We start from the raw sequence: 115,343 nt of genomic DNA on the forward strand, positions 1-115,343 counted from the left end.
CCTGCAGCGAGGGCGCATGGCGACGTTTAGGTTCTTCTTCAGCGATCAGTTCCTTGTTGTCATCGGGCTTGCTGTCAGTACGAGCGACTGTGGGCCTCTTTCGCCTGCCTCGTGCGGACTTTCTGTTGGTGAGCCAGCGAGCGAGGTCAGCAGCTGGTACGTCGGTGAATCGGGCCAGCTCGTCGATGTCGATGACATCGCTGGCGCCTGCCAACACATCGCCAAGTTCTCGTTCGATATCGGCGAGTTGTTCGGCAACTGCGGCTCGGCGTTGCGCGAGTTCCCCAACTCGCACCGCGGTGATGGATCGCTTTGCACTGCGTGCTGTGTCGCTTTGCTTGACGCGGAGTTCGATCTCTTCGTTTGTGGCCATTGCCTTTCCTTTCATCGCGGGCTGACAGGTCAAGGTTCGATGGTGAGTACTCCTCGTTGAGGATGGGCGTGACCGGTGCCGTGCACGGTGAAGCTGGAGACGCCGAACAGGCCTAGCAGTTGCGTGTGCTGGGAGGCGGTGATGGTGACTGTCACGGTGTTGCCCGAAATGCTGACCGTGCCGGATGCGCCGTTGGACGCGAGATGGTTCTGTGCGTTGGCGACGGCTTGAGTCGGTAGGAGCTTCAGCTGGTTGCTGGTTCGGTAGGCCGCGAGGTCGATGGCTTGGGCACCTGCCCGTGCCGCAGCCTCAGCCTGCCCGTTGGCTTTGACCTTGGCTGCCAGAGCGAGACCACCGTCCAGTGTCAGTCCAGCCAAAGCAAGGATGCCCATCGTGACGCCGAGGACAAACGCGCTTACCGAGCCGCTATCGTCCCGCCACCAATCGCTCTTCATGCTCTGCTCCCACGCCATGTATCTACGGGCGCGCTTCCGGTGGCGGACAGCCGCTTCGTGCCGGGGACGCCCAGCATGAGAGCATCGCCGAAGTCAACGGTGCATGAGACCGTGACTGTCACGGCGCTGCCTGGTGCCATGCCACCGATTGCCGCGTTCACATCAAGTGAGCGGCACGAGACACCGGCTGCGGCCAACGCCGTTGCTGCTGTTGACTGCGCTGCTGCAGACGCGCGCCCGCTGGTGCGCTCGATGCTTGCCGCGCGAGCGGCTTGGTGTGCCGCGTCGTTGAGCCGTAGACGGGCGTCGACACCTCGGTGGATGACCACGGCAACGAATACCAGCAAGGAGATCAGGGCCGGAGTCAGCAGCGTAATCTCTGCGGCCACTGAGCCGCGGTCATTGTGCCACCACCGTTTGAACGTCGTCATGGGTCACCGTCCAGCCCCGGCGTCCGGTACGAACCGTTCAACGGGGCCATCTGCTTCAGCGTGCACGGGCAACGTGAGGAATCCGAGAATGGATGTAGCCGTGCCGGAAACCCTTATGGAAGCGGATTCGGCGCCGCGTTGGGCTATGACAGTGGGACTGGCGAGCGGGCCGTGTGCCAGTTCGTCGAGAAGTTGCCGTGCGCTCGCGGTGCCGGCCGCGGCTGTTCCATTCTGTGCTCGCGCGGCGGCAAGCCCTTGTGACGCAGCGGCTTGCGCGATGTGCATGGCGTGAGACCACAGCGCGAACTGCGCGATGGTAAGCAGCATCAGCAGCACCACGGGGAAGCCCAGCACGAGCTCTACGCTGGCCGCCCCACGATCTCCGCGCAGTGCTTGGCGAAGCCGTTGGGCGTAGCGGTTGTGTGGAGGTGCTTTCGCGATAACCATGGCACTAGAGGGTGATGCTGTTTGCCTTGCTGACCACCTTGGCGATGATGATCCCGGCGAGCAGCAGTGCGGCCGCGGCCAAGCCAGCGATCCACAATACGGTTTCCGTGGAGTAGCCGGCATCAGGGTTGCGGCGGAGTGTCTCGAATCGTGCCGAGATCATGGTCCACAAAGTAGAAAAGTACTCTCTCATCGTCATCTCCTTCTCTTGCAGATGCAGTCAGAGTCCATTGAGGACTTGGTCTACCGCGGGGTATGTCACGAACGTGAGGAATCCAAGGAACAGAGCCATGACCGGTAGTGACATGCGTTCGGTTGCCGACTGGGCGTTGGCTTCGGCGTCCGTGATCTGGTGTGTACGCAGTGCGCCGGCCTTCGCGGCGAGGCTGGCACGGACCTTGGCACCCTCGGTGCCCGCAAGGCTGACCGAGGCGGCGAGTTCCGCCAGTTCGGTGACATCGAGTTCCTCGCCGAGCTGCCGCAATGTCGACCATGGGGTGGTGCGGGTCAATCGTGCCGTGTCCAAGGCCCGCCGGATCTGGCTGAAAGCCCATCCTTGACCGATCCCGGCCGAGTCGTTCAGCGCGCTGTCGACACCCGCGCCACCAGCCAAGGTGATCCACACCAAGTCCAGAAAGGACGACAGAGCGTGCCGGAACTCGGCCCGACGCTTCGTTGCCTCGGCTCGAGCTTGCACGTCGGGCAAGACGAATCCCGCGACCGCCAATACGAGCCCAGCGACCACCGGGAACGTGAATCCCCACTCCTGCCCCGCCAACGTGAACAACAGCTGCATGACTGGAGGGAGCAGAAGCCCAGCCATCGCGAGGGTGGCTTTATCCGCGAGGTGAGTGGCGATCGGGCGCCCAATCACGGCGAGATCGCGGCTGAGACGTACGCCAGGCAGCCCGAGGGCACGAAGGGAAGCGATGAACGGGCGCCCGAGTTTCGCCGCCCATCCTGTGTGGGCCGTCAGCAGGATGGGCGGTGGTGCTGGAGGTGCGGCGGCACGGGCCAGCACCATGCCCAGTGATGGACGCGGCGGAACTGCCCACACGACCAATGCCCAGAGCCCAACACCGAGCCCGATGCCCAGAATCACAGCAGGGACCAATGAAGACATGTCACACCTGCCTGCGGTCATTGTCGGTCGGCGTACTGCCGATGGAGAAGAAGCGCGCTGGTTCCGGGACCCGTGAGATCCCGATCAGCCAAGCGAATCCGGCCGCGAACAGCAGCCCCACCCCGAGAAGGACCAGTTGCCCGGTGAGCGAGTCGTAGGCGGCCATGTAAGAGCGATTGAGCATCACAACGGCCATGGCGAACGTGAGCGTGGTCCCCACGATCATGCGCACTGATGTGCGGGTGCGGGCTCGACCGACCTCGACGCGCAACCGCATCGAGGCCTGGTCGCGCGCGGTGCGCGCGAGTGCACCGAGTAGCTCGCTGAGTTGTTTGGCTTGCTGTTCGGCTGCTTTGACCAGAGCCGCGATCACCAAGTCGCCGGTCGGGTCGGCAAACTGGTCGGCCACCCTTCGCAACGACGGCGCAAGCCGTTCGCCGTTCTCCAGCCGTGCGGCCAGCGCAGTGATTTCGCCGCGGATCGGCAACGGAGCCAGGGGAGCGGTGGCGAGGATGGCCTGCTCCAAGCCAGAGGCGGCGGATAGCGTGTCGCGCAACATTTCCGACCACGTCGCAATCGCTTCGATGCGCGCGACCCGGCGCGTGTGCTCCGGGTCGCTGCCCAGTACACGGGGCAACGCCCAACACGCCAGTCCGGCCAGGATCGCGCCGACGAACCAGCCGGTGGCCAGCCCGGTCAGCACACCGACCGCGATGGCGGCGCTGAGCCGGATGGCCACCCGCCGGTTGTGCCGTTGCCTGTGGAGGCGTGGCCGGTCCTTCTCGGTGCCCCGCCAGCCGATGGCCAGCAGGAGAAGGCCGATCCCGACACCCACTCCCAGCAGGGCGGCGAATCCGGTATCCGGGCTGAGGGGAAAGGTCATTGTGGCCACCACCCTTCGGTGTTCTCCAACACTGCAGGCTCGAACCCGACCTCGACCAGATCATCGAGGGTGTCGGTCCGCAGCGCACCTGGCACAGGGCGAGCACGTCGGTCGATGCCGGGCCGATAGACCTCGTTGGAGACCACCTGGTGGCCGTCGGCGTCAACGACCTCGCGGATCGAGGACACCACGCGTGTCGTGCGGTCGGCGCTGCGGGCCAAATGGACCACGAAGTGCACAGAGCTGGCGACCAGCAGCGCAGTGGCCTCGAGGGAGAGCCGCTCGGGGCCTTGGGCTGCGTACGAGGCGAGCCTGGTGAAGGCGATGCGCGAGCTGGAGGCATGCAAGGTGGCCATGGATCCGTCGTTGCCTTGAGACATCGCGTTGCACATCGGGATGACTTCCGCGCCGCGGATCTCACCGACGATGACACGATCAGGGGACATCCGCAGTCCCCATCGCACGAGTTCGGCTTGAGAGATCGCGCCCTCGCCTTCGACGTTCGGTTCGCGAGCCTGGAAGGCCGTCACGTCGGCGTGAATGTTCGGGTCACGTTCCAGGCCGAGCTCGAAGGCGTCCTCGATGGTGATGATCCGTTCCATCGGATCGGCTTCCGCGGCCAAAGCACGCAACAAGGTCGTCTTTCCCGCTCCGGTCCCGCCGGTGATCAGAATGTTCTTCTTGGCCCGCACCAGGGCACGCAGGAACTCTTCCAAGCCAGCGTCGAGAGTGCCGCGCTTACGCAGCTGACAGAGAGTCGCGGTGAGGTAGCCGTGCCGGCGAATCGACAGAGAGGTCACCCCGCCAGCCGTCAGGCTCATGACCGCGAACAACCGTTCGCCGCCTGGCAGCTGGAGATTGACCGCGGGGGAGCCGTGGTCGAACCGTCGTTCTTGGCTGGATGCTCGCGCGGCGAGCAGCCGGACGAGGTCGGTCAGGTCCTTGTTGGATCCGGCGATCGGGGCGACCTGGACTCGACGGCCGTCGGTGTGCTGAACGAAAACACGGTCGTAGCGGTTGGCGTTGATCGTTTCCACGGTCGGGTCGTCCAGCAGCGGTTGCAAGCCGGCCATTCCGAACAGTTCGTTGAGCACCTCGCCGACGACTTGCTGCTCAATCTGCGGCGGCACAAGAGAACGGTTGGCAGTGAGCTCGTTCTCGCTGTGTATCCGGACCGCGGTATCCAGAATCATCCGCGCCTGCTCACGCCGCGCCTCTCGTGTCACTGGCGTGCCAGTTCGCAGCTGCAGAGCGTCTACCTGCTTGGGCAGTTGGGTTGCCAGGGCATCCCGCAGGTGCTGACGCAGTCGGCCTGCCGCCGCGGGGACGTCTTCGCCCTGGTTTACCGAATGCGATCGGGATTGGACGGGCACGTGGGAGGCGTAGCCGTTGTTCGCGTAGGTCACGATGTCCTACCTCCCCGCACGGCGTGCTCGTCAACCGGGCGCATCGCGACCGGAGGTGGCATTTGGGGTGGCAAAACAGGAATCCGTGGCGGTAGTGAAGGACTCGTTGGTGCCAGGAAGGTGGCGATCCTGTGCGCGCACTTTCCCAGCGCGGAATGCGATGGTCCGCTGCGTGTCCAACGCAACCTTGCTCGGCCGCCTCGGAGTACCGCCGCACCGTGTTCGTCGTGCGGAACGCGCCCCAGCGGCAGCACACCCAGCTCCCGGCCGACCTCTGTCGGGGAGTAACCCTCGCCGACCAAGAGCAACACCGGCCGCGGCGTCCACCGCCCGACCACGGGTAGCCGGCGGGCCACGTGGGCAAGGTCGTCCGCGTGAGCACGGGTCAGCAAAACGAGCACGTCGGACTCGCGCACGATGCCCATCGCCGCGGTGGCATGATCAATCCGGCCGCAGTCCGCGACCACCACTGTGTCCGGAGCGTTGGCCGCGTTACGGAGAACGCCAGTGTGAGAGTGCGAACTCGGCGCCAACGCCAGCAACGCGCCTCGCGCCCTGTCGGCATCCGGCGGCGCAGCGACCACCGGCAGCCCACCCGGCAACGCTTGGGCATGCCGCCACAACAACCCAGAATCGGCTTCGCGCCGCGCGGCTGCGGCCAGGCTCACTAGCCCCGGCGACGATTGCAGGGAGAACCGCATCGCGATGTCCCCGCCGGACGGATCCGCTTCGACCACAATGGGCCGAGCCGGCGCTGGCCACCGCGCAGCCAACGCCACTGCGAACGTCGTCACGCCAGGCGAACCCTTCATGCTGATGACCGACACCAACATCACCGACCACCGCCCGACAACAACACCAACGACAACTGACCCGCCGGAACCGCCGCAACCTGCCGAGCGGCGACCTCGGTCAGTTGCACGGACACCACCGTCACCTGCTCGTTGAGCGCCGACGTCACGCTAGTGACAACCCCCGACCACACAGCATCCGACACAGGCTGACTTGCCGCCGCGCCGCCGTTGGGGACGAACACCACCGCGACCCGCGACCCCGGAGCGGTCTCCGGCGGGAACTGGCCAGCCTTCAACGCCAACGACGCAACTGCCTGTCCCGCAATGGGAACAGCGGCAATGCCCACCGATTCAGGCGTCAACAACGCCCCTGCAGGCAGGCTGACCGACATCGTTTGGCCAACCATGCTCGCGGCCTGCCCGGCGTCGATCACGCCCACCCCGGGATCAACGGCGACATTGACCAGTCGCAGGTCCTGCGCGGACAGCACCTGCCCGACAGTGACCGGGCGAGCCAACGCAAGAACTGGCTGGCGGTCGCCGGAATTCAACGAGATCAACAGGAACGCTGCCGTGCAGGCGACGATGAGCAACACACCCAACAAGAGATACGGAAGGCTTCTGCGACGGCCTGCGGCGCGTAGTCGCGATGTGGTTTCCGGTTTCTTGCCGTTGTTCACCCACGGCGCATCGTCCGATATGGACGGCCTATCGCCATCGGTCTGTATCCTCATGAAGGTTGGCATGCCATCGCCTCCAAGCATGGGTGTAGTACGCCGCGTCGCCCATTCCGACAACGAGCAGTTGAGAGGTTGTTCTGTTCTGGCGATGCAGGGGCCGATGCCGCGTGAATCAGCCGCCGTTGTTCAACGCTTGTGCCTCAGCCACACGGAAGGCCGCATTGCTGGTAGTCGTCATGCCAGGGAAGGTTCCGCTCTGACCGGCACCGGACCACGTGACAGTCCAATGCACAGTCGCCGAGACCGGAAACGCCTGTCCCGTCTGCCTTGCCGAGGAAGCGTGGTACGTGTGTCCGCAATCAGGCGAGCCCGATTTCGGGTCGCTATCGGTGCGATACACCGTGCCGGGGCCTCTGCAACTCACCGTCGTACCGTCACCCATCGACCACGACACCGACTTCGGAGTCGCCGTGGCCGTCACCGAAACCCCTGGTACCGATGCTGTCGCTGATGAAGGCGCCCAACCACCCGTAAGCCACAACCAGGTCGGCAAGTTCACCAGATGAGTTCCAGATGGGCTCGCGGCGATGGTGGGACTCGGCAAGCGCAACCGTTTGCGAGCCATCTCGGCAACCTGAGCCGGAGACAGGATCGGCGCGGCGCTTCCTGCTGATATCCAGATAGGACCTTGGCGGTTCTTCCCATCAGCCGAGCACAACACCCAAAACCAACCTCCAGGGCCTTCCGGCTGCGCACCTGATGGAGGATCGGCCGGCACCGTCCTGCACGCGAAGGGATCAGTCTCGCTTCCGCTGCCGCCAGATCCGCCTCCTGCATGGTGCGGTCCACCGCCTGACCCGCTGCCTCCACCGGAACCAGCGGCAATGTCACAGGCGGGTGATGGAACCTGGCTGCAGTTCGTGATCCCCCAGCCGTCAGCCAAAGCGGGCGCTGGCATACCGAGTACGCCGACAGTCAAGATACCCGTGATGGTTGCAGAACGTCGCATGGTCAACACGTCCCCAAGTCATGCACGCCAAAGTCGGAGACCTTCCAGGACTCGTCGGCCTGCTTATCGACGATGGCATTGATCAATCGGCGACCACCGGGAGTGTCTGCGAGTTGTCCATTGTCGGCGCGGTACTTCAACCAGTTCGTCGAATCTCCGCAATCCGTCACGATGATCTTCTTCGGATTGTCCTGCGGTTCGACAGACGACACGCTGGGATTCAGCTTGGGTTCCCCTTTGGTCACCAGGCCGTTTGTGTTGTCCGTATGCAGCCCACGCGTCAGGTTGGTGAGCGCGACACCGGTCGCGTTCTGGCCGAGCTTGGTCGACTGCCAATCCGACGTCGCGCCAGCAACCACGAAGTCCCGCCACATACCTCTGTAAGCCGTCAGTGCATCCTGCGTGGCCTTGTCCACAGGGGACGCTGGTGGGGTCGGCGTCGCCGAGGTGGCCGCCGTTGTCGTTGTGGAAGCTGGATTTGGCGTAGGTTCTGCACTGCACGCGGCGAGCATGAGAGTCGCGCCGGCCGCGAACATCGCCAGGCGATTCCACGTGATCAAAGTCGTGCGCCGCACCTCACGCCACCCCCGAAACCCTCGCAGAGATCAATTGCTATCAAGTGATAGAGACCACATGTACACCTCTACCCCATAGGGACTGCAAAGTCCGTATGAACGGACTTTGCAGTCCGTATGGGACGATTAGTAAATTTTTCACTCTTTCGGACTACAAACTCCACGATTCGCAATGCTGTGAGGTCACACTGACGGAGCATTCAACTACCTGCGGAGGTGACTCGGTGATCCCGCTGCGAACGCATGAGGCGCAACAAGGACCTGCGACATGTTGATCGTCTTGTGGGCGGGAGTAGGCGCCGTTGTCGCGATATTGATTCATGTCTGGACACGACGACTTCTCGCTGCAGATCGCAGAGGATGGCTCACTGCGCCACCAACTGCTTCATTGCTCACCGCCGTCTTGTTCGGCTTATTGGCGTGGCGGATCGGCTGGAACATCGAACTGCTGCCCTACAGCTATCTCGCCGCAATTGGTGTGTCGCTGTCCATCGTGGACATAGTCAAGCAGCGACTCCCTAAGGAGATGATCCTGACAAGTGCCGTAGTGCTCGGCACCCTCTTCGGTGTGCTGTCGATCGCGCACTCCGACAGTGAAAGCCTCGTCCGGGCACTTGTCGGATCAATCCTGTCAGCCGGGTTCTACCTCGTAATGGCGCTGGCTTCTGACGGCGGCCTGGGGGCTGGTGACATCAAGCTGGGCGCTCTGCTGGGGTTGGTGCTCGGTTGGTTGAGCTGGTCCGCGTTGGCGCTTGGTGTGTTCCTCGCTGCGTGCGTTGGAAGCACCGTATGTTTGCTACTTCGGCTGATCAATCGCCTCCCAGAAAATCGCATTGTGCCCGGAGGTCCGTTCCTGCTGTTCGGTGCAGTGGTTGCTATCAGTGTCATGCCCACGAGTTGAGGCGTGATTGAGCTGTAAACGGGAAGACTGTCAGTGCGTCGGAGGGAGCCGGGTACTGATCATGCCGCTTCAGGGCTTCTCGGACGTGCCCGTAGCTGGCGAGTATCGGAGCGATGCCGTGTCGGCGGAATCACCGTGCGATGAGGACGGCGCAGGTTCGGCGTCGGTCGATACTGCTGATGGTCGATGGTTTTCGGTAAGAACGCGCTCTATCAACTGGATTGACGCGGCCTCGCCAAGTGCCTGACTCCGCAGATGCTTGAACACGTCGTGAGCGTCGGCCAGCTTCTGCGAGTCCTCCAAATCCAGAGGGCCCGCGAGCTGGTCGATATGCAGCAAGTCGGGGTCGGCGGAGTCGGACAGCATCATGAGTGTGAACGGTCCCATTGCTGTGCAAGGACTTTGCCCTGCGGTGGGAAGTACGTGCAGTGCGACAGTGCGGATGGCCGCCGCGTCGATAAGGCGCTGCAACTGGTCGCGCATCGTTTCCGACCCACCAACAATGCGACGCAGCACCATCTCGTCGATGACGGCGATCAATCGCAGGGATGGCTTTCCAGCGGTGAGCCGCTGTTGACGAATCCGCCGGACGATCACCTCATCGAACGGCGCGGGGTGATCCCAATCCTTGAGCAGTGCCAGGGTGTATTCCTCGGTTTGAAGGAGTTCGGGCACGACGAGCGTCGAGAAATCGCAGACCACGGCGGCCTCGGTCTCGGCGTCGACGTGGTACCGGTTCTGTGCGCCGTACGCATGGTGCCACGGTCGTTTGAGGGCTTTGCGGACTTCGTCGATCAGAGTGGCATCTGGACAGTCGTAGACGTCCATCATCGAACGAACCAGGTGGATATTTTGCTTGGTCTCACCTGTTTCAATGCGGTGCAGCGCGCTTCGCGTCTTGTCCAACCGGGACGCTGCCTCGTCCAAGGTGAGGTTGGCAGCTTCCCGCATGCGGCGCAGCTTGACTCCGAGCCTGCTGCGGAGGAACGGTGGACGACCGGGCTCGGATGTTGAACCCCACATGACGATGCTCATGGCGCTGTGGATCCTGTGTAGTGGAACGAGAATGAGGGCTGACGGTGTGTTCTTGTGTGCCATCGGCGACGGCGAGCACTGGTTGGCTCCGCCATCGCCGAAGATGGCAAGTTGTCGTGTACCGGGGCAGAACTAGCCCTGACCAGTGGCAGGTGAAGGACCAACCCAAATCAGGCGCGGAGTGACGTTGCCCGTCTTAGGGAAGCATTTCAGCGCCCCATCGGCGTCAGTCGTGAGGAACTGCATGTTGCCGTCGTACATGACCACGTAGGCGTATCCGTCGAACGCCATGCCCCACGCTACGAACTGGATCTTGAATGCGACATGGTACTCCAGGGCAATGGCGAACATCTTCGGCGCTTGGTCTGCGGCCATCTCGCTCACCGTTTTGGTGACCGCGACTTCTTCGATGGAAGGCTGGGAGCCTGTAGTCCGATCGAACTGGTCAACAGTGGACTGTTCTGTCACCTTGGACATGCCGATCTCCTTGTGGTGGTTGTCGATTCGCCGTGTGGAACGGCGGCGATGATGGGCAAACTTGGTCTGTGTGGACCGGCACCGGACCACACAGACCAGCGGGCGACGCACTTCAGGTGGTCTCAACGGAATCGGCGGGATCGAACTCCGGAGCCGCAACCCCATCAGGGCAAGCGTCTACCCGGCCTGTGGCAATGTGTTCTGTAGCGCGAGAGCCGCGTCTGTGCTGTTGATGAAGCTATGCAACGGCGACTGCTGGTCGGACGCTGGAAAGAACCAAGCGATCGCGATCAGGCAGCATTCGGGACACTGGTGGTGGGGTGTGGCTGGTCGCTGTTGCCAGACTAGTTCGACGGGCAAACCGCAGAGGGCGGCCCACGGGTAGTCGGGCGACACCACGTGGACCCGAGCGGCGTAGAACACGCTGCTGTTGGGATTGGTGCCCCACAACACAAGTTCTGCTGTCGACATGTCATCACCTGAACTGACTTGCTTTCCCTTGTACACAGTGGAGGGTGGATGTTGTGCCCGATCCGCATGGCCGCGGCGACTTAACGTCAGTCACGTTGGCCATGCGGATCGGCGGGTGGCGCGTAGCGGGTGGTCTCAACGGGATCACGCGGCGATCCTCATCCGGAGCCACTACCCGCCTGGCCGTGGCGCCTACCCGGCTGCGCGGCAGGACGCGCTGCCGCCGCAGGTCGCCACACTGAGGCACGAGTGACGACAGGGTCTTCCCAGCAACCAGCGATGACGTATTGAATGCGTTGTCGCACCGGTGGACTGCGGCCGAAGGAACGATGGCCGTCGCTGGTTTCGGTTTGTGGGCAAGGTTTTCCCAGGATCGCGGTCGCCCTGTCTCGGATTTCGCCGCAGCGTTTTTGGGCTATCCGATGCCTGAGCAACAAGACGTGCACGCCCACGATGAGCGCCTGCATGCCGAAGGTCACCGTGATGAACAGCCAATTTGGCCGGCCCCATTCCGTGTTGGTTGGGCTTGCAGGGGCTGATGCGGCCATGGTTCCCAGCACCACGCACAGGACCGCAGTGACCGAGATTCGCGAATTTGAGGGCTTTACGTTCACGGTTATCACTCCTGGGATGTGCGTTCGGGTTACGTCCCGTACATACGACCAGCCAGGTTGTGATTGGTGGAAGCGGGTAAATGCATTTACCCCCTGGCGGTTTGGATCGCGACTCCGCACATGACAACGGGTTTGGTGCGAGCGGGCGACGTCCCGCCGACCGGGTTGGCGCTCATCGACGATCACCCGAGAGATGCCGCATGCGGTAGTTGCAGTTACTCCAATCAGGTCGTAGACACGTGATCCACGCTCCACTGTGGTCTGATCGGCTACTGTGAATTGGCTAAACCGGAATCAAGGCCGTTCATCTTTCGAAGCCGACGGTAACCTTTGGGATTCGACATGGAGAACGAGAAAGCCCCGAAGGGCGACGGGCAAGGAGCCGCTGAGCGGCTTGCTCGAGAGATCAGACGGTTGCGCCTGGATGCGCCTCTCAGCCAGAAGCGACTCGCTAGTCTGACGGGCTACACCAGAGAATACGTGTGCGCGGCCGAGAGAGTCGGCGGAAACCTCCCCTCAATTGCGCTTGTTCGTGCGCTGGACGACGCGTTGCGTGCCCACGGAGCCCTCCTACAGCTGTGGGGACAGGCAGACGCCGAACGTCGAGCGCTTCGAACCGGAGCGGCTGGCCATCCGTCGACTTCGCTCGGCACGATGTTGAGCGGTCGTATTAAGGAAGGGCATCAACTTTCGCTGGGTCGTGATGACACCGGAGGCCTCTTTACAGATAGTGTGCTACTGCCGGTCCTGATTGAAGGTCAACCAGCATATGTGCCGCTGCACGCTGTCGACCTCTCCACAGGCAGGCAGCAGGAGTCGTCCTCCGGCGCAGGGAAGATCGACGGCGCCGCAGACGGATGGGAGGCCATGAGTCCGCTCAACCGCCGCTTGCTGCTGCGGCACGGTGTCGGCGCTGCGGCCGTGCCTTGGTTTGCCGTGCCAGGCTCGGCTTCACCTCCGTCTCCCGGCAGCAGTTTCCCCGGTGATGTAGGTCGAGCTTCGCTCCCGTCAACGTCCTGGGCGATCCAGATCCACAACGCGGTTCTCAGTCCGACCGACGCGATCAGGACGGTGGGGGCCGCCGACGACGGTCGTGTGGCTAACGTCCCTGAGCTTCAGAGGTCAGCCCACGATGCCTTGACGGCACATTTGTCATCCGACTATGCGAAATTGGCGACGGACCTGCCATCGCTGATCGGTCGCGTGGAATGGGCGAGCCTGCAGGGAACAGATTCGCCCGACATCCAGACGTTGCTGTCGGACGCATACGGCGTTGCTGCATGGAGCCTCATCAAGGCGGACAGTCCGGTCGCGGCGTGGATCGCCGCCGAACGGTCCATCAAAGCCGCTGAGCAGGCCGATGATGTCCTACGAATCGCCGCTGCGACGCGTTGCTTGTCCGAGGTGCACATGCGGGCTTCGAACTTCGAAGAAGCCACTCGAACAGCGTTCCTTGCCACGGTTCAACTCGACACCGCAAAGCCCGCTCAACGACAGACCGCGCTGAGCCTGCGGGGTGCCGCGTTGCTCAGTGGTGCCGCAGCTGCCGCTCGCCGCGGAAGTAGCCGTGAGGCGTATGCGGCGCTGAGGGCTGCCGCCACATGCGCAGAGGAACTCGGCGACGATCGCATCGACCTCGGTACGGTCTTCGGGCCCACGAATGTCGCGATCCACGAAGTCGCCATCGCGGTGGAACTGGGTGACACTCGGCAAGCACTGCATCACGTCTCGGCTGTGAAGCTCAACCGCATGCCCGCCGCACTGACAGAACGGCGGGCGCGATTCCTGATCGACGTGGCGAGGAGTCACCACGGACAAGGTGACGACGAAGCGGCTGTCGGTGCCTTGCTTGAAGCGGAACACATCGCAGCTGACGAGGTACGCGAACACCGGTTGACGCATGATTTGCTGCGCGACTTGCTCAGCCGGGAGCGTCGCTCGTCGGGAGTTCGTGAACTGGCTGGTCGCTGTAATCTGTTGAACTGAAGGGAAGTTTCAGCGCGATGGCGCGTCCGTTCGACGGGGGAGAGTTGCGGATCCTGCATTGGAACGTCCACTCGTGGCTCGATGCCACTGGTGAGTCTAATGTGGACAACGTGGTCGATCTGGTTCGTGAGACTGATCCACAGGTGGTGTCGCTGGTCGAGGTTGACGAGACATGGGGTGACACTTCGCGCATCGAGGCTGTAGCTGAGCAATGCGGGTACACGTCGGTTTTCGCTCCCATTTTTGAGTATGGACAAGAGCATGGGCCGCGTGGCGGTTTTGGTAATGCTCTCTTGAGTAGACTGCCGTTCTCGATCGTTCGGCAGCGTCAGCTTGTGTGGCCGTCGACGGTCTATGACGGTAGCGAGCCTTCTGAACTTCGATCGGTGACGTTCGCGAAGTTCGGTTCGTTGTGGGTGGGCACGACGCATCTGCCGCGCGGCGATGCCGAGGCGCGAGCGGCTGCGCTGCGGCGGCTCACCAGTATCACCGGCGAGTTGGATGGCGAGTGGTTGTTGTGCGGGGACTTCAACACACCGGCTTCTTCGTGGCTGAGTAGCTCGGATTCGGTGTCGGTGGCGCCGCGACCGGCAGTGCCGACTTATCCAGCCGATGAACCGGTGGAAGCGATCGACTATTGCGTCGCGTCACCGGGAATCGTGCTGAATGCCAAGGTCTTGGACGCTGCAGGCTCAGACCACTTGGCGGTCTTGTTTGAAGCGCGGGCATCCGATCACGGAGACTGAGGAAAGTGCCTGGTCAGTCGGTCACGATGTGCCGAGCGTTGACCAGCTCGAGGTGTTCGCCGAGCAGCCGAGAAAGGCCAATATCAGGCGTCCGCCGGGGCCTGAGGGGCATCATGAGGCAAAGTGAGCGGTGTCGCCGACCGCTGGCATGGTAACCAGGGTCGGCCGCTGGCCGGTGGTGAACCAGGATGAGCGCGTAACCCGAACGAGACACGGCATCGATGGATTCCTGCTGGTGCTGCGACGCGGAATATCCGGACTCGGAATACGAGGCCGGCGTGGGCGGTCACCTGTTTGGATGATCAGGACGTCGGACTATGAGGTGGAAACCTTGCCCAGCGCGCTCCATGTAGGGCTTGGCGATCTCCATGAGTTGGTTGCCAGCCTCGATGTCGCCGCGTGCCCAAGCCCGGTCGGCATCGGCGAAGAGTGCCCAGGTCATGAGTTGGTCACCCATCCACTCTTGGGCCTGCTCGCTGACCTGCTGCCCCAGCAGCTGCTGGTATCGGCGCACCAGGTCGTCCCAGTGGTCCGCACGTTCGGCGAAGCTTTGCCGCAGCTCGTCCGGAAGCTCGAAGTCGCCCATGACGGGCAACCATAGCTACTCGACTCGAATGACACGGTCCATTCGGGTGGTGGTCCAGGAAGAGGGAACGCACGTGACCTCCTCGACGTCTGACCAACTGGCTGTGGCCGGTCTGTAACGGTTGGTAGGCTCGGCTGGTTGGTAGTCGTCGAGGGGAGCGGACGGATGCCCGCAGGATTTGAACAGGATCAGGGCCAGCCGGCAACCGCAGGGCAGCAGATCGACACGGAGATCGCTGTTACACAAAGTGGCCGGGCCATCGCGGGCGTGCTCGGCGGCGAGTATCACCATCAGTCGGGCGGTGGAGGTGCTGGAGGCTATTACGAGTTCACCAGCCTCGGCGAGTTGGACAGCATCATCACTCGACTCAAAGCCGTGCGAGAAAAGATTTACGATGCCAGGAACAAGTTCGCACAGGCGATTGGGTTCGTTGAGCCGCCTGCCCAGGACGTCCTGAGTGTGCTGCAGGCCAACGCAACCAGGAACTCGCTCCAGCTGGGCTTGGAACACAACCGGGCCCTGCTGAGAGAAGCGGACGCGGCGATCGCGAAATTCGAGTCGAGTCGCAAGCAATACGCGAGCACTGAGCATAGCGTCACGTCGGATCTGAAGAGCCAGTACAGGGGTTGAACGGACAGCATGCGATCAGTGAGGTTCATTGCCATCGCGGCGGTTGTGACCGCAGTAGGGGCTGCAGGGTGTACGCCGACGGACAACGGTATTCCGACGCCTCAGGCGGGAACGACGGGTGCGCAGTCCACCACGGCCTCTGCCAGCAAGCCAAAGGACTATGGCGCTCCCAGGGTGACGACGCCATTGGATGCGAGTAAATTCCTGTCACAACCGTGCACTGTGCTTACGCCAGCTCAATTGCAAAGCTTGACCCTTCCGGTTCAGGGCAAGCCCGACACGGACAGTCAGGTTGCCAAAACCGCAGGACCCAGTTGTCTCTGGATCAACAACGACACCCCCTCGTTCGCTATCAGTATCGGGTTTCTGACAGGAAACAAGCGCGGCCTGTCAGACACTTATCGAGGACACGAGCAGGGAGCGTTTCCTGGCTATTTTGAGCCCACTTCGGTGGATGGGTATCCAGCCGTGTTCAACGACCTCAGCGATGGTAGAGCAGGCGGCGACTGCACGATTACCGTGGGTGTGTCCGACACACTGACACTCCGCGTGAGCCATCAGGGAAGCCGGTTCACGGGGGCAGCAGCATGTGACCGCGCGAAGCAGGCAGCGGCGTTGGGAATCCAGACGTTGAGAGCGGGTGCGTGAGATGTTCCTGTCCGGCGAAGGGATTTACAACAACTTTCAACAAGGGCAGGGTGGCGAGAAACTCAGTAGCGCCGCCGCGCTGGTGAATGAGCTGTCGAAGCTTTATAACGAGCAGGCTGACGAGATTAAGAAACTGGTCGGTGAAACTGAGGCGGTGTGGAAAGGCGGCGCTTCTGGCGCTGCGCAGCGGGGTTTGGGGCCGTTGGCCGTCGAGCACGCGTTGGCAGCTCCCGCACTGAGCAGCGCCCAGGATCTGACGAACCGTCAGGTTGGATCGTTCGATGACGCGAAGAACAGGGTGATTCCGGTACCGCCCGCGCCGGAGAAAGTTGATCCGTTGGCGGCGTTCATGAACCCGGGTGCCATGGTTACCTATGGGGAGCAACTCGGCGCGCATAAGGCTGCGGCTCAGCACAATGTGGACGTGATGCGTGGGTATGAGAACGCGTCGGTCTACAACATGAACATGCCCCAGTCCTACGGGCAGATTACCGGTGACCAGTCAGAGATCCGTGTTGCCACTGCGACGCCGGTCAATCCTGGTGGCGGCGGCGAGTCGGGTGGCCCAGGCTCCGGACGGGATAACCCGAATCCTCCCGATGGAGGCAACCAGCCTGGCGGTAGTGGCTTCGGTCCGGCTGGTGGCGGTGGTTCAGCCGCTGGAGGTGGGCCCGCTGGGCCCGGTACGTCGGGTGGCGGTGGCGCCGCTGTGGTGGGGTCTCCCCCACAGGGGACGACTCCAAGCGGCCACGTACCACCTCCTGCGCCACCGGTGGGTGTGCCGGGCGGTGGCACGGGTGCTCCGGTGGGCGGTGTGCCGCAAGGAGGTCCGGGATCGGGCTATCTGGGTAGCGTGATCGGCCCTCTCGGTGGTTCCGATGTTGGTGCGGGCTCGGGTGGGCGAGGCGGCTCGGGCGCTGGTGCTGGTTTGGGAGCGGGCGGCCGAGGACCAGGCAGCGGCAGTCCGGGCGCAGGTGGACCAGGTGCCGGAGGGCCTGGCGTGGGTGGTCGGCCTGGTGTTGGTCCGGTCGGCGAGCCGATCGCGGGACAGAGTGCCGGGGCACGAAGCGGCGGCGTCGCTGGTCGTGGTGGTCCCGGTGGGATGCCGCTGGGTGCCGTCCCCGGTAAGGGACAAGGCGGTGAGGACGAGGAGCACGAGCGTCCGTCATTTCTACGAGAGCCAGACCCGGAAGGTGTGTTCGGCACCGACGAGATCACGGCGCCGCCGGTGATCGGCGGCCAGCCGTAGCGGTCAGGCTGACCAACTCTGGGGCCAAGGTTCACACGCGAGGAAGGATTGACTGAGTGTTGTGGCCACGGCCAAGGCGGGTGGCGCTGGACACGCTCACGCGGCTGGTTCGCGCCGAGAACATCGGCGAACTGCCAGAGGTACTGGCTCCGGACGTGGGCTGGCGCCCCTTGGCTGAAGATCAAGCCTTGGATCGTCAGCTGCGGGAGGAATGCACCCGGTTGGGGTGGCTGGACCGGCGCGGCCGCTTGGATGTTGACGTGGCGGCGGCGCTTGCGGTGTTGTGCCGCCCGAGCATCGAGTTCGCGGGGTGGATCACTGTCGGGGATTCCACGGCAGGGGTGATCGCGGCCGCGACCGGCCGTTCGGCGCTGCTGGCCGTCGGCCTAGACGGTTGGGTGTCGCTGCGGTCGGTCGGGTCGGCGAGTCTCCCCCGGATAGTGGTAGCACAGACACCGGACGTCGGCATGGGCAGAGGCGAGCCGTTCCGGGTGCGGCGCGCGGACGTGCTGGCCTTCGACGGCGGTCAGCGCCGGTCGCACGGTGGAGTGGCGGTTCATCCGGTGCCGTTGGAGGTTCGGCGATTGCACGAGATCGCCGCGCTTGCACGGACTGGGGCGGGCGAGTTCCGGGTCGCGATCCGGGATCGGGTCGGGCGCCGTCAGGTCACGTCGGACACGGTGTCCTATGTGGACACTGTTGTGGGGCGGTATGTCACCCTGGCCAGGACAGTGGGTGGTGAGGTCGAGATGTTCATCGCTCCAGCAGATCGTGATGCGCTGACTGCCCGGCTCCTGGATGCGCGTCGGTCACTGACCGACTGATGCCCCCGCTACTCTGGTGTCCAGAGTGGATAATCGACGCCGGGCTTTCGGTTAGCCAGCAGCTCCATACAGCGGGAGCACCGTCGATGGACGCCGGAGGTGACCTGTTCATCGGTGACGTCCGCGATAAGCAGGCAGCCACAGATGGCGAATCCCATGATCGAGCCGTCTTCGGCTAGGTCGGTGACGGGTTGCCCGGTACGGGTTTCCCGGACGTGCGCGCAGTTGGGTTCGATGATGCCGCGCCCCCAGAACAGCGGGATGTCGCTGGGCAGGTCTGTGGTCATGGATTGGTGTCCTTGGTCCTCGCGGGGATCGTTGCGGCGATGTTGCTCGCAGCTGCATACGGGGACATTGGTTCCGGACTGTGGTGGGTGCGCCGTTGAGTGGTAAGACGGCGCCGCATCCGGGCGAACCGCAAGGGGCATGCCGGCGAACTCGATCGGTTTGTCGTCGTCGATGACGTGCACCAATCGCCGGAAGACACAGGTGGCGAGCATGGCGTCAATCCCGCTCCCCTTCCTGGGCAGGTGGCGCCTCGATGGTCCTTGTCTGCAGCGCGGCTTGTTCGGCGACAGCCACGTAAAGTCTGGACATCTGTTGCCAGTCTTCAATAGTCATGTGTCGCGAGTGGACTTGCAGGGCTGTGGCCGGTGCTCGCTTGGTCAACTGCAAGCATTGCCGCGGCCAGGTCGACTTGCTCGGGTGTAGGAGCGTCGGTTTTAACGCGGGTGCGTGATTCCGCCAGCGCAAGGAGCGCGGCTTCGATCTCCGACAGGGGCATGATGGTTCCAGCCCATGGCATGTGCGCATGTGCCTGGTCATCTGTTGTGTGGCTTCAGTTCCCGTCCAGCCAAAGGTGTAGCTGTGACACCTCGACACGGAGCATTGCTTGGACACGCGTTGAAGGGCAGCGCCCGCGGTGATGACGCTGGAGTCGGTGAACGAAACCGGAACGGCGGTACGGACTGGGCAATCATGTCCTGCTCCGCGCGCAGCACCGCCGGACTCGTCGATGTCTGCAAGCCGGTCCGGTAGTTGAGTGTCGGGTTGGCTCCCGCGGGCTTGGTCATCACCTGTCCTTCCGTTGAGTCGTGCCTGCTTCGAAGCGCCTGACCTGTGAGAGTGCGGCGCTTCGAAGCAGGTGCCACCCGACGTGGATCCACCGTCAAGCGCCACAGGAATCTACCGCAGGAAGTTCCTACAGCAAGTTCCGCAGACGGGTGAACCTGGTGAACAACGCTCCGTGAACAAGGCAAGATGATGCGCGACGAGGCACAGAGGAGCGATGACTATGCCCAGGAAGCCAGGTCCGACCATCCGCCGGTGGCAACTTGGCTATGAGCTGCGCGAACACCGCGAAGCCGCCAGCGTCTCGATCAAGGCCGCAGCCGCCGAGATCGAGGTCCAGCCCGCGACCCTGTCCAAGATCGAGGGCGGCAAGCAAGCGATCAAAGGCACCTACGTCAAGCTTCTCGCGCCCATGTACAACCTGCCGTCCGACGAGCGGGCACGGCTACTCGAACTCGCCACCGAAGCCAATCAGCCCGGCTGGTGGGTCAGCTACGGCAAACTCGTACCGGACTGGTTCAAGCTGTACCTCGGCTACGAGCTGGACGCATCCGACCTGTGTACCTACGAGTCGGAACTCGTCCCTGGCCTGTTGCAGACCGTCGACTACGCCCGCGCCGTCGCCCTGGCCACGCGACCGGACAGCAGCGACACTGAGCTCGACAAGCAGGTCGAACTCCGACGCGAACGGCAGCAGCGGATCTTCACCACCGAGCCACCGACGGTCCGCGCCGTGCTCAACGAGGCCGTATTGCTCAGGCTCACCGGCGGCCACGCGGTCATGCGCGAACAACTGGAACACCTCGCACGACTCGCCGAACTCCCGCACGTCACCATCCAGGTCCTCACGTTCGACTCCGGCGCGCACCCCGCCATGACGGCTCCGTTCTCGTTGCTGGGCTTCGAACAGGAACCCCGCATGAACACCGTCTACCTGGAGAACGGGCGTGGCTCGCTCTATCTGGAGAAACCGGCCGACGTCCACCGCTACACCACGATGTTCGACCAGCTTTGCCGCCAGGCACTCGAACCACAGGCGTCTCGTGAACTCATCGATAGAGTGGCGATCAACCTGTGAGAGTGACTGAAAGGGGTGCGGGATGGCCCCGGACCGACGCCTGCCCGCGTGGCGAAAGAGCAGCCACAGCGGAGGTGAAGGGGGAAACTGTATCGAAGTACACCGCGACCTGAATGTGTTGCGGGACAGCAAGAACCCCTCGGTGGTTCTTTGTGCCGACATCGGCCCTTTCCTTGAGGCGATCAAGTCTGGTCGTCTCGGCCGGTGATCAATTGAGCTAGTCCCCAGGCAAACGATGCCCGGGGACTAGCCTGAACGAGTGAGGCGTCTCGGTTTCACCACTCACTTACCTCGGCGGTCCTATCGTGAGCAGCGACTTACGGGGAGTAACAGGGTCAAGGGGTGGGGATGCCAGCACCAAACGATCACCTGCGGGTGACACCGGAGGACTTGCGGTCGGTGGCAGACGAGATCGTGGACGTGGCCGACGAGGCGCATCACGATGCGCGCAAGTTGGGTGGGGCGCAGGACGCCATGAACGGCGCGCCACGCGCGTTCGATAGTCCGCGGGCGCATGCGGAGATCGAGTCGGCGTGGCAGCAGGTGCTGCACACGATGACCACGAAGCTGGCGGTAGCCGCGGATACCCTGTCGCTCTCGGCGGAGGCCTACGCGTCGACCGAGCAGGACAACGTCCGCCGCTTTCCGAACTGAGCCGGGGAATCGTGGTCACCTACGACGACGTGATGCGGCTGGACCTCAACGCCTACACCGAGGAAGCCCGCAACTGGAAGACCCTGGCCGACGCGCTGACGACGCGGGCGAACGACCTGGACCAGAAGCTGAAGAAACTCGAGGCGTGGACTGGCGCCTCGGCCGACTCGGCCAAGGCCACCTTTGCCAACCACCGCAAGCAGTACGCAGACGTATCGGCTGTGATCGCACGCATCCCCCCAGTCCTGAACGACGCGGCACACCACCTTGGCGGCATCCGAGCCGAGCTGAACCGCCTACAGGATGAAGTCCGAGCGCACGGATGGGCATTCGACCCCGACGGCAAAGTCGTGACACCGGGACCGCCGCCCGCACCGATGGCGGGCCTCGACCCCGAGGCCCGCCGCCTGCAGGACGCGGTACAGGACCAACTCGAACGAGCGCGGCGGGCGGACGCCGACGCGGCCTACGCGTTGCGGGGCCTGCGCCCGGAGACGGCCGGGTTCGCTGGGCCGGATCAGGCGACAGTAGCCGCTGCGGCCACTGCGATCCCGCCCCGAACCACCGCGCCGAGTGAAGTGAAGAAGTGGTGGGACTCGCTGTCCCCGATGCAGCAGGAATCCTTGCTGTACACGCACTCCAGCGAAATCGGTGCGTTGGACGGTGTGCCCGCCATTGCGCGGGATCGTGCCAACCGCACTCGGCTGACCGAGCTGAAAGCCCAGCTGCTCGCCGAACAAGAACGTCTCAACGGCCTTGGCGAGCGCCGGATCGGCCCCGACAACGATCGCCTCGCGGAGATCAACGCCAAGCTGAACGGAATCGAGAAGATCGAAGAGCGCCTGAGGGCCGCGACCGAGACAAAGCAGCAGGCATTCCTGCTCGGGATCGACACCAACGGAACCGGTAGAGCCATCGTCGCGATGGGCAACCCCGACACCTCAGCGAACCTCTGCACCTACGTTCCCGGAACGGGGGCCAAGCTGGCGGACGTGGAACGTGAGATGGACCGGGCCGACAGAATGGCCGACGCAGCCAAGAAAGCCGACTCGCCATCGACATCCGTCATCGCATGGATCGGATACGACGCACCCCAACATCCCATCTTCGAAGCTCCCTTCGACAGCTACGCCGACGGCGCCAAGAAGGACCTTGACCGGTTCCAGGACGGCCTGCGGGCAACCCACGAAGGCCCCAAGTCCCACAACGTCGTCCTCGGCCACAGCTATGGATCTACCGTCATCGGGCATACCGCCCGGGACGAACAGCTGGACGTCGATGGCGTGATCTTCGTCGGCAGCCCAGGAGTCGGCGTCGACAAGATCGAAGAACTTCACCTGCCGCCCGACCAGGTACATGCGACCGTCGCCGAGAACGACATCATCCGGCAGTCCAACAACCCGCACAGTTTCGATGACCCGATCGAAAGAAGTATGGACATCCATGGACCGGACCCGGCTGATGCGCGCTTCGGTGGTCACGTTTTCGCATCCGATCCTGGCACGCCAAGCTGGCCGTTCGGTAGCGGCGCGGCACACAGCGAGTACTGGGAATCACGAAATATCGGGCTGGCGAATATGGGGCGAATCATCGCTGGCAAGCCAACGGTCTAACCCATGAAGACGAGTCGAATCATGTATCGATTGACTGCGGTCACCGCAGCGGTCTTCTCTGTTGTTGCAGTCTCTTGTTCAAGTTCGGATGGTCCAGTGAATACGATTACGCTGCAGGAAGCCAACAACCGGGCAGAGAAGTACATTCAGGACGCTGTCGCCAGTCTGCAACCTCCGCCGCGGCTGGAGATCCTCTCGAAGTTCGAGAACAGCCCGTGCGATGACCCGTCTGACCACGGTCCCCGAGGACGCGTGTTCGTCAGCAGGTCGTACTGGCTCCGAGATGTTCCCACCGAGAGAAATGGAGAGGTCATCGACGCGGTGGTGAAATGGTGGACTACCCACGATTTTGTCGTCACCGGCGACAAACGACCTGGAGCAAACCTTGTCCTCGTAGAGAACAAGACTGACAGCTTTCGCATGTCGGTTGAGGAGAGCCCCAACGGCAACCTGTCGATCGGGACGGACTCGCCGTGCGTGTGGCCGAATGGCACGCCCATCCCCAAACCTTGACCGGCAGGATGCCGCCTATCGTCACCTGCGCGTTCGACCAGCGGTAGGTGTAGGGCCGTTCGCCGCGTTGGAGAAAACTAGACGAATCACGCCCACTTTAGGGCGTGTTATTACCCGATGGTTCGCTCTGGCTGCCACCCGCCGGATCGCCTCCCCGGCCTCCGGCTGGGCCTGAGCTGAAACGGTCCTGGCGAGTCTCCTCGCCGCCCTGCTGATGCGCGCCCGCTCGTTGAACCGCATGAGCGAAAGCACGTACCTCACCGCCATCAAGACAGCCTCCGCCCGCGGGTGGCTGCAGCTCGAATCCGTCCTCAACGGACAGACGTTCAGCGGGATAGTCTGGTTTCCCTGGTCGTCCGACCGGGGAATGACGAGATGCATTGTGGTGACGACACCTCGCGAAGTCCGGGACGACATCCCCGTCCGGTTCTCGACGCGGATGTCGTCCCTTTCGCTCCGCATCAGTGCGCGTGAGGGACTGGCCGCACAACCACTGGGCGGCATTGAGGTCAGGCAGCTACTCCTGGCCGGACTGTGCTGTGGACCTCGCTATACGAGTGGCCTCATCCTCCGCACCCGGACTCACAGCCCCAACCTCTTCGCACTGTCGACAGAGAGCGAGGTGGCGGTGCCATGTGAGCATCAGGCTCAGCACGTGAACCGCCTCTTTCCGTCGTCGTTCATTGCGCGACCACACCGCGGGTGTTACGACGCCGACCACAACAATGGTCAAGAGGATGAGGAAACCTGCCGACATAAGTGATCCGGCCGCAGGTAGGTCCATTGACGCTCCGTTCTCGAATCTTCGATCTTGCCGCTGTGGTTCAACCATGCGATCCGCGGCAGAGCAGGTAGACGATCATTGACGGGCTCGGCCATACTTAGACGATGAGCGTCGGCGGCTTTGACAGGGTTGGCACATTTAGACAGTGGGCTTGCCCCGTTTTGACGGACACCTGAGATCACATGCCTTCGTATCGACGCCCGACAGACCTGCCACCACGCATGCGGGATCTCAACGATGCCCTGCATGACCTCCACGAGTGCGCTGGCCTGCCTAGTACGCGAAACCTGAGTAAGGCAATCCTGTTGGACGACCGTCTGTCCACAACGGCAAGCCACGAACGAGTCCGATCGGCATTTTCGAACCTGACGTTGCCGAGTTGGGACCTGGTGCAGGCACTCGTGACCGTGCTGTGTCCAGATGCTGGCCGCGGCCCCTGCGAAACCGAGTTGGAACACTTCAGGAGTTTGTGGCGGTCCGCGCTACGTGAGGCCAGAGGAGATGCGCAGCTCCCGAAGCCCGCTGAGCTGTCTGTACAGCAAACCAGCGACCACAGAGATAGTTGGCTGCCAGCCACAGGGCGTACTCGCTTTTCGCTGAACATGACCAAAGCGCTTGCTGATCAACTGACGGAGGCGTTCGCCTCTATGCCAACGCAGGCGCTCTCGGCGGAGAGTTTTGCAACAATCGAGCCGAGGCCAGGGGTGTATCAGCTCTTTCATCACGGTCAACTTACGTACGTGGGAAAGGACAGGTCACTGCCCACTGGCCTTGTCCGCGCGGCCCGCAAGATCTCGGGACGTTGTGCTTCCCCTCGTAGCGTGGAGACCTGAACCAAGAGAGATGATCAGGTCGTGGGAGATAAGAGGCGCCGGTTTGATCCGGAGTTTCGGGCGGGTGCGGTGCGCATCGTGTCCGAGACCGGCAAGTCGGTGGCGCAGGTCGCACGGGATCTGGGGATCAGCGCGTACACCCTGCACAACTGGGTACAGGCCGACCGGCGCCAGACCGGGCAGCCCGCAGACGGGTTGAACGAGGCCGAGCGTGCGGAGTTGGCCCGGCTGCGGGCCGAACGAGCACAGTGGGCGAAGGAGAAGGCCGAGTTGGAGATGGAGCGTGATGTGCTCAAGCGCTCCGTGGTCCTGTGGGTGAAGGACGCGATGAACCAGTGATCGTGGCGGAGTTCATCGCGTCCCAGAGGACCAAGCACGGTGTCCCGCATGCGATCGCCTGCCGGGCCTTGGAGGTCTCGCAGTCCTGGTTCTACAAGTGGATCAACCGCAAGCCCACTGCCCGTGATCAGCGGCGGGAGCAGTTGGATGAGCAGATCAGGAGGTTGTTCACTGTTTCGGGTGAGACCTATGGCAGTCCCCGGATCACCCGTGACCTGCGGGAGGCCGGCTGGAAGGTCTCGGAGAACACCGTGGCGGCGCGGATGGTCGAGCTCGGTCTGGCCGGACGACCGCCGAAACGCCGGCGGTCGCTGACCCGGCCGGGGAAACGGCCAGTGGCTCGCGATCTGGTTCGGCGGAACTTCACCGCGGTGGCACCGGATGTGTTGTGGTGCGGGGATGTCACGCAGATCGACACCGATGAGGGGCCGCTGTATCTCGCGACCACTGAGGATCTGTTCTCCCGCCGGATGCTGGGTTACGCGATGTCCGCCCACCATGACGCGGCTGTGGTGGTGGCGTCGCTGCGGATGGCCGCGACCACCCGGGGCGGGGACGTGGACGGGGTGATCTTCCATACCGACCGCGGATCGGAATACACCGCCGCAGCGACCGCGGCGGCCTGCCGGACGCTGGGTGTGGTGCAGTCGATGGGCCGGGTCGGGTCCGCATTGGACAACGCCGCGGCCGAGGCGTTCAACAGCACACTCAAGGTCGAATTCGTACACCGACACCGGTTCACTACCCGAGCTGAGGCGCGGATCAAGGTCGCGACCTGGATCGCGGACTTCTACAACACCACCCGCCGGCACAGCGCCAACGACGGCCTGGCCCCGATCCCGTTCGAGCATCAGATGGCACACGCACGAGCAGTATCAGCGACGCAGGTCAGAACCGAAGTGGCATAAACCGTCTCCACGATCTGAGGGGATTGACAACGTCGCAACATCGCGGTGGAAGACGTATCGTTCAACTGCATCCGGATGGACGAGGACTTTGCTGCGGTCGCGCCGGAAGCCGTGCTGATCCAACGTCATCGGGACGTTGGCGGAGTGCCGTGGAACCGAAACGGTTTCGGGAACCACGACCCAGGTCGCGCTCGCGACGTAGCCCCGGTCCAGATGGATCATTTCGATTGCTTGTACCCCATAGACCTTGAGCTGTTTGTGTCTGATCTGGCAGGCGAGTTGCCGATGGACAAGGCAGTGTTCAGATTGAAGGGTGCGCTTCCTTACATGTTCAGGTACGAACGGAAGCTTCGGGAATCTCCGCTGACCATTGACTTCGGCAACACACCTCTCACCGTGAACGATGTACTGAATCACGTGGTCCACCAACTCGGTCATCGATGGCAAGCGACTGCGCTGCAGGGGGGTGTGATCTTGTACGAAGAGGATCGCCAGTACCCTTCGGCACAACGTACTTACCGCTGTGTTTGTATCACTGACCGTCGCTGAGTTCGGGTATTCGCTGCGGCCAAGCCGGTGCAGGCCATGCGCCCGGGCGCGAAGTTAACCATGATGATCGGGTCGGGAGATCAGCCGGTTGAGGCACAGTCTCCACCCGTGAGTCAAGCGTTCGTCAACCTTCACTGCTTGAGTTGTACCGTGATGTCCGTCAAACGGCTGGGTGAAGAAGCAGCGATATCGAGGCGAAGGGGTGGTCTCACCGGTGGGGGAAGCCGAACTTAACCACCAGGGGCGGTACGGTGAGTCATACTTTCATGCCCTCGCGACTGCGGCCGGGGCGGTCGCCACCGCCAGGAAGGGCGGGGACGATATCGAAGGGACAGACTTCTACGTCAGCCTGCCCCGCGAGGTCCGCGGGGTCCGGTACCCGAAGATCGAGGTCCAGGTGAAGACAGCCTCCGCGCCGCACCTGTCGGCGGACGGGTCTGTCTGGAAGTTCCGTGGCCTCGATGAGGTCCAGTTCAACGACCTGGCGGGCGAGTACCAGCTGCCACACTTTCTGGTGATGATTGCGGTGCCGAGTGACCACGGCGACTACGCATGCGTAACCGACAAGGCGTTGGAGTTGCGTCATGTCGGTTACTGGCTCTCGCTGGCCACCCATCAGCGGATCGTGGATCCGAGCAGGAAACGGAAGGTAACCGTCGACATCCCGGTCGACAATCGGCTGACGGTAGAGTCGCTGTTGTCCATGTTCGACCTTGACTCAGGTGACGTGTCCATGCCCGCTGCCCAGCTCCATTCAGGGGGGACACTGTGACCGAGGCGCCGTACGATCTGGATGTTTCGGACATCGTCAGCTACTTGGACGCCGCAGGTTGGCGGCGGCAGCCGGGAACTTGGCGTGGCACAGGCGTCTGGAGTTACGGTGAGGACGACCCGCAGGAACTCCTGATCCCATTGGAGCGCGGATATCGAGACAGCCAGCGGCTGTTGGAACTCGCGCTCGACGAACTCGCGAAGGCTGAGGGGCGCCCGCCGTTGGAGGTCGCGAGGGACATCGCGGATCCGCTGGTGGACAAGCAGGAGTACCGGACGCGTCCGCCGACGCCGTCCGGCACCATCCCGTTGCCGATGGCCGTTAGAGCGTTCAGCGGTATCAGCGACCTGTTGGCGGCTGCGCGGCGCAGCCTCGACGAGGGTGCCACCCCGTCGTTCAAGGGACGGCGTCCGGCCGAGGTAACAGCCTTCTTGAGTGATGTGCTGCTGGATACGACTGCCCCGGGCAGCTACATCATGACCGTGCGTGTGCCGCTCCAGTTGTCTGACCGCAACAGTGATGATCCACTAGGGCGCAAGGTGGTCACACGGCTGCATCAGGCGATCGACGCCGCGCACCGGGCAGCCACTCGGGTCGTCGACGAGGGCGCGGCAATCGATGTCTTCGACAGCACGATCGAGTATGGCGTCACGCAGCAGCTGTGCGAGGGTCTGCTAGAACTCGCTGGTCCTGAGAAGAATCGACCGTTCGACGTCCGCTTTTCCTGGGCCCGAAGGCTGCCCTCCGAGCTGCCCACACAATCGATCGGCTTCACCGCCGAGGCGATCCGGGTGATCGATAGCGGTGCCAAACGGCTCAAGGAGATTGCGTCCAGCGGCAAGGCGACGATCACCGGCAAGATCAGGGAGATGCACTACGCCCCCGCACCGCACCGCGTGCGGGTGCAGGGAAGCCTGGTGCGAGGTTCAGGAGGTGGCGAGGAGGCGACCATCTGGGTGCGCCTCGACCCCGAACAGTACGAGCGCGCCAGTCGGGAGCATCAGAACCCACAGCTGACCTTCCAGTTCACCGGTCATCTCACGCGAGTGGAGAGGCGGGTTGAGATGCTGATCACTCGCGAGGGCTATGTGACGCTGGAGCGCTCGTAGCGTTCTCGTGGCGTGGCCCGCGCCCGGGAGGCGGGTCGAGCGGGGTTATGTACTGGGGCGCGCCCATCGCATCGTACGCGTCGAGGATCAGCCGCTTGGTGCGGTACTCGCCGTGTGCAACCTCATCCTTGCCGCGGACGATCGGGAACGTGTCCATGATGTAGTCGACGTCGTCGCGTCCGATACCATAGAGATGGAAGTACGCGGCATCTAGCTCGGCGCGCATCAGCTGCCTGCGGTACTCATCCCACCGAAATGGTTCCTTCTCGTCGCCAAGGTTCACAGCAAAGGGACGCATGTCGTAGGCGGTGTAGGACAGTTCGAGCACCCGGGACGTGATCCACTCGTCGATCGTTGACTCAGGCGCCCACGGTGCTGGCTTGTCGTAGGTCTCCGGCGGAAGGACGGGAAGCTGTTTGACGATGAAATAGTTCAGGGAGGTACCGGACATCTTCTGTCGAGCGACGTAGTCGAGGACAAATGCCGACAGGTTGGCCTGCAGCAGTGCGCTCTTCTGCGGTACCGACACGAGAGGAAACTTGTTGCCTACTGCGGTGCGAGGGATTGCTGCAGCAATCACCGTTCGCTCATTCGTGCGGTTTGTGATGTCACGCCAGCCGAGGAGCCAGCCGTTGTCCCAGCCGCGCTCGTCGAGCCGCTCCGCGAATTCGGCTTCGGCGATCCAGTAGCGCGGTATGGGGACGCGTGCAGGGTTGTTCTTCTCGTCGAGGTCCAGCCGCGGTAGTTCGGTGTCTTGGCTGCCTTCGGGGCGCTTGTCGTAGGAGGCGAGGCGGTGGTCAAAGTGGTGGAGGAGCTTGGCCTCGTACAGTGGCAGCATCCGCTCCTCACCGCTGGTGAACACGTTGCCGTCAAGGGTCCAGCCATCGCGGGTGAGGTCGTCGGCGCTTGTGAACAGCTTCGAGTCGTTGGTCATGTCGAACATGCGCAGGAACGACGTTCCATTCAGCCTCCATGGGTTCCCGCCGTGGGCGCCCTCATGCCAGAGCACTGGTACTCGGCGGTAGACGCCGAGAGTGATCTCCGCGTCGTGCTGGGTACGGAACTGAGGGCAGTTGCCGGTGTTTGGGTTTACTAGTAGCAGGTCGCGCGGCGGGATCTTGATGCGCTTGCCGCGTGGCGGCAACTCGTCGGGGTGCTTCGCCAGGGTCCAGAACTCGGCGTGTTCGACCCCCATGGCTCGCCCGGTGAACACCAAGATCGAGAAGGGATACCGTCGATTGCCGACGTCGGTCCAGATCCGTGGGTTGGTCACGAAGCCCAGAAGTGAATCGAGTCGACTGGCTTCCACCACATCGCGGAAGAACGGTGCGGTCGTCGCGTCTGTCGCGATGCCAGTGGGCAGGATCATTCCCAGCCGCCCGCTTGGCCCGAGGATCATACGGCCGGTCTCGGCGAATACGGCGTAGGTGTTGATGTCGCCCTTGCCGGTCAGCGGGTAGCGGCCCGAGTTGCGCAGGAGGGCGCTGATGCCGTCGGCTTTTCGCAACTCCTGCGCGAAGGCGGCGAACAGGTCGCGGTCAGCCTGGTCGGAACTGTGCTCCAGGGCGGCGATTCGTCGCTTGCGCTCGGCAGCGTTACGGGCTGCTGTGATGCCCTCGTGCCTGGCCGCGAAGTACTCCTTCTCCTGGACCTTGACACGCTCCCACGGCGGGTTGCCGACCACACAGGAGAATCCGCCGGACCAGCCGGTCTCGTGGTCGACGTCGGGTCCGGTGGTGGGGAATATGTGCGGGAATTCCAAGTGCCAGTGGAAGAAGCGGTAGTCACGGGCTAAGCCGTCGACGAGTTCGACCAGGTCCTTCGATGCGCTCGACGGGTCGGCGGCCAGGCTGTGTAGCACCGCGTCTGTGATGGCGGCCCCTCGGGTCGCCTTGGTCTTGAGTTGTACGAACGCGGCGCACCATGTGTTGGCAATCAGCTTGCTGGCCCGGTGGCTGGGCGACTCCAGTAGCTCGTCTTTGGCCCGCGCGGCCTGCACATGCAGGTCCTCCAACGAGTCCGGCAGTGTGCTGACGATCTGTGCTGCGGTAGCAGCCTCGGCCGCGTTGTCAACCTGGATCTCATCGATCCTGAACAGGTTGCCTTGCCTGTCGCGTGTTTTGGTGTTGTCCTGCTTCAGTGACCGCACGACCGGGGCCTCGTCGCCCTGAAGCACGGCGAACGCGGCGTCGGGTACACCCTCGCGTAGCAGTCGCGGGGTGGTGCCCAGTAGCGAGTTGCCTACCTTGAGGTTGGCGTCGAGGAACGCCAGTGGCTTGCCGCGTTCCATGGCCTCGAGCCAGAGCGAAACCTTGGCCAGTTCGACGGCCATCGGATTGACATCTACTCCGTAGATGCAGCGGCCGACGACCTCACGCAGGGCCGTGCGTACCGCGGCATCGGGCGGCTCGGGGTCGCCGGTGCGGGCTGCGGCGAGTCGTTTCGCGATGCGCCGTGCCGCCGCGACAAGGAAGTGTCCGGACCCACAGGCTGGGTCGCAGACGGTGATGGACAGCAGTGCGTCGGCCGGGTCGTCCGTGCGCGCCGCCTGGTCGAGCAGCGGGTCGAGCGCGGAATCGAGCAGGCAGTCGACCAGAGAGCTCGGCGTGTAGTAGGAGCCGGACTCCTTGCGGTCGTTGCCGGCGAGTCGTTCCAGCGTGTACCGCCGCGTGTCCGGGTCGTGGCGTGGAATCAGTTCGAGGAACGACTCGTAGACGCTGCCGAGTTCTTCGGCGCCGAGGTGGCCGAAATCGACGCGGCGCCGGCCCCCACCCGCAGTGTCACGGACGATCGACAGTGCCCGCACTGCGGCGAGCAGATCTACGTTGTGCAGCCGAGCACCTTCCAGCGGCGTGTCGAGTGGTCCTGGCTCGTACAGGCCGCCGATCCCGGGCAGACCGAGTTGCGTTACACCGCCCTCGGTGCCGAGTGCTCGGAATACAAAACGCACGGCCTCCCACAGGTCGCCGTGGCGTGTGCCATGGCCACGGGCCAGTCGACGCAGCCGGGCGGACGAGTAGTACTCGGCGTAGCGTTGTTGCGCGAGCGATGGCGCGTGCTCGGCGTGCAGCGCGTCTCGGTCTTCGGCGACGAACCAGAACAGCAACCGGTAGACCAGCCGCAGCAGCGACCGGTTGAGGTCGCTGATGGAGTACGTGTGGTCGGTATGCACAGCTTTGCGCAGGTCCCTGTTCTCGGGGTGAGCGAGGAACCCGGTGCCGAGGATGGAAATCGCTGCTTCTACGCCGCCACGGAGCTGTTCCAGGGCACGCGTCTCCAGCGACGCGGCGGTTTCGCACCAGCGCTCGAGCAGGCATTTGTCGTTGTCGTCCGTGGTGAACCGAGAAGTGTGGCAGATCCGGTAGAAGAGCACGAAGTCGGCAAAGAGCTCGCCGTCAAACATCGTGCTTAGGTCGAACTCGACGTACGCGGAGCCGACCAGGGCGCGCGAGTCGCGGAGCAACCTCAGGCGTGCACCGTTGGACAGGATCGCCCACTGGTGGGTATCTGATCGGTTGAGCAGCTCCTGCAGCATTGACTGCGGGGCGCGGGCGATGCGACCGGGGGTGCGGTGATCGAGATCGGTCAGCCAGCCGAGCAAGTGGACCGGGGTCTGCCCGGCGGCGTGGCTAACGCGAAATGTGGTGCCCCCGACCTCGAACCCCGGGTTGGTCTCCAGGTTGCGGAAGTCGAGTTCGCGCAGCAAGATGTGCAGCCATCTCTGCCGGGTGAGCTCGGTGTGCCGGGTGTCGGGTGTTGTCGACAGGCTGTCTTTGAAGTCGCGCCAGACGCCGAGTAGGTATTCCCAGGAGCGGGCGGCCTGCCGCCGCACCGACTCGCCCGGCTGAAGCCCGTATGCCGCCGGGTCGAGGCCGGGTATCTCGCGGTCGCCGCTGGCGACTCGGTCGAACAGCTCGGCGGGGAGTAGTCCACCAACGACGCTCACCGAGGGGAAGACGCCGAGTGTGGCCGTCACGAGATACTCCCGGGCAGATAGACGTAGATGCCGAGCACGTCAACAGGTTTGAGCGCGGTCACCGCGATCTTGCGGCGTACCCTTTGCCCTCCGGCCTCGCGGACCCTGATGTGTGCGTCGCGCAGCGCGACGGCATGGTCGTCCGCGACGGACGCCAGGTGGGGCTGGAGGTTGTCGAGCCCAGCGATCGCCCGCTCCAGAAAGTCGCGCGCCTGGTCCGGTGCCACGTTGCCGCTGGGCTCCGCGTCGAGCAGGGTGGCGACGGCAGCCTCGTCCAGCCATTCGGGTTCGTATACCGACCCGCGGTAGGCAAGCAGCTTTGCCTCCTCGGCGATCGCCTTGCGCACCCCGGCGCGCGCCGGCAGCTCGACGCTCATGCGGAGCCGGATCAGCATGAGGGTGGTGCGCTTGGACACGTCCGCGGTGTACATGACCCCAGCTCGGCGCGCTGGGCGCTGGTGTGCCGGTGTTGCTGGGTCCAGCGCGCTTTGCAGCACGTACCGTGCGACGGTGGCGACGACTGGGTCGGTGCGATCAAGGTGCGCGGTGCGTGGTGGCACCGGGAGCGCGGCGTGGAACGGCATTGGTTCGGGGTGCCGGTATGGGAGCGCCTCGACGATGGCTGCGGGCAGACCTCCGGTCTCGGCGGTGAAGCCGTCGGAGGTGGTGAGCAGTCCGGAGCCAAGCGCGGCCAGGGATTCGCGGACGAACCCGGTGATCTCGCCGACGGTGCCGAGACCAGCGCGGATCGCGGCGACTTCGCGGGCGACCTCGGTGGGTTTGATGACGTCCTGTGCGTACCGCGTGCGGGAACGCTTCTCCCGGTCCCGGGCGCTGTCCCACTCGTGGTGCAGCCGGGTGGTGTGCTCCTCGCCGAACCCGTCGAGAGTCAGCTGGTCAACGTTGGTGCCCTGGGCCTCCCGCAGGATCAGCCCTTCGAGGACGGCCTCGATCACGTCGTCGCTGCGATCGGGGACCGGGACGGTGATGCCCAGAGCCTTGCGGATTTGCTCGTGCTTGCGGATCAGCACATCGAGCACGATGCCATCGACACCGTTGTCGCTGCCGTAGAGCGTTATCGCGCGAACCTGATCGACTCGCTGGCCGAACCGGTCGACCCTGCCTTCGCGCTGCTCGTGCCGGATCGGGTTCCAGGCGAGGTCGTAGTGGACGACGGCTTGGAAATGCTCCTGCAGGTTGACGCCCTCCGACAGGCAGTCGGTGGCGACCAGGATTGGGCGTTTGGCCTCGTCGGCGACCAGTTTGGCGATGCGTGCCTGGCGTTCTTCGGGCGGCAGTTCACCGGTCACGGCGGCGACGGTGAACTCGTCGCCGAGGGCGGAAGCGAGGTGCTCGGCAACGTAGTCGGCAGTGTCGATGAAACGGCAGAACACCACCGGGTTGCAGTTATGCTCGTGGAGCAGTTCGGTGACGACGTTGGTGAGTTCGGTGAGCTTGGTGTCCTTGGCTCCGGCCAGCGCCTTGGCGCGCTTGGCGAACCCAGCGAGCCTGCGGTCTAGCTTGCCCGGTTCGGTAGTGGTGTTGGCACCCGGTGACACGTCGGCGGATTCCAGGATCTCCTGATCGGGCAGGTCGAGCACGGCGGCGCGGCCGAGTTGGTCGACCTCTTCGGCGTTGGCGGCGTCGCTCCCGCTGGCGCGGGTGGCGAGGGTGGCCACGGCTGCTGCGGGCGATGACGCGAGTGCACGTAGCAGGCTGAGCACCGACCAGTACCGCATCCGCTGGTCACGCCGGTTTCCCGCAGCGTCGCGCACCGTTTCTCGTGCGTAGGACAGCACGTTGTCGAAGAGTGCCTTGTACTCGGCGTGAAGCTTGTAGGGCCGCTCCTGGCTGAGCCGGTCTCTGGGGAATGGGGTTTCCTCGTCGAGGTAGGTGCGGATGTCGCCTCGGCGGCGCTGCACAAAGTGGCGGGCGAGCAGCTCCCGGCCGGCGGACTCTTCGCGATTGACATCGCCGAGCGCGGAGTCGAGCAGCCGGAGCAGGTTGCGGAAGCCCTCGTCTTTGCCGCTGTGTGGGGTGGCCGTGACCAACAGCAGATGCCGGTCCTGTCGCTTCGCCAGGCCGGTCAGCAGTTCGTGGCGGAGCATGCGCGACCGCCCACCGGTGCCGTCGGAAACACAGGTGTGGGCTTCGTCGACGATCACCAGGTCGGGGCAGTCACGCCAGAACATCTCGCGCAGGCCAGGCCGTTTGATGAAATCGGTCGACACCACCAGATGTGGGTACTTCTCGAAGACGGTCTCGCCGGGGAGCAGTCCCCGCTGCAGCCGCGTGATGGTGCTCGGGAGCAGCAGTTCCGCGTGGATGCCGAACTTGGTCGCGAGCTCGGCCTGCCACTGCTCGGCGAGCGCGGGGCCACAGAGCACCGCGAGACCGGTCGCGTCGCCCTGAGCGAGCAGCTCGGCTGCGATCAGACCGGCCTCGACGGTCTTTCCGATACCGACGTCGTCGGCGATCAGCAGCCGAACGGTTTCCATCCGCACCGCCATCAACAGCGGTACGAGCTGGTAGGGCCGCGGCTCGACGGTAATGCCCGCGAGCGCGCGGAACGGTCCTGCTCCGGCGCGGAAGCCGATGCGCAGCGCGGTCCGCAACAACCCGGCGTTGGTGGCGTTCCCGGCGTCGGCCGGGTCGGGGTACGGGAACTTTGCCGAGACGACCGGTTCCAATGCCGGGATGATCCCGGCCGTCTGATCCCGGCCGCCGCCGAGTGGACTGAGCAGGAGAAACTCGTCGTCGGAGCCGGGAAGCACTACCCACTCGCGCCCACGCGCGGTCACGAGCGTGCCGACGTCATAGGTACTGGTCACCCCGCCCCCCTCCGAGGCTGCCGAATACTGTCGGGAACCGGGCGACCGTCTGCTCCCAGTCTTCTGGGCGGCCGACGCGGATCACCAGCCAGCCGTCGTCCCGGAGGCGTTCGTCCTCCCGTGGATCGCCGTCGTCGGACAGGTATACCACTGCCTTGCCGTTCTCGAGCCGATACACCAGATCGGGCGGCGCTTCCAAGGCCGGGAGATCGGATGGTGCTCCGTTAGGTTGCCGAAGGTTCCGCTCGCGTAGCCATTTGATGAACGCTTCGGCGCGCGCTGGCACCTCGTCCAACATCGGCTGCGCAGGCGCTGGCTGATCGCGAGGTGAGGTACGCGCGCCAGCCAGCCCCATCAGCAGGTCCTTGACGAGACGGCGATCAAGTTGCCCGTGGACGTGCTGGTTGCCGTAGGACAGTAGACATTCATAGCAGGCCATGACACACGGCTCGCCGGGATCGATCTCCTGGCTGCGGTCCGCACCGGTTATGGGGTCGTAGTGGCAGATTTCGAGCGCTGTAGCGGCCGCTTGGGCCAGCGCGGTCTCGTCGTCCACCAGCCTGCGCAGCACACCCGCGCCGCCCTCGGCGCTCTCGACGAACAGTGCCCGCCCGCGTCCATCTCGGTCGGGCATGAGCTGGCTGGTCAGTTCGGTGTCTTCGAGCTGGAAAGCTGCTTCGATGCCGCGTTCCAGTGCAATGGCGAAGCTGATCGCGGTCTCGGTTGCGAGAGCGCCCGGGTGGCGAATCACGAGAATGTTCCGCCGGTCCTCCACATAGGGGATCACTCGTTGGCCGCGTTTGATCGCGCCGGGGTCCGGCAACCCGTCAGAGCCGTTTGTTTGAGTGTCGCTGGAGCCGGGCTCCCCGCCCCACTCTCCAGTGGCGGCATCGATGATGAATCCGTCAGCGGTTCTGCGATTGCGTCGGCCCAAGTTGGTCATCCGCAAGGTGGCCGAGTCGCCGTAAGCAAGATCGAGTACGGGGCGTTCGCCAGTACGCGCGACCGCGTTGACCCGGCTGGTTCGGCCGTCTCTGCTGTAGTAGCTGTACGAGGTCTGGATCTCGAATCCCGAGCGCCGCCGTTCCTCCTCATCGGAAGAGATCCGGTCGCGACGTCGAGTCTTGACCGAGGTCAGCCGCAGCAGGCCATGCACTGTGGTGCTGAGGCGGTCGTTGCAGCCATCGCACTTATCCTTGGTCTCGTCGTTGAGATAGCCGCAGCCGTCGCAGCGACGCATACTCGCGGTCGCGATGCCGTCAGCGCCCTGCTGCTCTGGGGTGAGCTGCGCGCTGTGCACCATGTACCTGCCGCCATCGTGGTAGATGATCGAGCCGGGCCCGAACTCGCTGATGCCGATGAACCGGGGCCGCTGAATGTAGTCTCCGCGTCGCCTGCTGCCCCGCCCCGGCACATACGCGGCGAGTGGTAGCCGTGGGAACGAGTAGCCAGGCAGGAACCCCTCGGACGCGAAGTACCGATATGGGTAGAAGTCCGTCTGCAGGTCGCCCCGGTCTTCATTCTGCAGGAGCCTGAGTTGGCTCTTGGCGACTCGTACCCTGTCCTCGGCCTGGCGGCGGTCGTTCTGTCCTATCGACACGTCGACGGCTCGCCTCGACTGGCTCTCGTATTCGGAGAGCGCGGTCCGGTACAGGTCGATCCACCGGTCGCACGCGCTCTTGAACCTGTCGGGTGCCTCGTTGATCACTTCCTCGATCCAATGCTCCCGCCACCAGGAGGATCGCCTCAGCTCACCGGTCAGCTCGTGCAGCGCGCTTTGGGCGCGGGCGGCGGCCCCGCGCGCAGCGCCAGGCGTGGTGAGGTCACGCCAGGTGTCTTCTTTCACGCGGTAACTCGACCGGTCGCCCGTGACGTCGACCACGTCGGTCATCGAGTCCCCTAAGGAGGCTCCCGTCTCAGCCAGCCACAACGCGTGGATGTGCGAACGGACCAGGTCCTCGTTGGCCAGATCGAGCCGCGGTGGCCGCGTCACGCCACCGACCATGTCAGTAGGGCGACGGAAATAATACTCATCGTGCGCGTTGCCGGTCGCGCAGTACGCAACGACGAGGGCGGGCTGTCCGGACCTGCCCGCCCGACCGGCGCGCTGAACGTAGTTCGCCGGCGTGGGCGGAATGTTACGCAGCGCTACCGCGTTCAGCCCCTTGATGTCGACGCCGAGCTCCATCGTCGGCGAACAGTAAAGGATCGGCAGCAGCGCGTCGCTGAACTCGCGTTCCCGCTGCTGCCGCTCCTCGGCGGAGATCTGTGCGGTGTGCTCCAAAGCGCGCAGCCCGCGCAGCGCAACAGCGTCGGCGCGGTAGAGGTTCCGGAAGAACGGATTGACACGCGGCCTCTCGCCCCGCTTCAAGGTCCGGCGGACCTGATCCACGGCACCAGACTCGCCGTCACCGGCCAGCCAGCGGATCCGCGCTGACTTGAGCCGGTATCCCGTCGCCTCACCGGTGTGCTCCGACGGCACCGGCATAAGCAGGCCGCCTTCCTGCAGCACCTCCAGCAGATCCTGGATCATCTCCGTCGCGTCATCACGGCTCGGCCGCTGTCGTCGTGCCGTGTACACGCGGATGAGGTATCGGCCGAACGCACTCCGGCCCGACACGTACATGTCGCGCTGTCGTCTGGATTTCGCGCCCTTTGGCCGTGAGCCGACGTAGGCGACGCGCGCCAGCGGGGCACGTTCCTCCGGCGGCACCGCCCACGGTTCCCGTAAGTGCTGCTCGGACAGCAGCTGCGTGGTCCGGAATCCGGGCTCGGTGAGATAGGGAACGTCGATGACGAGGAATCGGCGCAGCTCGTCGAGAAGCGCCGCGGCGACCCGGCTACGGAAGGCATCGTCGGCGTTGCGCAGCAGGTGGTGCTTCTCGGACCACAGGTTCTCGTCAGCGGCGACCTCGTCAAGCCGCGCGTAGCCGATGCGCAACAACCCCGTCTGCTCGAGGTTCGGCATCGTGACCCGCCAGCCGCGCTCCAGGTCGAGGTAGAGCCGGTACCCCACAGTCTCCCGCAGGGCGCGGAACGCATCGTCGCGCACATACTTGCCCTGTGACTCTTCACGGGCGAACTCGGTCACATCGAGATCCAGAGCCTCGGTGACACGCTGGGCGAGCACTTCGTGAGTAAGGCCGTCGGGTTCGTCGCGCATTGCGCGGTAAAGCGCGCTGCGCAGCTGAGCCACCTGCACCAGGTCGTTGAAGTGACCCGCTTGCAGCGATGCGTCCTGGCGAGCGTCCACGAACGCGAGCAACTTCTTAGCCTCATCGTCCAGATTGGAGCCGACCTCGCGGAGCGATGAGACCACGCTAGTGCTGACGATCGATACGGCCGAGCTGCGGCCTTCGGCAGAGAGCTTCGCCAGCCTGCCGAAGTCCTGGCTGCCTGACTGCTCGTACGAGACTTGGCATTGAAGGCAGAACGGCAACGGGCTGCGGACGAACGCGGCGGCCGTACCTTCGTCCCCAAAGACCTGCCGGCCGTCCGGCGCGACACGCAGCGACTCGGGAAGATGCCCCACCTTGCTGGGCAGCAGCATCTGCCCACCCGTCGCATCGGCCGTTACCCAGGTATACGGCAGACGTCCATCAGCCAAGACCGCATCGACTGACGTAGGCCACGGCGCGTCCGTACTGATGTAGAGGTAGCCGATCTGCGTCTCATCGCCGCCGTCGTCAGTGTCACGCCTCGCCTCGAAAATCGTCGTGCCGGACTGACGACGGCGCCGCACTGACAGGTACTCCTGGCCGCACTCTCGACAGAACGCGAACGGCACGAGGATCTTGTCGGGTGCGCCGACGATCGGTGCGATCCGCTGGTATTTGCTGGTGATATGCCGTTGGCCAAGCAGTTCGAGCGTACCGAAGACGTCATCGCCTTTGGACAAGAACTGATGCAACCGGAATGCGAAGACCGGACGGCCGGTCTCCGGGTTGTCGATGGTGGCGCCAGTCTGGAGGACGCCGGTGATCGCGTGCTGGCATGTCTGCTCTGCGAGCCCGGTCACCTCGGCCAGCCGACGGGTCGCCTCGGGGATCGTCAACGGCGTGCGGCGCCGGACCGGCTTCCGGTCGACGAGCTCGTCTTCGAACCCGAGAGTCTGCTCGACCCAGGCTGTCAAGGGATCGCGAATGAATGACTCGAAGACGTCGGGCGGCGTACCTCGACGTACCGCCGCAGTCAGGGCCGCCGCTTCGACAGCGTTTTCGTCAGTCACCCGGGCCAGCGTCTCCCCGATGACATGCTCACCTTTGACGAGTGTGCCGAACAGGCGACCGGCGATGGCTGCCACCTGCTCACGCTGACTCGCCTGGTCGCCCTCCGTGGTTATGGTGGCCGACGTACCCACACACTGCACGTCGTCTGCTCGGCATGCCTCACGCAACCGGCGCACCAGGAGCGCGACATCGGCACCCTGGCGGCCGCGGTATGTGTGCAGTTCATCTAGGACGAGAAACCACAAATCGCGTGCCGCTCCGATCAGCCCGCGGTCCCTGGTACGGGTTAGCACGAGATCGAGCATCACGTAGTTGGTCAGCAGGATATCCGGCCTACTCTCGATAATCCGCTGGCGGTCAGCATCGCTCTCCTGACCGGTGTATCGCTCGAAGGTTACCGGGGCGCCGTCAGGAAATCCCAATTGAAGGAACTTGTGCAGCTCACGGTATTGGCTGTTCGCCAGCGCATTCATTGGGTAGACGACGATAGCCTTGATACCTGGTTGATACGTGTCCTCAGAACGCGCCCGAAGGACCCGGTCCACAATTGGGATCAAGTAGGCAAGGCTCTTGCCGGATCCGGTCCCTGTGGTCAGCACATAGCTGTGCCTGTCGCGGGCGATCTCGATGGCTTCCCGCTGGTGCTGGTGAAGCCGGAGCACCCTGCCGCTGCCCGACTCATCTTTTAGTCGAAAGATCCGCTCGCAGTCAGGGTGCAGGTCGCCCGCTGCGACCAGTTCGGTGATGGTGCCCCCCGGGGCGAAGTTAGGGTTCAGCGATAGCCAGGGGGCGGGCCATTGGTACCCTTCGGCCATTCGTGCGTTCACGTGGCCGCGAATGTCGTCGTCTCGGATCTCGACGAAGCTTTCGGTGAATTCGCGGTAGTCGCGTACTAGCTCGTCGCGAACCTGGAACACATCCATCGCACCGTCCTGCGGTATCCTTCACCCTGGCTGCGATCAGCTTGGACACTCGACACGAGCAAACAAGTCTCTCGCAGATTCACACGCACGAGGCTATCGGTCAGCATCCCCTTCGGGTTACAAAAGCGGGTCCCCGAGTGTCGTACAGTTGCACACAGTAGTCCCTTGCTAAAATGTACTGCTGTTGAGGGTCACAGCTGTGCGAGTGGAGTCGTGGCGACCCTGTTGGTTGAGCAGGTCTGCGGGTACGCAGACGACCCCGCAGGGTCGGCGCAGCGGTTGCGGTGAAGTCGGCGAGTTGGACCACCGTGTGTAGGACGACGTCGATTTCGAGTGGCCGCTCCTCTCAAAGTCCTGGAGAGGGAGGTCTTATGCTCTCTGGCGCGTTCCGCGCCAGCCAGGCGGCCTTCGATGGAGATCTCCGAGTGTGCGTTGGGGGTACAGAGACTTCCAGGGCTTCCTTTATCATCTGGATGACCAGTTCGCGAGTGGTCAAATGTCGGCAGATGCCGGCCATGGCCGCCGTGGTGAGTGCGCTGATCGGGTTGAAGGCGATGTTGTGCCCATCCGCATGAGCCAGATGTCCCGGCTCAGGTCGGTCCCCATCGAGCATCTCAGCCCGCAGGCGACCGTTGCCACGGAGAACTACTGGCAGCGCGGGGTGATCTCGCCGGTCGGCTCACCGATCATCGAGGATCACGTGCTCCGGCGCGCGGGCGTCCATGGGTGTCGCGCATGGTGACGCCGCGTTCAAGGAGGCGTTTGCGCACGGTGTCCGCCGCGACTGTCCTGGTCGAAAAACTCGGTTGCCGGTGTCGTGGCTAAGTTTCGTCGTCGTTAACCCCAGGGATCGGCGTGCATCGCATCCAACTCTTCTCTGTCGCTGCGTTCTTGTCCGGCGATGTCGAATACGCCGTCCTGGACTATTTGAGTGCCCGTCCACAGCCAGCGGTTCACACCGTGACAGACAAACGCATAGTACAGCGGGTTGATGGACCGACGCGAGAACCAGTCGGGCTCCCCGACGATAACACCAGCTAAGGCGCTGTTGACAAGCGAAGGTCAACGTTGCCCGGTGTCGGTCCTGCGCCCCAACAGATGCGCCATTCTCGTTCGGCAGACCAGTCGACTTCGCCGACAAGGTGCCGGACTCGTCGGTCGCGCAGTTTTGTACGGAAGATCGGCGGTGGCTTCAAGTTGTTCGTCATCCATTGACCAGACCGGCAAAGCGGCGTGCAAGACCGCGGGGACATAGTTGATCAGTAGTGCCCATGGGCCCCGTGTTCGGGTTGTGTCCACTGAGGTGGTGACGACATTTCCGCTGGTCTTAGACTGACTACCAAGGCGATGGTGGTAATCGTTGCAGGTCACCAAACCGCGCTTGCCCGCGTCCCGGTCATCCGGGTTATTTACTGGAGCTGTCCAGCGCGGCGAGTTCCGTCGTATGGCGGCTCTTCGAAGTTATGCGGGGTTGAGGCATCCTCGGCCTTTGCGGGTGGTGGCGCAGCGGGTGCGCAGACGTTGACTGACCGGGTTACGGAAGCCGTAGGCGTCGCGGGCGACGGTTTTGATGACCCGGTTGGTGCCCTCGGATCCTGCATTGGTGATGCCGGTGTCGAGGAAGGCGAGGATTTCGGGCCACCAGGCCGAGACCGTGCTGGCCAGTCGCTCCAGTTCGGGCAGGCCGGCTGTGGCGCACCGCTCGTAGAACCGCGACAGCCGGGGCCAGATCACGGCCCGGTCCGGGTGGGTGCGCGCCAGGTCGAGCAGGTCGAGCAGGTCTTCCTTGGCGTTCCACGCGGTCAGGATCGGTGTGCCGATCCCCGTCGGGAGTGCCCGCAGGTCGTCGATCATCGGGTCGAGGTGTTTCTCGTGTATCCGGGCGGCCGAGCGGGTCAGCCGGTTGCGCAGTTCCCACTCCCGGTTGCCTTTGCGGCCTCGCCGGCCCCGCACCTGCAGGGTGACCCGGCGACGGACCTCGGTGAGGGCCTGGTTGGCCAACTGCACGAGATGGAAGTGGTCCACGACCAGCCTGGCCTGTGGTAACACGGCGCGGACCGCGGCGGCGAAGACGGTGCACATGTCGATCGCCACGACCCGGATGCCCTGGCGCCAGGCCTGGTCCCACTGGGTGATCCAGTCCCGCACGGCCACGCTGGTGCGGCCCTCGACCTGCCCGAGCAGGCCCTGCCCGCCCGCGAGGTCCACGAACCCGACATGCCACCGATCCACTGTGACCTCCCAGCACTGCTGGTCGTCGTTCCAGGTCCACTGCGGACGGCCCCGGCGGATCTCGTCGATCCCCAGCACCGCCACCGGGTCTGGCCTGTCCGGCAGCACCGCGGCGGCGTGGGCGGTGAACGCGGCCGACACCACCGGCCAGGACAAGCCGTGATCCCGAGCGGACTGCACGATCGTGCGCCCACCATCGGCCACCGCCGCACCGGCCGCCCGCCGCAACCGACCGGTCACCCGGGCCCGCGCCGGAACCTGCTCGACCGCCTCGGTGAACGTCTTCCTGCCGCAGTCCTGCTGGTCACAGTGCCAGCGACGTTTGCGCCACCGCAGATCGACCTGTCTGCCAACCACCGGCAGATCCCTCGGCTGTGTGGTCACCCACTCCTTGATCCTGGTCGCTGTCACGCCGCATCCCGGGCAAGCACGGGCCTGCTCGTCTGCGGTGACCAGATGGACCACCGGCCCACCGTGTGCTGCTTCATCGACCCGAACGACAACCAGGCCGGCCAGGCCCAGCAGACGGGTCGTATCGTTAACCATGCCCGTGGCTCTTCTGTCGTGATCTTCCTGCGTAGACAACAGAAATGATCACGCACAGAGCCACGGGCCCTCACACTGGGCAGAAACCTCACGACCCAGTCAAACCCCGGCCAAGTTCGAAGAGCCCGTATGGCGTCCCAACCTCAGTTGTGAGGCTGGGACGCGGTCCATACTCGCTGGATCAGCCGAAGATCCGGAGAACACTGGCTTTCCGCACTAACTTGCCGTTACTTGGGGAGAGCAGCCTGGCGAGCCACTCACCTTGCGGTAGCTGCTTTTCCACGATTCCGCGGGCCTCGCCCCGCTCTGCTGCGCTACCACTTCCGAACGCACCGTGGTAGGCCATAAAGCGTTCCTGCATCTGGTCGAAGAGTGCCTCTGCGGCATCCTCGTGAAGGAGTGTGATGGCGGAACGAGCTGCATCGGCTGCGTCTTGCTCGACGTCTGCCAGGACGGTCAGGAGGCACCCGGTCACTACCGCACTTGGGTGTTTGTCTTGCTCGACGCGTAGCTGGCCCAGCAACTGGTTGATGTCGTCACGTGGTACGGCCTCCGGGCCGCTACCTGTTTTCACTTCCCATACCCGGCGTTGTCCCTTGCGGGATGTCGCCCATACCCAGCGCGCGTCGGTGGCACTAGGTCCTTTCGGGCGGTCGCCTGTGGCTCCACATAATTGCGCGAGGGTTTGTAATGCTTCGCAGCGTTCGTCATGTGTGCCCATCAGCATTGTCCGTGCTCGTGCCAAGCGGCCGGGTAGTTTGCTGCCGACCTCACGGATCCACTTGTCCCACTCGAGGAACAGGCTGTCGTGTGTGGCTGGAGCGATGTTGCTGCCCTTCAGTTCGTCGGCAGTGCGGCTGAGTCGAACGAACCATGCTGTCCTTGGTGCCGAGGTGATCGCTTGTTTGATCGCGTCTTGGGCTGCACGTGCGCTGCGGTTGTCGTGCTGGAGGTAAAGCGCGTGTGCTTGTACGTATCGCCAGAATGCGCTGTGTTCGGGTTCATTGCCGTCCGCCAGTTTCTCTCCGGCTGTCTGTGCGTAGTCTGCTGCGCTCCGGTAGTCACCGAGCCATAGCCGGTTGATTGCCTCGACTTCATTGTCGGCGCTGTCGACACCAGCGGCTCCAGTGACCTTCCGGCCAGGCCTGGCGCGGCCAGAACGGCTGGCAGCAGACGCTGGGGTTTCCGGTGCTTCTATGTGGTCCCGGTGTGTTCGCCAGAAGTGTTGTGCGGTGGCGATGACGGCGCTCCAGCCTTTGCCGTGTAGTTCGAGCGCTCTTCGGACGACTTGTTGAACATCTGAGCCGAGGGAAGCTCGGACCGTGCTGTCCGCCAATGCGTTGGCGAAACCTGCATCGAGGCCTAGGTATAGGGCTGAGTCGGTCTCACTACGGTTGGCGCGACCCAGCGCTTGGGTTACTCGTTGACCGACGCGGTGCCTCATGTAGGCGGCGTCTCCGAGATACGCCATCACGAAGCGTTCGAATTCGGTGGAAGCCGCTGGGACGCTCGGGATGATGACTAGCCGGCAAGTCTCGCCAGGAAAATCAAGGCCGTCGAATCGGCCTGCGGTAACGAGATGGGCGCGGGAAGTCACGCGCCATTGGTCAATCGGTGAGTCATCGCCTGCCTGGAGGCGGAACACGGTGCGGCCAGCTTCGACGAGCCGATTCTCGATGTGATCAGCTTCCGGGTTACTCGCACACAACCATGCGACGCGGCCAGGGCCGTCAGCCGCTGCCGAGTCAGATTGGTCAAGAGCGAAGTCGAACGGGTCCGTGTCCAAGCCCTCGTCGGCAAGCGGGTTGATGAGGAATGTCCTGCGGCCGGTAGAGGTGACTCTCAGTTCATCTGGAGTCTCGATCGCTACGAGCGGCCGGGTCCCCAACCTTCGCTGAAGATCTCCTGGTCGACCGAGCGTTGCGGACAAGTAAATGCGCTTCTTCGACGCTGAGTAGCCGGAAACCGTGTGCGTGGGAGGATGGTACGGCCTGATCTCGAGCGCAGATGGTCCAATGAGGACACCACACCTGGTGATATGGCTGCGGAGAGCCTCCTGCCAGACGATCCGTGCGCTCCGATCAGCGGCAAGGAAAATCGACTCGTCGACGAGATCGCTGGCGGTATCGGCGATGGAAGCCCAGTCATTGAAGGCGATCAGCTCTGGTGGGCTAGCGGGTGGTGCCGCACCGTCGCGCAGAGCTTTCAGCGTCGGGTACGCGTCCGGTGCCTGTTGCAGAATGAGATCACACAGCTCTTGGTAAAGGGTCGTGCCGCCGCGAGGGTTGCGCGGGATACGCATCGTGAACAAGCTCGTTAGCGGTTGTTCGGCCAGATGCGCGTCGTCGAAGATCACCAGGTCCGCTGGTTCGATCTTGGGACGGCTGTTGAAGTAGACCCAGTAGTTCATGACACCGACGGCTTGAGCTTGGTGGTAGTCATCGACCGCAGCGCCTGGGTAGTGGCCGCTATAGAAGCGATGAACGGGAAGATCAGGTAAGCCGGTCGCTTCTTGCTCCACCTGTTCAGCCAACTGTTTGGTGCCAGTCAGGTAGGCCACGGACATGCCCTCGTCGAGTGCCCAGTCAGCGATCAGCAGTGCGATTAACGTTTTGCCCTCGCCGGTTGGCAACTCGATTCCAACATCTGAGCTGGTCAAATGGTTCGTCGCGAACTCGGATAAGACATGCCGTTGCGTTGGACGTAAATCTGCGAAGGCGCCCGATGCGAGCGCTTGAAGCCGACGCTCGAAGTTCACTTCAGCCACCGGGCAACGTTGCCTCGGTATACCCTGATTGCACCAATGCTTTCGCGCATTGTCACCCGATTGGCCGAAGCGAACTGAGTCACGGACTCCGAGGCAGCGACGAGCTGCTACAGGTTCGAGCCGGAACCATCCTGCGACGAGCGCACCATGCACGATGTTTGGGTAGAAAGTGCTGACTGCGGTCGGTAGACGAACGATGGTTCGCCCCACAGTCCAGACAGACTAGGTCGAAAGGCAACGGGGAAACCCTCTTGGTGCGCGAGACACTTCCGGCCTGGTTCGCCGGGCGTCCGCTGCACGAGCTAGAGGTCCGCGTCATCGCGATCACCCGTGGCGACGCGTCCTTCCTGCCGACGCCGACCACCCTGGCCGACGCCGACGACGCGGGCAGCTTCGCCGTCGCCGCGACCGTGCTCGACCGAATGTGGTCCTTTGGGACAAGGAGCACGACACCGGCCAGCCGTCGTGACGGCGGCAGCTCAAGGACAGGACTGAGCGCTTCACGGGCACCGTCGAAGTCTCCCTGCTGGAGATGTGCCAGGGTGAGGTCGAGCCGGGTGACCGCAGTGTGGGCATAGGACGGCTCCTCCGGCAGGGCGTCCGCCTCAAACGCCACGAGGACGTGTTCTAGCGACTGGATGCTCTTGTCGTGCCGCTGCCACGATCCGTACCGGCTTGTTGAAATGGTGCATCGACAACCCGGTGAATGTCAGCACCCCCGCCGGCGTGTTCGCGCTGAACGCCTGTTCCACACCGTGATCATCGACCATCACGATCATGGCTCGCCAGCGTTACGCGACACCCTTAGGTGTCCTTTGTGGATGAAATTGGTGAAGGGGTGGCTCTTCGGGGTGTTCAAGTCTTCGCTGGAGGAAAGACCGGCTCACGCCGCTGTTGTGGGCACGGTGACCTGGCGATCTTGTGGCGCAGTTCGCGCGTTGTCCTCTTTTGGGCGCCGCAGACCGTCGGCGAGTTCAGCCCTTCTGGGTATCCGTCGATCCCGAGGGGCAACCGCTCGTGTGCGCAGGACGAGTCCATATCCGCCTCGTGAAGACCGGGGAGATCGCGATGGCGAAGCTGACGGAGGAAGAGAAGGCGCGTCGCGCGCTGAACCGGCGTCGCAAGGCCGCGTTGGAGGCCGAGGAGGACGCTATTCGGTGGGAGGAGAAGCAGCGCGAATGGGATGCGAACGGAACGCGTCTGACGTGGGCTGAACTTGTGGCCAGGGTGCCTTGTCGCGGATGCGGGCTTCCGGTCATCGACGGACGTGGGGGCTGGCCGGCTCTGCTCGCGATGGATGACGAGCAGCGTGCGGAGTATGAAGCGGCGGATGCGGACTTCAAGGAACGTCACGCGGACTGCCGTAGTCATCGTTGGAGCATGGAGGGATCGGCGACGGCGCACTGCGGATTCTGCTGTCCACCGCCGCCACTGAGTGAGGACCAGCTGGCGGCGGTCGCCTCCGTCTTGACTCGCGTTAGGCCGAAAGATCCGGCGGAGCTCGACACGTGGCAGCTGACACTGACGTGCGATCACGTCATCAGGAAGACTCAGCACCACTCACACACCTACTGGTCCGCGAGCGTAGCCACCTGTCCTGACTGTCAGCGGATACGGGGAATCGTGACGACGGAAAGGCTCCCGCCGAGCGTGGTGCGTCGTGACGCGGAGCAACACCGACTGGCCGACGACCTTGCCAAGGCTCGCCTCGAGCACGAACGTGTGCAGAAGAGGGCCGACTCTGTTCGCACGCGCATCAACGAGCTGGAAAGCCAACTCGCCGATCTCGACAAGCCCCGGTAGCCGAACCGCGAGGAGAACCGCGCAGACCTGACCGACGTAATTCGCGACCTTCTTCATTGGGCCGCACAACAGCAACCCGGCGAACAGTCCACTAAGGATGGTGAAGCCGTATGACCGCGGATGAGGTGACCACCAACCTTCTTGCGCCGGCCTTGTTGTCCGCCACCGTGTTGGTGTCTGGGCCGACAGGGCTGTCGGACTACGCCGTTTCGCCGTTGGGTGTCCCGGTGGCATTGCTGCGCAATGAAGTGCGGGTGGCGTTCCTCGGCCGTACGTCCACGGAGGATCAGCAAGATCCACGCCAGTCGCTGCTGCGCCAACTAGGCAACGCCAAGGTCGCCATTCCTGAGTCATGGGTAATCGTGGCGCACTTCTACGACGTCGAGTCGGGCCGGATGGAGTTGGACCAACGCGGCCAGGGCGGGAACTACGAGCGGTTCGACATCCCGATCGCCCGCGACGGCGGGATCGCCGACCTGCTGGACGAAGCACGGCATCCCGGTCGACGGTTCGACGTTGTGCTCTGCGAGTCCATCTCCCGGGTGGCCCGTCGCGCCTACGAAGGGCTGTCCGTCGAGCGCGAGTTGGAACAGTGCGACGTGCCGCTGTTCGCCGCTAACGAGCCCATCACACTGACCGGCAGCCGGGCGCAACGGATCTTGCAACGGCGGATCAACCAGTCAGTGGCTGAGTACGAAGTCCTCAATACGCTCGAACAGTCCTGGGGCGGATTGTGCACGCACGTCCGGGAGGGCTGGAACATCGGCAAACCACCGTACGGTTACCGGGCGAAGACCTATCGCCATCCGAACCCCACCAAGGCGGCCAAGGGACAGACCAAGACCCGCCTGGAGCCCGACGGGATACGCGCTGAGACCGTCACGCAGATCGCGTTGTGGCGCTACCACGATGGGCTGGGCTACGCCACCATCGCCGAACGACTCAACACCGACCCGGCGACATACCCGCCTCCCACACCACCGGGCCGGGATCGGGCGCGGGGAGCGTGGGTCAAGACCAGCGTCTACGAGATCCTGCGCAACCCGAAGTACACCGGCTACCAGGTGTTCAACCGCCGAGCGAGCCGCTCCCGGCACGGCGCGGTCAACGACCCGGTGAAATGGGTCTGGTCCACCGAGCCCGCGCACGAGCCGCTGATCCCCACGTGGATGTACGACGAACTCGACGCCCGTCGAGCGGCCAAGCAGGGCTCCCGTGATGGTCATACCGCCAACATCCATCCTCAAACGCGCCGCACCTACCTACTGCGGGGGATGCTCATCTGTGAGTGCGGGCGACGGATGTTCGGTAGCTACCGTCACGACTCGACTTACTACAGCTGCTGGCCACGCGGCAACGACGGGGGACACCCAGGCAAATACGCCGACCATCCCCAGGCGGTCTACGTCCGTGAGGATGCCGTGCGGGACGTGGTGTCCCGGTTCTTCGCCGACCGGGTCTTTGGTGAACGGAGGCGGCAGATTGTGACGGCCGATCTCATCGGGATCGACGACCGAGCCGAGCGGGCACGACAGGCCGAGGCCGAGCGGGCACGGCTGCAACGGATCGTCGTCGACGTGGCACGACGGCAGAACTCGATCCTCCGTCAAGCCCAGCGCGGCGACCCTGACGACCCGTTCACCAAAGCCCTGCGCGGCACCTACCACGATCTCGACGCCGAGAAAACCGCAGCGCTAGCCGCCATTACCCAGTTCGATGCAACCAACAAGACCGAACCCAGCCGCCTCGCCACAACGGACATCGCCCCGCTGGATGCGCTGCGCTACCTCGCGCCCAACCTTGCCAACGTCCCTGAGCATTTGCTGCGCAGACTGTTCGAGGTCACCCACCTCAGCATCCGCCTGCACAGCGGCACCGACTACGTCACCATCACCATGCGGCTACCACCGACCAGCTACCCGAGACCGCCAGCACGGCAGAAAGAATCGCCATGATCAACACCCGGGACTGTTTCACGATCGGTATTTCCGGCCCGACGCGCCGGTGCTCAAGCCCGCTATTTCAGTCCTTGACGATCGGCACCCCCGGCGAGGGCGGAAGGTACTCCGTCGAACGCGAATGTCCGTAGCCCTCGATAGTCTTCTCCGGTGCACATTGACGATGTCGTGGCACCGCAAACCGTGAGCGTGATCCGTGATGCGTTGAGCCGCTGGCGCGGACTCAATGAGCATCACGTGTTTGAGCGCCTATGCCTGGATTTCGCCAGGGCACGCCTTCATCCCGACTTTGTTCTGCCGACTGGACCGTGAGGGCAGGCGGAGACCAGGGGCATGACTTCGAGACCTTCATATCCTTTGTCGCTTACTCAGATGGCGTACAACCCTGAAGACCTGATTCCCGCCAACCGTTGGACACCATGCCGACACAAGATCTAACGACGTGGAGTGTTGCACGGCACAGCGATGTCCCTGCCATGCAGAATCCGTACTCGGCCCGTCTGAGCCAGGGAACTTGAGAAGCGGCCGCATCGGCCGCGAGGACGTGGTGGGATGTGGCGGTGTTACTGACTAACGAGCAGATCCGCGAGCAGGCGGACTGCATCGCTCAGCATGCGGCCAGCCTGGTCGACCGGGGCTGCGGACGGTTTCGCGGTCCAGCCGGGAAGCCCGCTGGCCGGAGACGACGCGGGCCAGCTGGTCGGGTAACCTTCCGCTCTTCGGCAACGACATGTCCGCCGGATGCGACATGTCGTCGGAGTAAGGGGAAGAGCCGTAATGGCCCTTGACAGCCCGAAGCTACGCGATTTGCTCAAGAACGTAGCTGTAGGCAAGATCCAGCTGCCGGATTTCCAACGTGAGTGGAAGTGGGATGACGAGCGCATCAAAGCGCTGATCGCGACGGTAACGCTGAACTATCCACTCGGGGTCGTCATGACTCTCGAGACGGGTGGTGTCGCCCAGTTTCGAGCGCGAACGCTCGCAGGCGTGAAAGTTGATCCTGTAGTTGTGCCAGACCTGTTGTTGCTTGATGGCCAGCAGCGGCTGACGTCGTTGGTCCAGGCGCTGCATCTCGACCAGCCTGTGGCGACTGTGGATACCCGCGGCCGTAAGGTTGAGCGCTGGTACTACATGGACATCGACAGGGCTGTTGATCCGAATGCTGATCGGGACGAGGCAGTGGTCTCAGTGCCGGCTGATCGGGTGCTTCGAGAAGACTTCGCGCGTCGTGTTCGGCTTGATCTGAGTACGCGTGAGGGCGAGTGCGGGGTGGGTTATTTCCCTCTCAGGCTGGTCTTCGACGACGATGCGGTGAGTGCTTGGCAGAAGTCGTTCGTGGGATTGACGGATGAGAACTGGGACCGATGGGCGATGTTCAATGCCCGTGTCCTGAACAACGTCCGTGAGTGCTTGGTCCCCATGATCCGGCTCGACTCCACCACGCCGAACGAAGCAGTCTGCTCCGTCTTCGAGCGGGTCAACACCGGTGGTGTTGTTCTCAACGTCTTCGAACTTCTCACAGCCACTTATGCAGGTGACCGCAAGCATTCTGAGGAGCACGGCACGGAATACAGCCTGCCCGAAGTCTGGCGCAGCACCAAGGAGAAGCTGGTAGGTCTGTACCCGGTACTGGGGCAAGTGGAAAGCGGTCGCGACGAAGGACTGACCAACGTCGACTTCTTGCAGGCGGTGAGTCTGGTGCTGTCCTACGAGCGTAAAACCGGTGGCAGCGCAACTGCGGTGGCCTGCAAGCGACGTGACCTGCTTGCACTTCCGCTGGTGGAGTTCCGGCGGCTGGAGCCTGTCCTGGCGGAGGCGTTCGCCTGGGTAGGCCGGTTCCTCAGCACCCAGTCGATCTTCACGGTCCGGGACCTGCCTTACCGCACCCAACTTGTTCCACTGGCAGCGGTCAAGGCTTTGCTTGGGAACCGAGCCGACGATCCCGAAGTGATGGAGCGGCTTGACAGGTGGTTCTGGTGTGGAGTGCTCGGCGAGATGTACGGCGGGTCAGTCGAGAGCCGGTTCACTCGAGACGTGGAGCAGCTTGTCGCCTGGATCAACGGTTCTCCCGACGAGCCGGACACGGTCGTCGAATCGGTGTTCCTCGCCGAGCGGCTCACGACGCTCACGACCCGCAACAGCGCTGCTTACAAGGGAATTCAAGCGTTGATCGTCAAGCAGGGAGCGGTCGATTGGAGTCACCCGGAAGACCGGATGACGGGCGCTTTCGTCATCGGGCAGGGCGTGGCAATCCGGCAGATCTTCCCCGCGACTTGGATTACTAGGAACGGGCATCCTAAGTCTCGCGCTGACTCCATCGTCAACAAGACGCCGATGTCACATGCCGCAAGTCGGCGCATGACGGGTGCCCCCTCGGCCTACGTCAACGTACTGGCTCGAGAATCAGGAACACCTGATGAGTGGTTCGATGACATCCTCACGACCCACCTCGTCGACCCAGTCTCCCTTCGAGCCGACGACTTCACCACGTTCTACGCAAGTCGCTACGAACGCCTCCTTTCCCTGGTTGAAATGGCGATGAACAAACGGGTGGTGCGTCGTACCGGTGCGGCGTCATGATGGACGGTTTTCAAGCTGTTGAGTCGCCGGTACTCGCGCAGATGGTGGGCAGATCGGTTTCAGCGGCACAGTTTCTGGCGCTGTTTGGTGTCCGCGTACGTAACCACGACAACGTGGCGCGGATAAACGCGATCCTCGCAGATGTTGGAGTTGCCACCATCCCGTCCTTCAGCACGTGCCCGACAGGTTCGGAACTTCACATCATCAAGGCGAAGTCGTTTCCCGCAGCCGTCGAGCCCGATGAGGACGACCTGTCCTCGTCGGCAATGCCGCATCGTGCGCTCCAAGTCGGTGATCTGCCCAGCGCTCGCAACGGACTCGACTCGGTCTCACCAGGTACTGACTTGGCTGCGGCGACCATGCTGATGAGAGTAAAGAACTACTCGCAACTGCCGGTCATCGACGGCACATCGGACCTGCGTGGTGTGCTCACGTGGAGCAGTGTCGCCCTCAACCTGGAGACAGGAAAACGACCGACTCTGGCAAGAGCGATGACCACGGACTCCATCCCGGTTGCTGAAGTGCATCAGCAACTGCTCGCCCATCTGCCTGCGATAACGAAGCAGGGATACCTCCTTGTTCGGGCGAACAATGGCACGTTCTGCGGCATCATCACCAGCGCAGACGTCAGCGGGCGCTTCGAGACCATGGCCAGGCCGTTCTTCCTCGTGGGCGATATCGAAGCCCGCCTGCGGAAGTGCTTGGCTGTCCTCAACGAGGACGCGATCGCGGCGGTGCAGAGAAGGAAGAGCGGAAAGATCACTGACTTGACCTTCGGCGAGTACAAGAACCTCATCGACAACGACGCCAACTGGAAGCTGATCGGCTGGCCGGGAGTACCGCGGGACCAGTTCATCCATCGGCTGGACAAGGTACGCATAATCCGCAACGAGATCGCCCACTTTCGGCCGGAACCACTTGCAGCAACCAGCCTGGCTGCACTCGAGGAGTTCGCTGGACTGCTCAGGCAGTACGTTCCATGAAGATCGCGAGTCCGAAGTTCAGAGGCAGACCGGCGTATGAGTGCTGAAGGCTTCGTCCGTGCTGGTCAGTAGCGCGGAACGCTCTTGCTCCATTTTTCGCGTCGACCGTGTCACAGCCTCGCATTGGTACGGCGTACAGCATAGTGGTTCAGTTGACCACGGCAGCTAAGCCTGAATCCACCGATAGACCTTGTGTTGATCTTCCGGGGTGTTCTGGTCATGTGTGGATCTTGGGTTTTGGTGGTGGGCATGGTGAAACGGCTGGCTTGTCCAGCGTGTCCACGGGAGGTCTCCGGTCGGGCCCTGGCGGGCGGGTGGTGAAGAAAAGGTCAGGCGGCGGGTGGGCTGGCGGCGGTGTGCAGGGTGGTGAAAGCCTCGGCCCAGGGCCAGTGCTCGGGTAGGTGCAGGACCGGGCGGCCTTGAGGGCGGGCAAGGCGGGCTGGGACGCAGACGAGGTGTTTGCGCAGTGTCGCGCCGCGGGCTTTGGCGTGGAAGGTGCTGGTGAGGCTGCCTGCGGCGCGCAGCAGGTTGTGGGCGAGGGCGGTGCAGACGACCCACGCGGCGTTGGCGTCGAACTGCCCCGATGGCAGATGCGCCAGCGGGCCGTCGATGAGGTCGGCGAAGGTCGTTTCGACGATCGCGTGCTGCCGGTGGGCGAGATCAGCGTCTACTGTGGATAGTTCGGTGTTGGTGAAGAACGCGTGGTAACGCCAGATCGGGAACAGGGCGTTCTCGGAGTTCTTGTCCTTCACCCGGCGTACCACCAGCCGGGCGGTGATGACGTGGCGGGTTCCGGCGAAGGCGGTATAGCCGGTCTCGGCGACCTCGGCGTCAGAGATCAGCTCGCCGGTATCGGGATCTTCCACCGAACCCGGGTAGCGCACCGCGACCCACGCGTCCTCGGCGATCGCCGTGATGGCGGCCTGGATTGACGGGTTGGTCGCCACGGTGATCGAGAACATCGCCCCGGCGCGGCGTGCGGCACTGACCACTGTGCCGGCGTAGTAGGCGGAATCGCCGCGGACCAGGATCCGTCCCGCGCGTGCCCCGGCGGCTTTCGCAGTGTTCAGGGCTTGGGTCAGTAACCTCGCCGCGCCCCGCGCGGAACCGGCGTTGCCTGCCCGCAGACGGATCGCGGCGACGAGGGGTGCGGCCAGCCGGGTGGAGATCGTGACCACCAGCGGCGAGAGCCCTCGCAGCAACAATTGGTAGCCACCGACTTTGGCCGGCCCGAACCGCGCACCTCGTTTCTGGGTGCCGTACACGCGGCGCAGCAGCGAGTCGATGTCCACAAAGGTCATCTGATCCGCCCCGGCCAGCACCGGGGTCTTCGCCGCCAGCGACACCAGCATCGCGCGCAGCACCGCGGCCAGTTGCAGCGCATGGCCGTGGGTGAACGAGCGCAGAAACGATCCCAGCGTCGAGGGCGCGTACACCCCGGTGAACAGACGTTTCATCCCGCCGTGGCGGATCACGTCCAGGTCATCGATACAGTCCGCGCCCGCGAGCATCCCCGCGACGATCGAGGCGACCTTGCCTGCCGGGCTGGCCCCAGTCGACGGGATCGGAGCGTTCGTGATCTCTACCTTCTGCGCTACCAGTTCCGACATGCCCGCCCGCTCGGCCAGCGCCATCACCGGCACGATCCCGGCGCAGGACACGAGATTCTCCTCATCGAACCGCACCGCCGCCCGCGACCACCTGTGCGATAATTTCACTGAAAGTGCCTTCCATCCCCGGGTGATAATCGAGCCTCAGTAACTCGTATTATCGCAGGTCAGAAGGCACTTTCACTTGTAACACGCCGCCCCGAACACCCACTCATCAGTGGATTCAGGCTAAGACCGAACGGTCAGGGCGGTGGACCTGGACCAAACGGCACACTTGGTGGCTCGTCAAGTGTGTTGGGGTAGCGGGAGCCAAATGGGAGGATTGAATGTGTCGCGAGTGGCCTGAACTGCGCTGAAGTGCTTGGAACAGAACCGGTTTGACGTCGACTCCTCTGTTCTCGCCGGGATACTCCTTTGTGGACCTGTCGGGGGCAAGGGCTCGCAGGTTCGGGCGCTCTCCCTAATTGGGAGCACGATGTGGGAGCAGGTTGGGAGCAATCCGCTGCGTTGGACTGTCCCCAACTGCGTTCAACGGCTGTCAACGGACCTGTCTTGACATGCAGAAGTCGCGTTCTTGCAGGTTGGGCCTTTGGGCGTTGTACGTTTTTTTGACACGGTAGGGGTCACTGGTTCAATCCCAGTATCGCCCACCCGATAAGTGCAGTTCAGAGGCCTTGTTGACGTTCGTCGTCGGCAAGGCCTGTGGCTTTTGACCGTTGATTGACCGTGATTCTCGCCTCAGGCTGTGGCGTGTCGAGCCTGGCGTGGTGGTCAGTCGGTTCTGAGATGTCGGTGGTTACGGACACGTTCGAAGGCCTCGAGAGCGTGTTCGTCTGATGCGGCGAGAGTGTGCAGGTATCGCTCCGTGGCGCGCAGGCTGGAGTGTCGGACGCCGCGGTTCGCTGGCGCTGTGGTGGGTGCTGGCGGTCGTCTATCTTGCTGCTGGCGTCCTGGATGTCTGGATCGCGGTCAGCATGCTGGTGTGGTGGCCTCTACCCGTGGTCGTAGTGGAAGCGATCGCAGCGGCTGGATGTACTGGGGTAGCAATGAACTGGGGGCGTCGGCCTTCAACATTGCCGTCGGCTGGGCGCACGTGCGCGGTTCGTCGAATGTGGTGTTCGCCATTGACGCCGCCGAAGAAGCGCTCAATGCTCTTATCAGGTGATTCTGCATTGTCACGTCCTACGCTCGTCCCCACGGCGTCTTATCTTCGCCGATTGAGTATTGTCCAATAGGATCACCCGAGCAGGGCAGCCAAGGTAGGAAGTGTCCATGGAGGTTGGAGAGGACTGGGCATACAGGGCCAAGCAACGCGACCGGGTCACCCAAGTGAAGGTGCTGCGAATCGGCACCAACCGACCACCTCGCGTTTTCGTCAAGTTCGTGGCCGACGAGTTCGAAGGGCGGGAGGAATGGGTGCCCCCGGCTCGGCTAAAGACCTTGTGGAGCGAAGTCGACGACTGGCTGGCGAACGAGGCTCGCTGGACTGCCCTTCACGACGCCTCGTGGCGTGATAGCGACGATGCAGAACTTCTCGCGGCGGAGCTCATCATTGACGGCCGCTCGTCTCTCGGCTGTGTCAGCATCGGAGGGACCAGCGACAACGGCATTCTGTACATCCAAGATGTCGATGCGCTCTCTGAGAGACTCGGCCTGGACGGCACTGAGCTGACTAGTGACCCGTTGTGTATTCGCTCAGACGACGGCACCTGGGCCTGTCCCTTCTCCGTGATGCTCACCGTCGCCAAGCGAGCCGCGCAGGTACTCACTGACGAGATCCTTGCCGAGATAGAAAAGGAAGAAAGAAGGGCTCAGCAGCGGGCCATCCATGGGGAATACCAACCCAGTCGCCGCGGGGACGGGTACTACTTCAGGCCAGAGGTTTGCGCTGAAGTCGACGTCCGCTACGTCCCGGCATGGCGGCTGATGCGAGAGTGGTGCGGGCAGGACGCTGTCGAGCGGCACACAGAACTGATCGCTCTTCGCGACGAAGTCTTCCGGCTGGGCAAGCTGGTCGAACAGGCCGTCACTGCCTTGGCCAAGCACGACAAAGCGACTGCACGGGACCTGGAGAAGGAACTCGGCGTTCCCATTGAGACATTGCGCGCAGCCAGCGTCGCGAAGATCAGTAACCACTGTTCGGCCCATATGGGCTCCAGCGGCCGAGGTACGGCTTCAAGTCTTGAGGCCGCGGCTCTAGCATCTCTGGCTGGAACGTCGTGCGGTGCAAGGGATCGATGCGATCAGCATAGGCACGCGCCCATTCGATCCACATTGTGGCGTCAGTGTTATCTGACTGCGCTGCCTCCAGCACATCGCAGTATGCTCGGATTTTGGCTGCGTGCTCCCACGAGCTGACTTGTTTGGTGAGTTCTTGGATCCGGATGTCCTCAGCAAAGCGAAATCGGGCAGTCGCCATCGCGGCTTCCCAGTCCCTCTGACGGCGCGCTTCCGCATCGAGTTTGGCGATGCGGCGCTCCTCGTCGAGTTGGGCGCGCCCTTCCAGCTCGGCTATGACGTCCGGCAGCTTGTCGTCAAGCGTCCACCTGGCACGATCTGCCCAACGCCGGCGACGGCCGTTGTAGCTCCAGTCATGCGCAAGCTCTACCACCAGGCGACCGGTTCCGACCTCGCGTTCGGACGGCTGGACTCGTTGCCACACATACGTTTTCTTCTGGGTGAGTTCTTCCGCGGTCGGATACTGCTCAACGACCTCGAACTCCTCGGAGATCTGCAGGCTATAGCGAGATTTGTCGATGACCATGGTGACGCCATGACTGTCGTCCTCGATCTCCGCCGAGTGACCGCGCTGCTCCCAGTCAGTCAACAGTGTGTGGAGGATGCGAAGCGCCCCTTTTTTCTCATGGGGCTCAGTCCCGTCCACGATTTCACCTAAAGAAGTGGTAAGGATTTGCCACACGGTGGAGGCGGCGACCTTGATGCCGAGAACGAGGAGTTCGTCGTGGATCCGGCGGTAGCCCCAGTTCGGGTTCTCCTTCGCGAGGAGCCAGAGCCACATCTGACGAACAAAACCACGAGGTGAAGCGGTGGGTGCAAGCCTTGGGCGTCACTTCACCTGATCAGGCGGTTCCGGGCGTCTCCACAAGCGGAGTCGTCCTGTGCGGTCGAGCATGGCCGTCATGATCACCAAGTTCGCACGGATCCTCGTAGTCGCCTGCGCGGCACTGGGTCTGTTCGCCACGCCTGCCGTCGCGCTGGCCGCCACCGCGCCGATGGCCAAGCCGACAACGCTCACGTTGGACGCCGGCGACACACAGGTCAAGCTGAAGAAGGGCAACAAGCTCTCGGTCAAGGGCAAGCTCGGCACTCAAGGCGAGTCGCGCGAGCTGACGCTCGGCCTGGACGTCTTCGCGCAGATCAAGATCGGCGCGTCGGGTTGGGCGGACCTGACTTCCAAGTCCTGCCAACCGAACTCGACGTTCAACCTGAAGCTGACCGTTGAGGTCTCCGCGGACCTGCGGCTGTACTTCCCCGGCACGCACCTGTACGCCTCGGCCACATCGAACGTCGTTGGCGTCGTCGTCATCTAGCGACAGAACGGGCGAGCAGTACCCAGGCTCAACCGGAATATGAGGTAAGTGTATCGAATTCCGCTGAAGTGCAGGGGACGGCACCTGGTTGACGTCGAGTTTCTGTGTTCGCGCTCGTCAATGTCCTTTGTGGATCACTCTTGGGTCAAGGGGCGCGTTCGGGCGTCCTCCGAGGTTGGGAGCAAAGCCTTGGGAGCAGATTGGGAGCAATCCGATGCGTTGGATTGCTCCCGACTGCGATGAACGGCTGTCAACGACCTGTCATGACATGCAGAAGTCGGGTTTTCGCAGGTCAGAGCTCTTGACATCGTACGTTGACACGGTAGAGGTCACCGTTTTGATCCGAGCGCCGCTGGTCTGGCCCCAACCACCGCGCTCGATGGACCCGTCGTCAACAACGATCCCCATCTAGAGGTCTCTTGATCGCGATCTATGGGTGAGTGTTAGATCGCTCCTGGCAGTGTGAATAGGAGCCGGTCCAATTGGGGCACGGTGTCCTGGAGGAGTTTTTTGAGGTGTGTGTACCGCTGGCGCAGCACGTTCAGGTCGGCGGCCTGTGGCAACGGCAGCGGTCGCTGTGATGACGGCAACGCCTCTGCCAAGGTAGTTAGCCGATCACGTGCGACGACGCGCGCCGCTTCGAGCTCTGGCGGCGTAAGCTTTCCCAGCTCTTCGTCGAAGCGGTTCCAGCGCGTAGCGGCCACTGCCGCGTATGCGGCCCAACCGTTCTCGCCTGGTGCGTTGTCTGTCAGGGCCGCGACGATCCGCCAGGTGAGTGTGATGTCCGGTTCCAACATCTGTGTTCGAGCGGCTGCGGCCGTTGAGAGCAGTCGCTGAAATGTTGCTTGTTGCCATCGTTCGATTCGGTCGCGTCCGCGGGCGTGCCATACGTCTACGGCGGCGACAAACCCTGCCATGGGAACGAGATCGCGCACTCCCGGACCATCGCATCGCCCGCACAACCGTTGCGGCTTCTCAAGCATCAACAACCACCACGGCATGTGATCGGCCTCCAGTACATGGCGGGATCGCACTGACCTGCATCCTGGGGAGTGGAGGCGTTCACCGCTGGTGTCGCCAACGGCTAGGCGGAGCCAGCCGAATGACGGAGCCATGGACCGCTCGTGTTCATCAACCCAGTCTGGTAGGGCAGGGACTGGTGGCAACAGCAACTCGCCGCCCGAAACGGCGATGTTCTCGTGAATCGCGTCGACGAAGGCGATGTCGGCCTCGCCGAGCAACCTGTCAGGTTGTGGGATGTCACCGGATGCGTGACCGTGCCGGTCCATCGCCGCGACACGAGCTTGTTCGAGAAGTTCAGCCGACCTCATGAAGGTGGCCGCGACGGTGTCGGCTGACCCGATGCGCCGATGTGGGTTCGTGGCGAGGATGTCTCGGAGCACCAATACTGGGAGATCCACTAGCAGTGGCGTCAACTTGTCGGGAGTCGCATAGATGCCAAGCCCACGCGCCTTGATGTATTCCTTACCCAGAGCGGCCCGCTCGTCGGCATCTGTTTCTGCATAAACATGTTCCTCGTCGTACTCCTCCGGCAACGCACGCTCAGGATTCACAACCAAGCGATCGGCTTGCTGCCGTTCGATGTCGTCCCACCATTCCCGCTGTTTGGCGGCGCGTGCCGCTAGATCAGCGTCGATGGACGCAGCACGATCGGCCCACTCGTCCCAGGGGCAGACTATGTCGCGGGTGGCGACCTGGACTTGCTCGTTCCGTTTGACCGGTCGCGCGCCCCACGCGTTCTTTGGAGGCTTCTTGCCCGGGTCCACCACTCGCACAGTCGCCTTACCGCGGCCGTCAACGGAGACAATACGAACCCGGGCTGCGAGGGGAGCGGCGTTGTACGACTTGTAAGTCTGGAATGCATACTCGTTCCCGACGAGGAGGTCAGCCTGCTTCACGACGACCAGCCTCGCATGGGACGGTGAAAATTCAGGGCCAATCGACAACGACGCGCACATGGCCTGCGACTCAACGGTAACCAGAGCAACGAATGCGCTTGATCAGTCGTGAAGAGGCCACAAAATCGAAAACGAGGGCAGGCCAGTTGGAACGCACCTGAGGTGTCATCGGTTGGTGGTGTTTAGGTTCGTGGTTTTGCGGAGCCGGGCCAGGGCGCGGTGCTGGGCTACTCGTACTGCGCCAGGTGTGGACCCCACAGCCTCAGCGGTTTCCTCGGCGCTCAGGCCGATGACGATGCGCAGGATGAGGATGTCGCGCTGTCGAGGCGTCAAGCCACTGAGCATCTGGTCGATGTTGGCGGTGGTTTGGTCGCGCTCGGCGTCGGACATTGGTGCGGATTCACGCTGATCGCGCCCTCTGACGCGTTGTGCGTCGGCTACTTTGTGTGCGGTGATTCCATAGACGAACGCGAGGAACGGCCGTCCCTGGCTTCGATAGCGTGGCAGCGCTGTCAGTACAGCGAGGCAGGCCTCTTGGGCCACGTCGTCGGCACGTGCAAGGGACTGTTCGGCTCTACCGATTCGGACACGGCAGTACTGCACCACCAAGGGCCGGATGGTGGTGAGTAGCCGGCCTACGGCTTCGGGATCTCCGGCGACGGCGGGGCTGACCAATGCTTCTAGATAGTTGAGCAGGTTGGTTGGTTCTGGGGATGGCGTGGGGGTCTTGGCAGGAGGCGGTGACTCGATCGGACTCTGTTGCGGGGCACTGTCGATGTGTGTAGGTGTCGCTGGCAGGTGGTGGGTCTGTGCTTGTGAGGTGCCCGGCGATGGTCGTTCCAGCACCAGTAGGCCTGCGACTGTTGCTGCGGCGTTGCGGATGGTGGCCGCTGCGGCGGCGTCAGCGTCGCGGGTCATCAGGTCGAGGTGGGCTTCGACGGTGTCGAGTCGCTGAGCGAGGTCCTGGGCGCGCTGGATGCTGAGGTCCCGATCCGCGTGCGAGTCGGCCTGGTGGAATGCCAGGACTGTCCCGGTGGTGATGCTTGTGATTTCCGGGTCGTTGGCCGCGTTGATCAGGGTGTTGACGGTGTTGAGCATGACGTGCGCGTCGGTGGCGTTGTGCCGGGCGGCGATGGTGAAGAACTCGTGGGCGCGGGCGAGGTCGCCAGCGGCGAGGTGGTGTTCGCCGATCGTCATGGCATCGCGGCCAAGAATCCACGCGTCCAAGCGTGCTTGGCGGGCGGCGGTCTGCTCAGGAGTCCGGGTGACCGCCCGGTTCTCGATGGCGTCCAGGTCGAGCCGCGGCGGGCTGCCTGCGGTGGGGTCGGTCATTGTGGGACCTCCCTGTTCGGGCGCGACATCTGCTCAGCGTGCGGTGCTGGCGGACTTGTCAGGTGGTGCTGGAGTCGGGTCAGTGCGGTGTCGCGGGCTTTTTGCAGGCCCCGCACACTGATGCCGAGTTGTTGAGCGGCGCGGGATTGTGTGAGGCCTTCGACGTCTACGGCGACCACGATCTGGCGTTGCCGGTCGGTGAGCAGCCGCGGTAGAAGGTGGATGAGCCGGTCGTGGTCGATGCGGCCCATCACCGCGAGGATCTCGTGTTCGGAGTTCGGGTCTGCGGCGGTGAGCATCAGTTCGTCGTCGATCGTCCCGGCGCTGATCGTGGTGTGTGCCTTGGCGTTGCGGTGGTTGATCACGTCGAATTTGGCTGCTTGCTTGAGGATCGCGGCCGCCTGGTTGCGGGTCACTTCGCCTCTGTCTCGCCAGTATCGGGTGAGGTCGGCGGCGGCTTCCTGCATGAAGTCCTCGACCAGGTGGTATTCGCCGGGGAGCAGACGCCGTACGTAGGCGTAGAACTCGGCCCAGACGTCCCGGAGGACCGCGACGCGGCGGTCCTCGCTGTCGGTGGTCGGCGGGAGCCTCACGCGGTTGAGCCCGGCGAACGCGGTGGGATGGTGATTGACCAGCCGGAGCCGTCGTTTTCGGAGACGATGACTTCGGCGCCGGTGCCGGTCTGGCCCAATACGTGCGCCAAATTGACCATGGTGTGGCTGCGGACGCGGGCTCGCGCGGTGCGAGATTGTTGGTCGACCAGTTCTCCGGCGAGATGGCCGAAACCGGTGCGGCGCACGAGGGCCAGGTCCCACTGGGGCTCGTCGCGGTGGTGGTTGTGCTGGAGCGGCATGACTGTGTCCTTTGCCGGGGAGGTTTCCGTGCCGGCCGGGGCGCCGACACTAGGCAACTCCGGTGGGCACGGCAACATACGAACTTCCAGCATCAAGATCTTTCCGCATGTGTCCGGCATAAGCGGGATCGATGCTCGCCGTTCGGAAGCATCCGGCCAACTGCGGTCAGGATCGCCCGGTGCGGCCGTGACAGGCGACGCTGCGGGGTGTTCCGTCGCAGGGTAGTGATCTGATGTCAAGAGCCGGTAGGCCATGCGAACAGACACGACCGCCGATCATCGGCTGTCGCGATCGCCGAGGTTAAACCGGATGGTCACACTTTCGACCAGGGAAGGTACGTGGAGTCGGGATCGCCGAACTCCAGGCTGTTTTCGTCAAGGCCATTGGAGATCGTCACTTGTCCGTCAGAGAATGCGAAACTGACGGCCACCATGCCGTTAGCCAGGTTCTGGCCGGTGTATTCGAGCAACTTGACCTCCTGGAGTTGTTGGCCTTGCAGAGTGGCCAACTGCGCTTGCGCATCGTGTCGCCAGGCGAGCTGAAACACGAAGTCGTCGTAGTGGCCCCAGTCGCCGTAGGTCCAGGCCTGCTGTCCCATGGGGTCGATGGTGTTCCAGGTGATGGACAGGTCGTCGAACTTCTGATGGTTGATCTCGACCTGCTCGTGGTCGAAGTCCAGTAGGACTGGGGCGTCGGCGAACCACTCGTCGGCGTCGAGGTCCCAGAGTAGCCAGGCGTATCGCAGGTGGCGGCCGACCAGGGACTGAAGCCGCAGGTCATGCGCGACGGCAATGGCTGGCAAGCCGTTGAGCCACCGAGGCCGGTAGCCCTGGATATCGAAGTGGGACACCCGAGGATTGTCCGTGACTCGATGCACTCCGGCATCGGGTTTTCGAGGTCATGCCGTTCGATTTTCCGGATTGGGAATCGCGGCGTGGGTAGTGCTCGGGTTGTTCTCAATTGGGCGGTGCGAAGCCGGATGGGACTCGGTCCCGGGTCTCGATGATGTGGCCGTTGCAGTATGCCTGTCGGCGGTGGCCGGGTGGAGACGATTGTCGGCGAACGTCTGCGGCAATTGGGAAACGGGACGTTGGACGCGTCGGCGATCGGGCTGTGCTCGCCATGGGAACGGTTCCCAATGGGCGTCCAGTTGCAGGTCCGAGCGGGTAGGACCATCCGATGTAGACGGATCATTCTGTGCATGCGTGGTTTCTTAACTCACGAATTCGCAGTGACACCGCGTGCGCCCTTCACGTTGAGGTGATCTCGATGAGGTTCCGGTCAGTGGCGTCGTCGGTGCGGTACGGTCTGGATAGGCAGGGAGCTTGGCATCGGATCTGAGCCACCACCGGACTCTTCGAGGCATGGAGCGTTGGAAAGCGCCTGCGCCACCGCCTGTTTGCTTCCACTGTTCGTCGATGAGTGTCCTTGTGCTGGACCTTTCGACTGAAAGGCGTCTTCGTGACTATCTACTCTCAACATCCGAACCGGGGGAAGATCCAGATCCTGGCTACCTACCGTGGATGTGCTGGGGTCGTGTCGTCGACTGTTACGAGTGTTGATGACGCAGCGCTCGCTTCACCGATCGTCGACGCGCTCAACCAGATCTCCGCATATGCCACGGCACCCGTCAGCGTGCACGACACCCGCGACGGGCAATTTGGCCATTACCCGGCGGGGCATCTTGCCGCGCTGACTGATCGGGGTGCCCGAGCTGATCTGCTCGACGGCGCACACAGCTTGTGGTACGAGCACGTCAAGGCACGCCTTCACCTCGCACTGTCCGATTTGGACGAGGCACTCATTGTCGTGCCCGCACCCGTCCAGACAGCGATCACGGCAGAGTTGGAAGCCGAAGCCGCTGGACTGCGTGACGCCGTAGCCGAGTACTCGGAGGGAATCGATCCGCCTGCGACGGAAGACCGTCGCCATTGCGAGTTCGACGCGCCGTTCGTGATATTCACCAATCAGTATGGATTGCGCGGTGAGGTTCGTGACCTGTTGAACACCGTGGAGCGGGATATCTCCAGTGAGCGGCTCAGCGACGGGATCGCAGATCTACGGTTGCTTCTTGACGCCTATATACGTTGTGAGAACGACGAAGCGCGGTTGAGTGTTGAAGACTTCAGCATCGCGGACGACCGCTTTGAGGCCGGGCCAGACGGACTGTTCCTCAGCGTGGAGGCACCGATGCCCAACAGCGCGTACGGTCGTAATGACTGGCGCGTCGAGGTAATCCGATGGGTCCCGGACGATCCAGAGGACGAGGAGAGCAACGCCACGGGGAAACCCATCCTTCGTTGCGTCCGATCGGAATCACCCACCGCCGCCGAGATCGCGGAACTGCTGAACCGCAGCGGTCGATACGAACAGCTTGACGAGTGGATAGAAACACCAGTCGGTGGGGTACTTGATGGCACGGCCTTCGTCGTGACTGAGCGCTGGAGCGACTGACGGCTGGGGGTCAAGGGGTCGCAGGTTCAAATCCTGTCGTCCCGACGGTCGCAAGAAAGCCCTCTGACTTGGTTGAACCACCAGGTCAGAGGGCTTTTTCGCGTGTTGGTTTCGATCTTGCTTGATCGTCTTGTGAGGTGGGTCTTGATCGGACATGGGGTGGTTGTGGGGCAGTGTGCCCCATTTGTGATCAAGGGGTGCTGGGTTCACGGGGTGCGTTTGTGCTGGTCAGCGCCGATGTTCTTAGATAGTGGGCCGCTGGCTGCTTGACGGTGCTTGTGGGGTTCGGTGGGCAGGTGAGGTGTCGGCGGATGAGTCCTTTACGAGGCGTGACGGGTTGAGGTGTGGGGTTGCTGGCGATGGTGTGACGGGCGTCGAGCCAGGCGGTTTTTAGGGCGGTTTGGATGCGGGCTTCGACTTCGTCGGCGACGTGGCTGTAGACCTCGACGACGCGTTTATCCATGCGGTGGCCGAGGCGGCGGGCTTGGGCGATTTCGGGGATGCTGGCGGCGATGAGCCAGGTTTTGTGGCTGTGGCGTAGTTCGTGGAAGGTCAGCCCGGGCCGAATGGGGTGCAGGCGTGTTATGGGGTGTGGTTGGTCGAGGTTGCCGTCGAAGGCTGGGTTGAAGGTGCGGCTGCGCCATGTGTGGCGCCAGAGGAAACCGCCGCAGTCGCTGGGGAACACGACAGGTGAGTTGTGGGTGGTGAGATGGTGCTTGAGTAGTACGGCGAGGAATGCGGGAAGTGTGACGGTCCGGGCGCTGGCTGGAGTCTTGGGTGAGCCGAGCCATTGGCGGTGGGCGGTTTCTTTAAGTGCTCCGGTGTCGGGGTCGATGACGATGGTGCGGTCGTCGGGGTGGGTGTTGTGGCGTTGCAGGGCGGCGAGTTCGCCCCATCGGCATCCGGTCTAGGCTGCGGTGATGATCAGTAGGGCGCTGGCGCGGTTGTGGAGTCGTTCGGCTTGTTGAGCGCCGCGGAGGACTTCTTCGGGTGTGGCCCAGAGCATTTCCCGGTGGATGCGGAACGCGCGTCTGCCGCGGTTGTGATGCCGGTGAACGGGGTTGGCAGCGAGTAGTTCGTCCTCCACGGCGTCGCCGAGGATGCGGCTGAACAGGCTGACGATGCCTTCCACAGTGGAGTGTTCGTATCCGGCGGTGTGCAAGTCCGTCGACCATTGCTTGATGTCGCTGGACTGGAGTTCTCCGAGCGGGGTTCTGCCGAAGCGCGGGATGATGTGTTTGTCAATGAGGTACTGGTAGTTGTCCAGGGTGACCTCGTCGACGTCGAGTGTGGTCCACCAGCGCGGCAGCCATTCGTTCACGGTGATGCGACCGCGAGTGTGGTCGTGGAACGTGCGGCGTCGCCGGTCGACGTCGACCTCGTGCGCTCGGTCGTACGCGGCTTTCTGGTTGGTGAACCCGCATTCGGACGCGACAGAGCCATCCTGGCGACGGTAGCGGACGCGCCAATGCTGACCACTGGTGTGCTCTACCCATGACATGTGCAGCTCCTTGTCTGTGAATGGATTCGCGGACGTGGTGTTTGTTGTGCGCGTTTTGAATCCGCAATTGTCCGTAAGCAATGTCGGCCGACCTTGCACTGAAGCCGTGCGCCAGTGGCAATTATCTGGTCAGAGCACTGGTCCAGCTGGCGAGGATCGCTCGTGCGGAACCCGATCAACTCCGAGAAAGTCGCTCAGTGCGACTGCAAGCAATCGTTCGACCTTGCATTCACCCTATTGGGTGATGTTTACGAGGGAGTGTCGCAGGCGTACGGCATGTCGGTGCGGGCTCGCAGTAGTTGATCAAGGCGTGGACGATTCGGAACAGAGGAATGTCGGTGCCCGAATGTAACGTGCTTGGGTGTCGTGGCTACTAGGTGCACATAAGGGTTGGCTCGTGGTCTGAGGCTAGGAGACAGGGGCGTGGCGTCGACTGGTGTGACTCCAGAGGAGATAAAGGGCGCGCTGCTGGGCAATGCGACGCTGAAGTTGCTGAAGGCCTACAGCCGTGACTGGGTTCTTCCCCTGTTCGCCGAACATCTTGAGCGTGTCGATGGCTCGGTGTCTGCGGAGTGGTTCCACGAGCGCGTCACTGAGGCTCTTGATCAAATTCCAGATTGGCACGGCGATCGTTTGCCGGCGGAGCACTGCCGGAAGTGGGTTGAGTCGCGTTGGCTGGAAACTGAGACGGAGTCGGGGCGCCTGCGTTACCGGTTATCGCCGCATGCCTTGCGGGCGCTGCGGATCGTGCGGGAGATCGTGGAGGGCGAGAGCAGCGTTTCCGGGGCGCGGTTGGGCAGCATCGCCCATGCGGTCCGTCTGCTCGCGGACATGACGAGTCCTGACCGTGAGGTGCACGTGCGTCGGATCGATAAACAAATCGAGGAGCTGCAGCGCCGACGCGAGGAGATCGTCACCGGTCGAGCGAGGCTGGCGACTATGGAAGAAATGCGACAGCAACTGCGCGAGATCCTTGCCATGACTCGTTCGCTGCCAGCGGACTTTCAGCAACTGCATACGCTGATCGAGGATCGGCACCAGAGCGTCGTGCGGCATGCGATGAGGGACGGGCCGACGAAGGCGGAACTAGTTGAGGAGTACCTCCACGAGAACGACCTACTCGTCAAGACGCCCGAGGGCACGGCTTATCTTGGTTTTTCCCAGATGTTGATGTCGACGCGGCGGTCACATGAGATCCGTGACGACGTTGATCAGATTCTGTTGCAGGATTTCGCCAGGGACCACATGACGCCAACGCAGCGCGAGCAACTGGAAACAATGTTCGCCACGCTGCTCGCGGCTGAACTGCGCGTGCAGAAAAGCTACGTGCGTTGGACGGCATCGTTGCGCCGATTTCTCACCCGTTCGGCGCATGGTCGCTACCGTCGACTGCTGAGCCTGGCTGATCGTGCACTGCATACTGGTGCTGCTTGGGTGGCAAGCGATCCTGGTGCTCGTACCCTCGACACCGATGTCTTGCGGATAGGACCGTACGCGATTACGGACATCTCGCAGACCCAACTGTGGCGAGACCTCGGTCCGCAGCAAATAACAGTTGATGTTGCTTCACAGGCGGCTGCACTCCCGGAAACGGACAGGGCGGCGCTGCGCCTGGCGGCAGGTACGAGTCGTCGTGCGGTGTCACGAACCGTCAATACCTTGCTGCGGGACCGGCCGTTCGTCACCGGGGTAGAGGTCTACGAGGCGACGCCAGCGGAGTTCCAGCGGTTGGGTGCTGTCGTGACTCTGCTTGACCTCGCGATCACCCATGGTCGGGTGAATATCCGCGTCGATGACCAGGTGATTATCTCTGGCGTCCGCGAGCAGGCATTGCGGGTTGTGTTTCCCCATCTGGTTTTTGATCGCGTCATTGACCTTGAGGAGGGCCCGTGAGCTCTGACTGGGGAGATGTCGACGAGGATGTGGATGCCTTTGGGGAACGCGACGGCGACCCATCACGGCTTCCCTTAGAAGCCAAGCGCGCCTTGGTCGTCTTGCTGAAGTCGCGGTTCGTGTCGCGGGCGCAAAACCGGCCCACGTGGGATTCGCTCTTGGCGTACGAGCAGGAGATCACTGGACGGCTCGGCGACCTGTTCCTGGAGTTGGTGATCGACCGGGACTTGGAGGTCGCGTTCAAACGGCAGAATCTCGATGAGGACGCGCCGAAGGTCTTGCGCCGAGAGAAGCCGTTGTCGCGGGACGCCTCGTTCCTTTTGGTGTTCCTTCGGCAGGAGTGGGCATATGCCGCCGACGGCCCTGTGGTAGTTAACCGTTCCCAGGTAGAGGAGTTTCTCCGCGCGTACCGAGAGGAAGGCGACGGCGACCGAGCGAAGTTCGAGCGCCGAGTGAACGCGGCGATTGGCGTGCTCGGCGACATGAAGCTGCTGTCCGTCGATCAGGACGCCGACTACCTGTTCACGGTGTCCCCGGTGGTGGTCCCGTTGATCGGAGTGGATGAATTCACCCAGCTCGAGGCCGCCTATCTGCGCGGGATGGACGCAGCCGGTTCGTCGGCACTGGATGCCGACAACGGCCCTCTTGAGCCGGAGGAGCAGGCATGACACATGGCGGCGACCGTGGTCAGTTCCGCATCGAGAAGGTCCAGATCCTGAACTGGGGCGGGTACTCAGGCTTGCAGGTGATGCACGTGGGCAGGGTCGGTACGGCGATTTTGGGTCCGTCCGGCCGCGGCAAATCAACGCTGCTCGACGCGATGGCATCGGTGATCATGCCGAACCCGCAGGAGTTCAACCAGGCGGCCAGGGACGACAAGCGCGGGAAACGGGAACGAACCGTCTACAGCTATGCCCGAGGGCACACCGACCACAGGCGGGACGAGAACAAGCGCTCCGGTACGACGACCTACCTGCGACCACCGGGAGGACAGGGCTTCGTCAGTGGCACGGCGATCACATGGGCTGACGAGACCGGCGGGCGGGTGACGGTTTTCCGTCTTGCGTGGGTGGCGCCGGATACGGACGGAACCGAGGCGATCGGCGCCGGCACGATGTATGGCTTCGTGCATGACGGCTTCGATCTGGCCTGTCTCAACGGTCTGACCGGCGTGCGGGCTGGCGCATCACCGTTGTCGAAGACCTCGCTCGAACGTCTCATCGACACTGCGCGCGGTGACGTCGTCGATTCTTCCCAGGGGCGTATCCACGCCAAGATGCGCACTGCAATGTCCATGGGCCGCACCGACGAATCACAGCGGCTAGCCATGCACCTGTTGCGCAGAGCTCAGGCGTCGAAAGGCATCTTCAACATCAACGCGCTATTCAAGGAGTTCGTGCTGACTGAGCCGCTCGCCATGGCTCGGTGGGACACCGCACTGGAAGCCTACCGAGAGGCAGCCAAGCTCTACGACGAGTTCGAGTACGCCCGCAAACGCCTGAACACCCTCGACAGCCTCCCGAGTCTGGCGGAGCGATACCGGACTGCGGGGACCGATTACGTCTTCAAGCAGCGTCTACTCGCGGAGCTGGCACCGGGTAAACCGTCTCGGCTGTGTGTCTGGCACGCGGAAAGAGTCTATGACTGGGCTTCGACCAAGATCGACGACAACAGGCTCGCGCACGCCGAACTCGACGAGAAACTCCAGGAAGCGGAACTCCTGGACAGGAAGGCCCAGAACGCGTTCAACGACATCCTGGACACCCTGAAGGCCGCTGGGGGCGATCGGACTCAAACGCTGACAGTTCAGCTGCAGGTGGCGAACACGGAGCTCCGCCAGGTCGAGCAGTACCGCGCGAACCTCATCGCCCGTCTCAACGAATTCCGACTGAACTTGCCGACGTCCCAAGGAGATTTGACCCTACTGCGGGAGAGCATGACACAGATCCTCGATGATCTGCGCAGCAGATTGAGCCAACTCGATCAGGATGCGCACGGGACTCAGGCGGACCTGGCCAATCTCCGGCGGCGCATCAATAAACTGACCACGGAGATCGAACAGCTCAAACGGCGGCGCAGTAATATTCCACCAGACGCCGATGAACTCCGTGTTCGAATTGCATGCGGCGCCCGAGTTTCGATCGAACGGCTTCCATACATTGGCGAACTAATCCAGATCAAGCCAGAACACCGCAGTTGGGAGCGAGCGGTACTCAGCGTGCTGCGCGGGCTGGCGACCCATCTCGCCGTCAACGAGCATGACCTGACCGCGGTACGTGGCTACGTCAACAACAATGACATGGGCCGAGCCATAACGCTCGCACGCGTTCCAGGCGTTCAAGCAGCGGCGTACCCTCTCGACAACACCGTCCCGGCATTGCTCGACATCGCAGATTCCCCTTATCGCGACTGGCTTTTGAAGGAGCTCGTCGAGCACTACTCCTACTGGTGCGTTGAAAGCGACACAGACCTGTACGGCCCGCAACCTGCCGAAGTACGCGGAGCCGTTACTCGCGCTGGAATGCGCACCGGGGATCGCGGACGGTTCGTCAAGAACGACCGCAAGAGTCCCTATGGCTGGATTGGTTGGGACAACCAGCAACTGCGCGCCGACCTGGCCGGTGAGGTCGACTCACTGCAACGCGAGCGTCCGACAGCCGAGCAGAAGGCTGAGACAGCGAGCGCCGCTCGGGACGCGTGCAGAGACAGTATCAAACGGCTTGAAGCACTACACGCCGAAATCACGTGGTCGAGCATTGACGTGACGCCGGCTCATGAGCGGGTAAGTGATCTCGAAGATCAGCTTGCCCGCGCCGATACCCCCGAATCTCGGCAGTTGCGAAAACAACTGGACGACGCGCGTATCAAGGCTGCGACGACGGCCACAGCCGCCGAAAAGATCAAGGACAAGCAGAAAGAACTCAACGATGAGTGGGGAGGCTTGGTCGACGCCCAGGACGACGCGACCAGGATTATCGATGGCCAGCCACGGCTGACCGAAGAAGAACGCCTCCCCCTCGCCCGCCTACCATTTGTCGCACCGACCGACGCCAGCCGGTCGGCGGTCAGACACAGCCGCCATATCGCAGAAAACGACCTCGGCCGTCAGATAGAACAGCACGTGAAGGATCGCCAGTCGCATGAGACGTCGGTGCTGGCGACGATCAAGGCTTATCGGAACATCGACGAGCGCACCGCCCGCGAGATCGACGAGACGATCGACAGCCTTCCTGCGCTGCTGGCAATCCACGAGCAGCTGGTCGCCGACGACCTGCCCAGGGCCAAACAGAAATGGCTCGAGAAAGTCGATCAGGACATGAATCGGCAGCTGCATGCCCTGCTGGTGCAGATCGACGAGGACGGAAGGCAGATCCGGCGCGGCCTGAACCCCATCAACTCCGTGCTCGACGACGTCCCGTTCCGGGAAGGCTCCTCATTGAGCATCGAGACGGTTGACAGGCCGAGCACTGACCTCACGGAATTCAAGAACATCGTCGCTCGGTACACCAGCAACACCCTCCTGCAGAACGTCGTACGCGACGCTGACCAGATTGAGAAGGATTTCCTCCGGCTCCGGCGGGGCCTTGCCCACCTCGAAGACCGCTCTCGCACTGGCGAGGCCTGGCGCAGACGAGTGTTTGACGCCCGTGAGCACGTCGAGTTCCGCGCTATCGAGACTCGGATCGATGGCGCCGAGATCCTCCACGAAGGGGTCTCAGGGATGAGCGGCGGCGAAGGACAAGAGTTGATCGCGTTCATCCTCGGAGCCGCACTGCGCTATCGACTTGGTGAGGGCAGCGACGCCCCACCAACATACGCTTCGCTCGTCCTCGACGAGGGCTTCGTGAAGGCGGACAGCGACTACACCGGCCGCGCGCTTGCGGCGCTTCGTGCGCTCGGCTTCCAACTCATAGTTGGCGCCCCACGTGAGAAAGCGACGGCCTTCGAGGACCATGTCGACACCGTCGCCTACATCAACACCGACCCGAACAATCACGACGGGGTGCGGATCTTCGCCATGACCATCGAAGAAGCCCTCCAGGTCGAGGAGGAGGTGACCCGCTGATGCGAACCCCCGATTACATCCTCGATCAGATCAGAATCCGCTACGACAACAACTGGCGTGATTGGCTTGTCTCACCGCCCGACGCGCTGTCGTTCTCCCTCACTCCGCCGACCGCCCACACGATTGCCCGCAACGCGGACGCCGTCGCGACATGGCTGCGCGCCTGGCAAGAATGGGCGCACGACCACCCCACAGTCCACATGCGCACGGTAACTCGTCGCACCCTGATCGGTACCCAACAGGTCTACACCCACGTGGATCTACACAGTGTCGATTCTCTGGTCACGCTGATCCCTGCTCTTGAGGAACGGTGGTACACAGCGACACAGCGCTACTCCGACACGTCCGTGCTCGGCGTACCGCAGGAACAGCTGAAACCCTACCTCGCCCAAATCGTCGCTCTCGACGACTACGACTTCAGCCTGCTCATCCGCATCGCCCAATGGTTCATCAAGAACCCGAAGTCAGGGCTGACCATACGCCAAGTACCCGTCCCCGGGCTGCACACCAAATGGTTAGCGCGGCATCGATCCCTCGTCCTGGCACTCTTGGGCCTACCTCAGCTGAGCGAAGCCGACGACTGCGACGACGTCGATGTCCGCGATCTTGACGCCCTTGGTCTGCGGCCCCTACCCACCAGCATCGACATCATCCTGACTGACCCTGAAGACCAACAGTCGCTCAGCGGCCTTCGGCACATTCGAGCACCGCTGGCGGAAATTGCCGGCCTTAGGCTGCGCCCACGACAGATTCTCGTCATCGAGAACAAACAGTCGGCCCTTCCGGTTCCTGACTGGCCGGGTGTGGTCGTCATCCACTCGCTCGGAAACTTCCTGGACGCACTTGTCGCCATACCGTGGATCGCATGCGCCCAGGCCTGGTACTGGGGCGATCTTGACCGAGCTGGCTTTACACTGCTTTCCCGGGCGAGAACCCGTCTTCCAGGCCTCACTTCTGTCCTGATGGACCGCGACACCCTCAGTCAGCACATCGACCTTGCCGTCATAGACCCCACAGGGCGCATCGATCCGCCCGACTCAACCCTCACCATCGCAGAGCGCGAAGCCCTTGCTGCACTTACCCATGAAGCCGGTCAACTCCGCCTCGAGCAGGAGCGGATACCTTGGAACTATGTCAACAAAATCCTCGACAAGGTCCTAAGAGGACCAGGTCGGTGACCGTGGCGGGAGCACACGTTGGCGCCCTCGTACTGCTCTTGCGGTCGAGGACGACGACGGCCGGGGCATCTAAAGTGCTTACCCCGCAGCGGACAACAGCTCAGTTGGCGAGCACCTTGCAATGGATCCATTCGTGCTATTGCAAAGCAAATTGCAGTGACGCGCACTCGAGTCGGTCAGCAAGTGCGCGTTGATGACCGACTCGAGTCCGGGGCATCGATGGTGTCCGGCCAGACGGTCGGCCGAGGAGCAAGTGCTGACTTGTCTATCCAGGTTCTCAGTCGCCGCAATGAACTCCGATGACTTTCCGTGCGACAGGCGTGCATGGGGGTGTCGGCGGCCGTTGGCGAGACGTGCTTTGGTTCAAACACAGCAACGGTGGAAAGGCGCGCGGCTGCTGGTTGGGTTCACCTGGAGTAGGAGCGAAACTGGAGCGGCGAACTCACTTGGCCTGCCGTCAACCGCGCTGAGCCGTCCTCAATGGACTGATTACTCGCAGACTATTCTCGGAATACGCAGGTCAAATGTCCTTTGTGGACGCGTTGAGTAAGTGATGAGGTACTCAGCTACGGTTTGCTGGTCGTCGATAGTAAGGCCTGCGCGTTCGCGGGCTAGGACGGTGCTTAGTGCGTTGCGGGCGTCGGTTTCGCTCGGATATCCGCTGCGGCGCATGGTGGTGCGTTTACTGTTGGGAGAGGGCACGTCGACGGCGAATACCCAGGTGTCGTGTTTGGTGCTGGTGACCAGTTGTGGACAGCGGGTGCCGAGTTGTTTGCCGTCTGTGCCCTCGGCAGGCGCAACGGCGGTAGACCCGGCCGCGGTGAGGGTTGTGGCGCATGAGGGTGTCCCTTGTTCGGCGTCGCGTTGCAGACTGGGTGTGCCTTCTGAGGGTGTGCTGGTGAGAGCTGTCGGCGCTCACGTAATTCCCGGCGCCTGTGATCAGCGTGACCAAGTCCGTGTACTCGGCAGCAGCCGTGACGCGTCGGCGCGCTGCGGTGTGGACTGGCGGAATAATTTTGCGTATCTTTGCTGTCGTGGATGCGCATCTGGTCACCGGGGACGGCAACCCCGATCTCTTGGTCGCTGCGCGCGAAGCGCTCGGGTGGACGCAGAAACGGTTGGCCGAGGAGCTGACGAGGCTGTCGGGGGTGAATCCCGAGATCAGTCAGGGCTACGTCTCCCGGGTGGAAAAGGGCTTGCTGTCGGTCTCTGGCGACCGCCTCGACCTGTTCAGCGCGGCGTTGGACGTCACGCCGGACTTCTTGGCTGGCGAAGCGAAGTTGTGGTCGCTGGGCGAGGGATGCCTATATCACCGCAACCGCGCGTCCACAAAAGCGTCGACACTGCGCAGGTTGCACGCTCAGGTCAACCTGCTGCGGCTGTTCCTGCGGCGGCTTGCAGCCAGCTCAACGGTGACTTTGAGGGAATTCACGCTCGCACCGATGCCGGTCGGCGGACTCGACGGTCCTGAGGACGCCGCGCGGGCGCTGCGTCGTGAGCTCGAACTCCCGGACGGGCCGATCGACTCCGTGACCGAGGTCGCGGAACGAGTCGGCGCGCTGGTCGTGCCGATGTCGCTGGGAGGGCGAGAGGTGGACGCGACCAGCCTTCATCCGCCAGGTGAGGCCCCGGTGCTCGTGATCAATACCGACGCACCGACTGACCGCCAGCGGTTCACCCAGGCACACGAACTCGGGCACATCGCCTGCTCGCCCGCGCTCGACATGGACGCAGAGGAGATGGCACAGGCTTTCGCGAGCGAGCTGCTCGCTCCGGCGTCCCAGGTGCGTCCCGAGCTGCTGGCCGCTCCGATCACGCCCGCGCGGCTGCTGCAGCTCAAGGCGCGGTGGCAGATCTCCGCGGCCGCCCTGCTGCGGCGAGCTCTCGACCTTGGCGTGATCACGGATTCCAGGTACCGCTCGCTGAACACGCAGATGTCAGCGCTCGGATGGAAGAAGGCTGAGCCCGAGCCGCTCGCGTCCGAATCCGCCACCGCTGTGCCAGCCCTGGTGAAGGCGGCGGTCGACGCGGCTGGCGGTGTAGACCGCGCGGCAGCGATCGCTGGCACCACGACCTCGAAGCTGCGTGACATGCTCGGCGACGAGCTGTTGGGGGTTCTCAATGACTGATCTGGAAGGTGTCAGCGCTTCTCCGGGCGGTGACGCCCGAAGCGTGGTCGCACAGCTCGCCGACCGTGCCTCACCACGACGTCCGGATGGCAGCGTAGGCGTCCTGCTCAACCGCATGATGGTCTACACCCGCCCGAAACAGGTGCCGAACCTCCAGCCGCACATCAGCACGGAACGCAGCGGGTTCGTCCTCGCCGGTGCGAACACCAACGGCCGCATGCGACTGCTGGAGGATTCGGGCTACGACGGCGTGGTGCTCGTCGATCCCGCGGCCTATGAAAAGCACGTCGCCACGCCTGACGCGCCATTCTGGATCCCAGAAGACCAGATGCTGCCGATGACGTTGGACGAGATGCTCAATCAGCAGCTGGTGGCTGGTGTAACGGCGGCGATCACACCAACCAAGTTCATCAGAGCCGGTGACACCGACTCGTTGAAGGCGGCCGCCCGGCAGGTGAAGGCCTTGGGGCGCAACGACGTCATCTTCGCCGTGCCGCTTGACGTCTCGTTGCTGGACCGCCGGTACATCCGCCAGGTGACGGCGATCCTCGTCGACGTCGGACGCCCTGTTGGTCTGGTGCTGGGCGGGCAGCTGGATCCGTTGACCCACGCGGCGAGCCGGATCATCCAGAATCTGCGACTGCTGGCCGCAACGATCGATCTCTTCCCGATGCGGACGGACTTCAACGCGTTCGACTTGGTGGCGCACGGAGCGTTCGCCGGAGCGATCGGCATTAGTGGAGCGGTTCGCCACGCTGTGGAGCCACCACAGCCCGCGTTGTTCATCGTGCGCGACCCGTCTCCCAGCGTGCTCGTTCCGGAGCTGATGTGCTGGTGGAAGGGCAGCAAGTTGGGAAAGTTGTTCGGTGCCCGGCAGAACTTGATCCCGCGGTGCCCGTGTGCAGTCTGCGGCTCGAAACGATTGTCCCGCTTTCAGCGCCAAGCTGACGAGAACGAAGCGGTGGCGCACGCGGTGGCGACCTGGTCAGGTTATGCCACTGACATGTTGGACGCGCCGACAATGCGGCTGCGTGCGCAGTACTGGAAGAACATCTGCACGGCCGCCCTGGAAAATCACGTGATGTTCGCCAAGCAACTCAAGCGGCCGAAGCCGATCAAGCCTCAGACGCCGCTCAAGGTGTGGGCCCAGTTGCCGCTGTGGCTGACCGATTAGCCTTGATCGAAAAATACCGATAGACCTGCTCGCAGAACCACCACCACGCGGTCGTGGGTTGCCAGTCGGACAACGGTTCCGGTTCGAGCACGGTAGTTGGCGCCGATCGCGGGCCGATGGCGACTCCGACACCGTAGAAGGACGCCTCGGCCAGTGCCTCGGTCGCGTTCGGTGGCGTTTCCGGCACGACGAACATACGAGGGACGTAGGAAGCGAACTCGGACGCACGCTCCAAGCCATCGCGCCACCGCGACGCGTACACGACCGCGAGCGCCGGTGTGACGGCCGGTGAGACGAGCCGCGTCACAGAGGCGTTGTCGATCTGCACGACGCCGACCGGAGCCCGGCGCAGCACCCGAAGGACCGCAGAGCTCAGGGACGAGAGAGATACCGCGACGTCTGTCGGGAGATCCATCAGGACATCGAGCAGCTCCATCGACCTGAGATCGGCCAGACCGGCGCGCCGCCGTCGCTCGTGCTCGATGTCGTTGCGCCGGTGGACAACCGTCGCCGTGGTGCCGAAGATCCGCACCTTCACCGAGTGCGCCTCGCGCAGGTCAAGTGCGGTGCCCGGCTCCACGTGGATCGTGTTCGCCAGCGGTGAGCTCATCGTCGCCGGCTCGATGCTGCGGGGAAGGGACAGGGAGCGGTTCGCACGGCGTGATCCTTCCCTACGCGTGCCAGGCTCGCCCGCTAAGGGGCAACTCGCATTCTGGCCTGCGTATTGCATCCCTCTATCGAACGCCCGTTCGACAGAGGGATGCAATACGCCAACTGGCGGAGTCAGTCCGTTGTCGCGATGCGACCACGTCGAGTTCGTGAGCCAACGACTCCTTGGCCAGGCGGAGGACTAAGACTCGGTTGGATCGGATGGCGCGTGGTCGACCCGGGCGTGTCGGTCGCGACATCTTCGCGTGGGCGTCGGTGGAGCAGATTGCGGTGCCAGCGCAGGGATCGTGTCTGGGTGCACCAGCAGCCGGAGCCTGTGCAGGATCGGGCGTGGGTAGGCGGTGCGCAGCGCGGCGAGCAATGCCCGGTCAGCGGCTCGAAGCGCATCCTGGTATCGCCGAGTTGCCGTTTGCAGTACCCCGATTTGATGGCGCAACCCGAGGAACTCGGTGTCTTTGTCCTGGGTGCTCATCGGGAGCAGTCGCACTAGGGCGAAGGTGTTGGAAAGGCCGAGGTAGGCGAGTCGCAAGCAGCACCGCCGGTCATCCTGCCGTAGGACCGTAAGTGGGCGGTGCTGATTCACCGTGTACTGCATTTGACCAGCGCGCATGAGACTTTCGGCAAGCGCAGGGCCCTTGGCTCTGTGTGTGTTCCGGTGGCCGGATCGAGATCAGCGCCTTTGCATGGCCTAGGAGCGGCCGGTTTCGCGGCGGAGTTCATCGGATCCGTGGCGGATAGTTCAGCGTCGTTGCTTCGGCGGGTCCCCTCCGGAACGTCCGGGCGGGGCGAACGTGTGGCCCGGGCGCGGTGTGCAACCACAGTTAGGGGCGTCGGCGCAGTGGTCGCACCAGCAGCAGCGGAAGCGGGGAACCGGGTGATCGCTCGGCGCCGCACAGGGCTCTGCCAACAGGTCGGCGCCGGCGGTCATGTCGAGGCGGTCGCCGTGCTCCGTGTCGACCACCGCGTTGCGAGGCCAGAGGAACGGGTACCGCTCGTGGCAGTTACCGCACGGGTTCAGCCCCCAAGTCGTGGAACACGAATCGCATCGGCAGACGAAGGTGTCATCGGGGCGCGCCGTCATCACGGCGCGGCCGTTGGGACACAACGGACAAGTGTTCAGCACGGCCAGCCGTCGGTCTGCTTCGTCCAGTTGGTCGATGAAGTGGCGCAGTTCGTTGTCTCCGCGCATTCGTGGCGGGTCTGACTTGTTCGCTGTGGTGAGCGCGGCAAATTCCGCGTCGTCCGGCCGACGCAGGATCTCCACCTTTCCCCGCGCGCCGACGCGGTACCAGTCCGCGTCGGGCAGCTTGACCTGGGAGAGCAGGACGACGGGGTATCCCGAGACATAGCGGGCAGCCTGAAGTGGCCAGCGGAGTGCGCGAGCGAGGCGTTCTTCACCCTCGATCTCCACCGGGCTGATCGGCACGATCCCCCGCTGCGACGAGTGCAGCACCGACCAAACCTCTGGTGTGAGCTGACGGCGTTCGTCACGAACGCCGGGGTACACGATGATCGCGTTCTCCACGCTGCAGATCTGGTCGATCCACTTCCGCCGAGTGTTGTCGGGAACTGGCGCCGTGAGATTGTGGCAGAGCGGGACAACTCTGGTCAGAGCCTTGCCTTCGACCGAGATCGTAAGGCACCCTGCGCGGTCGATCGTGCAGACGAGGACTTCTCCGTTGCGGTGCAGACGGACTGGTACGTCGACTCCAGGCAACGGCGTGTCCCCGTCCAGCGCGTAGCCCAGGATGATCAACGCCCGAATGGTCAAGAGCGCGACGTAGGTGTTGTAGGCGCTGAAGAAGCCCGCATCATCTTCGCGGCGACGATCTGCTGTTGCCGTTTCGTGTACCGCCCACGTCTCCCATAGTTCGCCGACCTTGCGGTATCGCCGCTCGTTGACGAACAGGTTCGTGCGGACGAGACGTAGCGGCAGGCGGATCCGGCGGTTCGCCTGCCGCATGACCGTGGACCCGAAGAGGATGCGAAGGCGGGTCCGCAGCTTGGTGAACGTGTCCGCACTTTCGCGGATGGCGGCGGTGGACGCTGTGCGGTCCTCCACGGCCGTCGCGATGAGTCGCGCCGTGCGCTCGTGCTTGCGCCAAGACTGCCTATTGCCGAGTGCACGGTCGTATTCCTCAAGATCGGCTATGCCTGCAGCCAGGAGCGCCAGTTCCCGCAGCCGCTTTCGCAGGTGCTCGTCCAGCCGATCGACCAGTTGCGCTGCCACGCGGTTCTCGTAGAAGTCGAAGTCGTCCACGTATCGAGTGGACAGCACTCGCAACGGCTTTAGTTCACCGTGCTCGATGCCACCCCAGTCCTCCGAGTGGCTTGCTAGCCGGGCGAGGCCGGCGGGCGGCACACGGCGCGCCAGACCCGTGCGCACCAGGTGCGTCTTGTGGTCCAACCGGGCTTCTGGCCGACGGCATACGTCGGCCAACATGTCGATCCCTTCCAGCGCCGCCAAGTCCAGCTCGGTCAACGATGCTCTCGCGGAGGTATCGGGAACAAACAGGTTGGCGCCCAGCCACTTCCCCGACGAGTCGTGTTGCCTCAGCTCGTTTACGACGGTGACGACAACCGTCATGACGAGAGGGTCCGGGCGCCCGTTGTCATCACAGGGAACAGGGGGACCGTCCTCGGCTCGCCCCACGTACCTGCCGAGCAACGGGTGCTCGTCGACCGGATTGACCTCGCCCCTGAAGCGGTCGTACGCCTCCAACACGTCAGCCTTCCCGTCGCCGGCGTTCTTCGTCGAACACGCGTGTGCTCCGAGTGGGCAGACCAGCCATGCCGTTTGCTTCCCAGTGCAGCAGCACTGAATCCTGGAGCGCCTCAATGCGTTCCGGCGTCACGTCGTACCTCCCCCTGATCGCTCGGAGCACTTTGTAGGCGAGGAAGTGGTCGGCTGCCAGGGCGAGTCCGTCCTGGTCCGCATCGTTGTAGTCGTGGTGCTCCGAGGGGTGCTGACCTTGCCGCGCCGCGACTACCACGGGGACGAACTTCCGCAGCTGCTCCTCGACACGAGGGCTCATCTGGACGCGTCCCTGCTCCCAGAGATCGCCAGACAGGTCGTGGATCAGCTGACGTACCTTCTTGACCGCGTCTTGGTGCACGTCCCGGGCCTTCGTGAAGGCCTTGTACAACGCGTCAGAGGAATACGGCTGAACGCTGCCGCTGTTCTGGTTCGGGACCTTCGGGCGATGGGACGGGAGCTCCATCAGGTGAGCGCGGTTGTAGGTCTTGTCAGCGAATTCGAGAGTGGACTCGTCCTGGTTCGCGGTGCCGATGAACCACACGTTGCCTGGCAGGCGCAGCCCGATGCCGTTTTCGAACTGCGCGGGTGGGCGACCGGCGCTCGAGCTCACGAGCTGAATGGCCTTGCCGTCTTCGTTTTCGAGCTTCGACAGCAACACCGAGAAGTACTGCTCAGGACGGGACAGGTTCATCTCGTCCAGAACGATGAAGAAGGGCCTGTCGCGATAGCGAGGCGTTCCTGCCCGGTACAACGCCTGGAGGAAGTCGCTCTCCTCGAACCTGTGCTCGAACGTGTTGTGATGGCCGAACAGGTCGGTGCGATCCCGCCACCCCGCCTGGACTTCGACGACCGCGCAGTCGGTGTGCAGTGCCGTGGCGAACGCTTTGGGAAGCGACGTCTTGCCGATGCCGCTCATGCCTTCCAGCAGGTGCAGGCGTGCCATCGCGAGGCCGCCGAGGAACACGGCGATGTCGTTGACGCGGTAGGCGCGTTCGCTCTCGCGGAACATGGTGGACTGGAGGGAACGAGCGAACGAGGACAGGTCGATCCCGTCGTCAAGCAGGACACCCGGATCGTTCAACATCGCGTTGTCGTCCATGCTCACGCACTGAGGGAACAGGGGAGAACGCGGGTCGGGGCGGTCCTTGTAGATAGTCTCGATGGTGCGCTGCAGCTCGGCGATGCGGGACTCGTAACCGCGGGACATCACCTCGTAGTGGTGCTCGGCGTCCTCCAGCTGCCGAACCTTGAGGTTGTTGATGCTGTTTGCCAGCACGTTCCCCTTGAGCTGCTGCAGCGCGAGAGACAGGCGTTCGCGCTCGTTGCTCAGCTCGCGGTTGCGTTCCTCCACTGAACGCAGGCGTGCCAGGTCGTCGTCGTTTAGCCGCGCGGCGATCTGGTTTCGCAGCTCGGAGTTGGCCGTGCGCAGGCTCTCCAGCTCGTCCAGCAGGCGAACGGGATCGGTGGTTCCGAGTTTGAGCAGCGCCTTTTCCAGCTCGGTCAGCCGCCGGCCAAGGTCCGCGTTGAGCTGTTCTGCCGCCTCCGCGCGGATGGCGGTCAGGTGCGTCTCGCGTTGCGCGTCGGAGACTGCCACGGCCGCAAGCGCCTCGACTTCGGCTTCCTGTGCTGATTCGCGCCTGCTGACAGCGATCTCACGCCCGAGGACGGTGCGCCGGTCGAGCGTGATCTCCTCGCGCTGTTTCTCCAACGCGGTCTGTTCGTCAGCTAGCCGGGCGCGAGCACGCTCTACCTCCGCCCGCATGCTGTTGAGCTGCTCGGTAATCAGGTCTTCGTGCTCCTCCAGGCGCTCCACGGACTTGGAGCGCTCCAGATCGAGCTCCTGGTCGAACTTCGCACGCCGTTCGGCTAACTCCTTGTCCAGTTTCAGCCGCGCGGCCTGAGCGGCGGAACGGAAACCTGTTTCAGCATCCTCTTCGAGGACGCGGACGCGTTCCTCGCGTTCGCGCAGTTCTGCGATCTTCTCGGCGGCTTGAGTGCGCAGCTCTTCCGCGTCGGAGCTGGCCTGCGCCGCATCCTCTCTATCCGCGTCGATGGACAGTTCACGTTCCGCGAGACGCTCCTGGAGTTGCTTCGCGGAACGGGTGCGTTCGTCGGCAGCGGTCGCGGCGACCTCGTAGAACTTGCGCCTTTGATCCATGACGTCGAACGCCCTCTGCAAAGAACCCTCCGGGTCGTCTTCCGACCACACCGGTGGAGGCAGTTCTTCCGCCTTGGCGGCATTGAGGATTTTGGGATCCTGCGTGCTCGCGAGGTTCAGGAACATCTGCACCTCAGCGGCGTCGTCGGCCGCCGAGTTGGACGGTGCCCCGCCGTGGTGGTTCCTCGGGATGGGAGGGTTCGCACGCCTGCGCGAGGCGCTCTTCTTGTTACGGGACAACGCTCGGTTCCTTGGTGGTGGTGGCTTGGAGAGGCCGGCCCAGGAACGCCGCGACGGTGTCCTGGGTCAACCGCGAGGCGGACTCCGCGTACTCGTGGTTGAGCTTGACCGGACTGTGCGCCACGTCGTTGCGGTCGCCCGACAACGTGGTCAGCTCGGTCAGCAGGTGGGGATGCGCCTGAGCCAGGCGCCGGACCGGGTGGTCGGCAGCCCCGTGGACGGCGGACAGGACGCACAGGGCCAGCAGCACGGGTGTGTTGGGGTGCTGGAGCCGGTCCAGGTTCTTCTTGAGGGAGGAGAGCTCGGCCTTGCGGATCGGTGTCTGCTCGGAGAACGGCATCCTCAGCTGCCGGCAGCAGTTCCCTAGGAAGGCGGTGAGCGGCTCGCGCTGGCCGTCGAGGCACGACGCCGGCGCGGGGTGCCGCACCACGATGTCCCGCAGGATGGTCTCGTGCGCTTGCCAGGCTCTGTGCACCACCGAGTTGATCTCCGCTTGGTGGTCGCCGGGAAGTTTCGTGCGCTGTAAGTCGCGTTCCATGAGACTGAGCAGCTCGACCAGCACGGGGTACTCCCGGATGCGGACCGTGAACCGCGCCTCGAGCGTCTCGGCGAACTGCCTGCGCAGGTCCACGTCCATTCGATCGTAGTCCTGCAACAGCGCGTCGCTGCGCCTGCCCACGAAGCTCTCGATGCGCAGGCGCAGCGGCTCGGAGTGCTGCATCCTGGTCGCGATCAACCGTCGTAGGTAGTTGCTCGGTTGTCCCGTCATGGTGTTGCAGGCCGACCAGCTGACGGTGTCGACGGTGTCGTCGCGGCGTCTCTCGAGGCGCAGAACCAACGGCACGTAGGTGGCATCACCACTGCCGACCAGCGACACCCGCGACACGACGCGGTCGGGAATCACCCCGGCTCTCCGGCGACGTCCCCTGTCCCGCCCTGAACTCGAGCTCCTGGCGACGGCATCCAGGATCTGTTCGGCTTCAGGCGGGGCGACGTCACCGGCGCCCGCCAGATCCACGCAGAAGGCGTTCTTCGTCAACGGGGACCCGGTGGTGCGCAGGTTGAGGCGTACGGTCCTGGCGCTCTGCCAGCTCGATCTCACCCACGTCGGTGTCGACGTGGCAATGGGCAGCAGACTGCCCGTGAACAGGTCTTGGAACACGTAGGTGACCACGTTGGAAGTCGGATCGACGAAGCCGTCCCGCAGGGCTGCCCGCCCGGCCAGGGTCACCCCACCGTGACGGTCGAGGTACTGGTACGCCTTGAGGTCCGACACGACCAAGTCGACCAGGTCCGGCTGCAGCTTCAACAACCCCGCGATCTCGAGGGAGCTGCGCAGGCCCGAGCGGGACAACCCCAGCACGGCCGACTGGAACACGTTCAGCTCCGGGTCGCGCATCATCGGTGAGACAACGCGATAGCGCATCGTCGGCCAGAGCACCCACCGCTGCGGTCCGGCGTAATCGACGTGCTTCGGGAGCAGAACAGGGGAATCAGGACCGAACACCGCCACCGTGCACCCCCTGACAGAATTCGAGGAAGCCGACGATGCCCTCGGCGATCGAGCGGTCAGGATCGCCGGGCACGTCCGGCATCGACCCGCGGCGAGCCATGGCCGCGTCGCCCACCGCGATGAGCAGCCTGCGTTGCCTGCTCATCGCGACGCACATGCGGCTGTCGCTCAGCAGGTGGCCGTAGCGGCGGATGGCTTCCACCCGGTCACCGGGATCTTTGGCGGGCTTGCTGCTGCGCGTGACGGACAGCAACACCACGTCGAACTCCATTCCCTGGAAGGCGTCCACCGTGCCGACGCTGAGCCTCGGCTTTGGCCGGCTGCCCGAGGTGAAGGCCATCCCGGTGACGGGCCTGAACTGGTCCTGGTCGTCCTTCCAGCCGAGACCCGCGGTGATCAGCTGTTCCTCGATCTCGTTCTGCTGTTCCCGGTAGAAGGTGATCACCCCGAACGTCATCTTCCGCTCGTGGTCGGCGGCCGCGAGGTCGCGCAGCTCGGCAGTGAGCCGGGCTGCTTCTACCGGGCGGGCGTAGCTGGTTCCCACCCGCTCCTCGTTGCCGCTGCTGCCGGGAACGTCGATCCAGGCGGCGGTTTTACCCGCGTAGTCGACAAAACGATGTGTCAGTTCTGCTGTCGACGGGTGGGAAGAGATCGCTTCCGGTCCCCCGTAGAAGGTTCGGCTGACGAAGCGGCCGAGCGACTCGTGCATGCGGAACTGCATGTCGAGCCGGATGGTGCGGACAGCCGGGCGTTCGGCTGAGAAGGTGTCGAACCACCTCTCGAACAAGCTCTTCGTCAAGGAGGCGCTTCCGGCTCCTCGGTTTTGCCGGAGTTCGCGCTCGATCTTCTGCTCGAGGGAGTGCGGCAGCTGCTTGTGGTCACCGACCAAGATGATCCGCTTGCGCGCGCAGGAGAGCGGAATCATCAGGTCCAACGGGTTGGCTCGCGCGGCTTCGTCCACGATCACCGTGTCGAACACCGGGAGTGGCGCGTCGAGGATTCGGCTCATCTCGTCCGACTTCGCCTGCTGCACGGTCGCCGCCAGTACGGCGTTGTACCGGGTCAGCGTCTCCTCCACCAGACCGAGGTCCTGCTGAAGAACCTCTCGATAGGTGCGGAGGACCTCGTCGACCCCGTCGCCTGACTCGGCGTGCGCCTCGTCGACGGCGTCCGCGACGTCCTGCAGAAGCGAGTCGACGTCGGGGTCGTAAGTCGGTGCGCGCCCGATGAACAGTCCTGATCGCAGGCTGTCCAAGAGCCGGCCCTGCAGGGCTTCCAGTTTCGCGAGCACCTCTGGTTCCGAGCCGGTGGCGGCGGACGCGGCGGAGAGAATGTCCCTCCCGGTCGCGTCCAGCAGACCGAACCGGTCGAGGGCCTGCAACGCGAAGGCGGCTCGCTGAGGGCCGTCGTCGTCGAACGCCGTCTTGGTGGTGCGCAGTGACCGGATGACCCCGGCCGCTTCGCGACGGTCCGCGGCGGGCAGTGCCGAGCTGAACTGCGATCGGGCGACCACCTCGGCGCGCATCCTGTTCAACTTGCTCAGCAGAACCGGTGGCAGGACGTCCTCAGCGGCCTCTCGAACCTCCCGCAGCAGGTCGGCCAGATCCGCGTCGTTGGCTGGCTGGGTGTGGTAGGCGGACACCATCCGGCGCACCTGGACCGCTTTGTCCCGGCCGATGACCTCCGGCTTGTGCTCGGTTAGGTAGGCGTCTAACTCGGTGAGCACCTCGTCGCGCCACTCGCGGACGTTCGTGAGGTTGACGTCGCGCGAAGGACTGACCCTGGTGGGCGGCAACCCGTGGTGTCGCGCTCGGCCGGTCACGTTGTCCACAGCGGAGTGCTGGAAGCTGCTGATGAGCGTCCGGTGCATCGGGATCGTTCTGTCGCCGAGCCGGTCGAGGCAAGCGAGGAGCGCGGTGATGAACTGGGTCTTGCCTGTTCCCGGAGGTCCTTGCACCAGAAGGATGTCCGGTGTAGCCACCGCCATCCGCAACGCGTCGAGCTGAGTGCGAGTCGGCTCGTTGTCCCCGAACACCGCTCTCACGGCAGAGGTGAGGACTTGCTTCGTGTTCTTGAATTCCCGCAGGGAACGGGGGATCGACGCGCCCTCCAAGAGCAGGCGGAGCTCCGGCATCTCTGCTTGGTTGTTCTCGATGCGCTCGCGCGCGTCATCGCGCCTGACCAGCCGAGTCCGGTCCCCGGTCAGAGACTTGTACAGGTATCCGCTCGGCTCGGGAACCCGATCCTCGTCGATCGCCAGGAACACCGTCCGATCCGACAGACCGACTCCCGCCAGCGAGCCGTGCACCGAGCGCAGCCGTCCGCCCTTGCCGCCCTTGAACTCGCCGGGGAGCAAGTCCGAGCACTCCAGCTCGATTGTGGACGAGGCCTGGGAGAGCTGGGCGAGGAATGTCTCGCTCTGGCTGCCTTCAGCGAGGTCGAAGCGCCACCGCCCTGCGGTGTGGACAGTGCAACCCCGGTACCTCACCCACCCGAGCGATCGAGCGTCGTCGAGTAGTGATTCGCGCTCGATCTCGTTGTAGTCGTTCCACAGCTCCAGATACGACTGGCCACCGGCGTCGAGTCCGGCGAGCGCTGCCCGGATCATCTCCGACGTGACCGCGGTCGACGTGCGGTCGACGAACTCGACGTTGACGGCGCTCATCCGCGGCCAGCGGACATCGGACCTGTTCGCGGCATCTGTCATGCGCACGATGCGCATCTGGTCGTCGCGGACGGCGACGTCCGCCACCCACCGCCGGCCGTGCATTCGGAAGCCGGAGGCGAAGCCCGTCTCGCCGGGACCGCTGGTGTGCACCAGACGCGGCAAACCTCCCTCCTCCTGGGGAGGAAGGGTGAACTCCTCGCAGAGCCACTCCCGTACGGTCCGGAAGTCCGTCGTGGTCGATCGGCACGCGGTTCTGACCTGTTCGGCGACCGCGTCCTCGACCGAAACCACCAGCTTGCCGGGCACCTGGGCCTCAGCGAACTGGTGACATTGGAGGCCGATCTCCCGTGCTCGAGTCACGTGGGTGACCCAGGTGACGACGGTCTTTCCCGGTGCCTGGAAGAAATCCACCACCGCGCGATCGGCTCTGACCGGTAGCGATGTCCGGTCCGGCAGCGTCATCACCAGCCCGCCGCTGACGACCGACACGGCCACCTCTCTGCTGGGCACGGTCCGTTTGTTCATGATGTTCGTGAAGAGTGCTGGCAGGGGACGGGAGCCGGGATCGTTTACCTCGGCCAGCCAGGAGTCTCCCGTGGTGAGTTGTTCAGCGAGCACGACCGCTCCCGTTCGAGGCAGGGCTGACGCGCACAATCCGGTGTGGACGGTGCTCGGTGCCGAAATGAATGCTCCACGGCGCGGCTGCGTTGTCCTTCGCCTTCGTGCCGGGGAAGAACTGCATTCCGTTGCCCCCTCTGGGCGGCACGCGCCTGATGGCCCGCGTGTCGAGGTTCTGGACGCGGATGTTCTCGCCGCCGTCCCATTTGAGGGAGAGCACGGGGCGATTGGGGTCACCGGGTGCCAGGTGGGTCGTGCGCGCTCTGATCACGAGCTCGACGTCTTTCTGAAGCACGTGGGTCAGTTCGTTCCTGGGGAGTACGACGGAGGCGAACTCGCCGAGCCTGGGAAAGCGCTCCTCAACGGTCACGACCAGAGCAGCGGGACGCTTCATCTCACACCACGGGCAGTACGCTGACACAGCGAAGTATGTGTGAGGGCAGGCAACACACCGCACGGTGCGTGCGGCGGCCGTCCAGAGCGCGTCCGCCCACTCGCCTGCCGAAGGACGGGCGTGCGGATCCGTCATCCCGGCTTCGAAGGTCCGGGCGAACAGGTCGCGCAATCGCGCTGTGGTGACTTCCACTGCCGGAAAGCCCGACGTGGTCCTGTTGAGGGCGTCCGAGCTGTGGTCGATCCACGGAATGCGGCCGTATTGAGCGTCGACTTCGTACTCGACCGGCCCTTCCATCACGTGATCGCCGTACAGGGGGTGGTTGGTGGTGAGCGTCTCGTAGGCGATGACAGCGAACGAGTGCATGTCCGAAGAGGCGGTGTTCCCACTGAGCCTCCGCAGCAGTTCTGGTGCCGTGTAGTCCTGCGTGGCCAACGGTGTTGCGGCGGTGGTGCTTTCGGTCTGCAAGTTGTCCGCGTCGATCAGCCACACCTCGGTGAAGGCGGCGGTGCTGGAGACGAGGATGTTGCCGGGGGACACGTCACCGTAGACGATGCCGCGTTCGTGAAGGGTGCGGAGGACCTCGGCGCACCGCGCCAGCAGCACCAGCCTGCGAGATAAGCCACCGTGTTCGGCGTACCACTGCTCGATGTTCTCTTTGGGAGCGTTGCTGATGCTTCTCCAGGCGACCATGTCGTGGAGAAGCTCCATCACGTAACCGAAATGGGGCGTGGCCAGCGGTTCCAGTGGACGGCAGATCGGCACGTCGTCGAGGGGTAGCCACCTGAGCCTGTCGAGTTTGCCCGCCACGTCCTCGGTGGAGGTCTCCGACGTATGCTTGAAGATCTTCACCGCGAGCTGGTCGTTATCGGTCCGGAACACGACCCCTTCGCCACCTTCGCCGAGTGGCGCATCGGTCATGAGCCTGAGGTTGTGTCCGCTGCGCCCGCGGACCTCGGACGGCCAAGTCGACGGTGAGTCGGTACTGGGTTCAGCCATGGTCAGGCGAGGTCCTCCAGCTGGACGGCCCGCTGCCCCGTTCGTTCCAGCAACTGGCCTGTCACCGTCGCGGTGACCCAACGGAAGTTCGCGGCGATCTCGTGAGTGTGCTCAGTGGTCATCACAGCTTTTCCAGGTGTGCTGAAGGACTCCAGCACGCGCTGGGAGTCACTGGTCCGGTCTACGCCGATGCCGACGGACAACCTGAGCGCCGATCGTCCGTTCTTGCTCTCGAGCAGGGCCGCGAGCGGCTGCTCCCACTTGTCCGTCGGTGATCCGTCCGACACGAGCACCAGCGTCGGGGGAAAAGCCCGTACCGGCACCTGTTCCTGGTCCTCCAGCAGGCTCGTCGCCAGCTGCAGCGCTTGTCCCAGGGGCGTGCCCCCGCCCGCCACCATGTCCGTCCAGTCCAACTGGCCGGCCGGTGTCATCGGCTGGTGGAGCATCGCTCCGGCACCGCCGAAGGTGATCACGGCAGCGCAGATCTGACCACGAGCTGAATCCTCGGCCGCGAAACTGCGGAACATCATCGCGATGCTGTTGTTGAGCTGCGCGACCTTGTCGCCGATCATGCTGCCGCTGATATCGGCCAGCACGATGACGGGCATCGGTCGCGCTGCCCGCCGAGCGCTACCCGACAAGCGCGGCGAAGCCGGGCCACCCACGGGATCGGCCCCATCAGGCGAGTTTGACACCCCTTACCCCCTCGAATCAACGCGTGACATGTGTTGTTCAAAGCCGCTTAGAATGCGGCTCGCTGTGTATCCCTGTCAAGGTGCGCCTTGACAATTCCCATGAGATCGAGGTGATGGCGGGCGCAGTCGACCCGCTCTCTCCATCTGTCAACTCCTGGGCCGAGTCCATATTCATGGCTCACGTCGCAGTTGACCTTAATCTACTGTTCCCAGTAGGAGCGAACACCTAGATTCGTAGAAGATGGCATCGCCGCAGGCAAAACTGGACATGCAGTCAGACCCTAGAACCCGGAGCTGTTGCCCTGTGGGATGTCGGTCGGTTGTGTCAGATGGGAAGGGTCTCAAGGATGTTACTTGAAGAGTGGAATTCTTGGCATGTGCCTGCAGAACCAGGAGCGTGTCGCCGTCGTGTCCGACTAGCAGTGCCGGACACAAAAGTTCTGCTCAACATGTACATGTACAGCGTCCAGGCGCGAACCGACTTTCTTGGGAGTGCTTCGTGCGCTCCGGCCCCAACCTCTGGGTTTCTGAGAGGTGCTTCACGAGTTCTGGCGTAATCGTGAGTCGGTATTGCGCAATCCACGTGGGACTCCCGAGACGCTGAAGCAACTGGATAACCAGCGCAGTAAAGCGTTAACCCAGATCACACAGTGGGTGAAAATCGCTTCTTTGTCCACTCAGGACATATCCACGGTGGTGCGCACACTGCGGGTGGCGTTCGACTCCGTCCGCGATGCTATCGAGGAGCATGAAGACAATCAAAACGACTTGTTCGCAAAGGACACTAACGCTGATCCGCTCATCGGTGAGCTGGAACAGATCTTGGATGGCAGGGTTGGCCCGCCGTTGCCTCAGGAAGAGCTTCCCCATCTGATCGAGGAAGGGAAGCGACGGGTCGAAGCTGAGATCGCACCTGGCTTCAAAGACGTCAAGGCCAAAGGAGTCGATGGAGCTGTCGGCGACTTCCTCGTATGGGAGCAGGTTCTCAGACAGGCCAAGCTCACGGGGCGTGACGTGCTCCTCGTGACGGCGGAGAACAAGCCTGACTGGTGGCGCATGGTGCGAGGCGAGCTGCGTAGCCCACATCCAGACTTGATCAAGGAGCTTCGAACGCGCGCAGGCGTGGACATCTACATGCTTCAGCCCCAACGTTTGCTTGATCATGCGATGGCAGCGCTGAAAGTTTCCGTGCACGAAGGATCGTCGGAATCAGTCGCCAGAGTTGGTAGTTCTGTTGCTGGTCAAGAGGATCTGTCGACCGGTGGTTGGAGTGCGGAAACCCTGACTGAGTTGTTGAGCCGTCTTGATCAGGAGTATCGGGTGCAGGCGGCGGCGATTCGCAAGGCCGGCAAGCAGGGCGGCCGGATTAGCCGCGACGAGGTGTATGAGCTAGTGCCGCATCAAGCAACGTTGGCGTTGTAATCGCGTCGCGTGGACGTGGTGCTTGGTGATGGTCCAGGCTTGGCCGCTGGAGGTGGTGGTCGAGTGGGACGTCGGCCTGAGGTGTTCGTGCGTTCGCTGGAGCCCGAGGAGGCTCAGCGTCTGGTCAAGGTGACCCGGTCCACGCGGGATCGTGTTCGGTTGCGGCGGGCCGGGATCGTGCTGGCCTCGATGCAGGGTCGCAGCGCCGACGACATAGCGGTGATGTTCGCCGCGACCGACGGGTATGTGCGGGAGGTGATCCACGCGTTCAACGACTTGGGGTTCGCGGCGCTGGACCCAAAATGGAGCGGCGGCCGACCTCGTAAGTTCGGGTCGGCCGCCCGCGAGTTGATCTGCCGCGTCGCCCAAGCCGATCCAGCGGGCCTGGGGCAGCCGTTCACGACCTGGAGCCTGTCCAAGCTCGCGGCCTATCTGGCCGAGCATCACTGGTTACGGGTGAGCACGGAAACCATCCGCCAGATCCTGCGCGCCGCGGGTGTCACCTGGCAGCGCACCAAGACCTGGAAAGCCAGCCGGGATCCCGATTTCGCCGCCACGATGGACCGGATCCTGGCCCTGTATGACGATCCACCCGCAGACGGACGGGTGATCTGTGTTGATGAGTTCGGCCCATTGAATCTGCAGCCGCGGCCTGGTCGTGGCTGGTTTCCACGCGGCCACCCGGGGCGGCGGCGGGCCACCTACACGCGGACCGTGGGAGTGCGGCAGATGTTCGCCGCGCTGGATCTGGCCACTGGTCAGCTGTTCTACCGGTTTCGGGACCGCAAGCGGTGGCGAGAGTTCCTCGCCTTCTGCAAACAACTGCGGGCCCGGTTGGCGGCCGGACGGTTGTATCTGATCTGCGACAACTACGGAGCCCACCAGAAGGCGGAGGTCAGAGCCTGGTGCGCTGAGCAGAACGTGGAGTTGGTGTTCACGCCGTCCAACGCCTCGTGGCTGAACTGGATCGAGTGTGAGTTCACCGCGCTGCGCTACTTCACTCTGGACGGCAGCGACTACCCGTCCCACACCGCCCAAGAGACAGCGATCGCCCGCTACATCCGCTGGGCCAACAAGCACGCCACCCCGAAACGACACTTCGCGGCCAACTCCAAGATCCGCAGACCCGATTACCTACCCAACGTTGCTTGATGCGGCACTAGGTGGGTATGGCGCAGAGCGGCAGTTGAAGGGGTTCACACGTCCAATCCGGCGGATCGCTCAGGACCTTCGTGATCAAGGACTTGTGCCGGAGGAAGCGATCGACGTGCTCGAGACCGAATATGACCAGGAGAAGTTCGGTCGCGCGTCTGGGTTTGTTCTCGCGGAGGAGCTGGTTCCACTGATCGACGACTGACTTGCGGCGGGTTCGCTGCGTACACGCTTGGGGTTGATTGGCAACGTTGGTTAGGGCTTGGGTTCCGGTGTGCCGTTGGGCCAGACACATGGTGACGTCGCACCGAGAGAGAGTCCGCCTTGCGCGCTTTCGCGGAGGTACATCCTGAAGCCGTCGGTCTTGTTCTCCGCCTGCACGTAGTTGGCGGCAGGGCGGTCGTCGGTGATGATCGTGAAGTTGTGGTCGGACCACCATGTGAGCACTGTGTTGATGACAGCAGGGTTGTCGTTCTTGGGGATGTCGCGTAGCCAATGGCTTCGGTTGGCGATGACGCGTCCCTGTGGTCCGTTGTCTGTTGGGTCGGAGCAGTCGCCGGCTTCTTCGTGGCTGAGTGGTTCGAGGCGGGGCTTTGGTGAGATCACGGATACGACATCGCGTATGTATTGTTCGGTTCGCTCGTTGGCCTGTTGCTGTGTGATGGTGTTCACGGGTGGCTCGCTTCCGCCTGTGGTGCATGCTGTTGGAGCAAGCGCGATCGCGAGTGCGAGTGCGGCGATGCCCGGTCGTGGATTGATGTGGTTGGCTTTCATCGGGTTGGTTGTCCGACGATGATGCGGCCGATGTTGTCCAGGGACCTGTTGCCTGGATCCCAGTAGGCGCTGTGTGCTGCTTCGCTGCCGATGGGCCACGCGGGTTCGCCTGGGTCGGATTCGAATGGTCTTCCGCCGAATCGTGGGTCGGCGGGGTTGGGGCCGTGGATGTCGAGGCTCATCTCAATGGGGTCTTCGAAGCTGCGGGGGTTGTTGGTGATGTTGATGGCGTCGTTTTTGGCGACGGTGGCGTAGACCTGGTCGTGTGGCAGATGGAGGTCGTCGATCTTGTCGACGCCGACACCTGGGCTGCCGACGAAGATGACGCCGTCGACGTCGAGGCGTTCGTCTCGTGCGGCGTGCCCGACGACTGTGGATCCGTAGCTGTGGCCGAGGACCATGTTGTGGGATCGAGGTCCTTCGTGTGTGGCGCGGAGTCCGTCTTGGAACCGGTCGAGGTTTTGCTTGGCGTTGTCGGCGTACTTGTCGAATCCGGCTTCGAGGATGGGATGTTGGGGCGCGTCGTAGCCAACCCAGGCGATGACCGAGGTTGTTTTTCCTTCGTCGACTGCTTTGGCCGCGTTGACCATCCTGTCCGCGCGATCCATCTCGCCATCCACGCCGGCCAGTTTGGCGCCGGTTCCGGGGACGTAGGTGCAGACGTTGGCGGCCGTGTCTGGGTTGCCCATGGCGACGATCGCCCTGCCGTTGCCGTTGGTATCGATGCCGAGCAGGAAAGCCGGTTGGTGTGGTGGGGATCCTTTGCCGAGTCGTGATTCGATGGATTCGATCCCCTTCAGCTTCGCGTCGATCTCGGCCAGACGGTCATTGTCTGGCCCGATCCGTCGGTCGCCGAGACCGTTGAGGCGTTGCTGCTCGGCGACGAGCTGCGCTTTCATCTCAGTCAACCTACTGCGGTTGGCGCGGTCACGCGCGGTGGCTGGTACGCCGTCCAAGGCACCGATCTCACCGGCATGGGTGTAGAGCAATGATTCCTGTTGCATCGGTGACAACGAGTCCCACCATTTCTTTACTTCAGTGGGTGTCGTGGTGCGCGGTGGTATCGGTGTGGCGGCCGCGGCCACCGTCGCCTGATCAGGACCAGCGAAGCCAGCGTGGCCTGGGTGCAGGCTCCGCAACACTTGTGCGGTTTCGCCGTCTATACGTCGGGCTCGATCCAACACGCTGGCCATCGTGTCCTGCAGACGGCGTGCCTCCGGCTCCAGATTCGACATTGGTGCCGGAGGCGGTCCTGGCGCGACAACAGCACCGGCCGGGTCAAACGTCCACCCGTTATGCCGTGCTTCGTCCAGCAGGCGATTCACCTCGGTACGAATCTCGCCAAACCGAAGTGCAGCTTGATCAAGAACTGGTGGGATTCTGGCGATTGCTGTGGATACATCTTGGTATTGCTTGCGATGCCCGGCGAACGTGGCTTTGGCGCCCTCGGCCGCGGCACCTGTCCAGCCGTCCAGCTTTTTCAGTTTTTGATCGAGCTCGGTCGCCCGGGTAGCTAGCGCGTCCGCCAGTGTCTTCCAGTTACGTGCTTCTTCGCTGTATGCGTTGAGATCCAGCCGCATGAGGTCGTCGTATGTGATCACGATCAGGCCCGCTCAGTTCGTGAATCCGCGGACGTTGTGCAGCTCGCCCGAGGCGTAGGACTCCGCGGACAGCGACAAGGTGTCCGCCGCTACGGCGAGTTTCGTGGTCATTGTGTGCAGGGCTTGTTGCCACGCGGACTCGATCTCGGCATGTGCTCGCGGACTGTCGAACGTGGGTGGTGCGCCGTTCAACGCGTCCTGTGCCCCACCGAGTTTGCGAGCGTCATGATGAGCATTGTCTGCCACGTCCACGATCTCGTCGGCTACAGCCCTCAGATCGTTCGGATTCACGCGCACGTGGTCCGATGGTCCCGTCATGTCCACCCCTCACGACCGGTTACCTCCCGTAACGAATGCTCACGGTATGCCTATCGATGCGCGTTGGCTGGAGAACCGCAGTGACTCACTCGTTCGGGCTAGCTTCGGCGGATGCTTCGATGCCGGTTCTTTGGGCTTCGGTGGACAGGTCGGCCGGGACGTCAAAGCGAGAATGTTTGTGCCTGCACATGGAGGGGTTTCCGACTGCTACTCGATGATCCTAGCGCCGAAGTAGGTTGTTGTGGGGAAAGCGCTGATCGCCGCGATTGCTGCGATCGGTAGATCCCTGCTCGCGAGGTATGTAAGAGTTCCGATACAGGCGGCGACCATCAGCGCGATGAACAAGATCAGCGCGCTTCGTTGCGAAAGTAGCGTACTTCTGTCCCGTGGCTGACTCTGGTCGCCCTTTACCTGGGTGCTTGGTCGGTCGGGAGTTGTCACCGTGGTCTCCGTGCGGGTGAGTCGTAGTGATCAGTGGGGTGCCGTGTGGCACCTCCTTGGGGCAGTCAACTGGCTGAAGGGTTTTCATGCCAGAGCGCTGTTGAGGCATCCATGAGGCGTTGGCCGTGGGGACCTGCATGAGCGTCACTCGAAGGTTTGCTGATTTCCTCGCCGCGTAGCCAGGTTTTGGGTGCCGATGGACTCGTGTTGGCGTCCGATGTAGACGTTAAGGCGCGTGTCGCAGTGAACTCGGATGACTTTCGACATGGCCGGTGCGCTGGGTGTCTCGGCGGCTGTTGGTGAGATGTCTTTTGATCTAGAAGCCAATGATGACAGGGGAACGGGCACGGATTTGGTCAACCTGGAGCAGGAGCGAAACTGGAGCGGCGAACGCGCTTGACCTGTTGTCGACTGCGTTCAACAGTCCTCAACGGACTGATTGCTAGTAGGGGATTCTCGGAATCAGCAGATCAGCGTCCTTTGTGGACGACCCTGGGGGTCAAGGGGTCGCAGGTTCAAATCCTGTCGTCCCGACGGTCGAAGTAGGGCGAAAGCCCAGGTCAGGGCCTTGGATCACTACGGTGAGACAAGGCCCTGAAGTCGTTTTTGGGCACGCCGTCTCACATTTTCACACGAACGCTTGTACTGCTTCTTCAGCCGAGCAACTCGTCGAGCTGGTCTGCTGCCTCTCTGAGGTGCTCGACGTCGGGATGGATGTAGACACGCTTGGTGAAACTCAGGTCAGCGTGACCGGCCCAGGCGCTCACCACGACGTCGGGGACGCCCGAGGTGGCGAGGTAGGTCAGGCAGGCGTGTCGGGCGTCGTAGGGCCGGACTTTGCGGACGTTTGCCTGGGCCATCAGCTTGTAGATCGCCCGCCGGAACTTGTCCGTCTTCCACGCCGCTCCCAGTTCGTCGACCAGCACGAACCCGGACCGCTCGTACGCCTCGCCAGCGTGGATGGCTTCGGCTGCCTGCTCGGCTTTGAACGTCTTCAGAGCCGCGTGCAGAGGCTTGGGTAGTGGCAGCTTCCGCTTGCCTTTCTCTGACTTCGGCCCTTTCTCCTCGACCTCGCCGTCCACAAGTGTCCGGGTCAGCTCCACTGACAGGGTTCCCGCCTCAAGGTCCACGGCTGACCAACGAAGCCCGCAGACCTCGGCCGGTCGCATCCCGATCAGCGACAGGAGAACTGGCGCGTACAGCCGATAATCGCGGATTGCGGTGAGGAACTGTCTCACCTCCGTCTCACTCCAGGGTTTGCGCTCAGCCGCCGCGGCTGCGGCTTTCCGGCGCGCTTCGCGAGGTATCTGGGTGTACTGCGCGACGTTCCGCACGACCAACTTCCGCCGCACGGCCACGTTCAACGCCGACCTCAGCCTGCCCAGCGTCAGCTTCACCGATCTCACGCTGAGTCCGGTGCCCGGCTTGCCGCCACGTCTACGACCAGACGTGAGCATCCAGGTCACCAAGTCGTCGATGTCCTCTTCGGTGATCTGCTGAAGCCGCTTGTCGCCGAGCCGTTTGCGTACTGGCAGGAGCGCGTCGGCGTAGTTGGATGCTGTCGCCTTCTCCACGTCGATGGTGGCCGACTTGAGCCATGTGTCGAGCCACTCCGACACGGTGATCTTGACCGGTCCGACGAACGTCCCCTCGTCGGTCTGGTGCTTGATCTTGGCGTACTCGGCGCGAGCCTCCTTCTTGGTGTCGTACGTCTTGGTCAGTTGCTTGCGCCGTCCCGACGCCGGGTCACGCCCGATGTCGATGACGAACCGATATCTGGTCGTACCGTCCTTCAACTCGATCTTCTTGATCGGATCCCCCACTGACGTGGTACTCCTTCGATAGTCAGGCCCCCTCAGAAGAGCCCAAGGGAGGCAGTAGACCCATGTCACGAGCCCTGCGGATGTACCGGGACACCTGCGTACGGGACCGTTTCATGGCAGTTGCCACGGCCAGGCCGGGAGCCCTGTTTCCCGCGGCTACGGCCTCTGAGTAGATCTGTGCCGCTCGTCGCGCATCCTCATCGGCTTGGCTGCGAAGACGCTGGTCCGCACTAGGTACCGGGTCGGCCTGACTGCGGTCCATCGGCTGAACGCCAGGCGGGAGGGTGGCAAGCCACTCGTCTCGTACAGATGACGGGACCGTGGCTTTGTCCATGGCAGCCCGCAGAAGTTGGTCGACAAGCACGTGCCTCATCACGGATGTCGTGATCGGCGTCGTCGCCTTCCCGCGAACGGCCACCTCAAGCACGAGCGGACGAAGGTCCGCACCGACGACTACTTCGATCTTCACCGATGACTCCGGCTCGCTGAGCGCGAAGTTGGCTTGAAAGCGCGTCGGTACGGCGGTGTCAGGGCCGGTGGACACGTATCCCCCGGGCGTCAGTTCCTCAACGGACACCCAGTCGATCTGGAAGTTCTTCGGCAGGCGAGGCACGGCAGAACGATACGCACCCCCCTCATCCTGAGTAGCTGAACGGACACGACACACCGTATTTCCTTGGCGATGGTCAGGCAATGCCCACGCAGCTTACCATGGGGGGTATGCAAATCGGGGGACAGACTCTGGCGGACCGCTCCGCAGAGCTTCAGACATGGATCAGGACCGGGAGGGCACGTCAGCTTCGTGTCGCTGCTGGGCTCAGCCAAGCGTTGGTAGCTCAGGACTGTGAGGTCACGGCGTCAACAGTGCATCGGTGGGAAGTGGGCGATCGTCCGCCCCGCGGTCGCAACATCACTGCGTACCACAGCTTCCTGGCTCGCCTCATCGAGTTAGAGCAGCGCGAGGGTGAGCACGATGCAGAGTAGAAGCGCACCGCCAACCTTGGCAGAGATCAAAGCGACGTGGCCACCGGCCGTCGACGTACCGACCGCGGGCGCGGCGTTCGGGCTGAGTCGTAGCCACGCTTACGAGCTGGTGGCACGCGGGGAATTTCCCGCGAAGGTGGTCAAGTTTGGCGGCCGGTACAAGGTCCTCACCGAGTCACTGATCCGCGCACTGTCCGCAACGGACTAACGCTGAACATCGTCGACTCGGCAAGCGAGCGGCGCGAACAAAGCCGCTCCCATCCTCGCTTTCGCGCGACGAACGGGAAGCCCGGCCACGGTCAGCAAGTTAGGGATCCGGTTACCGGACCCCTGCCACGGCTGGATGCCATGGCGGACAACGGAGGCGTGCAGGGGCACGCCGAACACCACATGGGGGAACTGATGGCACACAACAAAGTGCGGCGCCAACGCCGCGTCGAGGGTGGCTCACCTATCAGCATTCACGTCCGCACCACCACGACGACCTACGCTCGCCTGATCGTCCAGTCCGCACGGGCAGGCCTCTCGGTGCCGCGCTATCTCATCGAATCTGCGCTACGCGAATCCGCTGGCGGCTGGAGCCAACGCGAGCAACGCTGGTGGGCCGAACGCCTCGACACCGTCGAGACACGACTGGTCCGAATCGGAACCAACATCAACCAGATCTCTGCGTCGTTCAACGCGACCGGAGAACCACCAGAAGCACTGACCGCCGCGCTGGCCTACTTCACGGCGACCCTGGAGCAGCATCGGCAGATCCTCGCCGCGATCGATCCATCCGACCGGTCACGCGAACCGAAGTCGTGATCGCCAAGGCGCCGGCCAAGGGCAAGTACGGCTCAGACACCTACGGCCTGTTGAGGTATCTGTTCGGCCCCGGCAAGTCCAACGAACACCGCGACCAACACCTCGTCGCCGCTTGGGATCCGGAGTGGCTTGCCGGCGGCGCCTTCGCCAATCGCTACAGCGGCTGGCTGCCTCGCCTTGCCCGCGAGATCGACGCGCCGATGACCGGCCACGACGTAGAAGTGCCAGGAGGCCATGTCTACCACGTGGTGCTGTCGGTTCCTCGCCAAGACGGGGTCCTCGGCGATGCTCGGTGGCGCGAACTCGTCGAGGAAGCAATCGACCGCATGGGCTTCGGTCCCGACAGCGAGGGGCGCGCCGGGTGCCGATGGGTCGCTGTGCACCACGGTCCGAGCAAGGACGGCAACGACCACGTTCATCTCGCTCTGAATCTGGTCCGCGGCGACGGCACGATTGCCGACACCTACCGGGACTGGCCGCGCTGGCGTCGATGGTGCATGGAGGTGGAACGACACCTTGACCTGACGCCAACCTCGCCAGCCAACAAGACCGCACCGCTTCGGCCAACACGTGCCGAAACCGAGAAAGCGGCTCGCTTGGGATGGAAGCAGCCGAGCCGGGAGTATCTACGCGAGGTCGTTCGCGCCGCTGCTCTTGAGGCAACCTCGGCGAAGGAATTCGTCGGCCTGGTACGCCAGCAGATGTCCGTGTCCATCGAGCCGCGATGGGGTGCCGACGGGGAGCTGTCTGGCTACCGAGTGGCGCAGATGGGCGATAGAAGCAAGTCGTCGGACGCGCAGATCTGGTTCAGCGGCAGCAGCCTCGCTCGTGATCTGTCCGCACCCAAACTGACCCGACGGTGGGCGAGTGCAGTCGGTTCACCAAGCTTCGCGAGTCCGCGTCCAGCCAGTCGCGCCGAACGTCTTGAAGCAATCACGGCGGCAACCGACACAGTGACTCATGCGCGCGACGTTCTGGCAGCCAACCTCAACACCGACGATGCAGCCAGCGTCGACACGGTGGACGGGATCGCCCATGCAGCCCTGGACCTGCTGACCGCAACCGCGCGTGGCGTGGAAGGCCCGGATGCCGGCCCCATCACCGCGGCCGCGACGACATATCAACTGGCCGCTGCTACGCCGCGTCGAGTTCAGCCGACCCGCTGGGCACCTACAGCAGTCGAGCTCCGGGCTGCTGCTCGACGCCTCGCGCAGGCTGGTGCGCTGTCAAGGCGCGGCAGTACCGGCGTCGCGTTGGTTGTCTTGATTGTCGCCTTGGCTTCGCTAATTGCTGAAGTCAGCGTGTGGCGAGAACTGACCCAGCAACGACAGCAGTCCGACGCCGCGCGGCGCGCGGCAGATCTATTGCAGAGCGCGACAGATCTACGAGAGAACGGCGCAGCAGTGCGCCCGGAGCGTATTGCAGGCGTGCGCCTTGTGCCGTCCCAACGGGATGTATCAGAGGTGTGTGCAACCAGCGACAAGCAGGCGATCCTGCGTCCTCCAGCCGTGGGAGGACCCAACCTCGGTGCCGAAGTTCGCGGTAGCGGCCGTGCGCGTTAGCGGTAGTAATGCTTCGGTGCACAGGTAGGCGCCCACCCTCGACTGTATCAAGGCCAGTGACTGAGGGTAGCGGGCCGGAACTGGCGATGACGTCGAATCCGGCCGACGGGTCGGTGGTGTTAGTTAGTGACAGACCGGCCATCTTAGAACTTCGCCGTGAATTTAAGTTCTTATTTTGACGAACCTAGCAGTTACTTCGTAGAGTTGCTTGCAACCAGCCTCCGACAGGAGCTTGGACGTCTCCCGTAGGAGGTTAAGGTGAGTATCAACATTGACCCGCTGCGCCTGTCAAAGCCACAGGACTCCAGCACGTATCTGGCGATCAAGACCGTGCAAGGGGGTCGCGACGTCTACACCACACGCGTACCGCTCCTCGACTTGCCAACGATCCTGCCAGTCCCGGACCCGAACAACGTCGACAAGGACAACCGGAAGGTCGATCGCCTGCACGCCAAGCATTTCGGCGAGTACCTGGATACCAAGCACGACTGGGTTGCCCCTGCCCTGTTGGCCCGGGACGGTGGTGGCTGCACTTTCGAGAAAGTTGACGAGCATGGCGCCGTCGGCTACCTCACCGTGCCGTGGGCCATCGGTGGTATCTCGTCCTTGCGTACCATCGATGGCCAGCACCGGGTGCTCGGTGTGTCCATCGAGAAACAGCGCATCACCGACGCCATATCCAACGTTGACCGGGAGTTGGCGCGTAAGGTCAGCGTGGACAAGGCTGCGAAGCTCCAGGCGGAGCGCGAAAAGCTTATCGGCCAAATGAATCGGCTGAAGGCCGAGTACGTTGGCCTGGACATCTACGTCGAGCCGGATCCAATCAAGGCTCAGCAGATGTTCGTCGACGTCGCGGACAATGCTAAGGGCATCAGCAGCGCCGTCCGTGCCCGTTTCGATAGCTACAAGGTTGCCAACCGCACTCTGTCCGACGTCATCGACCACCCATTGCTCAAGGGACGGGTGGACGCTGAGCAGGACCGCATGACACTGAAGAACCCCAACCTGATGGGCGCCAAGCATGTCGCAGATATCACTCGCTCCGTAATTGCTGGCGCAGGCGGGCGGATCAGCAAAAAGGCCGAACAGACTTTGACCGACGGCGAAGTTATCGAGCAGGTTAAGGACTTCCTCGACGTCATCTCCAACGCCTTCACCGACCTCGCCGCCATCACTGAGGACGATCCGGAGGCGGAGCGAAACGCCGACGAGCTGACCATGGCGCAGAAGCTGCGTCGCACCTCGCTGCTCGGCTCGGTGGGCATGCTGCGTGTCCTCGGTGGAGTATTCCGTGAGCTTCGCGCGGGTGACAATCCGGTGGAGCTCGACGACATCACGGAGTTCTTCAAGCGCCTCGACCCACACATGGCCGCGCCCGTCACTGAGACCAGCATTTGGCGCAGCACAGAGGCAAATGTGGATTTCGAGCCCAACGCCGCTGCACCAATCATGAGGACCCAGAACATCGTCCACTTGGTAGGTGTGATCACGGGCTGGTATAAGAAGGCTCCAGCGTCCCTTTAACCAGGCACGACAAGGGTGCTGTTCCCGCCGGAACAGCACCCTTGATGGCGTGTGGAGCCCCTCCCGGGAGGTTGCAGTTTGTCGCGGGTCTGCGGTGCTCGGGTAGATCAAGGGCAATACGCTGTTCGCTCACCACTCGGGAAGGGGAGATGGAGTGGACGGTCAGCTCTGGGATGGCATAGTCCAGTCGATCAAGACGGGACACGTCGAGATGATGAAGCATGGCTTGGTGATGAAGCCGCAGTTATTCGCGTTCGCGGGTGGCAGGTTGCACGGGTTCGTACAACTGTGGCCGGTCTCTCGAGGAATGGACGCCGCCAAGGGGATCGCTGAGATGTCGGGCCTCGCCTCAGCTGCTGGCGCCGACGAGGTCGTCGTCGCATGGGAGACACAGGACATAGCGATCGCTTGCGACCTGCCGCCGCTGCGACCGAAGCCTGCGGTCAACATCCTGTGGGCGGCCCGTGGCCGACACCTGCTTTACCGCTTCCCCTATCAGGAACAGCAGATGCAGGGCCGTACTGAGCATGGCTTGATCCCTGTCGCCGCCCGATGGCTGGCGCCTGAACCAGCTGTGCGAGGCGCCGAGCTTGAACCCGCTATCGCAGCGCTGCTGGAGTTCAGCTTCCAGCCGTTCGACTATGACGACCCGGACATCCTTTCCCACGCGGCTGTCTATTTGGAATCCCAGGGCTACGCCGTGAGCCTCACCATCTGAGCTCCCCGGCGCCTGCCGACGGAGGGGATGTCACTCGTCCTCAGGTTCTGCCAAGTCCTCGACCTTGACTCTGGTACCGACCCCGGTGTTGGGCACGCCAGGCACGGCGGAGTCGTCTTCTGTCAAGCGGATGAGTGTGACGTCCTCTTCGTCGCCAAGTTCGGCATCGTTGTCAGCGATGATCAGTTGCCCGATACCACCGAGGGCCTGTGCAACGGTCTTGAGGCGGCCATAGACGCTTGTCGCAAGTTCCTGGTCAGCCTGTTCAGTTCGTCCGATTCCCTTGCGTGGTGAGTCGATGACCAACAGGCTTGGCAGCAACACATCAGCATGTGCGATGGAGTAGTTGAAGAGCGCCAGGGAGAAGGCGACGTTGATCGCGGTTGTGCTTCCTCCACCACTAGCCTGGAGTGTGTCGAGGTCACTGTCGCCGATCTTGGGGAGATACTTGTCCGGGCTGATGGTCGGTCGTCCGTTGACGTTCACGCCAATACGGCGGACTTCGGCTGCGAAGACCTGAGAGATCTCATCAAGGCGTTCCTGTCGAGCCGGGGAGTCCCTCTCAAGTTGTTTGATGTCGTTGTCAAGCCGCCGTCTGCGTCGGATCAGGTCGACGACTGTGGTTTCGGACTCGCCAAGCTTGTGCCACGTAGCCATGCGCTGGTCGATGGCCCGTAGATGCTGCCGCAGGCTCTCCACCGCCGTGCTTGCCTCGGCTATCGCCTGCACCCGAGGGGATACGGCTTCGCGAGTCAGTTCGTCATAGCGGCGCTGCGCTTCGGCCGCGTTCAACTCGGTGATCGAGGCCATGCCTTCTGCTTCCCGCAAAGCTTTCTGTTCCTCGACCAGCAGTGTTTCGGTCTCCGTGATCTGTGCCCTGAGCAACGAACGCTGCTCATCGTCGGATTCGTGGAGCAGCTGTGGTTCGGGTTGTTGGCAGAGAAGGCATTGCCCGTTGTCGGTTTCACGGCCGGCGAGGCTTTGCAGGCAACGAGGACACGTGACGAACTCGAACGGGCTGAGCAATCCTGCTGCGAGTGCGGCCTTGTCACTGTGTGCGAGGTCGAGTCGGCGTTGTGCCAGGGTCGCCTCCCGAGCTCGAACCGTGTCTCGGGCCACGGCCAGCACTTCACGAGCGCGTGCTGCTTCGCTGAGGACGCGGCTCAACTCGTTGCGGTGCTCGCGATCCCGGCGGATCAGCGCTTCGACACCGGTCCTCATTTCGTCCAGCCGACGCTCACTGCCCCGCAACGCTTCCTGGGTATCCCATCGTTCTGCGCGAAGTTGATCGACGTCGGCGTATCCGTTGACATGGAGGAAGTTTCGGATCGCGTCGATCGATCTCTCCTGTGTGCGGATCTCTTCTGCAACCGCGTTCCGCTCGATCTTGAGCTGGAAGATCTCCGGGTCGATGATGTTGAGGAGGATCTCGAACATCGTCTGCCGCTTCGAGTCCCGTCCGGGGTCGTGATGGCCAGTGGCAGAGCTGTCGATTGTCTTTGCCTGGAGATAGCAGTAGCCGAAAACGTCACTGAAGCCGATAGGCACAAAGTCGGTTGAGCGCCTGCTTCGGCTCTTCGGCACACGGTGGACCGGGATGTCCAGTTCCTTCAACAGGAAACGGGATGCGCTCTCTTCGCCTGGAGACGGCTTGACCGGAAGCTCGCGTTCTGGAACGTCCGACCCGAGTTCGAGAATCTGCACCTTACTGCGATCGCCAGTCACGTTCCGGCGCAGGCGTAGCAGGTTCTGATTCAGTTGCACCTCGAGAGTCACGTGCTGAACATGCTCGCGCACCGCTGGGGTAAGTACTGCGCTGCCGCCGAATGCGTACTTGATCAACATCAGCAACGAGGACTTGCCGGTTGACACCGAGCCGGTGATGACGGTGAGGTCCTTGGCGAACCGGTAGGTCTTCTCCGTTGTCTCTGTGGTGATCGTGAGTGCGCGCAGCCGCAGCCTCTTTGCCATGTCAGATCTCGGCCCCCTGCGCAAGAGCGGCCACATCGTCGAGGTGCTCGTAGATCAGGGACTTCAACTGCTCGCCCGAGAAGTCGAAGTGTTCGCGCAATAGCCGTATCCGAGCCGCGGTAAGCCGCCACTCCGGGACCTCGGACAACTGCGTCGCGAGCTGCCGCCCTCGCGGCGTGACGCGCGCCGCGAACCGACGTCCGCCAGTGAACACCGCGAGTCCACGTCCAACTAGTGCGCCGAGCATCGGGTAATAGCGGTCGTCCCACGGCCCATAGCGGTAGCGGATCATTCGGCTTTCCACTGCCAGTAACTCGTCGCGGGTCGGTTCAGTGCCTTCCGGCCAGTTTCCGGGTTCCGGCAACAGACGACGAGTCATCGCGGGATAGCGGAGTAGGAAGTCGAGCTTGACCAATCGAGTCAGGCCGACGAACTCTTCTTCGTCCTCAGTGAACCCGGATAGCAGGAGCAGAAGCCTGGCCTGGTGGTAGTCCGACTCCGTCCGCAAACGCTGCTGGAACTGCGCGGTGCGGCGATCGTCGCGAGGTAGTGGCACGCTCACTGGGCGGCTCCCTCATCGACGAAGCCAAATCGGCACTGGTCGCTCAGCTCGTAGGCGAGGCCAACGAGGTGGCGGTCGTGAAGCGGCAACGCGGGGCGGCCCCTTAGCGTATCCAGGCGGAGTCGCTGGTGCAGTGCCGCCATGAACCGCACGCCATAGCGGTCCTGCCCAGCAAGTTCGAGACGCAGCGTACGGACAAGATCGAGGATTTCCTGTTCGAGCGCGAACTCGACCTCGATATCCTGCGGAAAGCCGGTGGTCACCCGCGGCCAAGAGTCGTGCCACAGGTCTCTCAGGTCGAGAGCCTGTTGCTTGTCTTCGTCGCTGATACCTCCGTCGTGCAACTTCGCGGTCAGCTTCCGCCCACCAGGGGCACGCGGCGGCCGCCTGCCAGCCGGCAGAAGCGGCGCCACGTCGGTGTGGGCCATGGCCAGGCACTCAAGCACCTGCTCCATGGTGATGGTCCGCCGCTGCATTCGCTCATCGAGCTTGCCTGACAAGGTCATTGTTGCCGGATCGGTGAGTCGGTCTAGAGGATCCAGTGGAACGCCGTCGTTGTCGCGACTCGCTCGGTCGATCAAAGTCAGGAGCCGTTCATAGCACACGTCGGCTGTTCTGGTATCTCTACCAAGCTTCCGCAGCTCAGGCTCGACGTATCTCCGTATCACGTGGTCATGGATATTCTGTCGGGCAGGGAACTTCTCAATCCGGAGCGATTGGAGGAACTCTCGGGCGGCATCCATCATGCCTGCTGGTAGACCATCTGGACTGGTCCACTCGGCGATCAGCGGGATCTTCTCGACGCTGGGCAGGTTGTCCAGTTTGTTTTTGGCAGCCACCTTTAAAACCGCCCATGCGACGGCGCAACACATTTCGTCGCTGATCACGACCAACGCGAGCTGCTCTCCGCACACATCCTCGATCGCACGTGCGGAAATAGGTGACTTCGTCGTGGAGAATCCGCCATTCGTACATAGCCGCACGCCTGCTGGTCGCTTTAAGCCAATCCAGGTGTCGAACAGCAGAGCGAGCCCGCCATCATCGAACAGCTTGCTGAACGACCACGAGCCTTCGTCCAGGTGTTTGACCGACACCAGTTCCCATTGGCCATCGGCCCGGTGGAGCAAGAAGTCGGCGTGCCACTCGCAGACCACCGCCCGGCCATCGTTGCGGAGCATCGACATGCAGTGAGCTGCTGCGAGCTGGTATTGGTATCGATACCTGCTGGACGTCGGTGCCCCTGTGTCGTCCGTGGGCACGACCACACTCGGTGGTGAAGGCCCGTTCGCAATGTCGGGTTCAGCCACCACGCCTCCCACGTCATGTCACCCACTGTTATACGCGCTCAGGACGTGTCTTGGCGTTGCTCCGGTCGAGCGATCTCAAGTTGACCGCCCTCTTGTAACCGGACGGTCACGGATCTTGACAGTGCCTCGTCGCTTTGTAGCGAGGCGTTCTGCCTATGACGGGCGACATCGACATCTTTCCAGCTTTGAGGACGTCGGAGGTACTTGTGATGCGAGTCCGTCGCTGGACACAAACTCCTCAGCAAGCGCGGACATTGCGGCACTTTCTATATCAGATCCGTATGATTCGCGTTGTCAGCCTCGCGTCAGCGCTAGCGAATTTGCTCAATTGCTCCTCTGGGGGAAGCCAAGCGGGGCGACCCTACTCGCTTTCCTGTGCACGGTCTCGGAGGTATTCGATGAGGTGATCTCAGCGACTTTCACGCGATCTTGCCGTGTTCGAAATGCGTGAGGACAAGGGCGGCTTTGACGATGTCGCCGATCTTGCTGGGGCTGGCGGTGAGATGCCGCAGGCTGCGCCAGCGTCCGGTGAGTAGGGCGAAACCACGTTCGCCCAGACACCGCAGGCCACGCAGCAGAGCGTTGCGTGTGCGGGTGTCCACGTCGAGGACCTGGCCATCGGCAGGCTGTTTGACCGGGGTGTGCACGCCGATGCCGGCACCGTCGTAGCCGCCATCGGCCAGCGTCGGCAGATCAAGGTGCGAGGCGGCCCAGTACAGCGCACCCAGCACATGCTCGCGCGCCACGGTCAAGTCATGGAGTGAACCGGGCTCGACATCCGAGACCCACCACGGAAAACCGTCCGGCGCGCACAGCGCTTGGATGTTGCCGCCGTGCTCGCGGGCTTTGCCGGAGTACCACAGGTCGATCGGCTCGCCTTTCACGCTCAACGTTTTCTCGCTACAGCGATCGGCGGAGAAGACCTTTCCATCGAGGATCACGTAGGCCGTGCCCTCATCCTTGGCCCGCTGCAGGGCCTCATGCAGGTCCGGCGCCTGCTCGGCGAGCACGATGACGACCTCATCCAAGTAGCGGTAGCCGGTGGCGCGGGAGATGCCGTGATCGCGAGCCAGGGCGGGGACGTCGGTGTTCTGCCGGAACCAGCGCAGGCCCAGCACCGCGTGGCGAAAGCAGGTCAACGCCCTGCTGTTCTTGCGGGTGCCGCGTCGGCGGCGTTCGGCGTGCAGCAGCCGGCTGAGGTAGAGGGCCAGTTCACGCGGGACATCGAGCATGGCACGATACGCAATCACGGGGAGCCTTCTGGTCCGGACTTGATCTTCGCAATCCAGTTCTACCAAGGGCTCCCCGCCCATCTTTCCCCGGGTCTCACCACTCCCCAGCACATCGACCAGCGCTCGTCCGAGCAGCTTCGCGGCTCAACAAACGAACCAGAATCTTGGTGAGATTACCTCAATGTAGTCCGCTCGGAGTACACGTCTGCAACGCGGTCGTTTTCCTGCGTTGATGTCCTTCACGTACTGGGCAAGGCGCTCGGGGTTCTTACCAGACCATCCGTTTGCGAGGGCCCATCCCTGTATCGCCTCCCCATCCATCCGCACTTCAGCGTCGTGCAACGCCAACAGGGTGCTTACCACCATGTCTTTCTCGAATCCTGCCGAGATGGTGTTGTTGTGGTTGACGGTTTGGGTGAGGCGTTTCATTGCCTCGACGACGACTGGGTCGAGCGCGGGCGTCAAGTCCTTCCAGGCTGAGTCATCACCGAGGACGGTTGGCCTTACAGCTGACACCCAAGGCCTGATCGCATCGTCGTTCCACGTAATGACACATAGTGCTCGGATGCGTTGGCCGCCGTACCGCGTCAACTTTCCGATGTCGTCCATGTCCGCCCACGCCATCAACACTGGGCCTCTACCGTGGACGAACCCGCCACCTCTGCCGGTCACATGCTCGACGTTGGAGTGTCGAACCACGAGCTGTTCCAGTTGCGAACAGTTCCGTAGGTTGGACTTCAGGCTGGTCCACACTGTCAGGATGTCGCCATCCTCCAGATGCTCGCAGCACCAATCTATGGCCGCGTCCACACCTTCATCGTCGTAGCTCGCGACAGCAGTCGGGTAGTTTACGTCTCGGTCGAACATCTCCCACCTCCTTGGCTGTGGCAGCAACACGGTAAGCGCATGTGACGACAGGATTGGTTCGCCACACGGACACTCTTCGATCGGTGCGCTCAGGTTTCAATCGACCGGGCGAGTCGGGCCTCCCGTAGTGATATCCACGGAAAGTCTCATGTACTATCGCAATTTTTTGGCAAATTCATGGAAATGCTCGATAGTGGAATACGTCGGAGTCATATCCTAGGCGCCGTCATGCTCTCTGGCTGTGGTAGAAGCTGGAGAGATTCGGAACGGTTTCCACTGCTGTATGCACCTTCGGTGCGAGGGATATTTTTGGGCTCAGGAAATGACTGCCAGACAGCTGAACCGTTTCTCGATGACGTTTGATTCGCGGAGTTCGCTTACGGTAGTGCCCGTCCTGTAGGCGGTAATGATTGGGATATTAGTGCGCGCGTCGTCCCATGCACTGATTTGATCGCAGAGTCGCTGGGCTAGCTGGAGCCCAGAAGGGCCCTGACCGATTGCGCCGAGTTCAGATCGGCGCTCATTGCCTTCGTGCTCAAGCCGGCGATAGGTGAAGTACGCCAGAGAATCGTCCTCGACTAGCGCGGGGCTTCGTGAGGGGATCGCTGGGGTGCATAGCCCGGAGTCGACAGCTGCTGGCTCGACGGCGATCCGGCAGGTGCTCGGTTCGGCGCCGGTCATGCGTAGCCAGACGCCATCGAAAGGTTCGGTGTTGCCGACAGTGACGCCTGACCACACGGCGGTCTTGGGTTTGCTGAGCGCGCCTTGCAAGGCGTCCAAGTTGACGTTCTGGTCGGCATCCCAGTAGAGAGTGACCAGGCCGTCCGGGTCGATGTGCCCGGACTGTTCGTTGTCCTGGCCGATCATGGGCACGAATCCGCATAGTTGCACGGAGTCGGACCGCAGCCGGTCTCTATCGTGGACGAACGCGACGCTGCGGGTCTGGCCCCGCCAGCGCAGCGGAACTACGAGCCTGCCGCCGGGTGCGAGCTGGTTCCACCAGGCGGGTGGGAGGTCGAACGCTCCGACGGTGACGATGATGCGGTCGTAGGGAGCGTGTTCCTCTGCCCCGAGTGATCCGTCCCGTGTGACTACTTCCACCTCGGGATATCCGGTCTCGTCCAGTGCCGCGCGGGCTTGAACGGTCACTTCCGGGTCGATGTCGACGGTGGTGACGTGGCCGGACGGGCCGGTCAGCTGCGACAGGAGGGCGGCGTTGTAGCCGGTTCCGGCGCCGATTTCGAGGATGCGGTTACCGGGTTGGACGTCGAGTTGGTCCAGCATCATCGCGACCACGGTCGGTACAGAGGCGCAGCTCAGTGCAGAGCCGTCACTTGCGCGTTTAGTAATTACGGCGATGTTGGCGTAGGCCTCCGTGACCGTGGCGGCCGGAACGAAGCGGTGACGGGGAACGTCGCGCATGGCCTGTTCGACCGCGTTGAGACGGGCGTGGCCGACGTTGCGGATGTTGTCGACCATCGATGCGCGCAGGGCCTCAGGTGAGGTACCAGTGGTGGTGTTCATTGCTTCCTTCCGTTCCGGCGGGGCGGATGTTAGTCGGTGGGACCGACAGGTGGTCGGGTTCAATCGCCTAGAAGCAGGCAGGCATCCCATCGGGTGACGAGTGTGGTGTCGTTGTCGAGGGCCTGTTGGACCAGGCGTAGTCCTGCGATGCCTTCCAGAAGCCCCGGGTCAGCTGGTTGCCCGTGCTCGTCCAGGTGCCGGCTCAGCCGTGCGCGTAGGATCGGCAGGCGACTGGCTAATTCGCCGTCGGTAGCGTCGGCCGCGGTGCGCCAAGTTGCTTGCAGCAGTCCAGCCCAACCGTGGCACACTGAGGCGTCGCGCAGTTGAGCAAGCTGTTTGTCGTCGTTCAGGCATCCGGCGAGGGCCTGTTCGGCACGCTTCTGGCGCCGCGGGTCGGCGAGCGCCAGAGCGGCGAGTTGTTGGGCTCGTGCAAGGCCAGGAGTGCCGTAACACCACGACGGGCGTTGCGGTCCTGGTTGTCGAACAGTCTGGTCTTGCCACTCTGCGCGGGAGAGCAATCCGGGCCACCATGCCGTGCGGTCCGCGCCGCAGCGCCAGCGCTCCAGCCAGGAACAGATCTGGTCCATCGCCTCGGATTGGCCCACTACAGCGATGCCACGTCGTGCAGCAGTGGCGAGCAGCGTGAGCGGGCCAGCGATGCCATGCGCTAGCCCGAGGTTTGCGTAGCCGCCTGGCCACGAACCTTCAGGCTGTCCACCAGGCGTATCACAGCACCACCATCCCGGCAGTACGTCGCCGTCGGTGTTGACTGGCTCGGTGAGGCGCACCAGGTAGGTGAGGACGTCTTTCAACAGGTCGGTGTGCTTCTCGCGGTGCAGCAGCGCCGCGCCGATGCCGGTGAGCCCACTGATCAAGTCGAACTCTCGTCGCGTCGGGAGTTGCCCGTGGTCGATACGTTCATGTGCTTTGTGCAGGCGGTGTCGTGTGATCGCGGCGATGTGCTCGTCGAGAGTGCACAACGCGGTGGCGTAGGCCGACTGTCCGGCCGCGTGCAGCGTGAACGCGACAGCTGGTGCTCCTCGGTAGAGACCGGACGAGCTAGGGGTGGCGCTGACCGGCTCGCGAGTCATGGCGCGAATCCACTGGTGGGCGGTCTCCCAGCTGCCGGTCCCGGCGTGGGCGTTCTCCACGTGCAGCAGGGCGATGCCCGCAGCTCCGGCTGCCAATGATTGACCCCAGCCAGGCGCGGGATCACGTGGTGGCACAACGTCTTCGGACTGTGTCACCGGCTGACTCCGACGCGTCCGGCGTGCCAGGCCAACGCGGCTTGCCGCGCCAAGCGGCGGCAGAGCGTCTCGTTGTCGCGGTCGATCCCGGCTGCGCGGTTGTGGTGCATGTGCAGGAGCGACTCCAGCACTGCGTCGGCATCGTCAGGTAGGCGCGTGCGGTAGACAGCCAGGGCGTCTGCGCGAGCCTTCCACGCCGTGGCAATCTCCTCGGTCCAGCCGGGCAGATCATGAAGTTCATTGGCCAATGCCAGGCGGGTCACCTGACGAGACAGCGTCTGGTCGACCGTGGTTCCGGTTGGTGCGGGACGGGCGCGCAGCCAGTCCATTGCGGCGTCGCGGCCGCCGAGGAAGCCTTCTACTGTGGCCACCAAGCCCAGCGCCGCCAACGAAGTGGAATCGATGGTCTTCGGGGACAGGCGCCGAAGCTGCGCTGCCACTGCTGCAGAGTCGGCGACGAAGACGGCTTCGGCCGCATCTAATGCTGCACCGTGTCCGTACCTGCCGACCTCAGGCAGGTAGGTATCGATCACCAATCGTGCAGCGGTGCCCTTGTGGCGCAACTGTTGAGCCCAGTTTCCCACTGCTGTGAGGCAATGCGAGTAGCTGTCCTGGTTTGATGCGTGGAGGCGCAGCCGGATGTGGTCGGTCTCTTGTGGACTGCGGTACCGCACAAACCACCACGGTGTCTGAGAATCAAGATCTGCCAGCAATCTAGGCATCCAGTCGGAGATGATCTCGTTGACTCGTTCTGGGTGGGTGTACACCTTGGCGTATAGCCAATTGGTCTCGGCCGACCCTGGCAGCTGGCCGTGCCCGCTGTTAGTGATCACCGGCCGAGCGACGATCGGTGGGGAAGGTGCGGGCGGCCGCGTGGAAACCAACGGGAGCGCGATCTCGTGGACGTGACCGCCAGCCCATCCAAAGTCGGCTATCTCGGGCACCTCGACGAGTACAGCGTGACCGTGCCGGTTGATGTGAGCGTGCAGGATTGCGGCGTGTGCGGGCACGTCCGTGGTTAGCCGCAGTGACCGATCAGCGTCGCGCACTTCGACCGTGGCCGGACAGCGCCATCGGCTTTGCCATTGTCGAAGTGCGCTGATCCACTGCGGATGGTTCGGCGGTACGTCGGCGGGCAGGTCGACGGCATCAAGTCGCCATCGGGCTGGGCTGAGAATGGCTCGGCGGAAGCGAATCCGCGGTAGGAACGGCATGTGTTGAGCCGCGGGTCCCCAGTCGAACTCGTGCCACGTAGCGCTCAGGGCACGGGGCAGATGGGCCAGGAATCGCGCCAACGGTGGCGGCTGCTTCTCCAGCGCCAGCGCGTGGAACACCTGCGGCTCAATCACCTGTTGACGCGAAAGGCTGACCAAGTGCAGTCCGGTTCGAGTCGCGGTGATCGCGAGATCGTCCAGTTGGATAACGGCTTGTTCGTCTTGGTGCCTGCGGTGTTCCCCGAGGGCGAGTACGTGCGGGAGGTACGCCGGGACGCGACAGATGTTCTCGCCGTTCGGGTAGACCGGAGGGAACGACAGCTGCACTGGCAGCGCACCGGCGACGGCGGTCGGTGCGGCTGCGTACACCTGCTCCAGGCCGCAGCCACGGACGACGGTGGTGAAGCGCGACGTGAAGGTTCCGGCTGACCGAGCAGGCGCAACGGTGATCGTGTACTCACCGCGCTTGATCGCCTCGGCGCTGGGGGCGTGGATGCGGGTGGCCAGTTCGACGTGGGGTGGAATGCGCCGCTCTGCGTCCGGATCGCCGACGGTCAGCGCTTGGATCGTTTCTTCGGTGAAGATGATCTCCCTGCTGTTATTGGCGATTGCGTTCGCGCCCAAGGCAAGAAGTCTCTCGTCGCGGTCGGACAGGGTGGCGGTCGGCTCCGGCAGGACGCTTCCCGGATAGGTGGCTGGAAGGCCGAGGCCGGTATCAGGATCAACAACGTCAGCCAGCGGTACTAACGTTCCAGTGCCGTATCGGTCGCAGAAAGCGGTGTAGAACTCGCGCCAGAGGGCGTGTCCGGTCGGCTGCCGCGTCAGTCGCACGAGTGCGGTGGCTGCCCACTCCATCTCGCGGGCAACAGTTTCCGGTAGCTGAACGTCGGCATGCAGGCACAGATCCACGCCCAAAGGTGTTCGGCCGGCCGTCGAGATCACCCGCATCTGCCGGATCACACGCGCGCGCAAATGACCTTGCTCGTCTTGATCGGGGCGCCGATCGTTGTGGCGCTGCAGATCCGCTTGGACAGCTTCCAATGCCTCAAGAATCGGTGCGGCTGCAGGCACTGTGTGCGCGTCAACCTCTTGCAGGCGATCAACCAGATGCTTGAGCGGATCGGTGATCGTGACTGGTGCGTGCAGGAAAGTGATAAGGAAACCTTGCTGGACAAGGGATTCAAGCATTGCACGGATCGTGCTGATGTCGACGGAAGGGAAGGACTCGGCGACTTTGTAGATCAGGTCCGCAAACCGGACAGGCGATGCTGATGCCGACCATGCTGCGCGTACCGCGCTGGTGTACCGAGCAGTCACCCGGTTTGGACCGTGTGGCGCTTCGAGCCGATTGCCTCGGACGGTAGCGAGGTTTGTGAACACCACATCCAGCCGCTCCAGTAGTTCAGGGCAAGCCTCCAGCTGATCGATGACGTCGGCGAGCCACTGGGTATCCGCGCGAGCAAATGCTCGGTGCTCGGTACCCCAATCCAGAGCTGCGACAGAACACACCATGACCGGAGCGACGCCAGCGAACAGGCCGAACGGAGTGTGACGTCCTGCGGCGCGAAGCAAGTATCTGATCGTGGCCAGCGTTGCGCGCCGGACTTGCTTGGCGGCAACGGCGTCATCCATGGTGTCGACTTGCATGGCAAGTCCAGGACTGGCGTGGCGGATCGGGTCGGCGAGTTCCGCGGCCGACCACACTTCGTTCAGCCAGGCGCGGCACGCCTCAGTATCCGCTGGATCGGGCCATCGTTCAGGGAGTCGATCTAGGGGTGTCGCTGCGGCGCGGAGCAAACCGACGCCGCAGTGCTGGTACAGCGGCGTTCTGCTCGAAGTACTACGCATCCTGCCTCCAGCTATTCGAACGGTGGTAATGGTTGGGCTGGGCAGACCCCAGCCCAACCTGAAGCGGTCAACTCACGCGTTGCTGGTGCAGGACGACGCACACGTGGGATCGCACCCGTCGTCCGTGGCGCATGGTGCGGCTACACCTGGGTCGACGTCGGTGATGACTCGAAGGTCGAGATCGAACTCCGCGGCAACGGCCACGGTAGGTGCACTGGTTGCTGGCATGACGTTCCTCCTAGGTGATCAGATGACGCTGGATTGCCTGACTCGCAACGGAAACGGCAGCATCACTAGCCGTACCACTGCGTGCCTGAAACGTCTTCTCCTTTCTGGGAGCACGAACTTTTGCCGCAGGCATCGAGGCCCGCAGGACTTGGGACAACCGGGCTGAACCAGTCGTTGTCCGGAGGTGCGCTGGGAGGCGACGACTGCACCGGGACCGGATATGGATCATCGGCTTCGCATTGCTTCTGGGTGATGTCAGCCCAAACTGCGCGAGCGATCGGCGTATCAGGGCCGGGATCGCCGTCGACCTCAGGCCAGCGGGGCTCAGTGTGTCGTTGGCCGAGTTCGGTCAACGCCGATGTGCCTTGGTCAATCTCAGCCCTCGGCCCATCTGGAGTTGGGATGAGAGCGAGGCAGGAGTAACACGGCATCCCGTTGGCCAATCCAGGC

At 63.3% G+C, this 115,343-nt stretch carries 97 protein-coding genes, 1 tRNA gene and 2 pseudogenes (2 of these 100 running past the window's edge); 45 read left to right on the top strand and 55 right to left on the bottom strand.

Going from position 1 to position 115,343, the window contains the following annotated elements:
* The 10 genes in view from LWC34_RS45060 to LWC34_RS45105 are tightly spaced (at most 38 nt apart) and all read right to left on the bottom strand, a layout consistent with a single transcriptional unit that may run on beyond the window.
* A protein-coding gene (locus tag LWC34_RS45060) for a hypothetical protein (RefSeq protein ID WP_233731428.1) crosses the window boundary here: on the bottom strand, window positions 1-373 show its 5' portion. It extends 65 nt beyond the left edge of the window; the window shows 373 of its 438 coding nt (coding positions 1-373); it begins with the start codon at window positions 371-373; the stop codon falls past the left edge of the window.
* 29 nt (window positions 374-402) lie between these two features.
* Complete coding sequence (locus tag LWC34_RS45065) at window positions 403-828, bottom strand: hypothetical protein (protein WP_233731429.1); 426 nt, start codon at window positions 826-828, stop codon at window positions 403-405.
* A complete protein-coding gene (locus LWC34_RS45070) occupies window positions 825-1,259 on the bottom strand; it encodes a TadE/TadG family type IV pilus assembly protein (protein ID WP_233731430.1) in 435 nt (144 codons plus the stop codon). The genes LWC34_RS45065 and LWC34_RS45070 overlap by 4 nt, the downstream gene beginning before the upstream one ends.
* Window positions 1,260-1,262: 3 nt before the next feature.
* Window positions 1,263-1,706, bottom strand: a complete 444-nt coding sequence (locus tag LWC34_RS45075; protein ID WP_233731431.1) for a TadE family protein — start codon at window positions 1,704-1,706, stop codon at window positions 1,263-1,265.
* Window positions 1,707-1,710: 4 nt separating this feature from the next.
* Window positions 1,711-1,899, bottom strand: coding sequence for a hypothetical protein (locus LWC34_RS45080; RefSeq protein ID WP_233731432.1), 189 nt, complete (start codon window positions 1,897-1,899; stop codon window positions 1,711-1,713).
* A gap of 27 nt (window positions 1,900-1,926) precedes the next feature.
* Window positions 1,927-2,829 carry a type II secretion system F family protein gene (locus tag LWC34_RS45085; protein ID WP_372496773.1) on the bottom strand — a complete coding sequence of 301 codons (903 nt, stop codon included), beginning with the start codon at window positions 2,827-2,829 and terminating at the stop codon, window positions 1,927-1,929.
* A gap of 1 nt (window position 2,830) precedes the next feature.
* On the bottom strand, window positions 2,831-3,712 hold the full coding sequence (locus LWC34_RS45090) for a type II secretion system F family protein (RefSeq protein WP_233731433.1): 882 nt from the start codon (window positions 3,710-3,712) through the stop codon (window positions 2,831-2,833).
* Window positions 3,709-5,085 carry a TadA family conjugal transfer-associated ATPase gene (locus LWC34_RS45095; RefSeq protein ID WP_372496835.1) on the bottom strand — a complete coding sequence of 459 codons (1,377 nt, stop codon included), beginning with the start codon at window positions 5,083-5,085 and terminating at the stop codon, window positions 3,709-3,711. Before LWC34_RS45095 ends, LWC34_RS45090 begins: the two co-directional genes overlap by 4 nt.
* 29 nt (window positions 5,086-5,114) lie before the next feature.
* Window positions 5,115-5,912 carry a CpaE-like family protein gene (locus LWC34_RS45100; protein ID WP_233731434.1) on the bottom strand — a complete coding sequence of 266 codons (798 nt, stop codon included), beginning with the start codon at window positions 5,910-5,912 and terminating at the stop codon, window positions 5,115-5,117.
* Between the two features lie 38 nt (window positions 5,913-5,950).
* The gene (locus LWC34_RS45105; protein WP_233731435.1) at window positions 5,951-6,646 is read right to left on the bottom strand and encodes an SAF domain-containing protein; all 696 of its coding nucleotides are present in this window, start codon (window positions 6,644-6,646) and stop codon (window positions 5,951-5,953) included.
* A 335-nt stretch (window positions 6,647-6,981) separates the two neighbouring features.
* Here LWC34_RS45105 and LWC34_RS45110 point away from each other — a divergent pair, with 335 nt between their 5' ends.
* On the top strand, window positions 6,982-7,158 hold the full coding sequence (locus tag LWC34_RS45110) for a hypothetical protein (protein ID WP_233731436.1): 177 nt from the start codon (window positions 6,982-6,984) through the stop codon (window positions 7,156-7,158).
* 445 nt (window positions 7,159-7,603) lie between these two features.
* On the opposite strand, the gene LWC34_RS45115 is transcribed toward LWC34_RS45110, so the two are convergent.
* The gene (locus LWC34_RS45115; protein ID WP_233731437.1) at window positions 7,604-8,017 is read right to left on the bottom strand and encodes a hypothetical protein; all 414 of its coding nucleotides are present in this window, start codon (window positions 8,015-8,017) and stop codon (window positions 7,604-7,606) included.
* A 427-nt stretch (window positions 8,018-8,444) separates the two neighbouring features.
* On the opposite strand from LWC34_RS45115, the gene LWC34_RS45120 reads away from it, so the two are divergent.
* Entirely contained in the window at window positions 8,445-9,077 is a 633-nt protein-coding gene (locus tag LWC34_RS45120) for a prepilin peptidase (protein ID WP_233731438.1), read from the top strand.
* Between the two features lie 69 nt (window positions 9,078-9,146).
* Here LWC34_RS45120 and LWC34_RS45125 read toward each other — a convergent pair whose 3' ends face one another.
* The 3 genes from LWC34_RS45125 to LWC34_RS45135 all read right to left on the bottom strand — a co-directional run bounded on the left by LWC34_RS45125 (window position 9,147) and on the right by LWC34_RS45135 (window position 11,060).
* The gene (locus LWC34_RS45125; RefSeq protein ID WP_233731439.1) at window positions 9,147-10,112 is read right to left on the bottom strand and encodes a helix-turn-helix domain-containing protein; all 966 of its coding nucleotides are present in this window, start codon (window positions 10,110-10,112) and stop codon (window positions 9,147-9,149) included.
* Between the two features lie 132 nt (window positions 10,113-10,244).
* Window positions 10,245-10,589 (bottom strand): hypothetical protein, encoded by a 345-nt coding sequence (locus LWC34_RS45130; RefSeq protein WP_233731440.1) that lies wholly within the window; start codon window positions 10,587-10,589, stop codon window positions 10,245-10,247.
* 177 nt (window positions 10,590-10,766) lie between these two features.
* A complete protein-coding gene (locus LWC34_RS45135) occupies window positions 10,767-11,060 on the bottom strand; it encodes a hypothetical protein (protein ID WP_233731441.1) in 294 nt (97 codons plus the stop codon).
* Window positions 11,061-11,175: 115 nt separating this feature from the next.
* Between LWC34_RS45135 and LWC34_RS45140 the strand changes: the two genes are divergently transcribed.
* The 4 genes and pseudogenes from LWC34_RS45140 (at window position 11,176) to LWC34_RS45150 (ending at window position 14,406) form a co-directional block, all read left to right on the top strand.
* Window positions 11,176-11,313 (top strand): hypothetical protein, encoded by a 138-nt coding sequence (locus LWC34_RS45140; RefSeq protein WP_233731442.1) that lies wholly within the window; start codon window positions 11,176-11,178, stop codon window positions 11,311-11,313.
* Between the two features lie 703 nt (window positions 11,314-12,016).
* Window positions 12,017-12,241 (top strand): annotated as a pseudogene (locus tag LWC34_RS59150) (helix-turn-helix transcriptional regulator); the annotation flags it as partial.
* 204 nt (window positions 12,242-12,445) lie between these two features.
* Window positions 12,446-13,660 carry a hypothetical protein gene (locus LWC34_RS45145; RefSeq protein ID WP_233731443.1) on the top strand — a complete coding sequence of 405 codons (1,215 nt, stop codon included), beginning with the start codon at window positions 12,446-12,448 and terminating at the stop codon, window positions 13,658-13,660.
* A gap of 17 nt (window positions 13,661-13,677) precedes the next feature.
* A complete protein-coding gene (locus LWC34_RS45150; protein WP_284051885.1) occupies window positions 13,678-14,406 on the top strand; it encodes an endonuclease/exonuclease/phosphatase family protein in 729 nt (242 codons plus the stop codon).
* 286 nt (window positions 14,407-14,692) lie between these two features.
* Here the strand turns inward: LWC34_RS45150 and LWC34_RS45155 are convergent, their stop codons facing one another.
* Window positions 14,693-14,992, bottom strand: coding sequence for a hypothetical protein (locus LWC34_RS45155; protein ID WP_233731445.1), 300 nt, complete (start codon window positions 14,990-14,992; stop codon window positions 14,693-14,695).
* Between the two features lie 165 nt (window positions 14,993-15,157).
* Here LWC34_RS45155 and LWC34_RS45160 point away from each other — a divergent pair, with 165 nt between their 5' ends.
* From LWC34_RS45160 to LWC34_RS45170, 4 genes are read left to right on the top strand one after another with little or no spacing between them, the layout of a single operon-like run.
* Window positions 15,158-15,622 (top strand): hypothetical protein, encoded by a 465-nt coding sequence (locus tag LWC34_RS45160; RefSeq protein WP_233731446.1) that lies wholly within the window; start codon window positions 15,158-15,160, stop codon window positions 15,620-15,622.
* Window positions 15,623-15,631: 9 nt separating this feature from the next.
* Window positions 15,632-16,270: a DUF3558 domain-containing protein gene (locus LWC34_RS59155; protein WP_372496774.1), complete on the top strand. Its 639-nt coding sequence runs from the start codon at window positions 15,632-15,634 to the stop codon at window positions 16,268-16,270.
* Complete coding sequence (locus LWC34_RS45165) at window positions 16,263-17,519, top strand: hypothetical protein (RefSeq protein WP_233731447.1); 1,257 nt, start codon at window positions 16,263-16,265, stop codon at window positions 17,517-17,519. The genes LWC34_RS59155 and LWC34_RS45165 overlap by 8 nt, the downstream gene beginning before the upstream one ends.
* A gap of 56 nt (window positions 17,520-17,575) precedes the next feature.
* Window positions 17,576-18,343: an ESX secretion-associated protein EspG gene (locus LWC34_RS45170; RefSeq protein WP_233731448.1), complete on the top strand. Its 768-nt coding sequence runs from the start codon at window positions 17,576-17,578 to the stop codon at window positions 18,341-18,343.
* An 8-nt stretch (window positions 18,344-18,351) separates the two neighbouring features.
* Here the strand turns inward: LWC34_RS45170 and LWC34_RS45175 are convergent, their stop codons facing one another.
* Window positions 18,352-18,630, bottom strand: coding sequence for a hypothetical protein (locus tag LWC34_RS45175; RefSeq protein ID WP_233731449.1), 279 nt, complete (start codon window positions 18,628-18,630; stop codon window positions 18,352-18,354).
* Between the two features lie 580 nt (window positions 18,631-19,210).
* Between LWC34_RS45175 and LWC34_RS45180 the strand changes: the two genes are divergently transcribed.
* From LWC34_RS45180 to LWC34_RS45215, 8 genes are all read left to right on the top strand, one after another.
* Complete coding sequence (locus LWC34_RS45180) at window positions 19,211-19,381, top strand: hypothetical protein (RefSeq protein ID WP_233731450.1); 171 nt, start codon at window positions 19,211-19,213, stop codon at window positions 19,379-19,381.
* 250 nt (window positions 19,382-19,631) lie between these two features.
* On the top strand, window positions 19,632-20,492 hold the full coding sequence (locus LWC34_RS45185; RefSeq protein WP_233731451.1) for a helix-turn-helix domain-containing protein: 861 nt from the start codon (window positions 19,632-19,634) through the stop codon (window positions 20,490-20,492).
* Between the two features lie 22 nt (window positions 20,493-20,514).
* A complete protein-coding gene (locus tag LWC34_RS45190) occupies window positions 20,515-20,700 on the top strand; it encodes a DUF397 domain-containing protein (protein ID WP_233731452.1) in 186 nt (61 codons plus the stop codon).
* Between the two features lie 140 nt (window positions 20,701-20,840).
* Complete coding sequence (locus LWC34_RS45195; RefSeq protein ID WP_233731453.1) at window positions 20,841-21,146, top strand: type VII secretion target; 306 nt, start codon at window positions 20,841-20,843, stop codon at window positions 21,144-21,146.
* Between the two features lie 11 nt (window positions 21,147-21,157).
* Window positions 21,158-22,759: an alpha/beta hydrolase gene (locus tag LWC34_RS58400; protein WP_233731454.1), complete on the top strand. Its 1,602-nt coding sequence runs from the start codon at window positions 21,158-21,160 to the stop codon at window positions 22,757-22,759.
* A gap of 3 nt (window positions 22,760-22,762) precedes the next feature.
* Complete coding sequence (locus LWC34_RS45205; RefSeq protein WP_233731455.1) at window positions 22,763-23,272, top strand: hypothetical protein; 510 nt, start codon at window positions 22,763-22,765, stop codon at window positions 23,270-23,272.
* Between the two features lie 1,638 nt (window positions 23,273-24,910).
* Window positions 24,911-25,228 carry a transposase gene (locus LWC34_RS45210; protein ID WP_233722568.1) on the top strand — a complete coding sequence of 106 codons (318 nt, stop codon included), beginning with the start codon at window positions 24,911-24,913 and terminating at the stop codon, window positions 25,226-25,228.
* On the top strand, window positions 25,225-26,136 hold the full coding sequence (locus tag LWC34_RS45215) for an IS3 family transposase (RefSeq protein WP_233722569.1): 912 nt from the start codon (window positions 25,225-25,227) through the stop codon (window positions 26,134-26,136). The genes LWC34_RS45210 and LWC34_RS45215 overlap by 4 nt, the downstream gene beginning before the upstream one ends.
* On the opposite strand, the gene LWC34_RS45220 is transcribed toward LWC34_RS45215, so the two are convergent.
* Complete coding sequence (locus LWC34_RS45220; protein WP_233731456.1) at window positions 26,104-26,574, bottom strand: hypothetical protein; 471 nt, start codon at window positions 26,572-26,574, stop codon at window positions 26,104-26,106. The two genes, LWC34_RS45215 and LWC34_RS45220, sit on opposite strands and share 33 nt — an antisense overlap.
* A gap of 325 nt (window positions 26,575-26,899) precedes the next feature.
* Here LWC34_RS45220 and LWC34_RS45225 point away from each other — a divergent pair, with 325 nt between their 5' ends.
* Together LWC34_RS45225 and LWC34_RS45230 are read left to right on the top strand one after the other, a co-directional pair.
* Entirely contained in the window at window positions 26,900-27,457 is a 558-nt protein-coding gene (locus LWC34_RS45225) for a DUF4365 domain-containing protein (protein ID WP_233731457.1), read from the top strand.
* Entirely contained in the window at window positions 27,454-28,566 is a 1,113-nt protein-coding gene (locus tag LWC34_RS45230; protein WP_233731458.1) for a hypothetical protein, read from the top strand. The genes LWC34_RS45225 and LWC34_RS45230 overlap by 4 nt, the downstream gene beginning before the upstream one ends.
* Here LWC34_RS45230 and LWC34_RS45235 read toward each other — a convergent pair.
* Genes LWC34_RS45235 through LWC34_RS45245 form a run of 3 tightly spaced genes read right to left on the bottom strand, consistent with a single transcriptional unit; the run spans window position 28,529 to window position 40,525 of the window.
* Window positions 28,529-32,542, bottom strand: a complete 4,014-nt coding sequence (locus LWC34_RS45235) for an Eco57I restriction-modification methylase domain-containing protein (RefSeq protein WP_233731459.1) — start codon at window positions 32,540-32,542, stop codon at window positions 28,529-28,531. The genes LWC34_RS45230 and LWC34_RS45235 overlap by 38 nt on opposite strands.
* Window positions 32,539-35,373, bottom strand: coding sequence for a DUF8741 domain-containing protein (locus LWC34_RS45240; protein WP_233731460.1), 2,835 nt, complete (start codon window positions 35,371-35,373; stop codon window positions 32,539-32,541). The genes LWC34_RS45235 and LWC34_RS45240 overlap by 4 nt, the downstream gene beginning before the upstream one ends.
* Window positions 35,357-40,525 (bottom strand): DEAD/DEAH box helicase, encoded by a 5,169-nt coding sequence (locus tag LWC34_RS45245; protein ID WP_233731461.1) that lies wholly within the window; start codon window positions 40,523-40,525, stop codon window positions 35,357-35,359. The genes LWC34_RS45240 and LWC34_RS45245 overlap by 17 nt, the downstream gene beginning before the upstream one ends.
* 559 nt (window positions 40,526-41,084) lie before the next feature.
* On the opposite strand from LWC34_RS45245, the gene LWC34_RS45250 reads away from it, so the two are divergent.
* Window positions 41,085-41,267, top strand: a complete 183-nt coding sequence (locus LWC34_RS45250) for a hypothetical protein (protein ID WP_233731462.1) — start codon at window positions 41,085-41,087, stop codon at window positions 41,265-41,267.
* 719 nt (window positions 41,268-41,986) lie between these two features.
* Here the strand turns inward: LWC34_RS45250 and LWC34_RS45255 are convergent.
* Together LWC34_RS45255 and LWC34_RS45260 are read right to left on the bottom strand one after the other, a co-directional pair.
* Complete coding sequence (locus tag LWC34_RS45255; protein ID WP_233724452.1) at window positions 41,987-43,303, bottom strand: ISL3 family transposase; 1,317 nt, start codon at window positions 43,301-43,303, stop codon at window positions 41,987-41,989.
* A 181-nt stretch (window positions 43,304-43,484) separates the two neighbouring features.
* Window positions 43,485-46,070: a DEAD/DEAH box helicase gene (locus tag LWC34_RS45260; protein WP_233731463.1), complete on the bottom strand. Its 2,586-nt coding sequence runs from the start codon at window positions 46,068-46,070 to the stop codon at window positions 43,485-43,487.
* A gap of 254 nt (window positions 46,071-46,324) precedes the next feature.
* On the opposite strand from LWC34_RS45260, the gene LWC34_RS45265 reads away from it, so the two are divergent.
* The 5 genes from LWC34_RS45265 to LWC34_RS45285 all read left to right on the top strand — a co-directional run bounded on the left by LWC34_RS45265 (window position 46,325) and on the right by LWC34_RS45285 (window position 53,394).
* Complete coding sequence (locus tag LWC34_RS45265) at window positions 46,325-46,648, top strand: hypothetical protein (RefSeq protein ID WP_233731464.1); 324 nt, start codon at window positions 46,325-46,327, stop codon at window positions 46,646-46,648.
* Between the two features lie 490 nt (window positions 46,649-47,138).
* Window positions 47,139-47,873 carry a hypothetical protein gene (locus LWC34_RS45270; protein WP_233731465.1) on the top strand — a complete coding sequence of 245 codons (735 nt, stop codon included), beginning with the start codon at window positions 47,139-47,141 and terminating at the stop codon, window positions 47,871-47,873.
* Window positions 47,874-47,983: 110 nt separating this feature from the next.
* Window positions 47,984-49,828 (top strand): recombinase family protein, encoded by a 1,845-nt coding sequence (locus LWC34_RS45275; RefSeq protein ID WP_233731466.1) that lies wholly within the window; start codon window positions 47,984-47,986, stop codon window positions 49,826-49,828.
* 744 nt (window positions 49,829-50,572) lie between these two features.
* Window positions 50,573-52,411 carry a DUF262 domain-containing protein gene (locus tag LWC34_RS45280; protein ID WP_250109471.1) on the top strand — a complete coding sequence of 613 codons (1,839 nt, stop codon included), beginning with the start codon at window positions 50,573-50,575 and terminating at the stop codon, window positions 52,409-52,411.
* Entirely contained in the window at window positions 52,408-53,394 is a 987-nt protein-coding gene (locus LWC34_RS45285; protein ID WP_233731468.1) for a CBS domain-containing anti-phage protein, read from the top strand. Before LWC34_RS45280 ends, LWC34_RS45285 begins: the two co-directional genes overlap by 4 nt.
* Window positions 53,395-53,723: 329 nt before the next feature.
* Here the strand turns inward: LWC34_RS45285 and LWC34_RS45290 are convergent, their stop codons facing one another.
* Window positions 53,724-55,112: an IS1380 family transposase gene (locus tag LWC34_RS45290; protein WP_233722400.1), complete on the bottom strand. Its 1,389-nt coding sequence runs from the start codon at window positions 55,110-55,112 to the stop codon at window positions 53,724-53,726.
* A gap of 877 nt (window positions 55,113-55,989) precedes the next feature.
* Between LWC34_RS45290 and LWC34_RS45295 the strand changes: the two genes are divergently transcribed.
* Entirely contained in the window at window positions 55,990-56,169 is a 180-nt protein-coding gene (locus LWC34_RS45295; RefSeq protein ID WP_233731469.1) for a hypothetical protein, read from the top strand.
* A 530-nt stretch (window positions 56,170-56,699) separates the two neighbouring features.
* Here the strand turns inward: LWC34_RS45295 and LWC34_RS45300 are convergent.
* Together LWC34_RS45300 and LWC34_RS45305 are read right to left on the bottom strand one after the other, a co-directional pair.
* On the bottom strand, window positions 56,700-57,152 hold the full coding sequence (locus LWC34_RS45300; protein WP_233731470.1) for a hypothetical protein: 453 nt from the start codon (window positions 57,150-57,152) through the stop codon (window positions 56,700-56,702).
* Window positions 57,130-58,023: a hypothetical protein gene (locus LWC34_RS45305; RefSeq protein WP_233731471.1), complete on the bottom strand. Its 894-nt coding sequence runs from the start codon at window positions 58,021-58,023 to the stop codon at window positions 57,130-57,132. The genes LWC34_RS45300 and LWC34_RS45305 overlap by 23 nt, the downstream gene beginning before the upstream one ends.
* A gap of 121 nt (window positions 58,024-58,144) precedes the next feature.
* Between LWC34_RS45305 and LWC34_RS45310 the strand changes: the two genes are divergently transcribed.
* Entirely contained in the window at window positions 58,145-58,555 is a 411-nt protein-coding gene (locus LWC34_RS45310; RefSeq protein ID WP_233731472.1) for a hypothetical protein, read from the top strand.
* A gap of 443 nt (window positions 58,556-58,998) precedes the next feature.
* On the opposite strand, the gene LWC34_RS45315 is transcribed toward LWC34_RS45310, so the two are convergent.
* The 6 genes from LWC34_RS45315 to LWC34_RS45340 form a co-directional block, all read right to left on the bottom strand.
* Window positions 58,999-60,474, bottom strand: a complete 1,476-nt coding sequence (locus LWC34_RS45315) for a hypothetical protein (RefSeq protein ID WP_233731473.1) — start codon at window positions 60,472-60,474, stop codon at window positions 58,999-59,001.
* A gap of 165 nt (window positions 60,475-60,639) precedes the next feature.
* Complete coding sequence (shbA, locus tag LWC34_RS45320) at window positions 60,640-61,170, bottom strand: RNA polymerase sigma factor ShbA (protein ID WP_233734071.1); 531 nt, start codon at window positions 61,168-61,170, stop codon at window positions 60,640-60,642.
* A gap of 632 nt (window positions 61,171-61,802) precedes the next feature.
* Window positions 61,803-62,399: an RNA polymerase sigma factor gene (locus tag LWC34_RS58405; RefSeq protein WP_233731474.1), complete on the bottom strand. Its 597-nt coding sequence runs from the start codon at window positions 62,397-62,399 to the stop codon at window positions 61,803-61,805.
* Window positions 62,396-62,659, bottom strand: a complete 264-nt coding sequence (locus tag LWC34_RS45330) for a hypothetical protein (RefSeq protein WP_233731475.1) — start codon at window positions 62,657-62,659, stop codon at window positions 62,396-62,398. Before LWC34_RS45330 ends, LWC34_RS58405 begins: the two co-directional genes overlap by 4 nt.
* Window positions 62,660-62,973: 314 nt before the next feature.
* A complete protein-coding gene (locus LWC34_RS45335) occupies window positions 62,974-63,510 on the bottom strand; it encodes a hypothetical protein (RefSeq protein ID WP_233731476.1) in 537 nt (178 codons plus the stop codon).
* A 728-nt stretch (window positions 63,511-64,238) separates the two neighbouring features.
* Entirely contained in the window at window positions 64,239-64,592 is a 354-nt protein-coding gene (locus tag LWC34_RS45340; RefSeq protein ID WP_233731477.1) for a hypothetical protein, read from the bottom strand.
* Window positions 64,593-65,043: 451 nt separating this feature from the next.
* Here LWC34_RS45340 and LWC34_RS45345 point away from each other — a divergent pair.
* Window positions 65,044-65,157, top strand: a tRNA-OTHER gene (locus tag LWC34_RS45345).
* A gap of 147 nt (window positions 65,158-65,304) precedes the next feature.
* Here the strand turns inward: LWC34_RS45345 and LWC34_RS45350 are convergent.
* A pseudogene (locus tag LWC34_RS45350) lies at window positions 65,305-66,009 on the bottom strand (tyrosine-type recombinase/integrase); the annotation flags it as partial.
* 12 nt (window positions 66,010-66,021) lie between these two features.
* The gene (locus tag LWC34_RS45355) at window positions 66,022-66,615 is read right to left on the bottom strand and encodes an N-terminal phage integrase SAM-like domain-containing protein (RefSeq protein ID WP_233731478.1); all 594 of its coding nucleotides are present in this window, start codon (window positions 66,613-66,615) and stop codon (window positions 66,022-66,024) included.
* A 423-nt stretch (window positions 66,616-67,038) separates the two neighbouring features.
* Between LWC34_RS45355 and LWC34_RS45360 the strand changes: the two genes are divergently transcribed.
* The 6 genes from LWC34_RS45360 (at window position 67,039) to LWC34_RS45385 (ending at window position 77,055) form a co-directional block, all read left to right on the top strand.
* A complete protein-coding gene (locus tag LWC34_RS45360; RefSeq protein ID WP_233731479.1) occupies window positions 67,039-68,508 on the top strand; it encodes a DUF3375 family protein in 1,470 nt (489 codons plus the stop codon).
* Window positions 68,505-69,176, top strand: a complete 672-nt coding sequence (locus tag LWC34_RS45365) for a DUF4194 domain-containing protein (protein ID WP_233731480.1) — start codon at window positions 68,505-68,507, stop codon at window positions 69,174-69,176. The genes LWC34_RS45360 and LWC34_RS45365 overlap by 4 nt, the downstream gene beginning before the upstream one ends.
* Window positions 69,173-72,574: an ATP-binding protein gene (locus LWC34_RS45370; protein ID WP_233731481.1), complete on the top strand. Its 3,402-nt coding sequence runs from the start codon at window positions 69,173-69,175 to the stop codon at window positions 72,572-72,574. The genes LWC34_RS45365 and LWC34_RS45370 overlap by 4 nt, the downstream gene beginning before the upstream one ends.
* Entirely contained in the window at window positions 72,574-73,752 is a 1,179-nt protein-coding gene (locus LWC34_RS45375; RefSeq protein WP_233731482.1) for a Wadjet anti-phage system protein JetD domain-containing protein, read from the top strand. Before LWC34_RS45370 ends, LWC34_RS45375 begins: the two co-directional genes overlap by 1 nt.
* 1,034 nt (window positions 73,753-74,786) lie before the next feature.
* Window positions 74,787-75,881: a helix-turn-helix domain-containing protein gene (locus tag LWC34_RS45380; RefSeq protein WP_233731483.1), complete on the top strand. Its 1,095-nt coding sequence runs from the start codon at window positions 74,787-74,789 to the stop codon at window positions 75,879-75,881.
* Window positions 75,874-77,055 carry a hypothetical protein gene (locus LWC34_RS45385; protein WP_233731484.1) on the top strand — a complete coding sequence of 394 codons (1,182 nt, stop codon included), beginning with the start codon at window positions 75,874-75,876 and terminating at the stop codon, window positions 77,053-77,055. The genes LWC34_RS45380 and LWC34_RS45385 overlap by 8 nt, the downstream gene beginning before the upstream one ends.
* On the opposite strand, the gene LWC34_RS45390 is transcribed toward LWC34_RS45385, so the two are convergent.
* Window positions 77,015-77,665 carry a hypothetical protein gene (locus LWC34_RS45390; RefSeq protein ID WP_233731485.1) on the bottom strand — a complete coding sequence of 217 codons (651 nt, stop codon included), beginning with the start codon at window positions 77,663-77,665 and terminating at the stop codon, window positions 77,015-77,017. The two genes, LWC34_RS45385 and LWC34_RS45390, sit on opposite strands and share 41 nt — an antisense overlap.
* A gap of 354 nt (window positions 77,666-78,019) precedes the next feature.
* On the opposite strand from LWC34_RS45390, the gene LWC34_RS45395 reads away from it, so the two are divergent.
* Window positions 78,020-78,214: a hypothetical protein gene (locus tag LWC34_RS45395; protein WP_233731486.1), complete on the top strand. Its 195-nt coding sequence runs from the start codon at window positions 78,020-78,022 to the stop codon at window positions 78,212-78,214.
* Window positions 78,215-78,463: 249 nt separating this feature from the next.
* Here the strand turns inward: LWC34_RS45395 and LWC34_RS45400 are convergent, their stop codons facing one another.
* The 6 genes from LWC34_RS45400 to LWC34_RS45425 form a co-directional block, all read right to left on the bottom strand.
* Window positions 78,464-80,449: a hypothetical protein gene (locus tag LWC34_RS45400; RefSeq protein WP_250109473.1), complete on the bottom strand. Its 1,986-nt coding sequence runs from the start codon at window positions 80,447-80,449 to the stop codon at window positions 78,464-78,466.
* 1 nt (window position 80,450) lies between these two features.
* On the bottom strand, window positions 80,451-82,880 hold the full coding sequence (locus LWC34_RS45405) for an AAA family ATPase (RefSeq protein ID WP_233731488.1): 2,430 nt from the start codon (window positions 82,878-82,880) through the stop codon (window positions 80,451-80,453).
* Window positions 82,870-84,393 (bottom strand): hypothetical protein, encoded by a 1,524-nt coding sequence (locus LWC34_RS45410; RefSeq protein WP_233731489.1) that lies wholly within the window; start codon window positions 84,391-84,393, stop codon window positions 82,870-82,872. Before LWC34_RS45410 ends, LWC34_RS45405 begins: the two co-directional genes overlap by 11 nt.
* Complete coding sequence (locus LWC34_RS45415) at window positions 84,374-87,679, bottom strand: DEAD/DEAH box helicase (protein WP_233731490.1); 3,306 nt, start codon at window positions 87,677-87,679, stop codon at window positions 84,374-84,376. The genes LWC34_RS45410 and LWC34_RS45415 overlap by 20 nt, the downstream gene beginning before the upstream one ends.
* Window positions 87,669-88,994, bottom strand: a complete 1,326-nt coding sequence (locus LWC34_RS45420; RefSeq protein WP_233731491.1) for a protein kinase domain-containing protein — start codon at window positions 88,992-88,994, stop codon at window positions 87,669-87,671. The genes LWC34_RS45415 and LWC34_RS45420 overlap by 11 nt, the downstream gene beginning before the upstream one ends.
* Before the next feature lie 80 nt (window positions 88,995-89,074).
* On the bottom strand, window positions 89,075-89,680 hold the full coding sequence (locus LWC34_RS45425; RefSeq protein WP_233731492.1) for a vWA domain-containing protein: 606 nt from the start codon (window positions 89,678-89,680) through the stop codon (window positions 89,075-89,077).
* A gap of 621 nt (window positions 89,681-90,301) precedes the next feature.
* Here LWC34_RS45425 and LWC34_RS45430 point away from each other — a divergent pair.
* A complete protein-coding gene (locus LWC34_RS45430; protein WP_233731493.1) occupies window positions 90,302-91,189 on the top strand; it encodes a PIN-like domain-containing protein in 888 nt (295 codons plus the stop codon).
* 63 nt (window positions 91,190-91,252) lie between these two features.
* On the top strand, window positions 91,253-92,341 hold the full coding sequence (locus LWC34_RS45435) for an IS630 family transposase (RefSeq protein ID WP_233731494.1): 1,089 nt from the start codon (window positions 91,253-91,255) through the stop codon (window positions 92,339-92,341).
* A gap of 255 nt (window positions 92,342-92,596) precedes the next feature.
* Here LWC34_RS45435 and LWC34_RS45440 read toward each other — a convergent pair whose 3' ends face one another.
* From LWC34_RS45440 to LWC34_RS45450, 3 genes are read right to left on the bottom strand one after another with little or no spacing between them, the layout of a single operon-like run.
* Window positions 92,597-93,115 (bottom strand): hypothetical protein, encoded by a 519-nt coding sequence (locus LWC34_RS45440; protein ID WP_233731495.1) that lies wholly within the window; start codon window positions 93,113-93,115, stop codon window positions 92,597-92,599.
* Entirely contained in the window at window positions 93,112-94,716 is a 1,605-nt protein-coding gene (locus LWC34_RS58410; protein ID WP_233731496.1) for an alpha/beta hydrolase, read from the bottom strand. The genes LWC34_RS45440 and LWC34_RS58410 overlap by 4 nt, the downstream gene beginning before the upstream one ends.
* Before the next feature lie 12 nt (window positions 94,717-94,728).
* Window positions 94,729-95,034, bottom strand: coding sequence for a hypothetical protein (locus tag LWC34_RS45450; RefSeq protein WP_233731497.1), 306 nt, complete (start codon window positions 95,032-95,034; stop codon window positions 94,729-94,731).
* A gap of 694 nt (window positions 95,035-95,728) precedes the next feature.
* Here LWC34_RS45450 and LWC34_RS45455 point away from each other — a divergent pair.
* Window positions 95,729-95,875: a hypothetical protein gene (locus LWC34_RS45455; RefSeq protein ID WP_233731498.1), complete on the top strand. Its 147-nt coding sequence runs from the start codon at window positions 95,729-95,731 to the stop codon at window positions 95,873-95,875.
* A gap of 253 nt (window positions 95,876-96,128) precedes the next feature.
* Here the strand turns inward: LWC34_RS45455 and LWC34_RS45460 are convergent, their stop codons facing one another.
* Both LWC34_RS45460 and LWC34_RS45465 read right to left on the bottom strand, forming a co-directional pair.
* Window positions 96,129-97,298, bottom strand: coding sequence for a site-specific integrase (locus tag LWC34_RS45460; RefSeq protein WP_233731499.1), 1,170 nt, complete (start codon window positions 97,296-97,298; stop codon window positions 96,129-96,131).
* 22 nt (window positions 97,299-97,320) lie between these two features.
* Window positions 97,321-97,911, bottom strand: coding sequence for a hypothetical protein (locus LWC34_RS45465; protein WP_173141590.1), 591 nt, complete (start codon window positions 97,909-97,911; stop codon window positions 97,321-97,323).
* 107 nt (window positions 97,912-98,018) lie between these two features.
* Here LWC34_RS45465 and LWC34_RS59160 point away from each other — a divergent pair, with 107 nt between their 5' ends.
* The 6 genes from LWC34_RS59160 to LWC34_RS45490 all read left to right on the top strand — a co-directional run bounded on the left by LWC34_RS59160 (window position 98,019) and on the right by LWC34_RS45490 (window position 102,893).
* On the top strand, window positions 98,019-98,282 hold the full coding sequence (locus LWC34_RS59160) for a helix-turn-helix domain-containing protein (protein WP_173141591.1): 264 nt from the start codon (window positions 98,019-98,021) through the stop codon (window positions 98,280-98,282).
* Entirely contained in the window at window positions 98,272-98,490 is a 219-nt protein-coding gene (locus LWC34_RS45470; protein WP_173141592.1) for a helix-turn-helix transcriptional regulator, read from the top strand. The genes LWC34_RS59160 and LWC34_RS45470 overlap by 11 nt, the downstream gene beginning before the upstream one ends.
* 140 nt (window positions 98,491-98,630) lie before the next feature.
* On the top strand, window positions 98,631-99,089 hold the full coding sequence (locus tag LWC34_RS45475) for a plasmid mobilization protein (protein ID WP_233731500.1): 459 nt from the start codon (window positions 98,631-98,633) through the stop codon (window positions 99,087-99,089).
* The gene (locus LWC34_RS45480) at window positions 99,086-100,651 is read left to right on the top strand and encodes a relaxase/mobilization nuclease domain-containing protein (protein WP_233731501.1); all 1,566 of its coding nucleotides are present in this window, start codon (window positions 99,086-99,088) and stop codon (window positions 100,649-100,651) included. Before LWC34_RS45475 ends, LWC34_RS45480 begins: the two co-directional genes overlap by 4 nt.
* A 258-nt stretch (window positions 100,652-100,909) precedes the next feature.
* Entirely contained in the window at window positions 100,910-102,175 is a 1,266-nt protein-coding gene (locus LWC34_RS45485) for a DNA sulfur modification protein DndB (RefSeq protein ID WP_233731502.1), read from the top strand.
* Between the two features lie 154 nt (window positions 102,176-102,329).
* Window positions 102,330-102,893, top strand: coding sequence for a hypothetical protein (locus tag LWC34_RS45490; protein ID WP_233731503.1), 564 nt, complete (start codon window positions 102,330-102,332; stop codon window positions 102,891-102,893).
* Between the two features lie 30 nt (window positions 102,894-102,923).
* Here the strand turns inward: LWC34_RS45490 and LWC34_RS45495 are convergent, their stop codons facing one another.
* The 10 genes from LWC34_RS45495 to LWC34_RS45535 form a co-directional block, all read right to left on the bottom strand.
* Window positions 102,924-104,864, bottom strand: coding sequence for a coiled-coil domain-containing protein (locus tag LWC34_RS45495; RefSeq protein ID WP_233731504.1), 1,941 nt, complete (start codon window positions 104,862-104,864; stop codon window positions 102,924-102,926).
* Window position 104,865: 1 nt separating this feature from the next.
* On the bottom strand, window positions 104,866-105,426 hold the full coding sequence (locus tag LWC34_RS45500) for a hypothetical protein (protein ID WP_233731505.1): 561 nt from the start codon (window positions 105,424-105,426) through the stop codon (window positions 104,866-104,868).
* The gene (locus LWC34_RS45505; protein WP_308200243.1) at window positions 105,423-106,745 is read right to left on the bottom strand and encodes a dsDNA nuclease domain-containing protein; all 1,323 of its coding nucleotides are present in this window, start codon (window positions 106,743-106,745) and stop codon (window positions 105,423-105,425) included. The genes LWC34_RS45500 and LWC34_RS45505 overlap by 4 nt, the downstream gene beginning before the upstream one ends.
* A gap of 407 nt (window positions 106,746-107,152) precedes the next feature.
* Window positions 107,153-107,983, bottom strand: coding sequence for a transposase family protein (locus tag LWC34_RS45510; RefSeq protein ID WP_233722715.1), 831 nt, complete (start codon window positions 107,981-107,983; stop codon window positions 107,153-107,155).
* 126 nt (window positions 107,984-108,109) lie between these two features.
* The gene (locus LWC34_RS45515) at window positions 108,110-108,832 is read right to left on the bottom strand and encodes a DUF1889 family protein (protein WP_233731506.1); all 723 of its coding nucleotides are present in this window, start codon (window positions 108,830-108,832) and stop codon (window positions 108,110-108,112) included.
* A gap of 315 nt (window positions 108,833-109,147) precedes the next feature.
* On the bottom strand, window positions 109,148-110,356 hold the full coding sequence (fxlM, locus tag LWC34_RS45520; protein ID WP_233731507.1) for a methyltransferase, FxLD system: 1,209 nt from the start codon (window positions 110,354-110,356) through the stop codon (window positions 109,148-109,150).
* Between the two features lie 59 nt (window positions 110,357-110,415).
* Window positions 110,416-111,603, bottom strand: a complete 1,188-nt coding sequence (locus LWC34_RS45525) for a lanthionine synthetase C family protein (protein WP_233731508.1) — start codon at window positions 111,601-111,603, stop codon at window positions 110,416-110,418.
* Window positions 111,600-114,665, bottom strand: coding sequence for a lantibiotic dehydratase (locus LWC34_RS45530; protein ID WP_233731509.1), 3,066 nt, complete (start codon window positions 114,663-114,665; stop codon window positions 111,600-111,602). Before LWC34_RS45530 ends, LWC34_RS45525 begins: the two co-directional genes overlap by 4 nt.
* A 72-nt stretch (window positions 114,666-114,737) precedes the next feature.
* Window positions 114,738-114,893, bottom strand: coding sequence for an FxLD family lanthipeptide (locus LWC34_RS59165; RefSeq protein ID WP_372496780.1), 156 nt, complete (start codon window positions 114,891-114,893; stop codon window positions 114,738-114,740).
* A 65-nt stretch (window positions 114,894-114,958) separates the two neighbouring features.
* Window positions 114,959-115,343: the 3' portion of a hypothetical protein gene (locus LWC34_RS45535; protein WP_233731510.1), read on the bottom strand. Its footprint extends 329 nt past the window's final position; the window shows 385 of its 714 coding nt (coding positions 330-714); its start codon lies beyond the right edge, outside the window — the gene reads right to left on this strand; it ends in the stop codon at window positions 114,959-114,961.

This window comes from Kibdelosporangium philippinense (assembly GCF_021390435.2).
Lineage (GTDB): Bacteria > Actinomycetota > Actinomycetes > Mycobacteriales > Pseudonocardiaceae > Kibdelosporangium > Kibdelosporangium philippinense.

Excerpts from the sequence above, each read along its gene's own strand:
- LWC34_RS45065 (WP_233731429.1), bottom strand. The coding sequence starts at position 828 with ATGAAGAGCGATTGGTGGCGGGACGATAGCGGCTCGGTAAGCGCGTTT.
- LWC34_RS45070 (WP_233731430.1), bottom strand. The coding sequence starts at position 1,259 with ATGACGACGTTCAAACGGTGGTGGCACAATGACCGCGGCTCAGTGGCC.
- LWC34_RS45075 (WP_233731431.1), bottom strand. The coding sequence starts at position 1,706 with ATGGTTATCGCGAAAGCACCTCCACACAACCGCTACGCCCAACGGCTT.
- LWC34_RS45080 (WP_233731432.1), bottom strand. The coding sequence starts at position 1,899 with ATGAGAGAGTACTTTTCTACTTTGTGGACCATGATCTCGGCACGATTC.
- LWC34_RS45085 (WP_372496773.1), bottom strand. The coding sequence starts at position 2,829 with ATGTCTTCATTGGTCCCTGCTGTGATTCTGGGCATCGGGCTCGGTGTT.
- LWC34_RS45090 (WP_233731433.1), bottom strand. The coding sequence starts at position 3,712 with ATGACCTTTCCCCTCAGCCCGGATACCGGATTCGCCGCCCTGCTGGGA.
- LWC34_RS45105 (WP_233731435.1), bottom strand. The coding sequence starts at position 6,646 with ATGAGGATACAGACCGATGGCGATAGGCCGTCCATATCGGACGATGCG.
- LWC34_RS45120 (WP_233731438.1), top strand. The coding sequence starts at position 8,445 with ATGTTGATCGTCTTGTGGGCGGGAGTAGGCGCCGTTGTCGCGATATTG.
- LWC34_RS45125 (WP_233731439.1), bottom strand. The coding sequence starts at position 10,112 with ATGAGCATCGTCATGTGGGGTTCAACATCCGAGCCCGGTCGTCCACCG.
- LWC34_RS45130 (WP_233731440.1), bottom strand. The coding sequence starts at position 10,589 with ATGTCCAAGGTGACAGAACAGTCCACTGTTGACCAGTTCGATCGGACT.
- LWC34_RS45135 (WP_233731441.1), bottom strand. The coding sequence starts at position 11,060 with ATGTCGACAGCAGAACTTGTGTTGTGGGGCACCAATCCCAACAGCAGC.
- LWC34_RS45150 (WP_284051885.1), top strand. The coding sequence starts at position 13,678 with ATGGCGCGTCCGTTCGACGGGGGAGAGTTGCGGATCCTGCATTGGAAC.
- LWC34_RS45155 (WP_233731445.1), bottom strand. The coding sequence starts at position 14,992 with ATGGGCGACTTCGAGCTTCCGGACGAGCTGCGGCAAAGCTTCGCCGAA.
- LWC34_RS45160 (WP_233731446.1), top strand. The coding sequence starts at position 15,158 with ATGCCCGCAGGATTTGAACAGGATCAGGGCCAGCCGGCAACCGCAGGG.
- LWC34_RS59155 (WP_372496774.1), top strand. The coding sequence starts at position 15,632 with ATGCGATCAGTGAGGTTCATTGCCATCGCGGCGGTTGTGACCGCAGTA.
- LWC34_RS45175 (WP_233731449.1), bottom strand. The coding sequence starts at position 18,630 with ATGACCACAGACCTGCCCAGCGACATCCCGCTGTTCTGGGGGCGCGGC.
- LWC34_RS45185 (WP_233731451.1), top strand. The coding sequence starts at position 19,632 with ATGACTATGCCCAGGAAGCCAGGTCCGACCATCCGCCGGTGGCAACTT.
- LWC34_RS45190 (WP_233731452.1), top strand. The coding sequence starts at position 20,515 with ATGGCCCCGGACCGACGCCTGCCCGCGTGGCGAAAGAGCAGCCACAGC.
- LWC34_RS45195 (WP_233731453.1), top strand. The coding sequence starts at position 20,841 with ATGCCAGCACCAAACGATCACCTGCGGGTGACACCGGAGGACTTGCGG.
- LWC34_RS45205 (WP_233731455.1), top strand. The coding sequence starts at position 22,763 with ATGAAGACGAGTCGAATCATGTATCGATTGACTGCGGTCACCGCAGCG.
- LWC34_RS45220 (WP_233731456.1), bottom strand. The coding sequence starts at position 26,574 with ATGACCGAGTTGGTGGACCACGTGATTCAGTACATCGTTCACGGTGAG.
- LWC34_RS45245 (WP_233731461.1), bottom strand. The coding sequence starts at position 40,525 with ATGGATGTGTTCCAGGTTCGCGACGAGCTAGTACGCGACTACCGCGAA.
- LWC34_RS45255 (WP_233724452.1), bottom strand. The coding sequence starts at position 43,303 with ATGGTTAACGATACGACCCGTCTGCTGGGCCTGGCCGGCCTGGTTGTC.
- LWC34_RS45270 (WP_233731465.1), top strand. The coding sequence starts at position 47,139 with ATGGCGAAGCTGACGGAGGAAGAGAAGGCGCGTCGCGCGCTGAACCGG.
- LWC34_RS45275 (WP_233731466.1), top strand. The coding sequence starts at position 47,984 with ATGACCGCGGATGAGGTGACCACCAACCTTCTTGCGCCGGCCTTGTTG.
- LWC34_RS45280 (WP_250109471.1), top strand. The coding sequence starts at position 50,573 with ATGCGACATGTCGTCGGAGTAAGGGGAAGAGCCGTAATGGCCCTTGAC.
- LWC34_RS45285 (WP_233731468.1), top strand. The coding sequence starts at position 52,408 with ATGATGGACGGTTTTCAAGCTGTTGAGTCGCCGGTACTCGCGCAGATG.
- LWC34_RS45300 (WP_233731470.1), bottom strand. The coding sequence starts at position 57,152 with ATGGGCCGAACAGTGGTTACTGATCTTCGCGACGCTGGCTGCGCGCAA.
- LWC34_RS45305 (WP_233731471.1), bottom strand. The coding sequence starts at position 58,023 with ATGTGGCTCTGGCTCCTCGCGAAGGAGAACCCGAACTGGGGCTACCGC.
- LWC34_RS45310 (WP_233731472.1), top strand. The coding sequence starts at position 58,145 with ATGATCACCAAGTTCGCACGGATCCTCGTAGTCGCCTGCGCGGCACTG.
- LWC34_RS45330 (WP_233731475.1), bottom strand. The coding sequence starts at position 62,659 with ATGCCGCTCCAGCACAACCACCACCGCGACGAGCCCCAGTGGGACCTG.
- LWC34_RS45340 (WP_233731477.1), bottom strand. The coding sequence starts at position 64,592 with ATGGCGACGGTCTTCCGTCGCAGGCGGATCGATTCCCTCCGAGTACTC.
- LWC34_RS45355 (WP_233731478.1), bottom strand. The coding sequence starts at position 66,615 with ATGTCATGGGTAGAGCACACCAGTGGTCAGCATTGGCGCGTCCGCTAC.
- LWC34_RS45370 (WP_233731481.1), top strand. The coding sequence starts at position 69,173 with ATGACACATGGCGGCGACCGTGGTCAGTTCCGCATCGAGAAGGTCCAG.
- LWC34_RS45375 (WP_233731482.1), top strand. The coding sequence starts at position 72,574 with ATGCGAACCCCCGATTACATCCTCGATCAGATCAGAATCCGCTACGAC.
- LWC34_RS45385 (WP_233731484.1), top strand. The coding sequence starts at position 75,874 with ATGACTGATCTGGAAGGTGTCAGCGCTTCTCCGGGCGGTGACGCCCGA.
- LWC34_RS45390 (WP_233731485.1), bottom strand. The coding sequence starts at position 77,665 with ATGAGCTCACCGCTGGCGAACACGATCCACGTGGAGCCGGGCACCGCA.
- LWC34_RS45420 (WP_233731491.1), bottom strand. The coding sequence starts at position 88,994 with ATGACCGATGCGCCACTCGGCGAAGGTGGCGAAGGGGTCGTGTTCCGG.
- LWC34_RS45425 (WP_233731492.1), bottom strand. The coding sequence starts at position 89,680 with ATGCCCGTCATCGTGCTGGCCGATATCAGCGGCAGCATGATCGGCGAC.
- LWC34_RS45440 (WP_233731495.1), bottom strand. The coding sequence starts at position 93,115 with ATGAAAGCCAACCACATCAATCCACGACCGGGCATCGCCGCACTCGCA.
- LWC34_RS45450 (WP_233731497.1), bottom strand. The coding sequence starts at position 95,034 with ATGACGGGACCATCGGACCACGTGCGCGTGAATCCGAACGATCTGAGG.
- LWC34_RS45455 (WP_233731498.1), top strand. The coding sequence starts at position 95,729 with ATGACTTTCGACATGGCCGGTGCGCTGGGTGTCTCGGCGGCTGTTGGT.
- LWC34_RS59160 (WP_173141591.1), top strand. The coding sequence starts at position 98,019 with ATGCAAATCGGGGGACAGACTCTGGCGGACCGCTCCGCAGAGCTTCAG.
- LWC34_RS45470 (WP_173141592.1), top strand. The coding sequence starts at position 98,272 with ATGCAGAGTAGAAGCGCACCGCCAACCTTGGCAGAGATCAAAGCGACG.
- LWC34_RS45475 (WP_233731500.1), top strand. The coding sequence starts at position 98,631 with ATGGCGGACAACGGAGGCGTGCAGGGGCACGCCGAACACCACATGGGG.
- LWC34_RS45495 (WP_233731504.1), bottom strand. The coding sequence starts at position 104,864 with ATGGCAAAGAGGCTGCGGCTGCGCGCACTCACGATCACCACAGAGACA.
- LWC34_RS45515 (WP_233731506.1), bottom strand. The coding sequence starts at position 108,832 with ATGTTCGACCGAGACGTAAACTACCCGACTGCTGTCGCGAGCTACGAC.
- fxlM (WP_233731507.1), bottom strand. The coding sequence starts at position 110,356 with ATGAACACCACCACTGGTACCTCACCTGAGGCCCTGCGCGCATCGATG.
- LWC34_RS45530 (WP_233731509.1), bottom strand. The coding sequence starts at position 114,665 with ATGCGTAGTACTTCGAGCAGAACGCCGCTGTACCAGCACTGCGGCGTC.
- LWC34_RS59165 (WP_372496780.1), bottom strand. The coding sequence starts at position 114,893 with ATGCCAGCAACCAGTGCACCTACCGTGGCCGTTGCCGCGGAGTTCGAT.